Raw genomic sequence first — 112,692 nt, forward strand, 5'->3', positions numbered from 1 at the left:
GATCTCAAGACCGCTGAAGGCCTTCGGCCTTATCGCAGCCTCGCGGGCTCGGCAGCGGCTACAGGCGCATGTCCTCAGGCCACCCGCTGTCCTTTGGCGACGGCCTGGGACGCCGCCAGCATCGCCCGCAACAACACCGCGCAGCCGGCGGCGAGGTCGTCGGGGTCGGCGTTTTCGATTTCGTTGTGGCTGATGCCGCCTTCGCAAGGCACGAAGATCATCCCCGCCGGGCCCAGCTCGGCGACAAAGATCGCGTCGTGCCCGGCGCCGCTGACGATGTCCATATGACTCAGGCCCAGCCCCTGCGCCGCATCGCGCACCGCGTCGACACAGATCTTGTCGAAATACAGCGGTGGAAAGTCCGCGGTCGGCTGCAGGTCGAAGGTCAGGCCATGTTCTTCGCAGGTGCTGTCGATCACCTGGCGCACCTCGGCGATCATCGAGTCCAGGCGCGCCGGCTCCAGGTGCCGGAAGTCCAGGGTCATGCGCACCTCACCGGGGATCACGTTGCGCGAACCGGGATAGGCCTGCAGGCAACCCACGGTGCCGCAGGCATGGGGTTGATGGCCAAGGGCGGCGCGGTTGACCGCGGCCACCACCGCCGCCGCGCCAACCAGGGCGTCCTTGCGCAGGTGCATCGGGGTCGGGCCGGCGTGGGCTTCGACGCCGCGCAACTTCAGGTCGAACCATTTCTGGCCGAGGGCGCCGAGTACGACGCCGATGGTTTTCTTTTCGTCCTCGAGGATCGGCCCCTGCTCGATATGGGCCTCGAAGTAGGCCCCCACCGCGTGCCCGCTGACCTGGCGGCTGCCGGCATAGCCGATGGCGTTCAGCGCATCGCCGACGCTCACGCCTTCGGCATCGGTCTTGGCCAGGGTTTCCTCGAGGGTGAATTTCTCGGCGAACACCCCGGAGCCCATCATGCACGGCGGGAAGCGCGAGCCTTCTTCGTTGGTCCACACCACCACTTCCAGTGGCGCCTCGGTTTCCACCCCGAGGTCGTTGAGGGTGCGCAGCACTTCGAGCCCGGCCAGCACGCCGAAGCAGCCATCGAACTTGCCGCCGGTGGGCTGGGTGTCGATATGGCTGCCGGTCATCACCGGCGGCAGCTGCGGGTTACGCCCGGGGCGGCGGGCGAAGATATTGCCGATGCCATCCACCGTGACCGTACAGCCGGCCGCCTCGCACCACTGCACGAACAGATCGCGGGCCTGGCGGTCGAGGTCGGTCAGGGCCAGGCGACAGACCCCGCCCTTGACCGTGGCCCCGAGCCGCGCCAGCTCCATGAGCGACTGCCACAGGCGGTCGCGGTTGATGTGCCGGTAGCTGGATTGCAGAACGTCGACGGCAGCGTTCATGGTGATCTCCTCAGGCTTTTCTGGTTGTCGTTGACGAGGGGCGCTCGTCTGGAATCTGGCGATGGGCGATGGACTTTTTCGCGAGCAAGCTCGCTCCTACAAAAAGCCACACGGTCCCTGTAGGAGCGAGCTTGCTCGCGATTGGCCGGCCGCCATAACGCCATTCAAAGGTCATACCGGCGTCTTGACGCTCACGCTCTGCGGGCGGCCCATGCTGCACAGTCCGTAGTAAATGATCCCGCCCAGCGCCGAGCCGGTGAACCAGCCGTAGCTGTAGAACCAGCTGAATACATCGCTGCCCAGGGACAGCAAGGTCAGCGCCACCGGCACGCCAAAGGCGATAAAGCCGTACCCGTTCCACGCCGGGTAAACGTCATCGCGGTACAGCCCGGCCAGGTCCAGGCGCTGTTTCTTGATGATGAAATAGTCCACCACCATGATCCCGGCGATGGGCCCCAGCAGGCTGGAGTAACCCAGCAGCCAGTTGGAATACACGGTCTCCAGGCTGACGTCCGAGACCAGCAGGCCGAGTTTTTTCAGCAGCTCATGGGCCATCAGCGCCAGGCCGACGAGCCCGGTGAGGATCACCGCCTTGGTGCGGCCGATCAGCTTGGGCGCGATGTTCTGGAAGTCGTTGGTCGGCGAGACGATGTTCGCCGCGGTGTTGGTCGAGAGCGTGGCGATGATGATCAACGCCATGGCCAGGGCCACCCAGCCGGGGCTCTGGATATGGCCGATCAGGCTCACCGGGTCGGAGACGGTGACGCCCACCAGTTTCACCGAGGCGGCGGTCATCACCACCCCGAGCGCGGCGAACAGGAACATGGTCAGCGGCAGGCCGAATATCTGCCCGAGGATCTGGTCCTTCTGGCTTTTCGCGTAGCGGCTGAAGTCCGGGATATTCAGCGACAGGGTGGCCCAGAACCCGACCATCGCCGTGAGCCCGGCGAAGAAGTAGCTGTATACGCTGGCGCCTTCCGGACGCTTGGGCGGAATCGCCAGCAACTCGCTCAGGGACACATTGGGCAAGGCCCACACCAGCAGCCCGACACCCACCGCCACCAGCAGCGGCGCCGACAGGGTTTCCAGCCACTTGATCGACTCGGCGCCGCGCAGCACCACCCACAGGTTGAGGGTCCAGAAGAGCATGAAGCCGATTACCTCGCCGGTGCCGCCCAGGGCCTTCCAGCCCTCGAAGATCGAGCCGAGGAACAGGTGGATCGCCAGGCCGCCGAACATGGTCTGGATGCCGAACCAGCCGCAGGCCACCAGGGCGCGGATCAGGCACGGCACGTTGGAGCCGATGACGCCGAAGGACGAACGCAGCAGCACCGGGAACGGAATGCCGTACTTGGTGCCGGCAAAAGCGTTGAGGGTCAGGGGGACCAGCACCACGATATTGGCCAGCAGGATCGCCAGCAGCGCCTCGCCCACCGTCAGCCCGAAATAGGCGGTGAGCACACCGCCCAGGGTGTAGGTCGGCACGCAGATCGACATGCCGACCCACAACGCGGTGATGTGCCATTTGTTCCAGGTGCGCTCATGGACCTTGGTCGGCGCGATATCGTGGTTGTAACGGGGGCTGTCGAGCACGTCGCTGCCGGCGTCCAGCTCGTACAGGCCGGCACGCTCGGTCACTTGGGATCTGTTCTGTTGCATGGCCGCTCCACTTTTTTCTGATTATTTTTGCTCATCACATGGGCTGGCAGACGTGCTGCCAGCCCGGCGATGGCCGGAGAACTGACGACTTTTACCGACCGGCCATCCTGTCGACGGCGGCACTCAATAAGCGTGCCGGCTTGCCCGTCGACGGTGCTCCACAGTCGGTAAAATCCATGTAAACAACTGATGTTTCTTCAGTTTTATTCTGAACAACTTCCTGCCCTGGATAACTTGCCGGTTCACTCAGGCCGAATGCCGGGCAAGTTGTCCATCGGGTCAGGACTCAATCTGGTGCACGCAAACTTTTTTCAAACTTTTGTATGGGCCACAGGCCTCCTTCAAGCGGCTGATTTCACATAGGAAATTTTGCTCATATTTCGATCCTGTCAAGTGCGTCAAAATGGTGAAAGGCTGCACCATTTTGCGGATTTACAAATTAAAACCTTATATTTCAATAACTTAATATCGATATATGCTTATAAAAAATAATCTTGCCGATTGATTGAACACCAGCTAGTTTTTATTCCTGACACCGCTGACAGGAATAAACATTCCGCAGCCTGCGTATTACAAAAACACTAGAACCGGCATAAGCCGGTCATGCCTGCGAGGAACTCGGAATGTCTCTGTTGATCCGTGGCGCCACCGTTATTACCCATGATGAAAGTTATAAAGCCGATGTGTTGTGCGCCGACGGCGTGATCAAGGCCATCGGCCAGAATCTGGACCCCGCAGGCTGCGAAGTGCTCGACGGCAGTGGCCAATACCTGATGCCCGGCGGCATCGATCCCCACACCCATATGCAACTGCCCTTCATGGGCACCGTGGCCAGCGAAGACTTCTTTAGCGGCACCGCGGCGGGCCTGGCGGGCGGCACCACCTCGATCATCGACTTCGTGATTCCCAACCCGCAGCAGTCCCTGCTGGAAGCCTTTCATCAGTGGCGCGGCTGGGCCGAGAAGTCGGCATCGGACTACGGCTTTCACGTGGCCATCACCTGGTGGAGCGAGCAGGTGCGCGAGGAAATGGCCGAGCTGGTGAACCAGCACGGGGTCAACAGCTTCAAGCATTTCATGGCCTACAAGAACGCGATCATGGCCGCCGACGACACCCTGGTGGCGAGCTTCGAGCGCTGCCTGGAACTCGGCGCGGTGCCGACGGTGCACGCGGAGAACGGCGAGCTGGTCTATCACCTGCAACGCAAGCTGCTGGCCCAGGGCATCACCGGGCCGGAAGCGCACCCGCTGTCGCGCCCTTCCCAGGTCGAAGGCGAAGCCGCCAGCCGGGCGATCCGCATCGCCGAAACCCTGGGCACGCCGCTGTACCTGGTGCATGTCTCGACCCAGGAGGCGCTGGACGAAATCACCTACGCCCGTGGCAAGGGCCAGCCGGTGTACGGCGAAGTGCTGGCCGGGCACCTGCTGCTGGACGACAGCGTGTACCGCCACCCGGACTGGCAGACCGCCGCCGGCTACGTGATGAGCCCGCCCTTCCGCCCTCGCGGCCATCAGGACGCGCTGTGGCACGGCCTGCAATCGGGCAACCTGCACACCACCGCCACCGACCACTGCTGCTTCTGCGCCGAGCAGAAAGCCGCCGGCCGCGACGATTTCAGCAAGATCCCCAACGGCACCGCCGGCATCGAAGACCGCATGGCCGTGCTCTGGGACGAAGGGGTGAACAGCGGGCGCCTGTCGATGCAGGACTTCGTCGCCCTGACCTCTACCAACGCGGCGAAGATCTTCAACCTCTACCCACGCAAGGGCGCGATCCGCGTCGGCGCCGATGCCGACCTGGTGCTCTGGGACCCACAAGGCAGCCGCACCATCTCCGCTGCGACCCACCACCAGCAGGTGGACTTCAACATCTTCGAAGGCAAGACCGTGCGCGGCGTGCCCAGCCACACCATCAGCCAGGGCAAGCTGGTCTGGGCCGACGGCGACCTGCGCGCCGAACGCGGTGCCGGCCGCTACATCGAGCGCCCGGCCTACCCGGCGGTGTTCGACCTGCTGAGCAAACGCGCCGAGGCGCACAAGCCGACCGCCGTCAAACGCTGAGCCAAGCATATAAAACCGGATACCTGTAGCCGCTGCCGCAGGCTGCGATAAGGCCGAAGGCCTTCAGCGATCTCAAGATCTTGCGCCTGCTGCGCAGTCGATCGCAGCCTCGCTGCGCTCGGCAGCGGCTACAGGAAGCGTTGCAGCGAATCCAGCGGGGGCCGTCCCGCTGGTGAAGAACAATGCCCGTCAGAGGCAATCGACAAAAAACCGTGAGGCCTGAACCGTGATCAAGACCCTGAACCACTTGCCCCATCCCCAGGAGGATGGCGCCACCCTCGCCGGCCACTTCAGCGACCTGGCGCCGCCGCTCAACGACCGTCAGGCGCACCTGGAAGCCTCGCGCTGCCTGTATTGCTACGACGCGCCGTGCGTCAACGCCTGCCCCAGCGAGATCGACATTCCCTCGTTCATCCGCCATATCCACACCGACAACGTCCAGGGCGCGGCACAGAAGATTCTCTCGGCCAATATCCTCGGCGGCAGCTGCGCCCGGGTGTGTCCGACGGAGATCCTGTGCCAGCAGGCCTGTGTGCGTAACAACGCCCAGGAATGCGCGCCAGTCTTGATCGGCCTGCTGCAGCGTTACGCGGTGGACAACGCGCACTTCAGCCAGCACCCGTTCCAGCGCGAGGCCGCCAGCGGCAAGCGCATCGCCGTGGTCGGCGCCGGGCCGGCGGGGCTGTCGTGCGCCCACCGCTGCGCCATGCACGGCCATGAGGTGGTGATTTTCGAGGCCCGGGAAAAAGCCGGCGGCCTCAACGAATACGGGATCGCCAAGTACAAGCTGGTGGACGACTTCGCCCAGAAGGAGCTGGACTTCCTGCTGCAGATCGGCGGCATCGAGATCCGCCACGGGCACAGACTCGGCGACAACCTGAGCCTCACCGAGCTGCACCAGCAATTCGACGCGGTGTTCCTCGGCCTCGGCCTGGCCGCCAGCAAACAGCTGGGCCTGCCCCATGAGGACGCCCCCGGCCTGCTGGCCGCCACCGACTACATCCGCGAACTGCGCCAGGCCGACGACCTCACGCAACTGCCCCTGGCCGAGCGCTGCATCGTCCTCGGCGCCGGCAACACCGCGATCGACATGGCGGTGCAGATGGCCCGCCTTGGCGCCCACGATGTCAACCTGGTGTACCGCCGCGGCATCGAGGACATGGGCGCGACTCGCCATGAACAGGACATCGCCAAGGCCAATCAGGTGCGCCTGCTGACCTGGGCCGCGCCCGAAGAGGTGCTGCTCGACGCCCAGGGCCAGGTGCGCGGCATGCGCTTCGCCCGCACCCGGTTGGTGGAGGGCCGCCTGCAAACCACCGGGGAGACTTTCGAGCTAGCCGCCGATGCGATCTTCAAGGCCATCGGCCAGGCGTTCGACGGCGCCGCGCTGAGCGACCCGTTGGCCCGCGAGCTCAAGCGCGCCGGCGAACGCATCGAAGTCGACGAACAGCTGCGCACCAGCATTCCCGGGGTGTATGCCGGCGGCGACTGCGTCAGCCTCGGCCAGGACCTCACCGTCCAGGCGGTGCAACACGGCAAGCGGGCCGCCGAAGCCATGCATGCCCAACTCATGCTCAACGTGGAGGCTGCGTAAATGGCCGATCTGTCGATTGTGTTCGCCGGTATCAAAGCCCCCAACCCGTTCTGGCTGGCCTCCGCGCCGCCGACCGACAAGGCCTACAACGTGGTCCGCGCCTTCGAGGCCGGCTGGGGCGGCGTGGTCTGGAAAACCCTGGGCGAGGACCCGGCGGCGGTCAACGTGTCGTCACGCTACTCGGCGCACTTCGGCGCCAACCGCGAAGTGCTGGGCATCAACAATATCGAACTGATCACCGACCGCTCCCTGGAGATCAACCTCAGGGAAATCACCCAGGTCAAGAAGGACTGGCCGGACCGCGCGCTGATCGTGTCGCTGATGGTGCCCTGCGTCGAAGAGTCGTGGAAAAACATCCTGCCGCTGGTGGAAGCCACCGGCGCCGACGGCATCGAACTGAACTTCGGCTGCCCCCACGGCATGCCGGAGCGCGGCATGGGCGCGGCGGTCGGCCAGGTGCCGGAGTACGTGGAACAGGTCACCCGCTGGTGCAAGACCTATTGCTCGCTGCCGGTGATCGTCAAGCTGACGCCGAACATCACCGATATCCGCATGGCCGCCCGCGCGGCCCATCGCGGCGGCGCCGACGCGGTGTCGCTGATCAACACCATCAACTCGATCACCAGCGTCGATCTTGAGCGCATGGTCGCCAACCCGATGGTCGGCAGCCAGAGCACCCACGGCGGCTACTGCGGTTCGGCGGTCAAGCCGATTGCCCTGAACATGGTCGCCGAGATCGCCCGTGACCCGCAGACCCAGGGCCTGCCGATCTGCGGTATCGGCGGCATCGGCACCTGGCGCGACGCCGCGGAATTCGTCGCCCTGGGCTGCGGCGCGGTACAGGTGTGCACGGCGGCGATGCTGCATGGCTTTCGCATCGTCGAAGAGATGAAGGACGGCCTGTCGCGGTGGATGGACAGCCAGGGGTATCACAGCCTGCAGGACTTCTCCGGGCGCGCGGTGGGCAACACCACCGACTGGAAGTACCTGGATATCAACTACCAGGTGATCGCCAAGATCGACCAGGACGCCTGCATCGGCTGCGGCCGCTGCCATATCGCCTGCGAAGACACCTCGCACCAGGCCATCGCCAGCCTCAAGCAGGCCGACGGCACGCATAAGTACGAAGTGATCGACGCCGAATGTGTGGGCTGCAACCTGTGCCAGATCACTTGCCCGGTGCAGGACTGCATCGAGATGGTGCCCCAGGACACCGGCAAACCGTTCCTCGACTGGCAGCACGATCCGCGCAATCCGTATCGCGAGGCGGTTTAGGGCCGGCGCAGAGCGCACCGACGCTTTCGCGGGCAAGCCTCGCTCCTACAGGGTTGGCCTGGTCCTGTAGGAGCGAGGCTTGCCCGCGATGAACGCCTACCCCGTAGCCGCTGCCGAGCCCGCGAGGCTGCGATCGGCAACGCAGTTGCCGCAAAACCTGAATCCGCGGCGTGTCAGGTCTTGCGCGTTATCCGGGTTGCGGCCGCTTCGCGACCGTTCGCAGCCTCGCTGCGCTCGGCAGCGGCTACACGCCGGCGCTCAGAGGGGCTGCCGTATCAGGGCTCCAGCCCGATCCCGCGCAGGATCACGCTGGTCACCGTCTGCACGGCCTTTTCGAACTGCATGTCCGACAGCGGCTGGTGTTCGTTGATGATCATGATCTGGTGGTCGAAGTCAGCGTAGTGCTGGGTCGAGGCCCAGATCATGTACAGCAGGCTCGACGGTTCCACCGGCAGGATGCGCTGGTCTTCGACCCACTGGCGGATCTTCGCTTCCTTCATCTTCGCCCAGTCGTACAGGCTGGCGTCCAGCGCCTCGCCCAGGGTCGGCGCGCCGTGGATGATTTCGTTGGCCCAGACTTTCGAGCCATAGGGCCGGCTGCGCGAATGGTTCATCTTGGCGCGGATATAACTGCTGAGCACCACCCGCGGGTCGTCGAACATCTCGAAGCACAGCGCATCCTGCTTCCACAGCTCCAGCAACTCCAGCAGCACCGCGCTGTACAGCTCGCTCTTGGTGCTGAAGTAGTAATGCAGGTTGGAGCGCGGCAATTGCACCTCGGCGGCGATATCGGCCATGGCCGTGCCGCTGAAGCCTTTTTCGGCGAACACCTTTTCCGCCGCCAGGAGGATTTTTTCGACGTTGCTGCGACGGATCTCGATCTTGTGATTGCCCATAAGGGCTCCCTGAAAACAGTCTGCTGCAAGACTACCATCGGCCTTCGTACAAAAACGAAACTTCCTGCGCCCGGCTTTCCCCGGCAAAACCGATTGGTTAGGATCCCTCCCGCCTTATTCCCGGGCACCTGAAGTGTTCCGTCCAGGCGTTGATTCGCGACACGGACATGCAGGCAGGACTTTCGCCGCCGAACCCAGAGCGTTTCGGCCATCCTGCAACGCCGCTATGGAGCTTATCCATGAACATTCGCAAACGCCGGGCCGCGGACGATCCGCGGCTCGCCGCCCTGTGGGAACGCTCGGTACGGGCCACCCACGACTTTATCGCCGAAGACGACATCCAGCTGCTCTACCCCCTGGTGCGCGACACCTACCTTCCAGCCCTCGAAGCCTGGTTGCTGGAGGATCCCGACGGCACCCCGGCCGGCTTTATCGCCACCGCCGGCGACAAGGTGGAAATGCTGTTTATCGAACCGGCCCGCCGTGGCCAGGGCGTCGGCCGGCAACTGCTCGACCATGTACGCAGCCGGCATCCGCGGCTCAGCGTCGACGTCAACGAACAGAACCCCCAGGCCCATGGTTTTTATCGGCACTACGGTTTCGAAGACATCGGCCGTTCGGCAACCGACGGCCAGGGACGGCCGTTCCCGATCATCCATATGCGCCTGAAAAGCGCTTGAACAGCGCGCCGATGTTTCATCCAGCGACCCGGCCGCGGTCCTTATACTCATCGGCGCAGCGACTACCCGACACTCATTGAACAGGTATTTCCCATGCTGAAAAAACTGCTGACCACCAGCGCCCTGCTGGCCTCTCTCGTCACCGCCTCCTCGGCCTTCGCCCACGCCCACCTGCAAAGCCAGGTCCCGGCCGCCGACAGCACGGTGAGCGCGCCAAGCGAGTTGCGCCTGGTGTTCTCCGAAGGCGTCGAGGCGGCCTTCACTAAAGTCAGCCTGAGCAAGGATGGCGCGGCGGTCGCCGTCAAGGCCCTGGCCACCGAAGGCGCGGACAAGAAGACCCTGGTCGTGACCCCGGCGGCGCCGCTGGCGGCGGGCGCCTACAAGGTCAAGTGGCACGCGGTGTCGGTGGATACCCACACAAGCGAAGGCAGCTACAGCTTCAAGGTCGACCAGTAACCGATGTCGACCCTGTTGGTGCTCTGCCGCTTTGTGCATTTCGCGGCCGTCCTGCTGCTGTTCGGGGCCTGGGTGTTCAGGCCCCTGCTGTTGGGGCGCGAGCCCGTTGCCGCCTTGGATCGCCGCCTGACCCGACTCGGCCGCTGGCTGGCCTGGACGGCCCTGGCCACCGGCATCTGCTGGTTGCTGCTGATCACCGCCAGCATGGCTGGCAGCGGCGCCGCGGCCCTGGACCCGGCGACCTTGCGACTGGTGCTGGGCAAGACTTTTTTCGGCCAGGTATGGAGCTGGCATCTGCTGCTCAATGGCGCGCTGCTGGTTCTGCTGCTGACCCGCCTGGGTGAGCGGCTGGCACTACGGCTGATCCTCGCCGCCCTGCTGCTGGCCACCCTCGCCCCCGTGGGCCACGGCGCCATGCTCGACGGCCTCAGCGGCCAGTTGCTGATCCTCAACCAGATCGTCCACCTGGGCTGCGTCAGCCTGTGGCTCGGCGGTTTGCTGGTGCTGCTGATGGTTCTGCGCCAGCCGGACGGCCTGCCGCTGGGCCCGCTGCTGCGGCGTTTCAGCGGCGTGGGTTACGGGCTGGTAGGTGGGTTGCTGGTCACGGGTCTGATCAATGTACGAGTGCTGACCGGCCAGCTGTGGCCGACGCCGCTGCTGTCCGGCTTTGCCCTGATCCTGCTGATCAAGGTGCTGCTGGTGTGCGGCATGTTCGCCCTGGCCCTGTTCAACCGCCTGCGGATCGAGGACTGCCAGCAACGCCTGGGTACCCTGCGCCGTAGCGTGCTGCTGGAATGGCTGCTGGGCATCGCCGCGGTGACGGCCGTGTCGCTGCTCGGCACCCTGCCGCCTCTCACCGCTTAGGCCCTGTAGCCGCTGCCGCAGGCTGCGATCGGGGCGTAGCCCCGTAGACCTGGCGGCGTGGTGTAACTGACTGTGCGCGGTGCCTGGTTTGGCGTCTGCTTCGCAGACGATCGCAGCCTCGCCAGGGCTCGGCAGCGGCTACACAAGCGTCGGGTCATTCGACCTGGGCGTCGCCCTCCGCCGCCGTATCGATACTCACCACCACCGACATCCCCGGACGCAGGCGCTCGCTTTCTGCCTGGTCGGGGTCGACGGTGATGCGCACCGGTATCCGCTGGGCGATCTTGACGAAGTTGCCGGTGGCGTTGTCGGCCTGCAACAAGGCGAACTCCGAACCGGTGGCCGGCGAAATGCGCTGCACATGGCCGTGGAATTTGCGGTGGTTGAGCGCATCGACGGTGAAGCTTGCGGGCTGGCCGACGCGGATGTTGTCCATCTGGGTCTCCTTCATGTTGGCGATCACCCAGAGCTGGTTCGGCACCAGCGCCATCAGCTGCGCACCGGAATTGACGTAGGCCCCCAGGCGCACGCCGATCTGCCCCAGCTGGCCATCGCGCGGCGCGGTGACCCGGGTGTTGGACAGGTCGATCCGCGCCAGCTGCACCGCCGCCTCGGCATTGGCCACCGCGGCCTCCAGCGAGCCGCGATTGACGATCACCGTCTGCAGGTCCTGGCGGGCGATGTCCAGCTGCGCCTGGGCCTGGGCCACCGCGGCGAGGGTCTGGGCGTTGGCGGCGCGGGTCACGTCCAGGTCCCGCTGGGACACCGAACCGTCGGCGATCAGTTCCTGGTTACGGCGCAGGTCGGCGGCGCTCTTGCGCGCCTGGGCCTGGCTGTCGGCCAGCGCCGCCTGGCGCAGCTTGATGGTGGCTTCGGCGCTGTTACGTTGCTGCACCACATTGGCCAGCGCCGCCTTCTGCGCCGCCAGCTGGGCCAGGGACTGCTCCAGGCGCTGCTTGTAGATACGGTCGTCGAGGCGCACCAGCAGGTCGCCGGCCTTGACGAACTGGAAGTCCTGCACCGGCACCTCGAACACATAACCGCTGAGCTGCGGCCCGATGATCGTCACCTGGCCGCGCACCAGGGCGTTCTCGGTGCTTTCGATGGGGCTGCTGAACGGCGGCAGCTGCCAGGCATAGAGCACGATCAATACCCCGGTGATGGCGATCGCGGCGAACCCCAGGGACGAGATGATCCGCACCCGCAGCGAACGCGGCTCGGTGATCGGCATCGAGGGCGGCGCGCTGCCTTCCGGCGTCGAGGCAATGGCGTTGGTGGTGGTGATGGTCGGTTCGGTCATGAAGAAATGGCACCGCTGGGTTGGACGGGAGTCGGGGCTGGGGACGCTGGCGCGACCGCCTTGGTCGTGCTCATCAGCCACAGGCTGCGAATGAAGATCCAGATCATGGTCAGCACGGCAATCACCGCGATCAGCATGAACACATCGTTGTAGGCCAGTACGTTGGCTTCGCGGGTGGCGGCGCTGGCCAGGCTGCGGATGCCTTGCAGCTCGCGCGCCTGCGGGTCGGCGATGACCCGGCCGACGGCCGCCCCGCCGCTCTGCACCCGGCCCAGCACCCGCGGGTCCATCAGCACCAGTTGCTCGACGATATGGCTGGAATGGTATTTCTCGCGGACGATCTGGAAGGTCCCCAGCAGCGCCGAGCCGATCAGCCCGCCGAGGTTCTGGCAGATGCCGAACAGCACCGAGAAGCTCACCAGGTTGCGCGGGTTGGTCAGCACGTTGCGCGTGCCCAGGACCATGGTCGGGCCAAGAAAGAAAGTGCCGCCGAAGGCCAGCAGGAACTGGCTGACATACATGTTGGCCGGGCGCGTGAGGTTACTGGAGAAGCTGTCCATCACCGAGCCCACGGCCATCAGCGCCAGGGAGATGATCAGCGGCATCAGCAGGTGCGCCGGGTTGATGGTCATGGCGCTGGTGGCCAGGCCCGCGATGCTGCCCAGCAGCATCACCCCGTACAGCAGGCGCATCTGCTGGCTGCTCATGTTCAGCGCCTGGAGAAAACCCACGGCGCCGGTGGACTGCTCGGACAGCACCATGCGGATCAGGATCACCGCCAAGGCCAGGCGGATCGCCGCCCCGCTGCCCAGCCAGCGGGTCATCAGCATCGGGTTGCTGCGGTTATGTTCGATGGCCAGGCCGGCGAGGATCAGCACGATGGAGCCGGCCGAGGCGTAGCCGATCCACGGCGCCTCCAGCCACCAATCGATGCGCCCCAGGGACAGCACGGCGCAGAGCAGCGCGACGCCGCTGGCGAGGATGGCAAAGGTCAGGAAGTCGAGCTTTTCGAAGGTACGGAAACGGTCGCCGGGCGGCAGCTTGAGCAGGAACACGCAGCCCAGGGACGCCAGCGCCAGGCCCAGTTCGAACAGATACAGGCCGCGCCATTCGGCGATCTGCAGCAGGTCTTCGGAAAACAGCCGGGCCAGGGGCAAGGCCAGTTGCGAGGCGCCCAGCCCAAGCACCAGGGCTTTCATCCGCCACTTGGCCGGGAACGCCTGGACCATGTAGTACAGGCCCAGGGAACTCAGGGCCGCGCCGACCATGCCGTGGGCCGCGCGCACGGCGATGGCCGAACTCAGGTCGTTGACGAACAGGTGGCCGAAGGTCACCAGCGCATAGAGCACCAGGAACACCTCGGTAAAGGCGCGCAGGCCGAACTGCTGGCGAAACTTCACCAGCAGCAGGTTCATCGACACGTTGGTCATCACGTAGGCGGCCGGCAGCCAGGCCATTTCCGCGGTGGTCGCGCCCAGGGCGCCTTGCAGATACGGCAGGTTGGCGATCACCAGCGAGTTGCCGAGGCCGCCGGTGATCGCCACCAGCAAACCGACCAGGGCATAGGCCAGGCGCTTGTGGGTGGGGTGCAGCGGCGTCGAGGGGGAACCGGGCAAGCTGGGCTTTTCGTGGGGTTGCCAGTTGCGCGGGGCGTAACTATCCATTCATTGACCTTGCCATTGCGTGAGCTTGTCCCATGTCCGCCCAAGTGGCGGACGATCCAGAGTTGTTCCGGGTTGCCCGGCAGTTTGCCGGAACCTGAGGCGTCTTTGTAGGAGCGAGCTTGCGCGCGATAGCGGTGTGCCTGGCTGGCCGCGGTACCCGTATCGCCAGCAAGCTGGCTCCTACGGACCATTTCTTGCGACGTCGCATTTACCATTGCCGCCCCTGCCCCTCTAGAATCAACCTCCCCTTGCGCTCCAGCCGCGGAGACCTCCATGCCCCTGCCTTTTCAGAAGCTGCATGCCAATGGCGACGACTTCATGCTGGTCGATGCCCGCGGGCGCGACAACCCGATCACCAGCGAGCTGGCCAGGGCCCTGGGCGACCGCCATCGCGGCGTGGGTTTCAATCAACTGGTGGTGCTCAGCGATTGCCCCGAGACGGCGGCGCAACTGACTTTCTGGAATGCCGATGGTTCCAGCCTGAGCACCTGCGGCAGCGCCACCCGCGGCGCGGCCGACCTGCTGATGCGCGAAAGCGGCGCAGACTCGGTGCAGGTGAAAACCGTGCGCGGCATCCAGCATTGCACGCGCCTGGACGATCAGTCGGTAGCGGTAGAGATGGGCGTGGCGCAATTTGCCTGGCAGGACATTCCGTTGGCGACGGCCCTCGACAGCCTGGCCCTGCCCCTGCCCGGCGAGCCGGCGGCATGCAGCATGGGCAACCCGCACTGCACATTCTTCGTCGAGGATGTACAAGCCATCGATGTGGCCACACTCGGTCCGCGGATCGAGGCGCACCCGCTGTTCCCGCAGAAGACCAATGTGCATTTCGTCCAGGTCATCGACCGCCAGACCATTCGCCTGCGCATCTGGGAACGCAACGGCGCCATCCCTCTGGACTCCGGCTCATGCTCCTGCGGTGCGGCGGTCAACGGCATCCGCCGCGGCCTGCTGGACAGCCCGGTGCGGGTGCTGTGCGACGGCGGCCCGGTCACCGTCAGCTGGGACGGCCAGGGCAAGGTGCGGCTGGCCGGCAATGTGGTGCAGGTGTTCGGTGGGATGCTCTGCGGCTGATGGTGCCTGGACGGAGCTGTCTCGATGACAGACGGTTTGCAGTAGAACTTTACAAACAGTCCAGAACTGGATAATTTGTCTTAACCCTTTAGAGTGCCAGCCACGCAAGCGGAAATGGGTGACCTGCTGGCGGGGCAAGTCGAACTCATCCGCAGGGCGAACGACATCACTCTTTTCGTTATGACGGGGTTAGCGCTACAAGACCTGACAGGTGCTCAACTGCTGTTCAAGCAAGCCAATATCGAAGGTATTGGCCACGATATTTCTTGGCCGTGGTAATTCTTTGAGGACATTTTGTTATGCAAATCACTCTGCCCACTTATCAAGATGTAGTCGATGCCTCGACGCGACTTGAGGGAGTAGCAAACGCTACGCCAGTCCTGACCTCGCGCACGATCGATGATGAAATCGGTGCCAAGGTTTTTTTCAAATGTGAAAACTACCAACGTACCGGCTCTTTCAAATTCAGGGGGGCATACAACTCCCTCGCAAAATTCAGCGAAGCGCAACGCCGAGGCGGTGTTGTGGCGTTCTCCTCTGGAAATCACGCGCAAGGCATCGCATTAGCAGCATCCCTGTTGAAAATTCCGGCCACTATTGTCATGCCCACTGATGCGCCTGCCGCCAAGGTCGCGGCGACCAAAGGCTATGGCGCCGAGGTGGTCTTCTATGACCGTTACACCGAAGACCGCGAGGCTATCGGCAAAGCCCTGGCCGCCAGGCACGGTATGACATTGATCCCCTCCTACGATCATCCGGACGTGCTTTGCGGCCAGGGAACCGCCGCCAAGGAACTGTTCGAAAGCGTGGGCCAACTGGATACGTTGTTTGTGGGCCTGGGGGGTGGAGGAATGCTCTCTGGAACAACCCTTGCCACACGCGCGCTGTCACCCGGCTGTACCTTGATCGGGGTCGAGCCTGAAGCCGGTAATGACGGCCAGCAATCGTTCAATTCAGGTGCGATTGTTCACATCGACACCCCCGACACCATCGCTGATGGGGCGCAAACCCAGCACCTTGGAAATTACACTTTCCCAATAATCCTGAATGGCGTTGACCGGATTGTAACCGTTACCGACGAAGAGCTTATTTGTGCAATGAAGTTCTTTGCCCAGCGCATGAAAACTGTGGTTGAGCCCACCGGATGCCTGGGGCTTGCCGCCGCAAGAAAGTTAAGGAATGAACTTCAAGGTCAACGTGTCGGCATCATCATTACCGGCGGCAACATTGATATCGACAAGTTTGGAAAGTTTCTCCAGCTTTAAGACAGCGCGCTTTATCCATTGAAGAACATCAGGCGTTCAACAGCGCCTGACGGCATCGTCTTGCCAAAATTCGATGAACATATTCAGCCCGATAACATGGCTATAGATATAGCCACAATAAAAAAGAGGTGCACATGAAAAGCCGTCTTCTCGTTAAAGCAATTGTCATTGCGATGATTTCCGGCGTCGTCCTGGGGGGCATGCTTCATAGTCAACTCGATACGGTGGCCGCCAAAGAAGTTGCCGGATACCTGAACCTGATCACTGACGTGTTTTTACGCCTGATCAAAATGGTCATCGCACCCCTGGTGCTGGCCACGCTGGTTACCGGCGTGGCCAGCATGTCGGGAAACGGTTCGATGGGCCGCGTTGGCTTCAAAGCCATTACCTGGTTCATGATCGCTTCCCTGGTATCGCTGTCCATTGGCTTGCTCCTTGCCAACTTTTTCCAGCCTGGAACGGGTCTGAACCTGGCGGTTAGCGGTGACGCAGTGAATAGCGGCCTGAACACTTCCGCCTTTAGCCTGCCGCTCTTTCTCACCCATGTATTCCCTCGAAGCATCATTGAGGCAATGGGTAGCAACGAAGTGCTGCAGATCGTTGTGTTTTCCCTGTTCTTCGGATCCGCACTGGCGTTCGTCAAGGGCAAAGGCCAGTTCATCGTGGATATCCTCGAAGAGCTGGCCAATGTCATGTTCAGGGTCACTGACTACGTGATGTATGTGGCTCCCCTGGCCGTTTTTGCAGCCATCGCCGCCACTATCACCGTGCATGGCCTGGGTATGGTCGTGACCTTTGGCAAGATGGTGGGACAGTATTTCCTCGGCTTGGCGCTACTCTGGACGCTGATCACGCTTGCCGGCTATCTGGCCCTCGGACCCCGTATCAAGGACCTGTTCAAGCACCTGCGTGAACCGCTGCTGATCGCGTTCTCCACGGCTAGCAGCGAGGCCGCGTACCCGAAAACCATTGCCGCCCTGGACACGTTCGGCGCCAACAAGCGCGTGAGCAGCTTCGTCCTGCCGCTAGGTTACTCATTCAACCTGGACGGCTCGATGATGTACCAATCCTTCATCGTGATGTTCATCGCCCAGGCGTACAACATCGAAATGACGTTCTCCCACCAGATCATGGTGCTGTTGACGCTGCTGGTTATCAGTAAAGGAACTGCGGGGGTGGCGCGTGGCTCGCTGGTCGTCCTGGCTGCGGGCCTGCCGATGATCGGCCTTCCGGAAGCGGGCCTGCTGCTCATCCTCGCCGTTGATCCAGTCCTGGACATGGGACGCACCGCCACCAACGTCTTTGGCTGCGGCGTCGCTACCGCTGTCATCGGGCGACACGGCAATACGGACCCGATCGAGACAGCAAACGATACCGAGAAAAGCCTGCAAGCCGTTTAACCGCCCCTTACAAAAAACCATACCCCGCCATTCAATCGAACACCGGGAGCGGATGGGTTGCATCGCCTACCGCATCGGCTCCCCTCTACATAAGGTTACTCATGAAAATTGTAAGCACCGATACCGCTTCCCCTCCTGCCGGCCATTACTCGCAAGCGGTCATTCACCAAGACTCGCTGTACATTTCGGGTCAGCTTCCCGTCAGCCCCGATGGCACTCACAACATCGAAGCCTCGTTCACCGAACAAGCACACATAGCCCTCAGCAATCTGTTGGCGATTCTCAATGCCGCAGGCCGCACAGCCTCTGACTTGGTCAAGGTCACTGTGTATGTGGCGGGCATAAAGTATTGGCCAGCCTTCGACGAGATCTATTGCGAAATGTTGGGCAGCCATCGTCCGGCGCGCGCCGTAGTGCCGGTGCCAGAACTGCACCATGGCTATCTGGTCGAGATTGAGGCTGTGGCCCGTATGTAACCCACCGGGGTCGAGGTGCGAAGGCACCTCGATGCCTGGCGCCAATCGCTGGATCGGGAAGCGCCGACTTCCCAAAGGATTGAGGACGATACGTCTGACGCCGATCGTTTCAATCTACCGATCGGGTCAACGCTGCCCCGTGTGGCCAGGAGCGGATGAGGTGTCTATCACTTCGTATCGCTATACACCGTTGCGCGCGATACGCCGAGGTGTGAAGCCACCGTCTCCATGGCTTTTCTGATGTCCAGCAGACCGCACTCCTTCAGTTCCTGGAGCAGAGCCCTTCGATCGCCTGCCTTCAGGGCACGGGGAGTGGTGGCCATGCGTGCGGCAAACTGATCGATGCGCGCTCGAATCGACTCTGCACCGCTCGACTCGAGCGACTCATGGGGACGTTCGCCGCTGAAGGCCCCGAACTGATCGAGCATGCCTTGCAGGCTTCTGAACAGGGTCAGGTCGATATTCATACAGAGCGCGGCCACATAACGCCCTGTGGAATCCTTGATGCCAATCGATGTGCTTTTGGCCTGGCGGCCATCTTTGAAATGATTGGGATAATTGGCAATTACCTGGGGGTAAGCGGGGTCGGCAATTCGAGCAAGTCCCAACTCGGTAGCGGGGTGTCCAACCATCCTGCCGGAAAGATTATTGTGAATAGCCAGTATGGCGTGCTCGGGATCTCGCAGGTCGTGCAGTACCACTTCGCAAAATGGGCTGAAGGTCTGGCTCAAGCCTTCTGCAATTTGCTCCAGCTGACTGATCAGCGCCTGTTGCTCGGGGGTCGTGTTTTTCTTCATAGCGAAGATGTCCAGCAAAGTAGAAGATTTCAATGAGAAGACAATAACAGCCTATGCATGGCTTTTATCAGTGCCTTGGGCTTTGAATGATTCGCTCGAGAAACAGGCAAGCGCCTGTATTTTACGGGACCTGTTTTTCCTGGTCGGTAGCAGCAGAAGAATCGGAGCGCTCTCAAACGCCCAGTCCGCCAATACGCGGACCATTGTGAACGGAGAACCAAACCTCGGCTATGGCTCGGTGTGCGACTCAACGGGCAAGCTCATCGCGCTTGAACTTGAACACGCACAGCAAGACCCATCCCGACTCGATTGGTAAATTTTCTTTAAAGGTGATCTGGCCTCGAGGGGATGTTTCAGGAAAAAGCCTGATGCCAGCCTATCGGCACTTTTTCCTCAAGGAGTGCCACCATGTCCCCCCACAAACACTCGCGCTGGCTCAAGCGCCTGCTCGCCCTCAGCCTGCTGGCGCCGGCCCTGGCGTTCGCCCAGGAGCGCCCTTGGCCGGACGGCTCGCAACTGGTGCTGTCGTTTTCCATGCAGTTCGAGAGCGGTGGCCAGCCGGAGGGCGCCGAAAGCCCGTTTTCCGGGAGCCCGCTGCCCAAGGGTTACCCCGACCTGCCGGCCAACACCTGGTTCGACTACGGCTACAAGGAAGGCCTGTGGCGCCTGCTCGACCTGTGGGACCGCACCGGGATCAAGGTCACTTCCCATGTGGTCGGCGAAGCCGCGCTGAAACACCCGGAGCTGGTCAAGGCCATCGCCGAACGTGGCCACGAGGTAGCGGCCCATGGCATGCGTTGGGCCGACTCTTACAACATGAGCTACGCCCAGGAGAAACAATTCATCGGCGATGGCGTGGACGCGGTGCAAAAGCTCACCAGCCAGCGCTCGGTCGGCTACAACGCCAACTGGCTGCGGCGCAGCCCCAACACCCTGAAGGTCTTGCAGGAGCTGAATTTCACCTACCACATCGACGATGTCAGCCGTGACGAACCTTTCGTTACCCTGGTACGTGGCAAGAAATTCGCCGTGGTGCCTTACACCCTGCGCAACAACGACATCGTACTGATCGAGGGCCGGCACTTCTCCGCCGAGCAGTTCTATCAGCAGTTAGTGCTGGAGTTCGATCGCCTGTACGCCGAAGGCGCGAGCCGGAGGCGGATGATGTCGGTGAGCTTGCACGACCGGATCGGCGGCACGCCGGCGATGGTCGAAGCGGTGGAACGTTTTATCCGCTACGCCCAGTCCCATCCGAAGGTCAGCTTTATGCGCAAGGACCGGATCGCGCAGATCGTGCTGACGGAGAAGAACCCGCTGATCGATAACAGCGAGGCGGCTTACAACGATTGAAGCCTTATGGTTGGGCTCAAAGACAGGGCTCAAGGCCAGGTTCGATAGCGCCCCGTCGATTGTCATCGCGAGCAAGCTCGCTCCTACACACTCCTTGTAGGAGCGAGCTTGCTCGCGAGAGGCCGGGCCTGCCGTTCCCCCATCAACTGCCCAGCGTCAAGCCATTGGCCGGCAGCGGCAGCGCGGTCTTGTAGCGCACCTGCTTGAGGGCGAAGCTGGAGCGGATGTTGGCCACGCCGGGGACCTTGGTCAGGAAGTCCATCATGAAGCGCTCCAGGGCCTGGATGGTCGGCACCAGCACGCGGATCAGGTAGTCCGGATCGCCCGCCATCAGGTAGCACTCCATGACTTCCGGGCGGTCGGCGATGGCCTCTTCGAAATGCTGCAGCGCCTCTTCCACCTGTTTCTCCAGGCTGACGTGAATGAACACATTGACGTGCAGCCCCAGCAGGTCGGCATCCAGCAGGGTCACCTGCTCGCGGATCAGCCCCAGCTCCTCCATGGCGCGCACGCGGTTGAAGCACGGGGTGGGCGAAAGGTTCACCGAACGGGCGAGGTCGGCGTTGGTGATGCGGGCGTTCTCCTGGAGGCTGTTGAGAATGCCGATGTCGGTACGGTCCAGTTTGCGCATGAGAAAAATCAACCTGTTTTTTATGTTTATGCAGATTTTTTATCTGCAAATCATCTTTAGCGCAACGAAACAGAGATAAATATTCTCCTTGGCCCGGCCTATGATTGTTGTAGGACAAGATTTCTTTTACCCAAAGAATGACTGTCAGCTAAGCGCGCCCACTACAAGAAATTCACAAGATCGAGCGTAGACAAGCCATGACCCAAGCGTACGAACCGCTGCGCCTGCACGTGCCTGAACCCTCAGGCCGTCCCGGTTGCAAAACCGACTTCTCCTACCTGCGTCTGACCGACGCCGGCACGGTGCGCAAACCCCCAATCGATGTAGAACCCGCCGACACCGCCGACCTGGCCCGTGGCCTGATTCGCGTGCTCGACGACCAGGGCAACGCCCTGGGCGAATGGGCCGAAGAGGTGCCCAGCGAGGTCCTGCGCCAGGGCATGCGCGCCATGCTCAAGACCCGGACCTTCGACAACCGCATGGTGGTCGCCCAGCGCCAGAAGAAGATGTCGTTCTACATGCAGAGCCTCGGCGAGGAAGCCATCGGCAGCGCCCAGGCCCTGGCGCTGAACATCGACGACATGTGCTTCCCCACCTACCGCCAGCAAAGCATCCTGATGGCCCGCGACGTGCCGCTGGTGGACATGATCTGCCAGCTGTTGTCCAACGAGCGCGATCCGCTCAAGGGCCGCCAGCTGCCGATCATGTACTCGGTGAAAGAGGCCGGTTTCTTCACCATCTCCGGCAACCTGGCCACCCAGTTCGTGCAAGGCGTGGGCTGGGGCATGGCCTCGGCGATCAAGGGCGATACCAAGATCGCCTCGGCCTGGATCGGCGACGGCGCTACCGCCGAGTCGGACTTCCACACCGCCCTGACCTTCGCCCACGTGTACCGCGCGCCGGTGATCCTCAATGTGGTCAACAACCAGTGGGCGATCTCCACCTTCCAGGCTATCGCCGGCGGTGAAGCCACCACCTTCGCCGGACGCGGCGTCGGTTGCGGCATCGCCTCGCTGCGGGTGGACGGCAACGATTTCATCGCGGTCTACGCCGCGTCCCGCTGGGCCGCCGAACGCGCCCGGCGCAACCTTGGCCCGACCCTGATCGAATGGGTCACCTACCGCGCCGGCCCGCACTCCACTTCCGACGACCCGTCCAAGTACCGCCCGGCCGACGACTGGAGCCACTTCCCCCTCGGCGACCCGATCGCCCGCCTCAAGCAGCACCTGATCAAGATCGGCCAGTGGTCCGAAGAGGAACACGCCGCGGTCAGCGCCGAACTGGAAGCCGAAGTCATCGCCGCGCAGAAACAGGCCGAGCAGTACGGCACCCTCGCCGGCGGGCAGATCCCCAGCGCCGCGACCATGTTCGAGGACGTGTACAAGGAAATGCCCGAGCACCTCAAGCGCCAACGCCAGCAACTGGGAATCTGACATGAACGACCACAACAACAATATCCAGTTGGAAACCGCCATGACCACGACCACCATGACCATGATCCAGGCCCTGCGCTCGGCCATGGATGTGATGCTAGAGCGTGACGACAACGTGGTGGTGTTCGGCCAGGACGTCGGTTATTTCGGCGGCGTGTTCCGTTGCACCGAGGGCCTGCAGGCCAAGTACGGCACCTCGCGGGTGTTCGACGCACCGATCTCGGAAAGCGGCATCGTCGGCGTCGCCGTCGGCATGGGCGCCTACGGCCTGCGCCCGGTGGCGGAAATCCAGTTCGCCGACTACGTCTACCCGGCCTCGGACCAGATCATTTCCGAAGCCGCGCGCCTGCGGTATCGCTCCGCCGGCCAGTTCACCGCGCCCATGACCCTGCGCATGCCCTGCGGCGGCGGCATCTACGGCGGCCAGACCCACAGCCAGAGCATCGAGGCGATGTTCACCCAGGTCTGTGGCCTGCGCACCGTGATGCCATCCAACCCCTACGACGCCAAGGGCCTGCTGATCGCCTCCATCGAAAACGATGACCCGGTGATCTTCCTCGAGCCCAAGCGCCTGTACAACGGCCCGTTCGACGGCCACCACGACCGCCCGGTAACCCCCTGGTCGAAGCACCCCTCGGCCCAGGTGCCGGACGGCTACTACAAGGTGCCGCTGGACGTCGCCGCCATCGCCCGGCCGGGCAAGGACGTCACCGTGCTGACCTACGGCACCACAGTGTATGTCTCGCAAGTGGCCGCCGAGGAAACCGGGATCGACGCCGAGGTCATCGACCTGCGCAGCCTGTGGCCGCTGGACCTGGAGACCATCGTCAAGTCGGTGAAAAAGACCGGTCGCTGCGTGGTGGTCCACGAAGCCACCCGCACCTGCGGGTTCGGCGCCGAGTTGGTGTCGCTGGTGCAAGAACACTGCTTCCACCACCTGGAAGCGCCTATCGAGCGCGTGACCGGTTGGGACACCCCCTACCCGCACGCGCAGGAGTGGGCGTATTTCCCTGGCCCGTCCCGAGTGGGCGCGGCTTTGCAACGGGTCATGGAGGTCTGAATGGGCACGCACGTAATCAAGATGCCGGACATCGGCGAAGGCATCGCAGAAGTAGAACTGGCGCAGTGGCACGTCAAGGTCGGCGACCTGGTGGTCGAGGACCAGGTGCTGGCCGACGTCATGACCGACAAGGCCATGGTCGATATCCCCTCCCCGGTGCACGGCAAGGTCCTATCCCTGGGCGGCCAGCCCGGCGAAGTGATGGCGGTGGGCAGTGTGTTGATCAGCATCGAGGTCGAAGGCGCCGGCAACCTCAAGGCGTCCGATCAGCTGGTCAAGGAACCCGCGGTTATTAAAGAAGCAGCACCCGCAGTAGCAGCGCCCAAGGTCGAAGCCGCGCCAGTGGTCGAAAGCAAACCCGCCGCCGCTTGCCGCCCCGTGCCACAAGCGCCGGTAGCCCGCGAGGCCGACGAGCGCCCGCTGGCCTCCCCGGCCGTGCGCAAGCATGCGCTGGACCTGGGCATCCAGCTGCGCCTGGTGCAGGGCAGCGGCCCGGCCGGCCGCATCCTCCACGAAGACCTGGACGTCTACCTGGCCCAGGGCAATCAGCGCGCCCAGAGCGGCTCGGCGCCGTCCGGCTATGCCCAGCGTGACGACGAAGAGCAGATCCCGGTGATCGGCATGCGCCGCAAGATCGCCCAGCGCATGCAGGAAGCCACCCAGCGCGCCGCCCACTTCAGTTATGTCGAGGAAATCGACGTCACCGCCGTGGAAGAACTGCGCGCGCACCTCAATGAAAAACACGGCGCCACCCGCGGCAAGCTGACCCTGTTGCCATTCCTGGTGCGGGCCCTGGTCGTGGCCCTGCGCGACTTCCCACAGATCAACGCGCGTTACGACGACGAAGCCCAGGTCATCACCCGCCACGGCGCGGTGCATGTCGGGGTGGCCACGCAAAGCGACGTCGGCCTGATGGTGCCGGTGGTGCGCCACGCCGAAGCCCGCAGCCTGTGGGACAGCGCTGCGGAAATCTCTCGCCTGGCTACAGCCGCGCGCAGCGGCAAGGCGGCCCGCGACGAACTGTCCGGCTCGACCATCACCCTGACCAGCCTCGGCGCCCTGGGCGGCATCGTCAGCACGCCGGTGCTGAACCTGCCGGAAGTGGCGATCGTCGGGGTGAACAAGATCGTCGAACGGCCGATGGTGATCAAAGGCCAGATCGTGGTCCGCAAGATGATGAACCTCTCCAGTTCCTTCGATCACCGGGTGGTCGACGGCATGGACGCGGCGCTCTTCATCCAGGCCATTCGCGGCCTGCTCGAACAACCCGCCAGTCTGTTTCTGGAGTAACCCATGCAACAAACTCTGAACACTACATTGCTGATCATCGGCGGTGGCCCTGGCGGTTATGTGGCGGCGATCCGCGCCGGCCAGCTGGGCATCTCGACCATCCTGGTGGAAGGCCAGGCGCTGGGCGGCACCTGCCTGAACATCGGCTGCATCCCGTCCAAGGCGCTGATCCATGTCGCCGAACAGTTCCAGCAGACCCGCCATCACAGCCAGGGCTCGGCCCTGGGCATCAACGTTGCCGCGCCGACCCTGGACATCGGCAAGAGCGTGGAATGGAAGGATGGCATCGTCGACCGCCTGACCACTGGTGTCGCCGCCCTGCTGAAAAAGCACAAGGTCCAGGTGATCCATGGCTGGGCCAAGGTCGTCGACGGCAAGACCGTGGACATCGAAGGCGCCGACACCCGCATCCAGTGCGAGCACCTGCTGCTGGCCACCGGTTCGAAAAGCGTCAACCTGCCGATGCTGCCGCTTGGCGGGCCGATCATCTCCTCCACCGAAGCCCTGGCGCCCAAGGCCCTGCCCAAGCGTTTGATCGTGGTCGGCGGCGGCTATATCGGCCTGGAACTGGGCATCGCCTACCGCAAGCTCGGCGCCGAGGTCAGCGTGGTCGAGGCCCAGGAGCGCATCCTGCCGGCCTACGACGCCGAGCTGACCCAGCCGGTGCTCGAATCGGTGAAGCAACTGGGGATCAAGCTCTACCTCAAGCACAGCGTCGAAGGTTTCGATGCCGGCACCCACAGCCTGCAGGTGCGTGACCCGAACGGCGACAGCCTGCAGCTGGAAACCGACCAGGTGCTGGTGGCGGTCGGGCGCAAGCCGAACACCCAGGGCTGGAACCTCGAAGCGCTGAACCTGGAGATGAACGGCTCGGCCCTGCGCATCGACCAGCGTTGCCAGACCAGCATGCGCAATGTCTGGGCCATCGGCGACCTCGCCGGCGAACCGATGCTCGCGCACCGGGCCATGGCCCAGGGCGAGATGGTCGCCGAGCTGATCGCCGGCCAGCACCGGGAATTCAACCCGACGGCCATTGCCGCGGTGTGCTTCACCGACCCGGAACTGGTGGTGGTCGGCAAGACCCCGGACGAGGCCAAGGCCGCCGGCCTGGACTGCATCGTCTCGAGCTTCCCGTTCGCCGCCAACGGCCGCGCCATGACCCTGGAATCGAAAAGCGGTTTCGTGCGGGTGGTGGCACGCCGTGACAATCACCTGATTGTCGGCTGGCAGGCGGTGGGTGTCGGCGTGTCCGAGCTGTCCACGGCTTTCGGCCAGTCCCTGGAAATGGGCGCGCGCCTGGAAGATATCGCCGGCACCATCCACGCCCACCCGACCCTGGGCGAGGCGGTGCAGGAAGCGGCATTGCGGGCCCTGGGCCACGCCTTGCATCTGTAAACGCCACACCGGGAGGCAACCCCTGTAGCCGCTGCCGCAGGCTGCGATAAGGCCCGCAGGGCCTTCAAGGATCTCAAGAGCACGTCCTCTTCGAGGCCGATCGCAGCCTTCGGCAGCGGCTACAGGGCGCTCCACAGGACGACAGGAGGGTTCATGAGCAGGCCAGGTTTTTTTGCTGCCCCTCCCATCGCCCGGGATGCGGTGCCCCCCCGGAATGCAGTATTGTTGTGCCCATCCAAAAAACGTCAGAAGCCTTGAGCCGTTGCGACGGTTGTTAAGCGATAGAGGGTGTCATGGGTAACGAAAGCATCAATTGGGACAAGCTGGGTTTTGACTACATCAAGACAGACAAGCGCTATCTGTCGCACTGGCGGAACGGCGAGTGGGACAAAGGCACCCTGACCGAAGATAACGTGCTGCACATCAGCGAAGGCTCCACCGCCCTTCACTATGGCCAGCAGTGCTTCGAAGGCCTGAAGGCTTACCGCTGCAAGGACGGTTCGATCAACCTGTTCCGCCCGGACCAGAACGCCGCCCGCATGCAGCGCAGCTGCGCGCGCCTGCTGATGCCGCAGGTGTCCACCGAGCAGTTTGTCGAAGCGTGCAAGCAAGTGGTACGCGCCAACGAACGCTTCATCCCGCCTTACGGCACCGGCGGCGCGCTGTACCTGCGCCCGTTCGTGATCGGCGTGGGTGACAACATCGGCGTGCGCACCGCCCCCGAGTTCATCTTCTCGATCTTCGCCATTCCGGTCGGCGCCTACTTCAAGGGCGGCCTGACCCCGCACAACTTCCTGATCTCCACCTACGATCGCGCGGCGCCCCAGGGCACCGGCGCGGCCAAGGTCGGTGGCAACTACGCCGCCAGCCTGATGCCAGGTTCGGAAGCCAAGAAGAAGCACTTCGCCGACTGCATCTACCTGGACCCGCTGACCCACTCGAAGATCGAGGAAGTCGGTTCGGCCAACTTCTTCGGCATCACCTTTGATAACAAATTCGTCACGCCGAAATCGCCGTCGGTACTGCCGGGCATCACCCGCCTGTCGCTGATCGAACTGGCCAAGACCCGCCTGGGCCTGGAAGTGATCGAAGGCGACGTGCTGATCGACAAGCTGTCGGACTTCAAGGAAGCCGGCGCCTGCGGTACCGCCGCGGTGATCACACCGATTGGCGGCATCGAGTACCAGGACAAGCTGCACGTGTTCTACAGCGAAAAAGAAGTCGGCCCGATCACCCAGAAGCTCTACAAAGAGCTGACCGGGGTACAGACCGGCGACGTCGAAGCGCCAGCCGGCTGGATCGTCAAGGTCTGACCTGACACCTCCCGGCAGCAAAAAGCCCGCCTTTCACTTGCGTGATCGGCGGGCTTTTTCATGGTGGCCACACGGTTCTGAAAACCTGTGCCCCTAGCCGAGAGCCGCCACTTCCGGCGGCAGCAGAATGGCGCTCGCCTTGTCCTTGCCGTGATATTTGTCGATCAGGGAAAACAGAATGGCCGCCGTGCGGATATCCACGATCCCGCTGACATTCTCCTGGTTAAAGCGCATCTGGAAGGCTTCCACCACCCTTTCCGGTTGTTGCTCCAGATAGCCATAACCATAGGTTTGCAGCGCCTTCGTGACCTGGACCATGCTCGGCGGCGCCACGCTGAAGCGAGTCAGGTAGTCGTCAATGGTGCGCTCGTCGGGCCAGGCGCCAATGCCGGCTTCGGCAAGCCGTTTCCAGGGAAAGAACGGCCCCGGATCGATCTTGCGCCCGGGGGCGATATCCGAGTGCCCGACGATGTCCGTCGGCTGTATGTCGTACTTCCTGACCAGGTCCCGGGTCAGGCTGATCAGCAGTTCTATCTGGCGCTCGTTGTAGGGCTCGCCCAGCAACTGGCCGGTGTCCTGGTCCCAGCCAGCGTTGACGATCTCGATCCCGAGCGAGGTGTCATTCAGGTTGCTGCGGTTCTTCCACTGGCTCACTCCCGCATGCCAGGAGCGGTCGTGGTCATCGACCAACTGGTCGGCCACCGGCAGGCCCTTGTAGGTCTTCGGCCGGTCGGGAATCAGGTAGTTGGCGCTGACGTGTTCCGATCGCGTCAGCGTTTCGAAGGACTGCACCTGATCGAGCGCGGTGTAGTGCAGGACCAGGAAACGGATCCGATGGTTCTGCGCCACCGCCCTTTCGCCTTTCGAAAGGACGTAGCCCTCGTTCTCCGTAAGCCTGGCCTCGGAGGTGTCTTGGTGGCTGCTGGTACAACCGGTCATCGCCAGCAAGAGGCTTAAGACCGTGGTGTATTTCTTCATGACTTGCCCTTGAACGTTGCTTTCCTTTCCCGCGCCGGCGTGCTGCTTTGCAAGCCTGTGGAGCGGCGCATGCTAGGGACCGGGAGGAAAGACTGTCTTTAGGAAAAGTCCGAAAGTCGCTGAGAAAGTCCGACGACAGAGAGCACAGATGATGGGCCACGCAGGGCTACTGCGCCCCAAGGGGTGGGGCATGCCGGGGCCGGCATGCCCGATAGTGCGGGAAAGGTCGCGGCTACTGGTGCTGGACCTGGAACATCGAGTTCACCTGGACCCGCGCCAGCATGTGTTCGGCGCCACCGCCGCGACGCATACCACGCACCGGGCAGGCGTCGAGGTAGTCGAGGCCGACCGCCAGCTTCAGGTGCCGTTCGGGCCGCGCCAGGCGGTTGGTCACGTCGAAGCTGTACCAGCCGCTGTCGATCCAGGCCTCCGCCCAGGCATGGCTGGCCAGGTGGTTTTCGTCTTCGGTGCACAGGTAGCCGGAGACATAACGCGCGGGAATCCCCAGGCCGCGGGCGCAGGCCAGGAACGCATGGGTGTGGTCCTGGCAGACCCCGACCCGGCCGGCGAAAGCCTCGGCCGCGGTGGTGTCCACCGTGGTCGCGCCCGGGCTGTAGACCATGTGCGCGGCCAGGGCATGCATCAGCTCGATCAGTGCCGCGCGGTCGCGCCGGGTGCCGCAATGCTGCGCGGCAAAGGCGCCGAGGGCCGCGTCGGCCTTGGTCAGCGGGCTGCTGCGCAGGAACGGCAGCGGCGACTGGCTGTCGTGTTCCACCTCCCGGGCCTGGTCGATTTCCACCTGGCCATAGGCGCTCAGGACCAGGGCGCCATGGGGTTCGTCCATGGTCAGCACGTGCAGGATATTGCCGTAGGGATCGAGCTGGCTGCGCACCAGGCGCGGCAGTTCCAGGTGCCATTCGAGGATGTGCTGGCGCTCGCTGTTCTGCGGGGTCAGGCGCAGGAACTGGATGCTGGTGCAGACTTCGTCGGCGTAGCTGTAGGTGGTGTCGTGGCGTATGGAAAGTTTCATACAACCTCCAGATAGGATTCGTGGACGGTCTGCCCCAGGTGACGGATCTGCGCGATGAAGTCGCTCAGCCACAGGTGCAAGCCCGACGCGAGGATCTCGTCGATCCCGGTGTAGCGCAGGCGCGCGTTCAGCTCGGCGGCCAGGCGCTGGGCCGGACGGCCGTTGTTGCCCGGCAGGCTGGCGAGGATCTGGTCCAGCTCCTCGACGCAGGCATGCAGCGAGCGTGGTACGTCGGCGCGCAACAGCAGCATCTCGGACACCTGCTCGGCCCCCGGCGCATTGCGGTAGATCTCGTTGAACGCCTCGAACGAGGACAAGGCGCGAAGCAAGGCGCTCCACTGGTAGTAGCCGCGGGCCGAGTTGTCGCTGACCTCCTCCGACTCCTCGCCGAACATTTCGTAGCGCGCATCCAGCAGGCGCAGGGTGTTGTCGGCCCGCTCGATAAAGGTGCCCAGGCGAATGAAGCAATAGGCGTCGTTGCGCATGATGGTGCCCGAGGTCGCGCCACGGAACAGGTGCGAACGCTCCTTGACCCATTCGCAGAAATGGCTGATGCCGTAGCGCCCCAGGCCGCTCTTGGCGATGTTGCGCATCTCCAGCCAGGTGGCGTTGATGTTTTCCCACATGTCGGCGGTGATGCGCCCGCGCACCGCGTGGGCGTTGGTCCGCGCCGCCCGCAGGCAGCAATAGATGCTGCCGGGGTTGGTCTCGTCGAGGGCGAAGAAATGCAGCATGCGTTCGGTGTTCAGCTCGCCGTAACGCTGGTTGTAGTCGTCCAGGGTGCCGGCGGCCAGCAGCGACATCGCCAGCTCGGCATGGCCGTCGCTACGCCCCGCCTGGGGCATCAGCGACAGCGAGTAACTGACTTCGAGCATGCGCGCCAGGTTCTCGGCGCGCTCCAGGTAACGGGACATCCAGTAGAGGTCTGCAGCGGTTCTTGAAAGCATCGGTCAATCCTCCACGACCCAGGTGTCTTTGGTGCCGCCGCCCTGCGACGAGTTCACCACCAGCGAGCCTTCGCGCAAGGCCACGCGCGTCAGGCCGCCCGGCACCAGGCGGGTTTCGCTGCCCGACAGGACGAACGGACGCAGGTCGATATGCCGCGGGGCGATGCCGTTCTCGACAAAGGTCGGGCACGTCGACAGGCACAGGGTGGGTTGGGCGATATAGGCCTCGGGGCGGGCCTTGAGCCGGGCGCGGAAGTCTTCGATCTCCGCCGCGGTGGCCGCCGGCCCCACCAGCATGCCGTAGCCGCCGGAGCCCTGGGTTTCCTTGACCACCAGGTCCGGCAGGTTGGCCAGTACGTGGGACAGTTCCTCGGGTTTGCGACATTGCCAGGTCGGCACGTTCTTCAGGATCGGTTCCTCGCTCAGGTAGAAGCGGATCATCTCGTCGACATAGGGGTAGATCGACTTGTCGTCCGCCACCCCGGTGCCCACCGCGTTGGCCAGCACCACGTTGCCGGAACGGTAGGCGGCGATCAGCCCGGGCACGCCGAGCATGGAATCGGGGTTGAACGACAAGGGGTCGAGGAAGGCGTCGTCGAGGCGGCGGTAGATCACGTCCACCGCCTGGGCACCGGAGGTGGTGCGCATGAATACGCGGTCGTCGCGCACGAACAGGTCGGCGCCTTCCACCAGTTCCACGCCCATCTCCCGGGCCAGGAACGCATGCTCGAAATAGGCGCTGTTGAAGCGCCCCGGGGTCAGCACCACCACCGTCGGGTTGTCCAGCGGGCTGGAGCTTTTCAGGGTATCGAGCAGCAGGTTCGGGTAGTGGTCGATGGGCGCCACGCGCTGCGCGGCGAAGAGTTCGGGGAACAGGCGCATCATCATCTTGCGGTCTTCGAGCATGTAGCTCACGCCACTGGGGGTGCGCAGGTTGTCTTCCAGCACGTAGTAGCTGCCGTCGCCGTCGCGCACCAGGTCGACGCCGGAGATGTGCGAATAGATATTGCGGTGCAAATCCAGGCCGCGCATCGCCACCTGGTAACCCTCGTTGGCCAGCACCTGCTCGGCCGGGATGATGCCCTCCTTGAGAATGCGTTGCCCGTGGTAGATATCGGCCAGGAACAGGTTCAGGGCCTGGACCCGCTGGATGCAGCCGCGCTCGACGTTCCGCCATTCGCTGGCCTTGATGCTGCGCGGGATGATGTCGAAGGGAATCAGCCGTTCAGTGCCTTGCTCGTCACCGTACAACGTGAAGGTGATGCCAGCGCGGTGGAACAGCAGGTCGGCTTCGCGCCGACGCTGGTCCAGCAGCTCCACGGGAGTGTCCGCCAGCCAGCGGGCGAACTCCTGGTAATGTGGGCGGCAGCCACCACTCGCATCATACATTTCGTTAAAAAAAGCACGGGACATACCCCAACTCCTCGCCGTGGTTTAAACGGCTTTTTTATTTAAACTCTCTGTTTCAATAAATCGGGCCTTACGCTGTGCGATAGAAACTGTTCTGTTGAGCACCTCATTGTGCGGCTTGAATATTCCGCTCGATGCTGGCGGAAATACCCCCACTTATTGACGCCAGTTGTCTGGCGAAACTTCCCGTATGGATTTTCGGCAATGGAGCGCCCGCGATGACGTCCATTGGTTGTGGAACTCGTCACCTCCTTTTTCGTTTTAATGTGAACTTTCAATCTGAAAGTTTTCCGAAACTTCGACAGCACACTTCACTGGAGTCCGAAGGCTGTTTATCTACTGTAGCAATCGCTGTGCCCAAACCCCGCCTCCTTGCGAATAAAGTCCCCAAGGGTGAAAAAACACCCGCTTGACGGCATTTTTCACTCAACCACGGGGCCCCACCCCCGGTTGACGCTGAAACGTTTTATCCGGAAAGCCGCCTGAACGGCTTTGCACAACACTGGCGCGAACGAAAAAAGTGCAGAAACTGTCGAGGAAGGTTTTTTTGCCCTGACACGGGGATTTTTGGCAAAGCAGCTGTTATCGCTTTGCACAAAGCAAGAGTTGACGCGGCCTGCCGAGAGAAAGAACAGCGCACCATTAGCGGTCCGGAAAACGCACCAACGGCGAACGAAACACCCAATAGCGCCAACTATTGGCGCAATTTCAGCTTTTCGCCAGCGCTAGTTTGTAAAAGTGTCGGACAGGATTGAACCGGGCATTTCCGACTGTGCACGGTTCGCGCCCGAAGGAATAACGTTCGCCGACGTTATCCGCCGAAGTCTTCATTCCAGTGTTTATCGATTATTGCTACTGCCTACCCTTGCAGGAGCGAGCTTGCTCGCGATACAGGCACCGTGGCAGACCAGGCACACCGACGTTAAAGCGCTTCCAGATGCCCGACGATGATCCGCACCGCCTCCGCCGGCGACAACAGCGAACTGTCCAGCGTCAAGCGCTCGCTGCTCCAGGCCTGGTAATCGTGATCGAGCACCGACTGCCAGCTGGGTGGACGCAACCCGGGTACATCCGCCTCACGGTTTTCCACCCGGCGCCGGTGCTCGGCGACATCGGTGCAGACCACCTCGATGTTGAGCAGCGGGCTCTGCTCGGCCTCGGCGATGCCCTGCCAGGCCTGGCGGCTCTCGGCGACCGGATTGACACAATCGGCCACCACTCGGTTGCCCAGGGCCAGGTTGCTGCGGGCCAGGGCATTGGCGATGTCGTACCCGGCCTTGCCGACTTCCGCCAGCCCGCCGTTGCGCAGTGCCTGCTCGATGTTGTCGATGCGCAGATAGGTGGCCCGCAGATGGCTGGCCAGGGCCCGGGCGATGGTGGTCTTGCCGCTGCCGGGCAGGCCACTGAAGACGATGAGCATAGGCAGAACTCCAGGCAAAGCGATGCATTCGGTGGCTGACGGCAACGCCAGCCATGGGTTTGTGGACCGGCCTATGAATCCTGGGTAACGGCCGGGCGACCCGGTTTGGCAACGCTCCTGGCACGCGGGACCGGGCTGTCCGGTTCTTCGAGCTGGACGGCGAACCGACTGGCAAGCTCCTTGCGCCCCAGGACAGTCAACCCCAGCGCCCGGCTGTCCAGGTCCTGGGTCAGCCATTTGCGCCGGATCGCCTCCTGCAACAACGCCGCCCCCAGCGCCCCGCCCAGGTGCGGGCGGCGCATGCTCCAGTCCAGGCACGGGCAGGCAAAGCGCCGGCGCAGGCTGGCCAGAGCTTGCACATCGATGCCCAGCCCAACAAAAAAACCTTCGCCGGCCGCGCTCAGAACGTACTCCTGGGCGCCCTCCCGCGGCTCCTGCAACCAGCCGGCCTCGAGCAGGCGGTCATGCAGCTGCACCGCCAGGGTGCCGGCCATATGGTCGTAGCAGGTACGAGCGAACTGCAGGCGGTCCGGGGTGCGCGGACTGAACGCGGGCGTGGCGTTGCGGCCGATCACCATCAGCGCTTCCAGGGCCTGGGCCACGCGCTTGTCGGCCAGGCTGTAGTAACGATGGCGGCCCTGCACATGCAGGCGCACCAGGGCCAGTTCCTTGAGCTTGCCCAGGTGCGCGCTGGCGGTGGAGGCGCTGACATCGGCGATCGCCGCCAGTTCGGTGCTGGTGCGCGCGTGGCCGTCCATCAGCGCGCAGAGCATTTTCGTCCGCGCCGGCTCGGCAATGGCCGCGGCGACCTGGGATACGGCGTTGTCGTGCTGCTGTGCATTCATATTTCGCTCCCGAACGAATCGTGCCCCTCGCAGGTTGCCGATAGTAGCAACACTTCTCCCCCGCGAATAAGGCCGCACGCCATGGACCCGATCACCGCCGTCACCCACGCCGATCCCTACCCTTACTACGCCAGCCTGCGGGCCCGGGGCGGGCTGGCCTTCGACCCCGGACTGGGGATGTGGCTGGCCAGCAGCGCCGCAGCGGTGGCCGCGGTGCTGGCCCATCCCGAATGTCGGGTACGTCCTGCGCACGAGCCAGTACCGCGGGCGATAGTCGACGGCGCTGCCGGTCAAATATTCGGCCGCCTGATGCGGATGAACGACGATGAGCGCCAGCGCTGCCCCCGGGCCGCCATCGAGCCGGGCCTGCAACAGGGGCATGCCGAGGAAGTCAGCCAGCGGGTCGCCGCCCTGCTGCTGGGCCTGCCAAGCGATACCGCGGCCAGGCTGCATGACTGTCAGTTCCACCTGCCGGTGGCGGTGGTCGCCGGGCTGCTGGGCTTTGCCGCGCATCAGTTGCCAGCAATTGCCGAGCTGACCCGGGACTTTGTCACCTGCCTGTCGCCAGCCAGCGACCGGGCACAACGGGATGCCGCCCACCGGGCAGCCGGACAGCTGACTCGACGCTTTGAGGTTCTGCTCGATCAGCCGCCCGTCAGCCCACTGTTGCAACGGATCGTCGCAGGCTTCGACGCTCAAGATCGCGACAGCCTGATCGCCAACCTGATCGGCCTGTTATCCCAGACCTTCGAGGCCAGCGCCGGACTGATCGGCAATACCCTCTGCGCCCTGCTGGGCGATCGCCGGTTGCTCGCGGACCTGCGGGCGACGCCCACCCGGGTCGCCGACCTGCTGGCCGAAGTGCAGCGCCACGATCCGCCGGTGCAGAACACCCGGCGCTTCGTCGCCGCGCCTTGCAGCGTCGCCGGGGTGACGCTGGAGCCCGGCGCAGTGGTGCTGGTGCTGCTGGCCTCGGCCAATCGCGACCCGCAGTTGAACCCGCAGCCGGATCGCCTGCTGCTCGAACGCGAGGCGCGGCGCAGTTTCAGCTTTGGCAGCGGACGCCACCAATGCCCCGGCCAAGAGTTGGCCCTGGCCATCGCCAGCGCGGTGGTGGGGGCGCTGCTGCGGCAATCGGCCCTCGACCAGCCCATCGCCTGGACCTACAAACCCTCGCTCAACGGGCGCATCCCCTTGTTCACTAGCCTGCCGGAGTCGCACTGATGATCGCCGTGATATTCGAAGCCCTGCCCCGCCCGGAACATCGCCAGCGTTACCTGGACATCGCCGCCGCGCTGAAACCGCTGCTGCTGGAGATCGACGGCTTCATTTCCATCGAACGTTTCCAGAGCCTGAGCGAGCCGGACAAGCTGCTGTCCCTGTCGTTCTGGCGCGACGAGCAAGCGGTGGAAGCCTGGCGCACCCTGGAACGCCATCGCACGGCCCAGGCCCTGGGGCGGACCCAGGTGTTCGCCGACTACCGGCTGCGGGTCGCCGAGGTGGCGCGCGACTACGGGCTGACCCGGCGCGACCAGGCGCCGGCAGACAGCCGCCGGGCCCATGCCGGGTAACACTGCTGGGCGCCTATTCGACCAATGAATGGTGCTCAGAAGGTCATCGGGCTTCTGCTAGGGTCTGTACGAAAACTCGGCGAGCGAAGGTCAGGCAAGGCAAAAACAGGCGAGGAAGCGGAGTGTAGGGTCCTACATGAGCATTCCGAGCCTGTTTTTAACGCAGCATGGCCGAGCGCAGCCACTTTTCGTACAGAGCCTAGGGTCAGGCCTGGACCTCGGAGGACAGGATCATGAGCCAGATCACCCAACATGCCCTGAAGCTCAATGGCATCGAATTGCACCTGCATGCCGCCGGCCCGCTGGACGGGCCGCCGGTGTGGCTGCTGCATGGGTTTCCCGAGTGCTGGTATTCGTGGCGCCGGCAGGTCGCGCCGCTGACGGCCGCCGGCTACCGGGTGCTGCTCCCGCAGATGCGCGGCTACGGCGCCAGCAGCGCCCCCGAGGAGGTGGCGGCCTATGACGTGTTGACCCTGTGCGCCGATATTCAACAAGCGATGGATGCCCTGGGCCAGGAGCAGGCCTGTATCGTCGGTCACGACTGGGGCGCCGTGGTGGCCTGGCACCTGGCGCTGCTGGAGCCGCAGCGGGTCAAGGCCCTGGTGACCCTGTCGGTGCCGTTCGCCGGCCGCCCGAAACGCCCGGCCGTGGAGATCATGCGCGAGCTGTTCGCCGAGCGTTTCAACTACATCCTGTACTTCCAGGAACCCGGCGTCTCCGAGCGGGAACTGGACGCCGACATCGACCGCAGCCTGCTGCATTTCATGCACGACTGCGAACACCTGCTGGATGAAAAAAGCCCGTCGGCCCTGCTGTTCGAGGGCATGCCTGTGCGCCACACACCGCCCGCCTGGTGCACGCCGGAGGATTTTGCGGTGTACCGGCGCACCTTTGCAGGGCGAGGTTTTCGCGGCGCCTTGAACTGGTACCGCAACTTCGAGCGCAACTGGCAACGGACCGAACACCTGGGCGAATGCCAGGTGAGCCAACCCACCCTGTTCATGATCGGCGATCGCGACCCGGTGGGCCAGCTGGAAGCCCGCACGCTGGAGCGCATGCCCGGCAAGGTACCGCGCCTGGAACAGCATCGACTGGCGGATTGCGGGCACTGGATCCAGAGTGAAAAGGCCGAGGAGGTCAATCTGCGGCTGCTGGATTTTCTGCGCCGGCATTACCCCTGCCCGCCTACGGTGCAGACAGGGGCCTAGCGTTACAGGCTGCGATATTCGAGGGTGAGGTGCGACAGTTCGTGGACCGGCGCCAGGCGCTGGCGGATGGTCTCGGCGCTGACGCCAGCAGCCGCCACCACACTGACAATCGCCGCCCGCGCCTGCGGGCCGACCTGCCACACATGCAGGTCGGTGATACGCGCATCGCCGGCGGCTTCCACCGACTGGCGAATCTCGCCGGCCAGCTGTTCGTCCGTGGTGTCGAGCAGCACCGCCGCGCTGGACTTCATCAGGCTATACGCCCAACGGGCGATCACCACCGCGCCAACGATGCCCATCACCGGGTCGAGCCAGACCCACCCCAGGTAACGCCCCGCCAGCAACGCGGCGATGGCCAGGACCGAGGTCAGGGCATCGGCCAGCACATGGACGTAGGCCGAGCGCAGGTTGTTGTCGTGGTGATGGCCATGCCCGTGCGAATGCTCGTGCGGATGCTCATGAGCCTGCTGATGAACGTGGCCGTGGTCGTGATGGGCATGGCCGCCGGAAAGCAGCAAGGCACTGACGATGTTCACCAGCAGCCCGGCCACGGCGATCACGGTCGCCTCGGTGAAGGCCACCTGGGTCGGCTGCAACAGCCGCAGCAACGACTCGCCGGCAATGCCGATGGCCACCAGGCCGAGGATCAGCGCCGAAGCGAACCCCGCCAGGTCGCCGACCTTGCCGGTGCCGAAGCTGAAACGCGCACTGTCGGCATTGCGCCGGGCAAAACCGTAGGCCGCCGCCGCGATGCCCAGGGCCCCGGCGTGGGTCGCCATATGGAAACCATCGGCGAGCAAGGCCATGGAACCGGTGAGATAACCGGCGGCGATTTCGCCAATCATCATGACGAAGGTCAGCACCACCACCCACAGGGTGCGCCGGGCGTTTTCATCGTGGGCGGCACCGAGGAAGTGGTGGTCGTGGGTCAAGCCTGCCGCGGGCAAGGTCGGGCGCATGGTGTGGCCTCCAGTCAGGAATAACGGCGAATGGCTGCGAGCAGTTCGTTCACGCCCTTGGCCCGTTCGGCATCGCTGAGTTCAGGATGGGCCACATGCTCCAGGGCATGGGCCTCGATGATTTCCCCCATCAGGCCATTGATCGCGCCTCGGGTGGCCGCCACCAGGTGCAGGGTCTTGGCGCATTCCGCGCCGGACTCCAGGGCCCGCTCCACGGCCTGCATCTGGCCCTGGATGCGCCGGACCCGTTTGAGCAGATCGTCTTTCTGTGCGTGCGTGTGCGACATACCCATACCCCCTATACCTATATGGCGCTTATCCTGGCCGATGCCATGGGCCTACGCAAGGGTTTGATGACGCCGGTCGTCCGCCACTGCCTATCGATCACCCACGGCCCAGCCCCGCCAGGCGAAGCACGGAGACACGATTTCAAAGAGGGATTTACCGAGGAAGGTCGCGCCCAGATCAGGCAGATCTCCTGACCTGGCCGATGGGCGAAATCAATCGTCGCGGGTCAGGACTTCCAGCAGCTCGATCTCGAACACCAGGTTGGCATTCGGCGGGATCTTGCCCATCGACCGCTCGCCATAGCCCAGGTGCGCCGGCACCAAGAGCTTGCGCTTGCCGCCGACCTGCATGCCCATCAGGCCCTGGTCCCAGCCTTTAATTACCCGTCCGGTGCCGATCACGCACTGGAAAGGCTTACCGCGCTCCCAGGAAGAATCGAAGGGCGTGCCGTCTTCCAGGAAACCGCGGTACTGGGTGGTGATCAAGGCGCCCTTGACCGCCGCCTTGCCCTCGCCCACTTCGATATCGATCACCTGCAACGAATCGCTCATCCACTCACTCTCTATTGACGGCGGCCGGCAGTGGCCACCGAGGGTGCGGAAAATAGCAAATTTTCGGCCTCGCGACCTGTAAGGCATGCTCCTGGAGGGGGCTGAGGCAGAGCACATTATCGATGCCTCCTGGCCCAGCCACCATTTTTCAGATTGTCCCTACAGACCCTCCATAGCCAAATCCAATAGCGTCCCTAAGCCAACTGAAAATGCTCTTCGCTCCCCCTCTGACGGGGGCTTCTTTATGGACAATGTGGACGCAAACACGGATGAGTGGCTACGTACCGAACGCCCCGAAGGGCTATCGCAACAAGGGGGTAGAGCCCGTCGATCTAGGCGCCCAACGCTGGGCGCAATACCCGGACCTGCCACCGAAGGCAGAAGCCAAACCCCAGACAGCTGGGTGCACCTTTACCAAACCCTGCAAGCTCCCTGATGGGGTCATCAACTACGCCAGCTCCGCCATTCCCACCAATGCCATCAGCGAATACGGGCAGCTCGTTTTGCTGGGCGGACGCGAAGCGGATGCAACGGGGAAAATCCCTCTCCAGCAAATCAGTGGTCACGCGTTACCTGCTGCACTTGGAACACTTCTATTAGGTGGAGTGGCTGCTACTGCTGGTGCTGCTACAGCGGTTGGCACTGGAGCCGGTGCTGGAATCAGCACGGGTACTGCGGCAACAGGCGCGAGTGCGGGTACCACGTTTTTTACCACGGGTGTTATTGCAGGTGGATTGGCGGGCATAGCCGCATTGCTCTGGCCATCGAGCTTGGGCGACAGCAGCCTGTACACACCCGAACAGCTCAAAGCGCTCAAGGAAGGCCGCACACGTGTCCGGTTGCACATAGAACAGCAAGCTGACGGCACGCTGAAAGGCTATGGATACAACACTGAGAAGCGCAGCGACTGGGAAATGATCCCTGTTGCCCGGTTCGAGACTCAGGGCTCTCAGCAGGTGGCCGATTTCGGAGACGGGATCACCCTGACCTGGACACCAGCCATTGACCCGTCCAGTGCTTCGGGGATCCCTCCATTAGAGGCAGCACCACAGGCTCCCCACATCTGGATTTATCCGCCCACCGAACAGGCGGATAGCATCATCGTCAACCCGCTCTACCCGCCTGATTACAAAGACTTCATCCTGGTCTTCCCGCCGGGGTCCGGGATTCAGCCTCTGTACATCGTGTTCAACATTCAGTTGGAGAAGAACAGGAAGCAGGGCAAGGCGTTTGAAGATGCCAAATATGATGAGCTCAGCCAGACCCAACCCGAGCTTGGCCGAGAAGTGACGATCAAGACCAAAAGCGGAGCCCGTACAAGGCTCGACATGCTGGGACGTGATGCTGATGGCAAACTTTCCTGTATCGAGTGCAAATCATCAGACACAGCACCACTGACCAAGAACCAGAAAGTTGCTTTCCCTGAAATCGAAGAAAATGGTGCAATAGTTGTAGGCAAAGGGAAGCCGGGGTTCCCCGGTGGTACTGAAATCCCACCAACCAAAGTCGAAATTATTCGACCAAAGCCCTGAGGGAACAGACATGTCTATTACGAATCCGCAGGTAATCGATATCTGGGTCATCCCCACCTGGGAGCCCAATAACATTGTGCTGATTATCTCTGACCACCTTGAATGGGGCGATAAAGTCCAACAAGGCGAACATCTGCAACTACTACAAGACAAGATCAACACATATGTTGCTTTCATTGAGAGCGGGGAAATCTACACTGAGATTCCGGGTGCACTTGGTAAGTCCCCCATCATTCGCATCAATGGACTGCATGAACTACCAGAGCAAGGTGAGCTCTTCATTGATCGTGCTACTGAGGTGCTGAAAGAGGTTGGTATTGGACTAGAGTTCGTGCTTGATGAAAACGAGACAATACGCAACATGTGAACAAGGGCCACGCCCAAATGAAAGGCAGCGACACCAATGTCAATCGGTTGAAAGAGTGCCAATGGGATCTGGCAAAGCCCTGATCCCCCACTCCCCCCTCAAGACCGCTTGAACAAACTCCAGACAAACGCCACCACCCCACCCACAGTCGCCACTGCCGCCAGCCAGCCCACCACCGACAACCCCTGCCAGGCCGGGCCGGCCGCGGCGATCTGTGGGCCGAAGGCGATCAGCAGCGCGCTGATCAGCAGGGCCAGGGACAAGCGGGTGGAGGCCAGGCGCAGGGATTTTTCCAGGCGCTCGATGCCCGGCATATCGAGGCGCAGGTCGACCACGCCATGTTTCAGGCGGTTGATCAGCAGGCGGGTCAGTTGAGGCAGTTCGACGGCGACGCCACGGCCCAGTCCCAGGCCGTCGAGGCCCAGGCGGCGGGCGAGTTTCCAGCTGAATTGCTGCTTGAGCATCTTGCTGATGGCCGGGCGCGCGGTGGCTATCAGGTCCAGTTGCGGGTCGAGCCGGGTGAGTACGCCATCGGCAGTGATCAGCGCCTTGAACAGCACCAGCAGGTCGGCCGGCAACAACAGTTGGTATTCGCGCATCAGGCCGAGGAAGTCCTCGATCATCGCACTCATGTTCAGCGCCTTGCCGCTGTGTCGGCCCATGAACTCCCGGGCGGCCTGTTCGATGGCAGACAGGTCGCGCACCTGCTCGCCGCTCCAGTCGATCAGCACCGCCACCAGCGCTTCGGTACTGCCCTCGGTCATGGCCCGCATAAAGCTCATGACCTCCAGGCGCCGGCGTTCGTCGAGGCGCCCGACCATGCCGAAGTCGATAAAGCCGACCCGATTGTCGTCCATGGCCCGCAGGTTGCCGGGGTGCGGGTCGCCGTGGAACAGGCCGTCCTCCAGCAGCATCTTGATGAACGCCTGGGCCCCGCGCTGCGCCAGCAGGCTCGGGTCCAGGCCCTGCTCGATCAGGGCCTGGCGTTCCAGCGGCGTGTGACTGGGCAAAAATTCCTGGACCAGCAGGCGCTCGCTGCTGTGCAGCCAGTGGATACGCGCAATGGCGATCTGCGGATGCTCGGCGAAATTCGCCGCCACTGCGTCGCAGTGCTGCCCCTCCTGGGTGAAGTCCAGTTCTTCGAGCATCGCCCGGGCCAGTTGCCGGACCATCTGCCGTGGCTGGTAATGGGCCAGGGACGCGTTCTCTTCCACCAGCATCGCCACGCCTTCCAGCAATTGCAGGTCGGCGCTCATCTTGCGCCGCAGGCCGGGGCGCTGGACCTTGACCACCACCGCCTCGCCACTGAGCAGGCGCGCGCGATAAACCTGGGCGATGGAGGCCGCGGCCAGGGGCTCGCTGTCGAACTCGGCGAACACCTGGTCCAGCTCGCAGCCCAGGTCGTCGCGTACCTGATCTTCCAGCTCGCTCCAGGGCAGGGTCGCGGCGCCGCTGTGCAACGCCTCCAGTTCGCTGATCCAGTGCGGCGGCAGGATGTCGCTGCGGCTGGCGAGGATCTGCCCGAGCTTGATAAAGGTCGGCCCGAGTTTCTCCAGGGCCAGGCGCACCCGTTGCGGCGTCGAGTCCTGCGGCTGCGCTTCACCACCGGCTGGCGACTCGCCCAACAGGCGCCCCAGGCCCAGGCGCAGTAAAACGTCCTGGGCACCGAAGGCCGCCAGCACGGCGACAATCTGATGCACCCGCTTATGGTGTTTGAGTGCCGTCCAGGTGGGTTCGAGCATGGTCGGGATGATCCTTCACAAGGTGACGCCCGCGGCGTGGCTGGCGGGCCCAGGGTTGGGTGGCGCGCCTGCCGCGGACTCCGGGATCGACGACACGCCATGCAAGGTCCGACCACAGCGGCCGGCAATCATTCACAACGCGCTGGCGCCGATTGCGCCTGCGCGTGCGAGGCGCTGCCGAAGAGCGCATGCCGACGGCTGCCCATGGCTGCGCCCGCCATGAATTCGGTTACCATGGCGCCCCCCTGAAATCCGCACGCCGATAAGGACATCCGTATGGCTGTTTCAACTATTGTGATTCTGCTCGTTCTGGCCCTGCTGGTGATCTATGTCATCACCGTCTACAACGGCCTGGTGGCCCGCCGGAACCGCTTCAAGAACGCCTTCGCGCAGATCGAAGTCCAGCTCAAGCGCCGTTACGACCTGATCCCCAACCTGGTGGAAACCGCCAAGGCCTACCTCAAGCACGAGCGCGACACCCTCGAAGCCGTGACCGCGGCGCGCAATGCCGCGCTGGCGGGTCTCAAGGCCGTCGCGGCCGAGCCCGGCAACCCGCAGCACATGGCGCAACTGGGCCAGGCCGAAGGCGTACTGTCCAGCGCCATGGGCCGGCTGAACCTGAGCATGGAGGCCTACCCGGACCTCAAGGCGTCGCAGAACATGCAACAGCTGAGCGAAGAGCTGACCAGCACCGAAAACAAAGTGTCCTTTGCCCGCCAGGCCTTCAACGACACGGTGATGGATTACAACAGCTACAAGCAGAGTTTCCCGCCGGTGATCCTGGCCGGCCTGTTCGGCCATGGCGCCGATGCCAGCCTGCTGCAATTCGCCGACAGCGCCCTGATCCAGGAAGCCCCCAAGGTCGCGTTCTAACCTTCTGTCACCCTGGATGGTCCGATGAACTTTTTTGAACACCAGGCCCGGGCCAAACGGCGTACCGGCACCCTGGTGGTGCTGATGATCCTGGCCGTGCTGTGTCTGGTGGCCGTCACCAGTCTGGCGCTGAATCTGCTCTGGCTGCAATTTCTCAAGGAGATGAAGCAGTCGCCGAGCTTCGACTGGCACCTGAGCGCGATGATCGCCGCGGTGGTGTTCCTGGTGGTGATCGGCAGCAGCATGGGCAAGCACGCCGAACTCAAGGCCGGCGGCAAGGTGGTCGCCAAGCGCCTGGGTGGCCGGCTGATCAACCTGCACCCGGACGGTCTGGAAGAACAACGGCTGCTCAATGTAGTCGAGGAAATGGCCCTGGCCTCGGGCACGCCGGTGCCACAGGTGTACGTGCTGCCCGATGCCGGGATCAATGCCTTCGCCGCCGGCTTCACGCCACAGGAGGCGGTGATCGGGGTCACCCGCGGCGCCATCATGGTGCTCAACCGCGAGGAACTGCAGGCGGTGATCGCCCATGAGTTCAGCCATATCTACAACGGCGACATGCGCCTCAACACCCGGCTGGTGGCGATTGTCCACGGCATCCTGGTCATCGGCCTGACCGGCGAGGCGATGGCCGAAGGGGTCAACCAGGCTGGCCGGCTGGCGCAAAACCGGGTCGGCGGGCTGGCGATGTGGAGTGGCCTGGCGCTGATCCTGCTGGGCTCGGTCGGGACTTTTTTCGGCAACCTGATCAAGGGCGCCATCAGCCGCGAGCGCGAGTTCCTCGCCGATGCCTCGGCGGTGCAATTCACCCGCAACCCGGCCGGCCTGGTCGGCGCACTGAAAAAAATCGGCGGTTACGCCGCCAGCTCGAAACTCGACAGCGCCTTCAGCGCTGAATACAGCCACCTGTATTTCAGTGAAGGGGCCACCCTCTCCGTCTATGGCCAGTCCGCGACCCATCCGCCCCTCTCGGCGCGGATCCGGCGCCTGGAACCGGGCTGGGACGGCCGCTTGCCCACCATCGAAGCCATCGAACTGCCGGCCGAACCCGCCCGCTCCGGCCTGGACAGCTCCGGGGTGTTCAGCCGCCAGTCGCAAGCGACCAGCGCCCTGGTGTTCGACCTGAATGCGATCAAGCAGTCGATTGCCAGCATCGGCAGCCCGAACGCGCAACATCTGCTGGCGGCCCAGGCAACGCTGGTCAGCCTCGACCCGGCGCTCCAGCGCAGCGCCCACAGCACCACCGGCGCCCAGGCGCTGGTCTATGGCCTGCTGCTGTCCGCCAACGACTCGATGCGCAGCCGGCAACTCGCGCAGCTGGACGCCAACAGCCCCACCGAGGTCTTCGGTTGCCTGCAAGCCCTGCAAAAACAACTGGCGGCCCTCGACCCGAACCTGCGCCTGCCGCTGCTGGACCTGTCGATACCGGCCCTGCAGCAGCTGGACAAGCAAGCCTGCAAGCTGTTCATGGACAACCTGCGGCAACTGATCGACGCCGACGATCAGGTCGAACTGCTGGAGTGGACGCTGCTGCGCATCGTGCAACGCAATGTCGAAGGCCTGCCGGCGCCCGAGTACAAATGGGGGCTGTTCCAGCGCAGCGAAGAACTGGCGGTCCTGCTCGGCGCCCTGGCCAGTGCCGGGCAAAAGACCGCGCAGCAGGCCCAACTGGCCCTGGCCCATGCCTGGAGCGGCCTGCCCTTCGCCCAGCCGCAACCGGCGGAGGTCGACCTCGAACACCTGGATGCCGCCCTGGTGCGCCTGCGCCAGTTGATGCCCGAGGAACGGCCAACGCTGCTGCAGGCCATGGCCCGCTGCGTCTGCTACGACGGCCAGGTCACCGTGGCCGAAGCCGAGCTGATGCGCGCCGTGGCCGATGTGCTGGATTGCCCGATGCCGCCGCTGCTGCCCCCGGCAGTCACCGAGCCCGCGCCTTCCCAGGCATCGGCCAGCGCCCCCCAGGCCGCCACGCTCTGAGTACTGGTCAACCATTCCTGCCCAGCGCCAGCCTGGGCAGGCACCGCATCCTTACCAGAGCGCGACCTCGTAGGTGAAATAGAGGCGGTTGCTGTCGCGCCCCCGGGCGAAGTCGGAGCGGTACACATAGTTGCGCAGCTTCACCCCCAGGCCCTTGAAGCGGCCTTGCTGCACCACATAGGCCAGTTCGGCATCGCGCTCCCATTCCTTGATCGCCGAGTTTGACTGGCCATCGCTGCCGCTCAGGTAGCGGGTGGAAAACGTCAGCCCCGGCACCCCGAGCCCGGCGAAGTTGTAGCCATAGCCGAGCATCCAGGTTTTCTCGTCCTCCTCGATGAACTTGCCAATGCCCACGTTGCTGAACGAGTACACCGTGGCGCCGCTGATATAAGGCAAGCCGGCATCACCGCTGAGCACCTGATAGCCGCCACTCAGGGTATGGCCGGCCACGGCATAGGACAGCAGGCCGCTGAGCATATCGTTGTCGATGTTGCCGCCGTAGGCCGAACCGCTGTCGCTGCTGTGGAAGTAACGCAAGTCACTGGTCAGCACGCCGGCGCCCAGCTTCAGGTCGTGCTGGATACCGGCGAAGTGCTGCCGGTAGAAGTGCTCGAGCTCGCCGTAGAAGTAGCTCAGGCGCAGGTTCTTGCCGAGCTTGTAGTCGGCCCCGGCATAGGTGAAGTCCCCGGACTTGTCGCCGGCATAACCGTCCGCAACGATCGGCACGCTGTCGCTGGAATCGCGCAGCTTGAAGCGATCCAGCCGGCCAGCGGTGAGCGTCAGGTTGTCGATGTCGCTGCTGGTGACCTGTGTGCCCTGGTAGGTCTGCGGCAGCAGTCGCGCGTCGTTGTAGATCAGCACCGGGTTCCTCGGTAGCAAGGTGCCGTGCTTGAGCGTGGTCCCGGCCAGCCTGGCCTTGGCCGTGACACCGGCACTGGCGAACGCGGCGGCGGCGCGACCGTCGTCATGCACCGGCAGCAAGCCGGTACCGCTGCGGCCCCGTCCCGAGTCGAGCTTGACCCCGACCAGGGCCAGCCCGTCGACGCCCAGGCCGAGGGTGCCGGGGGTGAAACCCGACTGGAAATCCAGCAGCAGGCCCTGGGCCCACTCCGTGCGCTCGCTCTTGGCCGTGCGTGCCGCCCGGACGCTCAGGCCATGCTCGTCACGGAAGTTCTCGTTGAAATAGACATTGCGCAGTTGCAGCTTGAGCGTGCTGTCGTCGCCAAAGCCTGCCGCGCCGACAGTCGTCAGCGGCAACAGGGCGACCAGAGGAAACCACGCCCCAGGGATGATCGAACGGGTCATATCGGACTACTCATTGTTGTTATTCGAGTTGTTGTTTTTTTAAGGTGCCGTTATTCAAGGTGCAGGTGTCGCGCGCCATGAACCCGGCGCGCCAGGGAACACCTGATGGTTCAGGGGGATGACTCAGGAGAACAGGCTCAGGAAAACAGGGTCAGCGCGCCGGTCAGCAAGGCCAGGGCGGTAATCACCAGGGAGGTCAGGACCGCCCATTTGACGGTGGCTTTCTGGAAGTCGCCGATGTCGCGATCGACCATCCCCACCAGCAGCAGGGTCGAGGCCACCAGCGGGCTCATCAGGTGCACCGGCTGGCCGAGGATCGAGGCCCGGGCGATCTCCAGCGGATCGATGCCATAGGCCGCCGCGGCATTGGCGAGGATCGGCACCACGCCGAAGTAGTAGGCATCGTTGGACAGCACGAAGGTCAGCGGCATGCTGGTGATGGCCACCACCAGCGGGAACAGATGCCCCCACGACGGCGGAATCCAGTCCACCAGGGTCTGCGCCAGGGCATCGACCATCTTGGTACCGGAGAAGATCCCGGCAAAGATGCCGGCGGCGAACACCAGCAGCACCACCGTCATGGCATTGCCCGAATGGGCGAGGATCCGCTCTTTCTGCATCTCCAGTTGCGGGTAGTTGATCATCAGCGCCAGCACGAAGCCGATCAGGAACAGGATCGCCGAATGCATCAGGCCCATCACCAGCGCCACCATCACCGCCACCACCAGCAACAGGTTGACGTAGGCCAGCTTCGGTCGCTTGCAGGGCGAGTCTTCGACAATGGCCTTGATGTAGCAGTTGCCGCCACCGCTCTGCAGTTGGGTGTTGCCGATACGCTTGCGCTCGGCGCGGCCCAGCAGGAAGGCGCTAAACACCACCCAGGCCGCACCGCCGATCATGGTCGGCAGCAACGGCACGAAGTACTCGCCGGCATCCAGCCCCAGGGCGGCGATGGCCCGGGTGGCCGGACCGCCCCAGGGGGTCATGCCGCTCATGATGCTCAGGGACAGCATAGCGATGGTGGCGAGGATCATCGGGTTCATGCCGATGCGCTTGTACAGCGGCAGCATCGCCGCGCAGGTGATCATGTAGGTGGTGGTGCCGTCGCCGTCCAGGGCCACCAGCAGCGACAGCAACGCGGTGCCGACGGCGATCTTCACCGGGTCGCCGTTGACCCGCTTGAGGATCTTGCGGATCAACGGGTCGAACAGGCCCGCGTCGATCATCAGGCCGAAGAACAGAATCGCGAACAGCAGCAGCGCCGCGGAGGGGGCGACCATTTTCAGGCCGTCGAGCATCATTTTTCCGGTGCTGCCGGCAAACCCGCCGATCACCGCGAAGACGATGGGCACCAGGGTCAGGGCAACGATCGGGGACAAGCGCTTGGTCATGATCAGGAAGGTGAACACGACCACCATGGCCAGGCCGAGTAATGCAAGCATGAGGGATTCTCTTGTTGTTATGGACAAGCATGGCCGACGCCCAGGCGCACGGCCCCCTACCCGCCAGGCGGGGCCTGGCGAGGGTTTCAACCGGAGTCAAAAACGGAAGATGGAGGGAGCCGCAAGCGGCTAGAGGTGTTTGCCGGCCTGCGCCGGCTCCCAGGCTGGGTCACTGGCCTGGGCGTTGGGTGTCGCCTTGCCATCCAGGGTCTGTAGCAGCACCTGGCGATCGCAGGCGTTTTCCGACAGCGAAATCACCACCGTGGCCACGGCATTGCTGGCCAGGCTGGTGAGCGCCCGGGCCTCGGACATGAAGCGGTCGATGCCGATCAACAGCGCCAGCCCCGCCAAGGGGATGTCGTGGATCACCGTCAGGGTCGAGGCCAGGGCGACGAAGCCGCTGCCAGTCACCCCCGCCGCGCCCTTGGACGACAACAGCATGATCGCCAGCATCGTGATCACCTGCCCCAGGCTCAAGTCGATGTTGCAGGCCTGGGCAATGAAAATCGCCGCCAGCGACAGGTAGATGGCCGTGCCATCGAGGTTGAACGAATAGCCGGTGGGCAGCACCAGGCCCACCACGCCTTTCTTGCAACCCAGGGCCTGGAGCTTCTCCAGCATGCGCGGCATCACCGGCTCGGTGGATGAGGTGCCCAGCACCACCAGGAACTCTTCACGCAGGTAGCGCAACAGCTTCCACAGGCTGAACCCATGGGCGCGACAAATACCCCCCAGCACCACGAAGACGAAGAATCCGCAGGCGATGTAGAGGGTCATGATCAGCTTGGCCAGGGCGCCCAGGGAGGTGATGCCGTACTGGCCGACCGTGAAGGCCAGCGCGCCGAACGCACCGATCGGGGCAAAGCGCATCAGGTAGGAAAAGATCTTGAACACCATGTGCGAGGCGGCTTCCAGCACATCCAGCACGGGCTTGCCGCGCTCGCCCAGGGACGACAGGGCAAAACCGCAGAGCACCGCGATGAACAGCACCGGCAGCACTTCGCCCTTGGTGAAGGCGCCGACAAAGGTCTCGGGAATGATGTGCATGAAGAACTCCACCACCCCCAGCTTCGCCGCCGACTCGGTGTACTGCGACAAGCCCTGGGTACTCAGGTGAGTGGGGTCGATGTTCATGCCCGCGCCGGGCTTGAACAGGTAGACCGCCACCAGGCCGATGATCAGACTGACCACCGTCAGCGCCAGGAACAGCAGCAGGGTCTTGCTCAGGAGGCGGCCCAGGGAACGCTTGTCGTTCATCCCGGCGATCCCGGTGACGATGGTGCAGAACACCACCGGCGCGATCATCATCTTGACCAGCTTGATGAAGGCATCGCCCAGGGGCTTGAGGGCAATGGCCTGCTGGGCCCAGAAGTGCCCGACCAGCACGCCCAGCAGCACGGCACAGATGATCTGGAAGTAGAGCGATTTAACGACTTTCATGGCATCACCCATTTTTAGAATTGTTCTGATGCGAACGACTGTCACTGCGGTACAGGACTATCCGGCCAGGCGTTGTGACGCCGGGGCGTAGACGAAACCGGAGAACAGCCTTCGCGCGGTGCGCACCACCGAGGCGCGAATGGTCTCTCCCTGGTTGCCGGAGTAGGACAATACGATATCGATTGCGCCACTGGGGTGTTCCAGGCGCACCTGCTGTAAACGCGCGGGACCGATGTCGCCCAGCAGTTGCGCGGCGACGCTGCCCGCGCTGACACAGGCGGTGGCCAGGCCGATGGCGCCGGTGATGGCCAGCGCGCGATGGCAGCTGTGCGGCATGAAGTAACGCGCCTGCAAGGTGCCGCCGGCCACCGCCGGCGAGATCAGCACCGGCTTGGGGATCACCTTGTCACTGACGTCGCCCAGGCCCATGGCCAGGCCCGCCTTCAAGCGCAGGGACTCCAGCCGCCGCAGGAAGTCCTTGTCGGCGTCCAGCTCGGCCGGGGTTTCATCCCCGCGCTTGCCCAATTGACCGGCCTCGACGATCAGCAGCGGCATGGCCATGTCGATGCAGGTCACCGGTAAGCCATCGATCAGGTCCCGGGTGTTCCCGGTAGGGAAGAGTCTGCCGGTCTTGCTGCCCGCGGCGTCGAGGAACGTCAGTTGCACAGGGGCGGCGGTGCCGGGCACGCCATCGATGGCGGTATCGCCTTCGTAGCTGACCTTGCCCGCCGGCGTCTGCACCAGGGAATGGATGAAGGTGCCGGTATTGAGATTGCGGATCCGCACCCGGGTCTGCTCGCCCGTGGCCTTGACCAGGCCTTGCTCGACGGCGAAGGGGCCGACCGCGCACAGCATGTTGCCGCAGTTGGGCGCCGTATCGACCCGGCGCTGGGACACCATCACCTGCACGAACAGGTAGTCGACATCGGCCTCGGGGTGCAGCGACGGGCTGACGATCGCGACCTTACTGGTCTGCGGGCTACCACCGCCAATGCCGTCGATCTCCAGTTCATGTCCCGAGCCCATCAGGTCGAGCAGCAGTTCATCGCGCTGTTCGATGGACACCGGCAGATCCCAGGCGAGAAACACCGGCCCCTTGGAGGTACCGCCGCGCATGAGCACACAAGGAATTCGTTGCATGGACACAGACTCTTGTTAATCAATCGGGTTAATTGATGTTCTGGGCACAAGAGTGTCAGGGAATAAATCATGTTTCCAATGCAAAGATCGTAGCGATTATTGCGTTTCACACATGAAAAATTTAATGTGAACAGCGCCTGCCTTCCCGCCCTCGCTTGAGACGAAAAACATGGAATATGAGCTCCAGGACATAAGATCCTTCGTGAAAATCGCCGAACTCGGAAGTTTCCACGAGGCGGCCGATGCCCTGCACTTGTCCCAGCCGGCCCTGAGCCGCCGGATCAAGAAGCTGGAGGAAGGCCTGGGCACCGCCCTGCTCGACCGCACCACGCGCAAGGTCAGCCTGACCAGCGTCGGCCGGGACTTCCTGCCCAAGGCCAGGCGCCTGCTGGATGACTTCGACGACTCGATCCTCAATATCCGCGAACTGGCGGAACGGCAGATCGGCCAGGTGACCCTGGCCTGCATTCCCACCGCGGCCTTCTACTTCCTGCCGTCGGTGATCCGTCTCTACAACGAGCGCTATCCGAAAATCCGTATCCGCCTGCTCGACCTCAGCGCCAATGAAGGGCTGGAAGCCGTGCTGCGCGGCGAAGCGGATTTCGGTATCAACATGATGAGCGGGCAACACCCGGACATCGAGTTCGTGCCCCTGGTCAACGAACCCTTCGTACTGGCGTGCCGGCGTGACCATGAACTGGCGAAAAAGGCCTCGGTCACCTGGTCGGAACTCAGCGATTACCGGCTGATCGGCGTCGGCCGCCTGAGCGGCAACCGGATGCTGCTGGACCACGCCCTGTCCGGCCTGAGCTGGCGTCCCCAGTGGTTCTACGAGGTGCAGCACCTGTCCACGTCGCTGGGCATGGTCGAGGCCGGGCTCGGGGTATCGGCCATGCCCAGCCTGGCCATGCCCGCGGCCGACCACCCGACCCTGGTGAGCATTCCGCTGAGCGAACCGGTGGTCAACCGCACCCTGGGCCTGGTCTACCGCCGCGGCGCCTCGCTATCGCCCGCCGCGGAAAAGTTCGTGTCGATCCTGCTCGAGCAATGGCCGCATTGACGGTCGATGGTGCAGGCACGCCAGTATCGAAGAGCACGAATGCCTGCAACCTGCGCTGACAACCTGCGGCGTATCGGCCATTAACGGCTGACTGCGCCGGCCCCAGACTTTATGCTGCACAGCCATCCCCCCATGGAACCTGCGGGCCAAACGGTTGCCTGAGGCGCAGCCGTTGTTTTCCGCGCACCACCCAATACCCGTTTTCCCAGGAGTAAGCCCATGCCCCATGAAGGCAACCTGTTGCAAGCCGCTGTCGTGTTTCTGTTCGCGGCGGTGCTGACCGTTCCCCTGGCCAAGCGCCTGCAACTGGGGGCCGTGCTCGGTTACCTGCTGGCCGGGGTGATCATCGGCCCGGCGGTACTGGGGCTGGTGGGCAACCCGCAGAGCATCAGCCATGTGTCGGAGCTGGGCGTGGTGTTGCTGCTGTTCATCATCGGCTTGGAGCTGTCGCCACGGCGCTTGTGGGTGATGCGCAAAGCGGTGTTCGGCGTCGGCCTGGCCCAGGTGCTGCTGACCGGGGTGGTGATCGGCTGCGTGGCCCTGTTCCTGTTTGGCCAGCCACTCAACAGCGCGATCGTGCTGGGCCTGGGCCTGGCGTTGTCGTCCACCGCCTTCGGCCTGCAAAGCCTGGCCGAACGCAAGGAGCTGACCAGCCCCCACGGGCGCCTGGCCTTCGCCATCCTGCTGTTCCAGGACATCGCGGCGATTCCGTTGATCGCCATGGTCCCGGTATTGGCCGGGGTCGACCACAACACCAGCAGCGCCGAAGACCTGCGCCATGGCCTGCAAGTGCTGGGCAGCATCGCCGTGGTGGTGATCGGCGGGCGCTACCTGTTGCGCCCGGTGTTCCGGGTAGTGGCGCGCACCGGCCTGCCGGAAGTGTCCACCGCCACTGCCTTGCTGGTGGTGATCGGCACCGCCTGGCTGATGGACATGGTTGGCGTGTCCATGGCCCTCGGCGCCTTTCTCGCCGGCCTGCTGCTGGCAGACTCGGAATATCGCCACGAACTGGAAGCGCAGATCGAACCCTTCAAGGGCCTGCTGCTGGGGCTGTTTTTCATCAGCGTCGGCATGGGCGCCAATATCGGCCTGCTGTTCAGCGCGCCGATCGCGGTGCTGGGCCTGACCCTGCTGCTGATCGCCATCAAGCTGCCGCTGCTGTTCGTGGTCGGGCGCCTGGCCGGCGGCCTGGGGCGCTTGAGCGCGGTGCGCCTGGGCGTGGTGCTGGCGGCCGGCGGCGAATTCGCCTTCGTGGTGTTCAAGATCGGCCGCGACCAGGGCCTGTTCGAGGCGCGCCTGTATGACCTGCTGGTGCTGACCATCACCCTGTCCATGGCCGTGACCCCGCTGCTGCTCCTGGCCTGCGCGCGCTTCTTGCAGCCCAAGGCCAAGCCCGTGGAGATGCCCGCCGAATACCGCGAGATCGAAACCGACGCGCCACGGGTGGTGATTGCCGGCATGGGCCGGATGGGCCAGATCGTCGCGCGGATCCTGCGGGCGCAGAACATCCCCTTCGTGGCCCTCGACACCTCGGTCGACACCATCGAGCTGACCCGCAGCTTCGGCGGCATGCCGGTGTTCTACGGCGACCCGATGCGCGCGGAAATCCTCAAGGCGGCCAAGGTCGGCGAGGCGGAGTACTTCGTGATCGCCACCGACGACCCGCAGACCAACATCAACACCGCGGCGGTGGTGCGCAAGCTCTACCCGCACATCAAGATCATCGCCCGCGCCCGTAACCGCCAGCACGTGCACAAGCTGGTGGACCTGGGGGCCGAAGCGGTGCGGGAAACCTACTACTCCAGCCTGGAAATGAGCCGCAAGGCGCTGATCGGCCTGGGCCTGACCCACGCCCAGGCCGACTCGCGGATCAAGCGCTTCACCGCCCACGACGAACAGGTGCTCGAAGCCCAGCACGCGATCTACGACGACCACGCGAAGATCCTGCAGTCGGCCCAGGAAGCCCGGGCCGAGCTGGCGCGGCTGTTCGAGGCGGACGCCGAGGACGAGCAGGCCGAAGGCGTGTTGCCGGCGCCGCGCTGAGCAGCGGGCCGCGCGCTGCGGCCTTTCGCGGGCAAGCCTCGCTCCTACAGAAGCGGGGCTTGCCGGGGCACCCCTGACACAATCTGTCAGCCCACTGCGCTACAGTGCCCGGCGCCCCGTCCCGAATGGATACGCCGATGACCGCCACCAACAACACCCCCGCCCTCAAGGAAATCTTCAACGCCGAACGCCTGGAACACATCGCCGAAGAAATGCTCGCGGTGTACCCGGCGTTCGACCACCGCGGCTTTCTCGCCCACGCGAACAAGGGCCTCGCCGAGTTGTCGGTGATGCAGCGCCTGGCGCGGGTCAGCGAGAGCCTGCACGCGGTGCTGCCGGCGGACTACGATGCCAACCTCGCACGGCTGTACGATCTCGCGCCGCGCCTGGACAGCCGCTTCGTCTGCATGTTCCTGCCGCACTACGTGGCCAGTTACGGCGGCCACGCCTTCGAGCGCTCGATGGCGGCGCTCAAGTATTTCACCGCCTTCGGCTCCTCGGAATTCGCCATCCGCCCGTTCCTCGCCAGCGACCTGTCGCGCACCCTGGCGGTGCTGCAGGACTGGGCCCGGGACGACAACGAGCATGTGCGCCGCCTGGCCAGCGAAGGCAGCCGCCCGCGCCTGCCCTGGTCGTTCCGCCTGGCGCGGATCCAGGCCGACCCGACCCTGGCTGTGCCTATCCTCGAATGCCTCAAGGCCGACCCCAGCCTGTACGTGCGCAAGTCGGTGGCCAACCACCTCAACGACATCAGCAAGGACCACCCCGACTGGCTGCTGGGGTTGCTCGAAGGCTGGCCGCTGGATAACCCGCACACCGCCTGGATCGCCCGCCACGCCCTGCGCAGCCTGATCAAGCAGGGCCATCGCCGGGCGCTGGCGATCGTCGGCGCCGGGCATGCGCCGCAGGTGACGCTGCATGGCCTGCAGGTCGAGCCGGCGGTGATTCGCCTGGGCGAACGGATCAACCTGTCCTTTGCCCTGGAGTCCACCGCCGACGCCAGCCAGCGCCTGGTGGTGGATTACGCCATCGACTACGTCAAGGCCTCGGGCGGCACCCGCGCCAAGGTGTTCAAGCTCAAGGCCTTCACCCTGCCGGCCAAGGCCCGGGAGCAACTTGGCCGCGCCCAGCACATCCGCGAACTGAGCACCCGCCGCCACTATCCCGGGCGCCATGAGCTGCATATCCTGGTCAACGGCGAACGCCTGAGCAGCACGGCGTTCGAGATCCACCCCCCCGCCCCATAGCCACCTCCACCTCCCTTACAGACATACCCCCTGTAGCCGCTGCCGCAGGCTGCGATCGACCCGAAGGGGTGCGGTGTTCTCTCGGCCGCCAGAGGTCCTGCGGACCTTGCGCAGCCTTCGGCAGCGGCTACACAAAGCTGCCTCCACCTCGGCCTTACAGGCATACCCTGTAGCCGCTGCCGCAGGCTGCGATCGACCCGAAGGGGCGCAGCGATCTCATTGCCGCCGGAGGTCCTACAGACCTTGCGCAGCCTTCGGCAGCGGCTACACAAAGCTGCCTCCATCTCGGCCTTACAGGCATACCCTGTAGCCGCTGCCGCAGGCTGCGATCGACCCGAAGGGGCGCGGTGTTCTCTCGGCCGCCGGAGGTCCTGCGGACCTTGCGCAGCCTTCGGCAGCGGCTACAGGGAAGCGCCTATCTCGTAACAAAATATTTCAGAATGCCCGGCAAAAAACAGACAGCAAAAATGCCTGGATCTTCCCGGCAATCACCAGAACTCGAACGGGCCGCAGATATGGCCTTAAGCCATACCCTGCGGGGAGAATCCCCGTGCTCCACGACGCATTCAAAACGCCGTGGCTGGCTTTATCCCGCGTCTCCCAAGCCTGGAAAAATTCTAAAGAAACCGCTCTATCTCAAGCCTTTCACCGGGATCAATTGTCAGACAATGGTGTAAATCCGTATTGCGATAAATTATCATTTGGCGCCTCCCCCGCCAGCCACGCCCTTGGCGCAGGTGATTCGACCGGTGCGACGTGGCTGATTTCAATGATTCACCCGAGGCGCTCATGTACCGTTTTCCGCTTTACCGTCCCCTGATCTGCGCCGGTCTCGGACTGCTCTCCTGGCAAGCCTTTGCTGCCTATCAACCGCAATCGGAAGCCGCCCTGGCCGCCGATTCCGAAATGGAATGCCAGTTCAACGCCGACCACAGCAGCGACTGCACCACCACCCAGCACTACACCATCCTCACCCCGGCGGGCCGGGACATGCTCTCGCGCATCGACTTCAGTTATGCCGAAACCGACGGCTTCGAACTGCGCAAGGCCGAATTCACCCAGCCGGGCGGCAAGCCCGTGGCGCTGGCGCCGGCGCAGATCGATACGCGCACCGCGCCGAATCCGGAACAGGGTTTCCTGCGCGAGAAACAGACGTCCCTGGCCTTCCCCAACCTGCGGGTCGGCACCCGGCTCAGCTACACCGTGCAGCAGCACTACGCGGCCAAACCGCTGCTGGGGCAGTTCCACTCGGTGCTGCAGTTCGGTCCCAAGCCGGTGCGCCAGGACAGCTTCAAGATCACCTACCGCGCCACGCGCCCGATCGTCTGGCGCAGCGAGCAGATGGACGACTACCGTTTTACCGCCAGCAGCGACCGCAAAAAGCTGACCATCGAGCAGAAGGCGCCGGTCTTCCTCAACTACATCAATGAACCCTCGATCGGCTTTATCCAGCGGGTGCCGCGGGTCGAGCTGGGCAGCAGCACCGAAGTGCAGGACTATTTCGGCCCCCTGGCCCAGCGCTACCAGCAGATCCTCGCCGCGCCCCTGCCGCCAGCCAGCGCCAAGGCCGTGGCCGGCCTGCGCGACCTGCCGCCAGCCCGGAAAGTGGCCGGGCTGATGCAGCACATCAACGACAACTACCGCTACCTGGGCGACTGGCGCGCCACCGAGCGCGGTTACCTGCCCTTCGAGCTGAAGCAGATCGAGCAACGCGGCTATGGCGACTGCAAGGACCTGGCAGTGCTCCTGGCCGCCATGCTCAAGGCCAGCGGGATCAAGGCCGAGACGGCCTGGGTCAGCCGCGAGAACGTCGTCGCGCCGCTGTTGATCCCCGGCACCCATGCGCCGAACCACGCCATCGTGCGGGCCGAGGTCGATGGCAAAGTGTGGTGGCTGGACCCGACCAACCCGGTGTTCGACCCGGGCCGCAGCATGCCCGACATCCAGGAGCGCTGGGCCTTTGTCAGCGACGCCAAGGGCCAGGTGCGCGAGGACTACATCCCCCTGGAAACCCCGGACACCAGCCTCGTGCTGGACAAGCAGGAGCACTTCGACAGCAACGGCCAGGCCCGGGTCAACGCGCGTATCGAGTTCAGCCATATGGAGCTGATGCGGCTGATGGTCTCCGACAACCAGAACGGCATCGCCAGCAACGACCAGGGCCTGTGCGAGCGTTTCACCCGGGAACTGCGCGACTGCCAGATCAGCCGCGAGCCGACCGCCTTCGTCGCGCCCGCGACCTACCGGATCAAGGCCTCCCTGACCGACCTCAAGCCCCTGGAAAACATCTCCGGCAACTACTTCTACAAGGCTCCGGCCCTGGAGGGCGACTGGGACTTCCTGGTCAACTACCGCCGCAACGGCCAGTTGGCGGACCTGTACATCGGCGACGCCAACACCCTGCGCTACACCTTCACCCTCTCCGGTGCCCGGCTGGACAAGGACATCAAGGCCTGTAACGTGCGCTCGCCCTGGTTCGACATGGACCTGAGCAGCGAACGGGTCAAAGGCGAGTACCGCTATCACTACCGCCTGAGCCAGAAAAAGCGCTGGCTGAGCCATGACGAAATCGTCAGCGCGCCGTTCGACGCCATGGTCAGCCAGGCCAAGGCGTGCGCCGAGCAAACGCGGCAACTGGTCCAGCTCAAGGGCACAAAGAAAGCCTGAGCCACAGCGGCGCCTGCACCGCCAGCAAGCTGGGCTCCTGCAAGTTCGGCGCCGTCCATGTAGGAGCGCAGCTTGCTCGCGATAAACGTCAACGATGACGCCTATCGCCTGGATGAACGCGTCGTTCTCGCGGCCATCGCGAGCAAGCTCGCTCCTACAAAGGCACGCCAGTGTTTGCTGCGATCAGGCCGGTTCGGCGAGCAGCAAGCCCTGCTCGGCCGCGCACAGCTCGACCACGTAATCCCACACCACCCGCAGGCGCACGGACTTGTGCAGCTCGCGGCGGGTGCTGATCCAGTAGGCGCGCTGAATGCTCTCGCCGGGCAGCAAGGGCACCAGCTGCGGATCGCCGGCGGCCATGTAGCACGGCAGCACGGCGATCCCCAGGCCGGAGCGCGCGGCCTGTTGCTGGGCGATCACGCTGGTGCTGTGGAACACCACCTGGGGGTTGCGGCAGAAGCTGGTGAGGAAAATCAGCTCCTGGCTGAACAGCAGGTCGTCGACATAGCCGATCCAGGCATGCCGCCCCAGGTCCTCGCGGCTGCGCAAGGGCGGTGCGCGGTCCAGGTAGTCCTGGCTGGCGTACAGGGCCAGGCGGTAGTCGGTGAGCTTGCGGGTCACCAGCATGTCGGCGTTGGGCCGCTCCAGGTGGATGCTGATTTCCGCCTCGCGGTTGAGGATGCTGACAAAACGCGGCACCGCCACCAGCTCCACCTCCAGCCCCGGATAACGCTCGAACAGGCCGCGCATGCGGCTGGCGAGAAACATGATGCCCAGGCCCTCGGTGACGCCCACGCGGATCTTGCCCAAGGGCGCCGTGGACTGGGTGATTTCCTCCTGGGCCAGCAAGGCCACGTTCTCCATGGCTTCGGCGTGCTTGAGCAGCGCCTCCCCGGCCGGCGTCAGTTCATAGCCCTGGGCATGCTGGACGAACAGCGCGGTGCCGAGGCTTTTCTCGATCGCCTCGATATGCCGGGCCACCGTGGCGTGGGTGGTCTTCAACCGCTGGGCCGCGGTCAGCAGGCGACCGCTGCGTTGCAGCTCGAGAAAAAACCGCAGGTCGTTCCAGTCGAACATGACTCTTCCTTGCAGATGCCGGGGGGAAGCCGCTGTTTAAAAACGCACAGCGGCTGAGCAAAAACTAACATTCTTTTAACGAAAGCTAACAACTAGGATGAGCCGCAACAAGAACGATAAAACGAGGTCATGGATGCTGCCTGCCTTTGATCCCTACGACTACATAGTGGTCGGCGCCGGCCCTGCCGGGTGCCTGCTGGCCAATCGGCTGTCCGCCAACCCGGCCCACCGCGTCCTGCTGCTGGAAGCCGGTGGCCGAGACAACTACCCCTGGATCCACATCCCCGTCGGCTACCTGTTCTGCATCGGCAACCCGCGCACCGACTGGTGCTTCAAGACCGAAGCCGAACCCGGCCTGCAAGGCCGCAGCCTGAGCTACCCGCGCGGCAAGGTGCTGGGCGGCTGCTCGTCGATCAACGGCATGATCTACATGCGCGGCCAGGCCGGCGACTATCAGCGCTGGGCCGCCGACGGCAACCCCGGCTGGAACTGGCAGGACGTGCTGCCACTGTTTCGCAAAAGCGAAAACCACTTTGCCGGCGACTCGCAATTCCATGGCGCCGCCGGCGAATGGCGGGTCGAGCGCCAGCGCCTGTCGTGGCCGATCCTCGATGCCTTCCGCAGCGCCGCCGAACAGAGCGGCATCGCCAGCGTCGACGACTTCAACGGCGGCGACAACGAAGGCTGCGGTTACTTCCAGGTCAACCAGAAAGCCGGGGTGCGCTGGAATGCCGCCAAGGCCTTCCTCAAGCCGATCCGCCAGCGGCCCAATCTCACGGTGCTGACCGGGGTCGAGGTCGATCGCGTGCTCCTGGAAAACGGCCGCGCGGCGGCGCTCAGCGCCCGTTACCAGGGCCAGCCACAGACCTTCAAGGCGCGTCGCGAAATCATCCTCAGCGCCGGTTCCATCGGCTCGCCGAGCATCCTGCAGCGTTCGGGAATCGGCCCCGCCGCCCTGCTGCAACGCTTGGGCATAGGCGTCGCCCACGAACTGCCGGGGGTCGGCGGCAACCTGCAGGACCACCTGCAACTGCGGCTGATCTACAAACTGGAAAACGCCCGCACCCTGAACCAGATCGCCGGCAGCCTGTGGGGCAAGCTGGGCATGGGCCTGCGCTACCTGTACGACCGCAGCGGCCCGCTGTCCATGGCGCCGAGCCAGCTGGGGGCGTTTGCCCGCTCCGGACCGGAACAGACTTCGGCCAACCTCGAATACCACGTGCAGCCGCTGTCGCTGGAGCGTTTCGGCGAACCGCTGCATGCGTTCCCGGCCTTTACCGCGTCGGTCTGCGACCTGCGCCCGCAAAGCCGTGGCCGGGTGCAAATCCGCTCCGCCGACCCGCAGGCGGCGCCGCTGATCCAGCCCAACTACCTGAGCCACCCGGAGGACCTGCGGGTCGCCGCCGACGCCATTCGCCTGACCCGGCGCATCGTCGCCGCGCCGGCCCTGCAAGCCTTCAAGCCGACCGAATACCTGCCGGGGGCCGAGTTGCGCAGCGAAGAACAACTGCACGAAGCCGCCGCGCGCATCGGCACCACCATCTTCCATCCGGTGGGCACCTGCCGCATGGGCCAGGGGCCGGAGGCGGTGGTCGATGCCGAGCTGCGGGTGCATGGCATCCCCGGCCTGCGCATCGCCGATGCCTCGATCATGCCGTACATCACCTCCGGCAATACCTGCTCGCCGACGCTTATGATCGCCGAGAAAGCCGCCGAGCTGATTCTCGCCACCTCGACCAGGAGCCCTGCGGCCGAAAAACCAAGCGTTACCCCGGCCTGATCCGCACAGAAGCAGCAACGATGAGATCCATGTAGGAGCCTGCTTGCTGGCGATAACGACCTGAAGGGCGGTGCAAGGCTCAAGGAATTATCGCGAGCAAGCTCGCTCCTACACCTACAGATGCACAGCGACAAGATGCAGATAGCGACGCCACGCTGGCGCCGACAGTGGAACAACAAAAACAATCACTGTGAGGGATATCGATATGTCGGAACATGCTCAATCGATGGACGCGGCGGTCGCCGCGCCCACCAGCCAGGAAAGCCAGAAAGTCATCTTCGCCTCGTCCCTGGGGACGGTGTTCGAGTGGTACGACTTTTTCCTCTACGGCGCCCTCGCGGCGGTCATCAGCAAGCAGTTCTTCGCCGGGGTCAACGACACCACCGCCTTTATCTTCGCCCTGATGGCGTTCGCCGCCGGTTTCGTGGTGCGGCCGTTCGGCGCGCTGGTGTTCGGTCGCCTGGGGGACATGATCGGGCGCAAGTACACCTTCCTCGCCACCATCATTCTCATGGGCCTGGCGACCTTCGCCGTGGGCCTGCTGCCGACCTACTCGAGCATCGGCATCGCCGCGCCGATCATCCTGGTCGCCCTGCGCATGCTCCAGGGCCTGGCCCTGGGCGGTGAATACGGCGGCGCCGCGACCTACGTCGCCGAGCACGCGCCCCAGGGCAAGCGCGGTTTCCACACCAGCTGGATCCAGTCCACCGCGACCCTCGGCCTGCTGCTGTCGCTGCTGGTGGTGCTGGGCTGCCGCTACTTCACCGGCGATCAGTTCGAAGTCTGGGGCTGGCGCCTGCCGTTCCTGCTGTCGATCGTGCTGCTGGGCATTTCCACCTGGATCCGCCTGAGCCTGCATGAGTCGCCGGCCTTCCTGAAGATGAAAGAAGAAGGCCGCGCCAGCAAGGCGCCGATCCGCGAGTCCTTCGGCAAATGGGAAAACCTCAAGGTGGTGCTGATCGCCCTGTTCAGCATCAACGCCGGGCAGGCGGTGACCTTCTACGCCGCGCAGTTCTACGTGCTGTTCTTCCTCACCCAGTTCCTCAAGATGGACCCGGCCCTGGCCAATATGCTGCTGATCATCAGCGTGGTGATCGGCGCGCCGTTCTTCATCTTCTTCGGCTGGCTGTCGGACAAGATCGGCCGCAAGCCGGTGCTGATGGTCGGCCTGCTGCTGGCCACCGCACTGTACTTCCCGATCTTCAAGTCCCTGGCCCACTACGCCAACCCGGCCATCGACCAGGCCAGCCGCCAGGCGCCGATCAGCGTGCTGGCCGACCCCGCCACCTGCACCTTCCAGTTCGACCCGGTGGGCAAGGCGCGTTTCGACAGCCCGTGCGACAAGGTCAAGACCTTCCTGGTCAAGCAGGGCCTGCCCTACACCAGCGTCGCCGCGCCCGCCGGCAGCCCGGTGCAGGTCAGCGTCGGCGACGTGCAGATCGACGGTTTCGACGAAGCGGCCCTGCGCGGTGCCGTGACCCTGGCCGGCTACCCGCAACAGGCCGACACCCAGAACGTCAACAAAACCATGGTGGTGGTGCTGATCGTCGCGCTGATCCTGATCGCCGCCATGTGCTACGGCCCGCTGGCGGCGCTGATGGTCGAGCTGTTCCCGACCCGCATCCGCTACACCTCCATGTCCCTGCCCTACCACATCGGCAACGGCTGGTTCGGCGGCTTCTTGCCCACCGTGTCCTTCGCCCTGGTGGTGTACACCGGCGATATCTTCTACGGCCTGTGGTACCCGGTGGTGATCACCGGGGTCAGCCTGCTCGTCGGCCTGATCTGCCTGCGCGAGACCCGCAACGTCGATATCGACAAGAACTGAAAAGCCCGGCTGACGGTAGCGCCCCAAGCATGCTTGCAGGCCTTGGGGCGCTCAGCGTCAGCCAAAGGGACCTGGTAAAAAAAAACGGCGCGCCATGGCGCGCCGCTTTCGTTGCTGTCGATCAGGCCACGATATCGGTGGTCGCCGCCTGGCCAACGGTGCCCACGGCGAAGTCCACCGCGCCCAGACCGGTGAGGTCGACCAGCAGGCTGGTCTGGTCGGTCTCGGCGTAGTAGGTCAGGATCGCGTCGCCGGCATGGCCGGTGAAGCCGCTGACGAAGTTCAGGGTCGCCTGCCCCGAGGCGAACGGCGCCAGGCCGCTGAGGTCGATCTTGTCCTGGCCACTGGTGAAATCCATGATCCAGTCGGGCTCGTCGAAGGTCGAATCGGATGCCGCGCCGAACACGAAGGTGTCCGCTCCCGCCCCGCCCCATAGCGTGTCGCGACCGCCGCCACCGTAGAGGATGTCGTTGCCGGCACCGCCTTCGAGGATGTTGGCCGCGGCGTTGCCGATCAGCAAGTCGTTGCCCGCACCGCCGATGGCATTTTCCAGGGTCACTCCATGGGCCACGGATACGTTGCCCACCAGGCCGCCGACGTCGGAGAACGAGCCCTCGTTGAGGTTGATCTTCTGGTTCTGGGTGAAGCCGGAGAAGTCCAGGGTGTCGTTGCCACCGCCGTCCCACACCGAGAACACCAGTTTGGAGGCAGATGAGCTGGCGCTGTAGAAATCGCGCCCGGTGTTGGAGTTGAAGCCGTACACGGTGTCGTCGGCGCGGGTCTCGTGGTTGGCGCCGTAGAGTTTCTGTACCGCGACAATGTCGTCCATCAACGGCGCCGAGGCGTAGGCGCCACCACCGTCCTTGCTGAAGTCCTGCCCGGTGTTGCTCTCGCTCCAGTAGCTCATCAGGCTGTAGCCGCGCGTGTCCTGGGCGTAGGTGGCATCGTTGTAGGTCGGGTTGCCGTTGCCGGCGTTGTAGGTGCCCGGATGGGACAGGCCCAGGCTGTGGCCGATTTCGTGGGTCAGGGTCTGGCGACCGTAGTTGCCGTTGCCCGGGGTTTCGTTGACCCGGTACTGATCGTTGATCAGGTACCAGGACTGGCCGTCATAGCTGCCGCCCGAAGGCAGGTAGGCGAAGGCCGCGCCACCAGTGCTGACGCTGTAGTTGCCGAAACTCAGGTGCCCGTCGTCGCCGCTCGCGGCTTCGTTGAAGCGCACATTGGCCACGTCCGACCAGGATTGCAGGGCCAGGAACGCCTGGGCTTTCTGCAAGGCGCTGAACTCGCTGAAGCTGCCCAGGTTCGGGTTGTAGTTGGCCGGCTTGCTGGTGAGGAAGCTGTAGCTGAGCTCGACCTTGCCGTCGCCGTTCTGGTCGTGCCAGGACAGGCCCTTGCGCAGGATCTGCTCGGCGGCCTGGTCCGCGGTGTACGACGGCTTGCCATTCACCAGCTCCGCGCCACCACGGTCATAGGCATGGCTGAAGGCAGTGATCAGTTGGTAGGCATCGCTGCCCGGAGCTGCCGAAAAACCGGCATTTTCTTTGGCTTTTGACATCATTTACGTCCTTGTTCAACGCTGAAAATTTCCGATAGACCACGGCGACCTGTTAGCGAGATCGTCCTATCACTCGCCCTATTCAAGGCGGGGAAAAACTGACACAGACCCTGGCGTGGCGTCCACGATTTTTATTGTCCGACAATATGCCCGGGCGACTTTGCACCTCATTAAAATCGCTACCCACCCCCTGCCCCGGCGTGCCATACGCTAAGCTTCAGCGCTAATGGAACCGCTGCCACACTCGTGCTTCTGCCTGTTCCCCGAAGGAGTCCACAATGAAAAAAATCCTCCTGAGCTGCGCCCTGTCGATCGTTGCCAGTGCCGCCCACGCCGAAGGCATCCCGCTGTTCAACGTCGACTGTCCGGGCAATATTCCGGTCAGCGCGGAGGAAGGCGGGCCGGTGTTCATCAACGGCAAAGAGGCCCAGACCAAGACCGTCAACGAGCGTTATTTCGAGGCCAAGGGCTCGGGCATCACGGTGGACATCAGCGTGGAGGACGACGACTCGGTGGTCGTGACCTACAGCGGCAAACAGGGTGCCAGCGGCATTTGCACCTCGGTCGACGACTGAGCCAACTCACTCACGTGTAGCCGCTGCCGAGCCTGCGAGGCTGCGATCGGCAGCGCAGCGGCCGCAGCAGGGGCATCGCGGTTACCCTGACTCAATGCATTCTCAGGTTTTGCGCCTGCTGCGTCGGAATGCCGCCCAAGTCGTTCGCAGCCTCGCAGGCTCGGCAGCGGCTACGACGAGACGCCTTCTAGAACAACCCCATCTGCCCACCCACCAGGGTGCTGAAGTCGTCCTGCACGAACGGCAGGATGGCATCCGCCACCGGCTGCAATTGGCGGGTCACGTAGTGATCGTAATCGATGGCCGCGGTACGGTTTTCCAGGGGTTCGGGACCGGCCAGGGTAATCACGTAGCTGATCCAGCCACCGTTCTGATAACGCTGGGGCCGGCCCTGCCGCTGGTTGTATTCGTCGGCCAGGCGCGCGGCGCGCACATGGGGCGGCACGTTGCGTTCGTAATCGTCCAGTTGGCGGCGCAGGCGCTTGCGGTACACCAGTTGCTCGTCCAGTTCACCGGCCAGGGTGCGCCGCACGTAGTCGCGCACATAGTCCTGGTACGGCTGGCGGTGGAAGATCCGCTGGTACAGCTCCTGCTGGAACTGCTGGGCCAGCGGCGACCAGTCGGTGCGCACCGCTTCCAGGCCCTTGTAGACCATGTCCTGGGTGCCGTCGGCGCGAGTCACCAGGCCGGCGTAGCGCTTCTTGCTGCCCTCCTCCGCGCCCCGGATGGTCGGCATCAGGAAGCGGCAGAAGTGGGTTTCGAATTGCAGCTCCAGGGCGCTTTCCAGGCCGTACTCATCGCGCAGGTGATCGCGCCACCACTGGTTGACGTGCGCCACCAGCGCGCGGCCGATGCGCGTGGCATCCGCCTCGGCGTGGGCGCTGCCGAGCCAGACGAAGGTCGAGTCGGTGTCGCCGTAGATCACCTTGTGGCCCTGCACCTCGATCAACTGGCGGGTGCGACGCATGATTTCGTGGCCGCGCATAGTGATCGACGACGCTAGGCGCGGATCGAAGAAGCGGCAGCCGCTGGAACCGAGCACGCCGTAGAAGGCGTTCATGATGATCTTCAGCGCCTGGGACAGCGGCGCGTTGTGTTCGCGTTTCGCCACTTCGCGGCTCTCGGCGACCCGGGCGACGATCGAGGGCAGGCAATGCCGGGTGCGGGAAAACCGTGCACCGCGAAAGCCCAGTACCGATTGCTCGTCCGTTGGGTGGCGCAAGCCTTCCACCAGCCCCACCGGATCGATCAGGAAGCTGCGGATGATCGACGGGTACAGGCTCTTGTAGTCCAGCACCAGCACCGACTCGTAGAGACCGGGCCGCGAGTCCATGACAAAGCCGCCGGGGCTGGCTTGCGGCGGCTTCTCGCCCAGGTTCGGCGCGACGAAACCCTGGCGGTGCATCAGCGGCATGTACAGGTGGGTGAAGGCCGCCACCGAGCCGCCGTTGCGGTCGGCCGGCAGCCCGGTGACCGTGGCCCGTTCGAGAAGAAAGGTGAGCAGCTCGGTCTTGGCGAAAATCCGCGTCACCAGCTCGCAATCCTTGAGGTTGTAGCGCGCCAGGGCGGGCTTGTCCTCGGCGAACATACGGTTGATTTCGTCCATGCGCTGGTAAGGGTTGTCGATCGACTTGCCTTCGCCAAGCAGGGTCTGGGCGACGTTTTCCAGGCTGAACGACGGGAAGCTCCAGGTCGCCGAGCGCAGGGCCTCGATGCCGTCGATGATCAGGCGCCCGGCGGCCGCAGCGAAATAATGGGTACGGCTGCCGTGTTCGCGCCACTGCATCTCTTCGCCGCCGCGCCCCAGGCGCAAGGGCACCGCCAGGCGCCGCGCGTGTTCGTGCAGCACCCGCAGATCGAACTGCACCAGGTTCCAGCCGATGATCGCATCCGGATCGTGCCGTGCCAGCCACTGGTTGAGCCGTTCGAGCAACTGCTCGCGGCTGGCGCAGAACTCCAGGTCGAAATCCACCGCGCTGTCGTCCTCGCGAGCGCGGCCGAGCATGTACACCTGGCGCTGGCCGCAGCCTTCCAGGGCGATGGAATACAGCTCGCCGGTCTCGCTGGTCTCGATATCCAGCGACACCAGCTTCAACGCCGGCCGGTAGTCCGGCGCCGGTTTCATCTGCGCCTCCAGCAGTATCCCGCCCTCGCCCGGGGTGCCGCCGAACCACACCGGTGCGGTGATGAAGCGCTCCATCAGGTAGCGCTCGGGCGGCCGCACATCGGCTTCGAGCACCTCGACCCCGGCGCGGCGCAGGGTCTTGTCGAGGCGGATCAATTGATTGTGCTGCGGGCAGTACAGGCCGAGCACCGGGCGGTGCTGGAAGTCGCACAGGCCCAGGGGACGCAATTGCACATCGCGATCGTCGGCCAGCAGGCGCCGGGCCTGTTCCTGCTGTTCGGCGGGAATGAAGGCCACGGAGGTCTGCACCGGCAAGCGGATCTGGCGCGGCCCGGCATCGGTCGCCAACCAGAACTCGACTTCCGTGCCTGCCGGCGTGTCACGCCAATGCCGGGTCAGGACGAAGCCCTGCTGTAAATCCACCACTGCAACCTCAAGTACCTGTTTCAAGGCCTCGATTCTACCTGTCCTCGGTCGCGATAGCCCGTTCCGCTCATGTGCCGAAAGGTTTTGTCGGACAATATGTAGTGCTTTAAAATTTTCACTACAAAACCGTTGACGAGGCGAATTTGCCCTTGCATGATGCAGGCGTCTCCCCGATCGGGAGACGTGGCAAAGGTGTTATGAGCAAGCTCGTCTGACCGCCGAGCTGTTAACCCGGATGTGTACTGCCCACAAGGCAGATTGATGAAACTGACCTGGCATGAACGTCCAGTACAAAGGGCGGGAAGCTGGCGAAAACTCCTCAAGATGCTTGTGGCCGAAACTGAAAACTTCGGCAGCTTGATCCAGGTTTACGCTGCTTCTCTTCGTTGTGACGCTATTGCGTAGCAGTTAATCAAGACGACTACACGCATCAGGCTCTGGGCCTTATCTGTATCCGACAGACACCCTCTGTCGCCCTGTTTCCGGTATCAGGGTTCAACTTACCGATGTAGCGATATCAATTAGCGACTCAACTAGATAGATCGAAATGGTCAAGGGGCTTACAAATGAATCTGAACAATCAACCTACTATTGATGAACTGTCTCATCTGTTCGCGGCACAGAAAGACAGCCATGACAGCCACATCCTTTGGATTGCCAAGTCTGGCCAGGTCCATATCGACTGCCTGTCGCCCCACGCCCATGAAGAAGAGTTCGACAAGAACAACCAGGACCTGCTGGCCCGCCTGAAAATGTACCGCCGTGGCCAGGGCTACGTCGGCAAGAAGGCCGCCGCCGACAGGGACTTCATCGGACGGGTACTCGATACCCTGAAGAACGAATGGCAATCGCTGCAGAACAAGTCGGAAGTTCGGGTGATTGACCGGTTCTGCTAAGTGCAACTTGTCGTTGTCGCTAACCATTGATCCATTAAATAAAAAGGGACGCTCCAATAAGAGCGTCCCTTTTTTATTGCAACTTTCCAGATAGTTGGACGACGCGGTGTTTCTGCTAAACCGCGTTATCCTTGGCGGCAGGCTTACTTGACCTGACGCTGCGGCGCCTTGTGCACCATGGTGTAGGCGTAGTCCACGCCCATGCCGTAGGCGCCGCTGTGCTCGCGCACCAGGTCCATCACCGCGTCGTAGGTGTCCTTGTGCGCCCAGTCGCGCTGGAATTCGAGCAGCACTTGCTGCCAGGTCACCGGCACCGCGCCGGCCTGGATCATGCGCTGCACCGACATGTCGTGGGCTTCCTGGCTGGTGCCGCCGGAAGCGTCGGTGACGATGTACACCTCGTAGCCTTCGGCCAGGGCTTCCAGGGCCGGGAAGTTCAGGCAGACCTCGGTCCACAGCGCGGCCATGATCAGCTTCTTGCGCCCGGTGGCCTTCACCGCGTCCACCAGTTTCTTGTCTTCCCAGGAGTTCATCGAGGTGCGCTCGATCGGCTGATGGTCGGGGAACACGCTGAGCAGTTCCGGCCAGATGTAGCCGCTGAAGCTCTCGGTTTCCACCGAAGTGAAGATGGTCGGCACGTTGAAGATCTTCGCCGTCTTGGCCAGGCCCACGGTGTTGTTCTTCAGGGTCTGGCGGTCGATCGACTGCACGCCGAAGGACATCTGCGGCTGGTGGTCGATCAGGATCAGGGCGGAGTTGTTTGGGTTGAGCAGTTCACGGATAGACATGGCGCGTTCCTTTTGCTGTCGAGTAGGTTCAAACGTTGAGTTGCACAATTCGGGAGCTCGGCGCGGGTTCCGCTGCGGGAGGCTGTGCGGCCGGCTTGGTGGCTAATTTAGGGGTTGGAATAAAAAGCAACAATTCCCTAAAATCGAGAATCATTGATTCCAAAAAAGGGACAGTCATGGATCGCATCGAATGCATGCGCGCGTTTGTCGTCACGGTCGACGCCAACGGCTTCGCCGCCGCGGCCCGGGCCATGGACGTGCCGCGCTCGAAAGTCAGCAAACAGATCCAGGCGCTGGAGGAAGCCATCGGCGTGCAGTTGCTGCACCGCACCACCCGCAGCCTGCATCTGACCGAAGCCGGTGCCGAGTACTACGAGTCGGCGCGGGAAGTCCTGGCCGCCGTGGACGAGGCCGAACAACGGGCGCGGGACGGCATCGGCGAATTGCGCGGGGTGCTGCGGGTCAACGCGCCGATGTCCTTCGGCCTGCGTCGTCTCGGGCCGCTGGTGCCGCTGTTTCATGAGCAGCACCCGAACATCGAATTGCAGCTGGTGCTCAGCGACCAGCAAGTGGACCCGGTGCGCGGCGGTTTCGATGTGACCATTCGCATCGCCAGCCTGGCCGACTCGTCGATGGTCGCCAAGCTGCTGGCCCCGGCGCCGCGGATCATGGTGGCCTCGCCGGACTACCTGAAGCGTGCCGGCACCCCGCAGACGCCCCGCGACCTGACCGCCCACCAGTGCCTGAACTACGGCTACCTGCAAAGCGGGGTCAGCCTGCAGTTGAGCAACGGCAAGGACACCCAGCGCGTCCACGTCACCGGCCCGCTGCACGCCAACAACGGCGACCTGCTGGCCCAGGCCGCCGAGGCCGGCATGGGCATCGCCCTGCTGCCCGACTTCATCGTCGCCGACGCCCTGGCCGCCGGCCGCCTGGTGCCCGTGCTGTGCGAATGGCAGGCGCCGCCGATCAGCATCCACGCGGTGTACCCGTCCGCCCGGCGTGTGCCGCAGAAGACCCGGGCCTTTATCGAGTTCCTGGTCGCCCAACTGGCGGAGAAACCGCCTGTGCATCCGTAGGTGATCCAGGCGAGATGGGGTGTCAGATACACCGCCTCGCGGGCAAGCCTCGCTCCTACAGAAGCCGGGAACACCATGGCATCCCTGTAGCCGCTGCCGAGCCCGCGAGGCTGCGATCGGCACCGCAGGGGCCGCAAAACCAGGCACCGCGTTCCTACAGGCAAACCGCATGCGCAGGTTTTGCGAGGACTTCGTCCTCGAGCGCAGCCTCGCGCTGCTCGGCAGCGGCTACAGACATGCGTGAACACCCCCTCTTCTGTAGGAGCCAGGCTTGCCGGCGATGCAGGCGACACGGTGCCGCGGGCGACCTGGGCTGTCTCGGCGATGGACCTACACTGAAGGCATACACCTCGGCATTCGTGAGGGGCCATCATGCGTAACTCTCCCCAACTCGCGGCGCTCAGCCTGATCGCTACCCTCGCCTACCTCGGCCTGGCCATCCTCGGCATGGGCGGACCGGTGGCGTTTTTCTCCCACCCGGCGCTGTGGGTCATCACCCTGTCCCTGCTGGCCATGGCCTTTGTTGCCCAGTTCAGCGAAGGCAACCTGAGCCCCGGCAAACAGGAAGACCGGGAAAACCGCTGGGTCCTCGTCGCCTTCGGTATCCTCGGGCTGTTGCTGGCCTTTCTCCCCGCCTATACCGACCGCCTGCACTTCTGGACCTTTGGTAGCGCCGACGTGCGCTGGTTCGGCGTGGTGTTCTTTATCGGCGGCGGCATATTGCGGCTGTGGCCGGTGTTCGTGCTGGGCAAGCGCTTCAGTGGCCTGGTGGCGATCCAGCCCGGCCACCAGTTGGTGACCACCGGCATCTACGGCACCCTGCGCAATCCGAGTTACCTGGGGCTGCTGATCAATTGCGTGGGCTGGGCCCTGGCCTTCCGCTCCGGAGTCGGCCTGCTGCTGACCGCCTTGATGCTGATCCCGCTGATTGCCCGTATCCACGCCGAAGAAGCCTTGCTGCGCAAAGAATTCGGCAAGCAATACGACACTTACTGCGCCTACACCTGGCGCCTGGTGCCGTGGGTTTACTGAGGATTTTTCCGCCGTGCTGCCGGGAGCGGTGTTAAATATTTTGTGATGCGCCCCTTGGCAGCGAGGACCAGTCCCGGTAAAACGGTGAGCCTCACTTGCACGAAATGTCCGTGAATTCTTGACGAGATCCGCCGGCCGATGAACGCCTTGTGTTGCCGCCCGCCCTGCCAGACCCGCGCTGCTGCCCCGTGCAGCCGCTTCGGCATCGGCATTGGAATGGCAACAACGCAACGCACCCACGGCGATCTCCACGGCAACCCCGGGTCCCGGCGATGAAACTGCTGGTCAACCTGCCCATGGCCCTGTGCCGCTCCCGCCTGCGTCATTCCTCGCGCCCTCCGGACCTCTTGCTTTCGCTCTGAACGCGCCCCTCTGCGCGTCGAGCCTTGCCGCCTTGTTATCTGCCATTGCAACCGGGCCCTGCCGGCGCCGCTGCATGAACCGAACCTGCGCGCCGCCATGGCGCAAGCGAGAGAACCATGAAATTTGCAGCCCTTGACGAGGCCCGTAGCTTCCTGGCCGCCAACCCCGATATCGACATGATCGAGCTGTTCATCCTCGACGCCAACGGCGTGCCGCGCGGCAAGCTGTTGCACCGCGAGGAACTGCTGGCGGTCTATGAAAGCGGCCGGCCACTGCCCAGCACCATCCTCGGCCTGACCCTGCAGGGCGACGACGTGGAAAACTCCGGGCTGGTCTGGGACGTCGGCGATATCGACTGCCGCGCCTACCCCCTGGCCGGCAGCCTGGTGCGCCTGCCGTGGCGGCAGATCCCCACCGCCGCGGTGCAGGTCAGCATGCACCCGCAGGAAGGCCTGCCCGCCAGCATCGCCGACCCGCGCCACCTGCTGATCAAGGTCATCGACCAACTCAAGGCCGAGGGTTATTACCCGGTGATGGCCTGCGAGCTGGAGTTCTACCTGCTGGACGCCAAGCGCGACAGCAACGGCCGCCCGCAACCGGCACTGGACGCCGACGGCGGCCGGCCACAGCACACCCAGGTCTATGGCCTGCGCGAGCTGGAGCAGATCGAACCCTTCCTCGCCGACCTCTACGCCGCCTGCAAACTGCAAGGCATCCCGGCGCGCACGGCGATCTCCGAATACGCCCCGGGCCAGGTGGAAATCACCCTGGAACACGGCGACGCCCTGGAGGCCATGGACCAGGCGGTACGCTACAAGCGCCTGGTCAAGGCGGTGGCCCACCGGCACGGAATGCAGGCGACCTTCATGGCCAAGCCCTTCGATGACCTGGCGGGCACCGGTATGCACATGCACGTGAGCCTCGCCGACGCCGAGGGCCACAACCTGTTCGCCGCCGAAGACCCGGCCGGCACCCCGCTGCTGCGCCAGGCGGTGGGCGGCATGCTCGCGTCGCTGCTCGACTCGCTGCTGCTGTTCTGCCCCAACGCCAACTCCTACCGCCGCTTCCAGGCCAACAGCTACGCGCCGCTGGCGCCGACCTGGGGCGTCGACAACCGCACCGTGAGCCTGCGGGTGCCGGGCGGTCCGGCCAACAGCCGGCATATCGAGCACCGCATCTGCGGCGCCGACGCCAACCCCTACCTGGCAGCGGCGGCGATTCTCGCCGGGGTCCATCGCGGCCTGCGTGAGCAGCTCGATCCGGGCGATCCGGTGCAAGGCAACGGCTATGCCCAGGCCAGCGAACTGCTGCCCACCGACTGGCTGACCTCGCTGACCGCCCTGGAAAACTCCACCTGGGCCCGCGACGCCCTGGGCAGCGAATTCCTTGGGGTCTACCTGGCGGTCAAGCGCGCCGAATACCGCCAGTTCATGGCCGAAGTCGGCGAGCAGGACTGGCGCTGGTACCTGACCCAGGCGTGACGCGCTGGCCGGCGTCACGGCGCCGGCCCGGCCCCAACAAAAATTCGAGAACAGCCCATGACAGCCGCACTCAATCCGGTCACACCGGCGGCCGAACGCTGCCCTTCGTATTACAGCGCCACCCTGAATCAGGAAACCCATTACCCGCCCCTGCAAGGCACCCATCAGGTCGACGTGGTGATCATCGGCGGCGGTTTCACCGGCGTCGCCAGCGCCGTGGAACTGGCGGAAAAAGGCCTGAAAGTGGCCATAGTCGAGAGCCACAAGATCGGCTGGGGCGCCACCGGGCGCAACGGCGGCCAGGTCACCGGCAGCCTGTCCGGCGACGAGGCCATGCGCAAGCAGATGCGCCGCACCCTGGGCGACGAAGTCGACGATTTCATCTGGCAACTGCGCTGGCGCGGGCACCGGATCATCCGCCAGCGCGTGGACAAATACGCCATCGCCTGCGACCTCAAGCACGGCCACCTGCACGCCGCCTACAAGCCCAGCCACCTCGCCGGCCTGCGCGCCGACTACGAAGAAGCAATGCGCCGCGGCATGGGCGACGAGGTCAGCCTGCTGGACAAGCAACAGCTGCGCGAGGTGCTGGAAAGCCAGCTGTACCACGGCGCGATCAAGAACACCCGCAACCTGCACCTGCATCCGCTGAACCTGTGCATCGGCGAAGCCCGCGCCGCCGAAAGCCTCGGCGCGCTGATCTTCGAACACAGCGAAGTGCTGCGGATCGTCCACGGCGAGCGCCCGGCGGTGATCACCGCCCAGGGCCGCATCGACGCCAAGCAGGTGCTGCTGGCCGGCGACGTCTACCACAAGCTGGAGCCCAAACAGCTCAAGGGCAAGATCTTCCCGGCCATGGGCGGCATCGTCACCACCGCGCCCCTGGGCGACCTGGCCAAGCGCCTCAACCCCCAGGACCTGGCGGTCTACGACTGCCGCTTCGTGCTCGACTATTACCGCATGACCGCCGACGGCCGCCTGCTGTTCGGCGGCGGCGCCAACTACAGCGGCAAGGATTCGCGGGATATCGCCGGCGAACTGCGCCCCTGCATCGAACGCACCTTCCCGGCGCTCAAGGGCGTGGCCATCGACTTCCAGTGGAGCTGCGCCATGGGCATCGTGATCAACCGCATCCCGCAGCTGGGCAAGCTCTCGGACAACGTCTGGTACTGCCAGGGCTACTCCGGGCACGGCATCGCCACCAGCCACATCATGGGCGAGATCATGGCCCAGGCCATCACCGGCCACCTCGAGCACTACGACACCTTCGCCGCCTGCCGGCACATCCGCGTGCCCTTCGGCGACCAGCTGGGCAACCCGATGCTGGCGGCGGGCATGTGGTACTACCAGATGCTCGAACGGTTGCGCTGAGATGAATGCGAGCATCGCCGGACGGGGCCGACACGCTGCTGTAGCCTATGCCAACAGCAGTGCGAATCAATGAGCGCATGGCCACACGGATGACAGCAAGGAGAAGGCAAATGGTGCAAGCGGGCATCGACGAGACACAAACCATCGGCTCGAGAATCTGGACTTGGTATGGCCAGGACGAGTACCGGAAAATCATCCTGGTCGGCGAACTGGGGCCGGCCCTGGAATTCCTGGCCCTGGATGCAGGTCGGCAGCGAACGGAGATCGGTTGCTGCGCCGAGTGCAATCTGTGGTCCGACCATCTCGATTATCTCGTGCACTTTGTGCAGCGTTTCCCTGCGCACCTGGCGCCGCACTTGCACCAGCGGCTGCAAACCCTGTTAAGCGCCTGTGAAGCCCTGAGCCCGCAAGCCTATGGAATGACCCTCGAAGACAATGGCTTCGAACACCCACAATGGGCGCCACTGCGCCTGGGCGCCCAAGAGGCCCTGGAGCTGCTGGGCTGGCCAGAAGTGCAGGAACATATGCCCGAGCTGACCGAAGAGTGCCGGGCGGCACTGAAGAAGTGGCCGGATTGACGGCCTTGCCCTTGCCGGCGAAGACGGCCTTGCGGACCTCTTCGCTGGCGAGTCAGCTCCTACAGTCATAGAGGAGTCAGGCAGGGGTGCGCGGCAAGGCGCGTTTGTGGGCGGTGCGGTGGTAGGCCGTTTCGATCAGCTGGCGCACGCCATCGGACACCGGCTCGCCCATCAGGTAGGCGTCGATCTCGGCGTAGCTGCAGCCATAAGCCGTTTCGTCCAGTTTGCCCGGCGCCAGTTCTTCAAGGTCCGCGGTGGGGGGCTTGTGCACCAGATGCCCGGGAGCGCCAAGCGCCTCGGCCAGCGCGCGCACCTGGGTCTTGGTCAGGCCCGACAGCGGAGCCAGGTCGCAGGCACCGTCGCCGTACTTGGTGAAAAACCCCATCAGGGCCTCGGCACCGTGGTCGGTCCCCACCACCAGGCCGTTGCTGAAGTTGGCGACCGCATACTGCGCCAGCATCCGCGCCCGCGCCTTGACGTTGCTCTTGGCGAAGTCGGTCAGTTCGGCCGACGGCTGCAAGCCATCGATCCGCACCTGGTTCATCAGACCGTCGACACTCTCGGCAATGTTGCAGGTGCTGACCGAGTCCGGGCGGATAAAGTCCAGGGAGGCCAGGGCATCGCTTTCGTCTGCCTGGCTTTTATAGGGCAGGCGCATGGCGATAAACCGGGTGTCGTGCCCTGCCCCGCGCATCTGCTCCACCGCCAGCTGGCACAGGCGGCCAGCGGTCAGGGAATCGACGCCACCGCTGATACCCAGCACCAGGGCCTGGCCGCCGGACTCGCGCAACACCTGCTGGATGAAATCCACGCGCCGGATGATTTCCGCGGCTTCGTCTCCGCGCACCAGTTGCCGATCGATGCCCAGCTCCCGGGCAATTCGTTCTTGGGTTTGGCTGCTCATATCAGGCCTCCAGGGGCGAGTTACTGAGGTTGACGTTGAACACCTGCGCCGCGTACCTGAGGAACGACGGGGCTTCGCAGACGTTCTTGATCGGGTCATCGGAGAACTTCACCACCGGTTCGCCATGCACTCGCACCAGCTTCATCACGATGCTCAGCGGCTCGACGTCTTCGACATCGCAGGCCAGGCTGGTGCCCATGCCGAAACCGAACCGGGCCTGGCCACGCACGTGACGCAGGATCGGCAGGCATTTCTCGAAGTTCAGGCCGTCGGAGAACATCAGGTCCTTGGTCCGTGGGTCGATGCCCAGTTCCCGGTAGCGCGCCAGGACCTTGTCGGCCCAGGCAATCGGGTCCCCGGAATCCTGGCGCAGGCCGTCGTACAGCTTGGCGAAGTACAGGTCGAAGTCCTTGAGGAAGAAGTCCGTGCTGATACAGTCGGTCAGGGCAATGCCCAGGCGGCCGCGGTATTCGCGCACCCAGTTTTCCAGGGCCGCGTTCTGGCTCTCCCGCAGCCGTCCCAGTTGCTGGTGCACCATCAGCCACTGGTGGGCCATGGTGCCGATCAGCGGCAGGTCGAACTCATAGGCCAGGTGGGCGTTGCTGGTGCCGACGAAGACCCCGGGGAAGTCGCTGCGCATGATCTTCACCACCTCGCGCTGGGCCTTGAACGACAGGCGCCGACGCGTAGAGAAGTCCGAGACCCGCAGCTCGGCGAGTTCTTCGCGGCTGGCGTTTTTCTCCAGCCATTCGAATTTCTGATAGAGCCGGCGGGTGACGTCCGCAAGCTCCACCTCCGGATACCTGTCGCGGTTGCGCAACTCACTGACCATGGCCAGCACCGGCTGCTCGAACATGATGCAGTGCAGCATCGGGCCGCGGACGCGGATGCTCAGTTGGCCGTCGACCGCTGCCACGTGGATGTAGCGCAGGTTGAAGCGGAACAGACCGAGGAACTGTTCGAAGTCCGGGGTCAGGTACTCACGAAAACGCTTGTTGAACAGAAAGCGCTGTTCGCCTTCGCGCATCTGCAGGCTGGCGAGCTTTTCCAGTTCCTGGCGGATCTCCGGGATCAGATGCACCAGGGACTCTCTGGAGCGGACGATGAACTGGTATTCCACATCGACATTGGGGTGCTGGTGCAGCACCGCCTGCATCATGGTGAAGGTGTAGTAGTCGGTGTCCAGCAGGCTCTGGATCACGCCATTGTTACGGTCAAATGCACTTTCCATGGTGACTCCTCAGGCACTGGCCAATCTGGCGGTTTCTTCGCGGGTCGCGGCCACCGCGATACCCGCTTGTTGCATCTCGTCGATCGCCTGGGCGGCGCCCTCTGCGCTGATGGCGCGGCATGCCGGCAGATGGATGATCACCTTGAAGCCGGCGGCGGCCAGTTGCAGGGCGGTGGTCTTGACACAGAAATCCAGGGCCAGGCCGCCGACGATGACCCGTTGCACACCCTGGCTGTCGAGGTACTCGATGACCCCGGTGGACAGCTTGCCGTGCAGGTCGTGGTAGCAGGCGCCGTAGGGGTGCAGGTCCGGCTCCACGCCCTTCCACACGAAGTAGTCGTAGTCATAGGGCGTCGGCAATTCGTCCAGCAGGGTGAACCCTTCGGTGCCCGGTACGCAGTGGCTGACCCAGGTCAGGTCGGCATGCTCCAGGCCGGTGGGCTGGAGCATCTGCCCGGGCTCGGCCACCACCCAGGGGGCCTGGGGGCTGTGGGCGTCCTTGCTGCCGATGCGCAGGCTGGCCAGGGTCGCCATGAAGTTCAACTCGCCACCGATGCGGTCGCCCTCGGCCACGGGCAGTTCGTCCGGGCACAGCGGGGTAAAGCTCTTTTGTGCATCGACATCGAAGGAAGCGGTCTTCATCGTTTGGCTGTTCATGCTGGTTTTCTCCTTTGCATGGAGCCAAAAGTACATGTCATGTACTTTAAAGACAACCCCCTTTGATTCCGTTTTTTATTTCACCGACCCGAACCAAACAATATAAATAGCGCATGACATGCCGATTCCCTGCGCACACAAGCAATGATAAGGTACACGTCATGTACCAATCAGGAGATGCAGATGTTTGAACTGGCCCTCTATGGCGGTGCCTTCAACCCGCCCCACGCCGGTCACGCCCGGGTCATGCTCGAAGCCGCCCGCCACGCCCGGCGCGTGCTGGTGGTCCCCAGCTTTCGCCATCCGGACGGCAAGCGCATGGCCGACTTCGAGCAACGGGTGAACTGGTTGCAGGCCATCACCCGGCACCTGCAACCCGAGTGCTTCGCCGAACTGGCAGTGAGCCGCCTGGAGCAGCGACTGGGCCTGGCCGATCCCGCCCCGGTCTACAGCTACACCCTGCTGCAACGGCTGGCGGACGACCTGGCTCTGGACGGCAAGCGCATTGCCTTGGTGGTGGGTGAGGACGTGGCGCGCCAGTTGCCCGGGTTCCATCGCGGCGAGGAGCTGCTGCAGCGCTTTTCCATCCTGCGGATCGAAGAACAACCGGGGGTGCGCAGCAGCGTGTTGCGCCAATGCCTGGCCCGCGGCGAAACACCGCCAAGCCAATGGCTGGCACCGGGCATGAATCCGCTAAACTACGGCCTCTACGCCGTCCACGGAAGTTGATATGCCCGACCGCCCCCTCTCCCCCAGCGCCTACCTGCACACCATCGACCTGTGCCTGCTGCGCTATAACCGCGAACGCTCCGAGCTGGAAATCCTCCTCCATCAACGCGACGGCGAGCCCTTCGCCGGGCACTGGGCCTTGCCGGGCATCGTGGTCAACGGCGATGTCGAGGACCGCAGCCTGAATGATGCGGTGCAGCGGCTGCGGCGCTCCAGCAAGGTGGACATGCCCCTGGCCTGGCTGGAGCAGGTGGGCACGGTCGGCGACGCCTTTCGCGACCCGCGCTGCTGGTCGTCCTCGACCTTCTACCTGGGGATCGTCAGCGAGCCGGTGGAGCCCGGCCCGCAGCAGGGTTTCTTTACCCTCGGCGACGTGGCCAGCGGCAGCTTCAAGCTGCCCTTCGACCACAACAGCCTGGTGGCCCAGGTGCACGAGCGGCTGTTTTCCAAATCCCTGTACAGCAGCCTGCCGTTGATGTTTCTCGGCAGCGAATTCAGCGCCCCCGAAGCGGTGAACATCTTCTCCCTGGTGCTGCAACGGCCAGTGCTCAAGACCAGCATCCGCCAGCGCCTGTTGAAGATGAGCGAAGCCGGTTACCTGCGCGAAACCGGACGCAAGAAAAGCGGCGACGGCGGCCGGCCGCAAGCCACAGTGGAAAATCTCAAGCCCGCCGAGCTGTACCTGTTCGATCGCTGTTTTCTGGAGTGATACCCCCCATGAGTTCCATCGCCGACAACCACCAATGCCTGCTGGAAACCCCGTATTTCAAGGTGGTCCGTGAGCAGGGCTACTTCATCATCAAGGAACCCCGGGCGGTGAACGGCGTGGTGGCCGTGCCGACCCTGGCCGATGGCCGGCTGATGCTGGTCAACCTCAAGCGGCGGGCCATCGGCGGCCCGTCCATCGAGTTTCCCCGCGGCGCCATCGATGCCGGGGAAAGTGCCGTTGACGCCGCGGCCCGCGAATTGCTGGAGGAAACCGGCTGGCAGGCGTCGCACGTTCGCGAACTGGGCCTGCTGCACAGCAATACGTCGCTGATCGCCAGCGCGGTGGCGGTGTGTCAGGTGCAGATTGCCGAGCAACAGGCCGCCGCCACCGATGGTGAAGTGGACCATCTGCTGTGGGTCAGTCGCCAGGAATTGATGACGATGATTGCCACCGGCCGGATCACCGACGGCCACACCTTGTCGGCGGCGATGATGCTGCTGGCCAGCGAGTCGGCCTGACGCCAGCCAGCCCTGCTGCGGGTCCTCCGGCACCAGGGCATCGGGCATCAAATCTTCCTCTCACGCCCTTGCGCTGCTGCCCCGCACGGGCACAAACCCCGCCCGCCCCTATGCACCGCGGAATCTGTTCTAGGCTTGAACCTCTGGCGACTATTGATTTAGAGCCATCGAGCAAGTGGAAACACATGGAAATGACTTTCAAGGAGAAACCCCATGTCTGCGATTCCTTCAAGAACTAACCGCTCTCCCCTGCGCATGAACAAAGACGTCACCGCGCTGATTCCGGACTTCCCCTTTCACTACGCCAAATATCTGCAGAGCGCGGCTAATCGAAAGCTTCCTCCCTGCCAGGTGGACCCGGCGAACTATGGACAGAAAGTGCTGATCGTCGGGGCTGGTGTCGCCGGCCTGGTCGCCGCCTATGAGGCCATGCGCATGGGCCTGCACCCGGTGGTGGTCGAAGCCTCGGAGCGCATCGGCGGGCGGCTCTACTCCAAGCTCCAGGGCGCCCCCGAAAACCCGGGCGACCAGGTGCTCTGCGAACTGGGCGCGATGCGTTTTCCGGTGTCCGGCAAGGCGCTGTTCCACTACTTCCGAAAGGTCGGCATGACCGAAAACTCGGCGGACTTTCCCAACCCGGGGACTGCCGCGGCGATCAGCACCGTGGTCGATTACCGCGGGGAAAAAACCTATTACGAAGTGGACGGCAACCCGGACTTTCCAAAACCACCGGAATACACCGACCTGGAAAACCAGTTCTTCGATAACTTTCTGGAAACCTACGATTTCACCGCCATGGAAAGGGCGATGACCGAAGGCTCCATCAGTCAACAGACGATCAAGAAGCTGTGGAACGCCATCGTCAAACCCGCGACCGGCACCAGCGGAGACGATGTCAGCTTCTACGCCGCGCTCCTGGAAAACTCCGGCTGGAGCAAGGCCGATATCGACCTGTTCGGCCAGATCGGCTTCGGCACCGGCGGCTGGAACACCGACTACCCGAACAGCATCCTCGAACTGCTGCGCGTGCTGTACACCGGCCTGGACGCCGACCACCAACTGATGTTCGACGGTTCCTCCAGCCTACCGCAACGGCTTTGGTCGAAGACCCCGAAAGAGCTGGGGGACGCGATGCTGCACTGGGGCGCGGACACCACGGTCGAAGCGCTGTCGCGCGAGGTATTCGCCGACCCGTTCCACCAGGAGGTGCGACACATCGAACGCCAGCCGGATGGCTCCTTCCGCGTCTCCATCACCGACACCCGCACCCGGCAGACCCAGCAGTGCGACTTCCCCAGCGTCATCTACACCCCGCATGTGCGGATCCTCGACAAACTGCGCTACTCGGGAAACCCGCAAAGCCTTCCCGCCATGGACAGCCTGCTGCCCATCGATACCTGGGAAGCCATCATGTACACCCACTACATGCAGTCGGCGAAGATTTTCGCCGCCACCCAGCGCCCGTTCTGGAACGACCCGGTGGCAGAGGGTGAGCAACGCAAGATGAGCATCACCCTCTCCGATCGGCTGACCCGCGGCACCTACCTGGTGGACTACTCGGCCAGCAAGGGCAAATACAAGGGCAGCGGGATCTTCCTGTCCTACACCTGGAACGACGACGCCCTGAAGTTCCTCGGCGACCGCCCCGCGCCGCTGCCACAGCATGTCGATCTGTGCACCAACCTGCTGGCCAACCTCTACCCGGATATCAAGCTCAACGAGCAATACAGCACGGTCGATGCGTTCGTGGAGCACAACTGGGAGGACCAGCCGCTGTACCTGGGCGCCTTCAAAATGAACCTGCCAGGGCAGTACGAATATCAGCGCAGGATCTTTTCCCAATTCATGAGCGGCATCGGCACGGACAATCCCGATCGCTTCATCCTGGCGGGCGACGATGTGTCCTGGACCGCCGGCTGGGCCGAAGGCGCGGTCACCACTGCGATCAATGCGCTGAACAAACTGGCGGTCTGCTTTGGCGGCGGCAGCCAACCAAACAATCCGGGGCCGGTGGAGTCCTGGGACAGCCTGAAGCCTGTCGAATTGGCTTGACCGAACCTGCGTGAACCCGACCCCGTCGCTGCCAGACCGGCACGACGGGGTCTTTGTTTCATGACCTGACGCTGCTTAGCGCCCCCATTTCTCCAAGGCGAATTCGACGAAGCTGCGCAGCTTGGGCAGGCGGTAACGGTCCTGGGCGTACAGCAGGTGCATCGCTCGCAAGGGCAATTGATAGTCCTGCAACACAGGCACCAGCCGCCCCTGTTGCAGGTCCTCCTCCACCAGGGCATCGGGCATCATCACCACCCCCAGGCCACCCCGCGCCGCGCGGTGCAGGCCGGACGAAGTGTTGGTCAGCAGCGAACCGGACACCGGGATCAGTACGTCCCCCTCGGGCCCACTTAACGGCCATTGAGTGGCGGTGGAGCTCCACTCGTCACCGGCCGGATAGGCGAACGCCAGGCAGTTGTGGTGTTGCAGGTCCTCCGGGACTTGCGGTGTACCGCAGCGCTCCAGGTAGTCCGGCGCGGCGCAGATGGTCAGGGTGTAGTCCTCCAGGGGCCGGGCGATCAGCGACGTGGTGTCCAGGTTGCCCAGGCGAAAAGCCACGTCGAAGGCGCCGTCGATCAAATCGAAGCGCTGGTTGGCCAGGGTCAGCTCCACCTTGACCTGCGGGCAGCGCTGCTGGAATTCGCTCAGCGCCGGCGCCAGGCGCTCGGTGCCGAAGGTCAGCGGCGCGGTGATGCGCAGGGTGCCGGACGGCTCGCCCTGGGCCTGTTCCGCCATGCGCTCGGAGTCCGCCACCAGCCCCAGCACCGCCAGGCAACGCTGGTAATACTCGGCGCCGAACTCGGTCAGGCGCTGGCGCCTTGTGGTGCGGCTGAGCAGGCTGACCCCGAGGCGCTGCTCCAGGGCCCGCAGGTGATTGCCGACCATGGTGGTGGACAGGCCGCACTCACGGGCGGCGGCGGTCATGTTCCCCGCCTCCACCACCTTCACGTACACCGTCATCGCCTGGAACAGATCCATTATCAACCCTGACTTGAAGATGATTAAAGAATTGACGAGTTTATCTAGCTCAGGTGGCTAACGATACTGCCAGCACACCCCACTCGATGGAGCGACCCGTCATGACCGCCACCTGCCTGATGAGCACCTATCAACCGCTGCCCCTGAGTTTCACCCACGGCCTGGGCACCCGCCTCTGGGACCAGGCCGGCCGCGAATACCTGGACGCGGTGGCCGGCGTGGCGGTGACGGGCATCGGCCATTCCCACCCAAAATTGGTCAGCGTCATACGCGAACAGGCCGGCCTGCTGCTGCACACCTCCAACCTGTACAGCATCGACTGGCAACAGCGGCTGGCGCAGCGGCTGACCCAACTGGCCGGCATGGACCGCGCGTTCTTCAACAATTCCGGCGCCGAAGCCAACGAGACCGCGCTGAAGCTGGCGCGGCTGCACGGCTGGCACAAAGGCATCGAGCGGCCGCTGGTGGTTGTCATGGAACACGCCTTCCACGGCCGTACCCTGGGCACCCTGGCGGCCAGCGACGGGCCGGCGGTGCGCCTGGGCCTGAACACACTGCCCGGGGATTTCCTCAAGCTGCCCTTCGGCGACCTGGCCGCCCTGGAGCAAGCCGCGCAGGCCCACGGCCCGCGTATCGCCGCGGTGCTGATGGAGCCGATCCAGGGCGAAAGCGGTATCCGCCTGGCCCCGCCCGGCTACCTGAAAGCCGTGCGCGAACTGTGCAGCCGGCGCAACTGGCTGCTGATGCTCGACGAGATCCAGACCGGCATCGGCCGCACCGGCCAGTGGTTCGCCTGCCAGCACGAGGGTGTGGTCCCGGATGTGATGACCCTGGCCAAGGGCCTGGGCAACGGCATCCCCATCGGCGCCTGCCTGGCCCGGGGCAAGGCCGCGCAGCTGTTCACCCCCGGCAGCCACGGCAGCACCTTCGGCGGCAACCCGCTGGCCTGCCGGGTGGCCTGCACCGTGCTGGAGATCATCGAGGAACAAGGCCTGCTGGCCAACGCCAGGCGCCAGGGCGAGCATCTGTTGCAACGCTTGCGGGTTGAGTTGGCGGATCACCCGCAGGTCCTGCAGGTGCGCGGCCTGGGCTTGATGATCGGCATCGAGCTCAAAGCCCCGCAGCGCGAGCTGGCGCTACGGGCGGCGCAGGATCACGGACTGCTGATCAACGTGACCCGGGGCACCACCATCCGCCTGCTGCCAGCGCTGATCATCGATGAACGGGAAGTCGAGATGATCGTGCGCGGGGTCAGCCGGACGCTGCAAAGCGCTGAAGGTGATGGCGGTGCAGCAAAAGAGGCAGAAATGCTGGCAGTGTCGTGACCGATGCCTGATGGTCAGCTGAGCTCAGACGAGGTGAGTCAGAACGCTATCGCGAGCAAGCTCGCTCCACAGGAGCCTGTATGTTTCTGCAGGAGCGAGCTTGCCCGCGATGCGCTATCAGGAAACGGTGACGGCCAAACTCAGTCGTCCAGCGGCTTGGGTGGTGCTGCAGGCTTGCCCGATTTGGCGGCCTTGCCGGCGTGGGCCGCCTTGACTTCCGAGACCGGCGCCAATGCCGGCGCGGTGGCTTCCTTTTCCGCGGCCGGCAGTTGGTCGATGGTGCTGAAGACTTCCTTGAGTTCGATGGCCCCGGAATGCTCGAGCTTCTTCTCACCGTCCTTGCCCACCAGGATCACCTTGGTCTGCGCCCCGGCGCCGAGCTTCAGGCTGCGGATCAACGCCATGGTCGATTGCGGGTCCAGGTCCTTGCCGTCGCGTTGGCCGATGGTGTTGATCACCGTGTAGAGCACCATGTTGCGTTCGCTGAAGGCCTGGCGGTTGGCCGGCTCGTCGAGGGACTTCTTCAGCGCCACCAGGGTCGGGTCCACGGTGCTGGGAGCGATGACGATCAGCGGGCGCGCCTTGCCCTGATCCTGGGCCAGAGGGCCTTCGTTGTCGGCCGCCATTGCGGGGCCGACGACAGCGAGCAGCGTTGCGAGGGTCAATGACCGAATGAACATGCGTCTCTCCTTTGGGTATCCACGCCCTAATGATTGCGCATCAGGGGAAAAGGTCCAGACCCGGACTCAAATTCTGACATTTTATTGAGCCTTCCCCCTGGCTCGAGGCGTTGCGACAAGCGCTGCGTACTCTCGTCCTCGCCGCTACAGATCGACGCGCCCATAAACGCCAGTGATAACCGAACCTTCTTGTTCGGCATGGTCGACCCGCCTTGGCGCCCATGACAACCGGCATGGCCTATGCCGTTCTGGCATGGGCCCATACGAATTCGTCATCATTTTCGCCGCGGCGGCGTGATAGCCTTCATCCCGGCCATAACAAGAGCGCCCGCCTGGCTTTTTCCATCCGGTGCGGCGTCACCCGCCGTTTCACACCTGCTTGCTTCGTCTTCATCTGCCCAGGTTTTCGCAGCGACCCTTCTACACAGGCGCGCTGGACGACCGATTGCATTTTTGACTCGACGCTATCGTCGGCATCTCTTTTACCTCCTTCCGGGAGTTCGTATGTCCAGGCTGTCTCATCAAGATTTACGCCGTAGTTTTCGCGAGTTGATCGCTTCAGACTCCTGCTTTCACACCGCCTCCGTATTCGACCCGATGTCGGCGCGGATCGCCGCCGACCTGGGGTTCGAAGTGGGCATTCTCGGCGGCTCCGTCGCCTCGCTGCAGGTGCTGGCCGCGCCTGACTTCGCCCTGATCACCCTGAGCGAATTCGCCGAGCAGGCCACCCGCATCGGCCGCGTCGCCCAGCTGCCGGTGATCGCCGACGCCGACCATGGCTACGGCAACGCCCTCAACGTGATGCGCACCGTGGTCGAACTGGAGCGCGCCGGCGTCGCCGCCCTGACCATCGAAGACACCCTGCTGCCGGCCCAGTTCGGGCGCAAGTCCACCGACCTGATCTCGGTCGCCGAAGGCGTGGGCAAGATCCGCGCGGCCCTGGAAGCGCGGGTCGACCCGGAACTGGCAATCATCGCCCGGACCAACGCAGCGATCCTGCCGATCCAGGAAATCATCAGCCGCACCCAGCAATACGAGCGCGCCGGCGCCGACGGCATCTGCATGGTCGGGATCAAGGATTTCGAGCAGTTGGAGCAGATCTCCGAGCACCTGTCGGTCCCCTTGATGCTGGTGACCTACGGCAACCCGGCGCTGCGCGACGATGCGCGCCTGGCGCAACTGGGCGCGAAGATCATCGTCGACGGCCACGCGGCATACTTCGCGGCGATCAAGGCCACCTACGATTGCCTGCGCGAACAGCGGCAGATCTTCACCCAGGCCTCGGACCTCAGCGCCACCGAGCTGGCCCATACCTACACCCAGCCCGAGGAGTACATCGTCTGGGCCAAAGAGTTCATGAGCGTCAAAGAGTGAGCCGCTAGCTCACCCTCCCTTGCGATCACCGAGGACCCGAGGTCCTGGGTGGTCGAAAGCCGCTTCACTCCTCCTCTCGCCAGCGCCCCGCCCAGCTACCTATTCCCCGCCTTGTTCAACGCCTCGTCGACACTGTCGAGGATCTGCCCGATGGTCCAGGGTTTGCGGATGAACGACACCGGATAGCGGATGCCGGAACTCTGCGGCGTCTCATAACCGGACATCACCAGCACCGGCATTTCCGGCCAGCACTCGCGCACCCGATTGGCCAGGCCCGCGCCGTTCAAGGTGCCCGGCATATTGATATCGGTCAGCAGCAGACGCACCTGGTCCGGGTGGCTTTCCAGGAACTGCAGCGCCTCATCCGCGCGAGGCATGGCCTGGGTGGCGAAGCCCTCGTCCTGCAGGATCTCGCAGAGGAACTCCAGGATCATCGGCTCGTCCTCGACCACTAACAGCAGACGACAAGGCTGGCCTGGATTGACAGATGAAACTGGGCTCATGTGGATGCCGCTCCCTGACTACGTACACAACCCTGGCGCGATTACGCCATTTAGAGTTATGAGCAGCGCCTGGCCGATAAATTCACTCGACCTGCCGAGGTGCCGGACAAGACCGCGCACGCACCGCCGGTTGCGCCGGCGGCAGCGGGATCACCGCCAGAGGCGCCTTGCTCCCACACCTGCCCCAAAGCCGCTCTGCGCACCCGCCAAGAGCCCCGCTAGCCACCCTGGGTGACATCGATCACCCTGACATCCATCTTCCCTGAGTTGTTCCGGTAGAAGCCGGGCACGTCGTTGGCACAGAACTGCAGGCGCCCCGGCGGCAGGTCCGACCAGACGCCGTCGCCGCGCCCGAGCAGGCGCCAGGGCGACTGGCCCGCCGGGCCCTTGGTCCGTACCAGCAGCGCCATCCAGGCCGCTTCGGGCAAGCGCTTGGCCCAGCCGAAGCCCTCGCGGATGCCGCCCGGGTGCGCCACGCCCTCGGGCTTGGTCGGCGGGTCCGCGGCATCGGCCCACAGGCCTTCCACCAGGAAGCGGTAGCGATGCCCGGCTTCGATTTCGAACTCACTGGTGATACAGGACTGGTTGGCTGGTACCTCGATGGGGCGGATCTGTGAAGGAATGCTCATGGTTGCCGCCGTCCGATGCTGTTGGCCTGGGGTTGCGCTCCCCAGCCCTATGGGTGACTGGGCTGAGCATAGCCAAGGGCGATGCACGCCGCTTTCGCTTCGGACCACCAGCTGTGAGAAAGTAGCGTGGCGGACGCGCCGCACGTTCCGGGGGCCCCGTTTGCCTTCGCGTGGTGAAGCCCGGGAGAATGTTTTTCCCGGCGTCCCGCCCGCCGCTCACTATTCTTAAGCCATGGGCCCGCATGGGCCGGTGGTCTCGCTTTCAAGGAATCCAGAATGCATTCAAGACACGTCATCAACGCTTCGGTCAGCCCCAAAGGCAGCCTGGAGACTTTGTCCCAACGTGAAGTGCAACAACTCAGCGAAGCCGGTTCCGGCAGCATCTATGCCCTGTTCCGCCAGTGCGCCCTGGCCATCCTCAACACCGGCGCCCATGTCGATAACGCCAAGACCATCCTCGACGCCTACAAGGATTTCGAAGTCCGCATCCACCAGCAGGACCGCGGCGTGCGCCTGGAACTGCTGAACGCCCCGGCCGATGCCTTCGTCGATGGCGAGATGATCGCCAGCACCCGGGAAATGCTGTTCAGCGCCCTGCGCGACATCGTCTACACCGAAAGCGAACTGGCCAGCCAGCGCATCGACCTGGAAAGCTCCCAGGGCATCACCGACTACGTCTTCCACCTGCTGCGCAACGCCCGCACCCTGCGCCCGGGCGTGGAACCGAAGATGGTGGTGTGCTGGGGCGGCCACTCGATCAGCACCGAGGAATACCAGTACACCAAGAAGGTCGGCCATGAGCTGGGCCTGCGCAAACTGGATGTCTGCACCGGCTGCGGCCCGGGCGTGATGAAAGGCCCGATGAAGGGCGCGACCATCGCCCATGCCAAGCAGCGCATGAGCGGCAGCCGTTACCTGGGGCTCACCGAGCCGGGCATTATCGCCGCCGAGGCGCCGAACCCGATCGTCAACGAGCTGGTGATCCTGCCGGACATCGAGAAACGCCTGGAAGCCTTCGTCCGCGTCGGCCACGGCATCATCATCTTCCCGGGCGGCGCCGGCACCGCCGAGGAGTTCCTGTACCTGCTGGGCATCCTCATGCACCCGGACAACCGCGAGCTGCCGTTCCCGGTGATCCTCACCGGGCCGAAAAGCGCCGCGCCCTACCTGGAGCAACTGCACGCCTTCGTCGGCGCGACCCTGGGCGATGCGGCCCACAGCCTGTACCAGATCATCATCGACGACCCGGCCGAGGTCGCCCGGCAGATGACCGAGGGGCTCAAAGAGGTCAAGCAGTTCCGCCGCGAACGCAACGACGCCTTCCACTTCAACTGGCTGCTGAAAATCGACGAGGGCTTCCAGCGTCCGTTCGACCCGACCCACGCCAACATGGCCAGCCTGCAACTGGACCGTGCACTGCCGTCCCACGAGCTGGCGGCCAACCTGCGTCGCGCGTTCTCCGGCATCGTCGCCGGCAACGTCAAGGACAAGGGCATCCGCCTGATCGAGAAGCACGGCCCGTACGAAATCCACGGCGACACCGCGATCATGCAGCCGCTGGATCACCTGCTCAAATCCTTCGTCCAGCAGCACCGGATGAAACTGCCGGGTGGCGCGGCCTATGTGCCGTGCTACCGGGTCGTGAGCTGACAACCCGTTGACCACAGCCCCCGGCGTAATGCCGGGGGCTGCTGGCTACCCCCTGCAAAACACCCGGCCAGCGGGCACAGCGAGCGCCCGGGGAACTCCTGGGCTGCGTCGCGCATCCTAGATTGTGTAGTACTTCCTTTTCGCTTCACGCTGTCGGAGGACGCCCTCATGCGCCGCCTATTACTCGTTTCTTCGTTGTTGCTCTGTCTGCCCGCAGGTTCAGCCATGGCCCGTGTCGATGCGGGTGATGTCGCCACCTCCGCAGGGGTTTCCGCCTCGCTGTACTCGACCTTCAAGGACGACAAGATGGTGATTCCCGCCCGAGACGACGCCTCCAGCTTCGTCGCCAGCGGTGGCGCCATCCGTGGCGTCTACCTGGAGTCGGTGCTGCAGAAAATCCGCCAGGAAAACCCAGGCCTCAATGCCAGCGATGAAGAACTGGCCAGGGCCATCCTCACTCAACAGGCGCAGCCCGCCGGGCACTGACGGCCAAAGCCGTCCTGCGCTCCGCGACCGGGACGTCGCGGAGCCTTATCCCCTCATCCCACCTGAACCGCCGCGGCGGCGTTGGCGCGGCTGAACAGATCGCGACCGATGGCCCGGGCCGTGCGCAGATGCAGCGCCGGATCCTGGCTTTCCGATTCCAGCAGCAGCTCCGAGGTCAGCACCCGCGCCCCGCAGTAGTCGAAGATCCCATGGTCGATCTGGGTCTTCATCGCCGCCTCGTAGCCGTGGCGCCCGTAGGTGCCGGCATCGGCCCCACCGACGCCGAGCAGATGCACCCGCAGGTGTCCGAGTTTCTTCTCAAAGCGATTGGCTTCGAGGTTGAAATCGAATGCCCAGCCGTTGGCGAACACCCGGTCGATCCAGCCCTTGAGCAGCGCCGGCATCGACCACCAGTACACCGGATAGACCAGCACCAGCGCATCGGCGCGGTCGATGCGCGCCTGCTCGGCCAGCACGTCGGCCGGTGGCTGTTCCTGCCGGCGATGGACCGCGTGGTCGGCGACGTTGAAGCGTGGATCGAACGCCTCGGCGAACAGGTCGGCGATCTCGAACGAGTGGGACGGCCCAACCCCCTCGGCGACCTGGGCCGCCAGGCTGTGGCTGAGGGAGCGGGGATCATGGTGGGCGACGACGATAAGCGCATGCATGGCGAAGACTCCTGCCAATAGAGGCAAATTGGATTGAGGGCGGCAACCAGGCCCTATATACTTTTGGTAAGTTACGAACAGCAAGTTACTTTTGGTATATAAGCATGTCAAGCACCCCCTCCGAGGCTTCCCCCCCCCGTCGCCGCCTGTCCCGCGAAGAGCGCCTGCAACAGTTGCTGGAAGTGGCCTGGCAATTGATCGGCGCGGAAGGCACCGAAGCCCTGACCCTGGGCCGCCTCGCCGAACAGGCCGGGGTGACCAAGCCGGTGGTCTATGACCATTTCGTCACCCGCGCAGGATTGCTGGCGGCGCTGTACCAGGACTTCGATGCCCGCCAGACATTGCTGATGGACGCCGCCCTGGACCGCAGCGAAGCGACCCTGGCCAGCCGCGCGGCGGTCATCGCCGGCTCTTACGTCGATTGTGTGTTGACCCAAGGCCGCGAGATCCCCGGGGTGATCGCCGCGCTGGCCAGTTCGCCGGAACTGGCGCGGATCAAGGAGGAGTACGAACTGATCTTCCTGGAAAAATGCCGCGCCGCCCTCGCCCCCTTCGCGGCGCCCGGGACCATAGCCACGGCTGGCCTGCGGGCGATGCTCGGGGCCGCCGAGGCGCTGTCCCATGCCGCGGCCACTGGAGAGATCAGCCGCGAGCAGGCCCGCGACGAACTGTTCGACAGCATCGTCGCCATGGTCGAGCGCAGTGCGCGGCGTGGCGCCGGCCCGGTCTAGCCCGCTTCACCTGCCAGCGGCACGGCCCGCTTCAGCGAACCGAACCACCAAGTGACAAGGGCGCACAAGGCCATGACGCCGCAAGTGCCGATAAACACCGTGCGCATGCCCAAGTGCCCACCGAGAAAGCCCCCGGCCAGGGGGCCGAGCACCTGCCCGACGTACTGGCTGGAGGTCGAGTAGCCGAGCATCCGCCCGGCGATGTTTTCCGGCACCGAATGGCGAATGATGCTGGAGATGCAAGGCAACAGCCCGCCCAACGCCAGGCCCATGAGAAAGCGCAGCAGCACCAGTTGCCAGGGCGCGCTGACCAGCGCCTGGGGAATCAGCAGCAGTGCCGCGGCGGCCAGGCACACAGTGAGCACCCGCCAGTGGCCGATACGGTCGGCCAGTTTGCCCAACTGTGACGCGGAAATAATGCTGCCCAGGGCCGCGGCGGACATCACCAGCCCCGCCATCAGGGTGACGTTTTCCGCCCGCAGTTCCTGCAGGTACACGGTGATGATCGGCTCGATGGACAGGGTCGCGAACATCAGCAAACAGGCCACCGCGAACATGCTCAGCACCGGCCTCTTGTCCTTCACCGACGCCCAGGAGTTGTCCGGCGCCTGGCCCTTTTGCGTGGCCGGGCGCGGCTCGCGCGGCACCTCCTTCAGCAGAAAGGTGGTGGCCAGGAAGGTCACGAAGATCACCGACCCGGCGATGAAGAAGGTGTTGCGGATGCCGATCAGCGGCGGCAGCAGACCACCCACCAATGGCCCGGCCAGGCTGCCGGCCATGATCCCCGAAGACAGCACGCCCAGGGCCCAGCCGGAGCGCGCCTTGGGGGTTTGCGTGGCGACCAGGATGGTCGCCCCCGAGGCATAGCCACCGAGCAAGCCCGCCAGCAGGCGCAGCAACACCAACTGCCAGACGTTCTCCGCCAGGCCGATCAGCGACATGGCCACGGCCATGCCGAGGCTGGCGCGGATCAGCATCAGCTTGCGCCCATAGCGGTCACCCAGGCGGCCCCACAAGGGCGCGGTGATCGCCGCCGACAGGAAGGTCGCGCCAAACGCCACGCCGGACCACTGGACGATGGCCGCCGGGTCGCTGACCCCCAGTTGCTCGACGTACAACGGCAGGAACGGCAGCAGCAGGGTCATCGCGACAATGGTGGTGAACGCCCCCAGGGCGCACACCGCGAGGTTGCGCTGCCAGTAGCGTTCGGCGGGAGACAACGGCTGCGGGGTGGACATTGGAGCGCTCCATCGGTCAGGGACGGGGCCACGCTACAGGCTCGAATTCGATAAATAAAATTCATGTTTTTTATGCAGTGGATTCCTACAAGGAATCCGCGCAACGCCTGCGGTGATGCCGCGAGCCTGATGGATTCAGTCGCGCTTCCAGCGCTTGCGCGCATGCAAGTACGCCGCGAGATCACCGTAACCCAGCTGGGCCGCCACCTGGACGCGGCTCTCGCCGAGAAACTCCAGCTGTTGCTCCAGCTCGGCGCGGACTTGATCGAGCAACTGGCGAAAGGTCATGCCCTGCTCCTCCAGGCGCCGACGCAAGGTGCGCGGGCTCTGGTACAGCGCCTCGGCCTGGTTTTCCAGGCTGGGCACCACGCCACGGGCCAGGCTGTCGCGCATGCTGGCCGCGACCTTGCCGGTCCAGCCGGCCAGTTGCAGGCGCTGGGCCAGGCGGCGGTCCAGCTCGCTGCGCAACAACTCCTGCATGCCGGCGTGACGCGTCAGCAGCGGCAGGCGCAGGGTGGCCTGGTCGTAGTACAGGCAGTTGTGCGGGCAGTCGAATTCGAGGTTGTCACCGAACCACTGGCGGTATTGCGCGTGGTACGCCGGGCGCGGATGGCTGAAGCAGGCGCGTACCGGTTGCACGGGTTGCCCGGTGCTTTGCCGCATCTGGGTCAGGGCCATGACGCAGTAATGCTCGACCACGTAGCGGGTCAGCCCGGCGGGCGCGTCGATGCACAGTTCGACGCCGAGCAGATCGCCGTCGCTGACCAGCTTCAGGCTGTCCATGTCCGAGGCCAGCGCGGCGTAGTCGGCCCAGCATTGCATGGCGCCGCGCACGTCCGGGCAGTACAGGCAGATGTAGGCCAGTACGTGCAGGTCCTGGGGGGTGAATTCGCCGAACAGGTGCAGGCCGATGGCCGGGTCGCGCTCCGCCGCCAGGCGCCACAACTGTTCCAGTTCCAGCAGGTTGTAATCCTGGCGGTCGCCGCGGGTCTGGCGTTGCAGGACCCGTTCCAGCACCCGGCCGAGCTGGCCCCGGTGAAAACGGCGGACCGGTTGATTGGCCTCTTCGCCAGTGTTTTTGTCCAGTTCGCGCATAGGGTCCGGGCGGCTCTTGGTTTCTTATTGTTCGGGCAATGCCCATGTCGGGCCTGACTCGAGATTGCCATGAATACAACAATGCTCGCCAACAATCCAATCCTGGTCGTGGCCGGGATTTTCCTCGGTTTCATCCTCCTGGAAATCGCCTGTACCTGCTTTCGCCAGCCCAAGGGCCAGCGCCGCGATGTGCTGATCGAGATCATCGGTTCCTCGCTGTTGCTGGGCCTCACCTTCCCCCTGGTGATGTTCCTCAGCACCCTGCTGCTCGACACCTTCGCGCCGTCCCTGAAGAACAGCCTGGGCGACCTGCACTGGATGGCGGGCGCGGCCCTGTTCCTGTTGCTCGATGACATGACCCAGTACTGGTGGCATCGCCTGACCCACCGCCTGCCGTTCCTCTACGCGCTGCACCGCGCGCACCATTCGGCGCCGTACATGAGCATCCGCATCGTCTACCGCAACAACAGCTTCTATTACTTGCTGATGCCGGGCATCTGGCTCTCCGGCCTGCTCATCTACCTGGGCCTGGCGCCGGTCTACTACGGCTACCTGATCGTCAAGATGACGGTGATCTTCGCCGCCCACAGCAGCGTCGCCTGGGACGACAGGCTCTATCGCATCCCCGCCCTGCGCCCGCTGATGTGGCTGCTGGAGCGGACCATCTCGACCCCTTCCACCCACTCCGCCCACCACGGCCTGAACGCCAAGGACGGGGTGACCCATTACAAAGGCAATTTCGGCAATCTGCTGTTCTTCTGGGACGTGCTGTTCGGCACCGCGAAAATCACTCGCCGCCGGCCCAGCGCCTATGGCATCGAAGACTTGCGCCCCATCAGTTGGCAGCAGGAACTGTTCTGGCCGCTGGTGCGTTCGCCCAAACCCGCAGCGCGTCCCGAAGCCAAGCAGGAGGTGGTGCAATGAGCCTGCATATCGTGCTGCTCGCCGGCTCCAGCCAGCCCGACAGCCAATCGGCCAAGGTCGCCCATTACCTGGGCCAACGCCTGCAACAGCTGAAACTCTGCGAGCAGGTCACGTTGCTTGACCTCGGGCGCTCGCCCTTGCCGCTCTGGCCAAGCCCGGACTCGAACAGCGCCTGGAGCCAGTACTCGGCCACCTTGCTGCAGGCCGACGCGCTGGTGGTGGTGACGCCGGAGTGGAACGGCATGGCCTGCCCGGCCATCAAGAATTTCTTCGTGTATGCCGGCCACACCGAGCTGGGGCACAAGCCGGCGTTGCTGGTCGGGGTCTCGGCCGGCGTGGGCGGCACCTACCCGCTCGCCGAGCTGCGCGTCTCCAGCTACAAGAACTGCCGGATCTGCTACCTGCCGGAACAGCTGATCGTTCGCCAGGTGGAAGGCGTATTCAATGCGCATTCCGAGCCCACGCCTGAAGAACGCCACCTGCGTGCCCGCGCCGACTGGAGCCTGGAAGTCCTGGCCGAATACGCCGGCGCGCTGAAGCACCTGCGCTCGCGCATCGATATCCGCGCCGTGCCCTTCGCCAACGGAATGTAGCCACGCAATACAGGGAGTGAACGCTCCGGGGGGCACCCTGCCTCCCCGGCGCCGTGAAGGAATTCGCTTTCGCCAAGGCTCGTCCTGGCCAACTGTGGCTACAGTCTTATAAGTCGCCACGGGCTTGGCACCCTGCTGCACGCGGGCAAGTCCATGAGCGGCCTGACAAAGACACGGGCAAGGGTGAACCTTATCGCCGCCTGCCCGGTCGATAGATGCAATCTGGCCAGGTTTGGCGATAAGCCCCCGTTTCTTCCAATGGGGCGTCGCACGGCTGGTTTCATTTCCTGGAGAACGCCCGTGATAACGACCCGACACATCGCCAGTCTCAAAGCCTGGGGCGCCCATGGTTTCACCGCGACCGGCGTGGTCACGGCCTTTCTCGCCACCCTGGCGCTGTTCGACAACCAGCCCAAGGCCTGCCTGCTGTGGCTGGGCGTGGCGCTGATCGTCGATGGGGTCGACGGCTCGCTGGCGCGCAAGGTCAATGTGCAGTCGGTGCTACCGCATTTCGACGGCTCGGTGCTGGACCTGGTGATCGACTACCTGACCTATGTGTTCATCCCGGCGCTGTTCATCTATCGCTACATCCCGCTGCCGGACTACAGCGCGCTGCTGGCGACCTCGGTGATCCTGGTGTCGTCGCTGTTCTGCTTCTGCAACGTCAATATGAAGAGCAAGGACAACTATTTCGTCGGCTTTCCCGCGGCCTGGAACGTGGTGGCGCTGGCGCTGTACATCCTTGCCCCGCCCCCCTGGCTGAGCTTGTCGAGCATCGTGGTCCTGGCGCTGCTGACCCTGACCCGGATGAAATTCCTCCACCCCTTCCGCGTGCGCCGCTTCATGCCGGTGAACATCGCGGTGACCGCCATCTGGCTGCTGTGCAGCCTATCGCTGGTGATCAACCATCCCTACAATGGCCCGTGGGTGATGGGCTTGTGGCTGGCCATGTCGGCGTACTTCCTGGGCATCTGTATCTGGCGCACCGCGCTGGGCTGGTTTGACCGCGCGCGAACCTGAACCCCTGCTGTACCCCTGACCGCAACGAGACTCGACATGCTCTACCGCTTCGCCGCTGACGCCCTGGTATCGCTGCACCTGGCCTTTATCCTGTTCGTACTCTTCGGCGGCCTGCTGGTGCTCAAGTGGCCGCGCCTGGCCTGGCTGCACCTGCCCGCCGCGACCTGGGGCGTGGCGGTCGAAGTCTTCCACCTGCCCTGCCCGCTGACCGAGTGGGAAAACCGCCTGCGCCACGGCGCCGGCCAGCAGGGGTATGGCGACGGTTTCATCGAGCACTACCTGATCCCGCTGATCTACCCGGCCGGGCTGACGCCGCAGATCCAGCTGGGCCTCGGCGCGCTGGTGCTGCTGATCAACGCCCTGGTCTACGGGCGCCTGTTGTGGCGGCGCCGGCAGCCTTGAAAAAATCCGCGGCATGGCTGGCGAATCCCGCGCCACAGCCTGCCCCGTCTGTGTATATTTCCAGGCAACCCCATGGGCAACGGCGATCCGCGATCGCTTCGAGTGGAGTCCATAGATGCCTGATTTCCAGATCCGTCAGCCCTGCCCTCCCGGCGCCTGCGATTGCCAGCGCGAGCGCCTGCTGCAAACCCCTGGCACCGACCTGCGCATCCTCGGCCTGACCCGCCAGGAAGAAAAGCGCCTGCTCGAGCGGCTGGAAAACCTGCAAAGCCTGAGCGACCTCGAACACATGCAGCGGCGGATGTACGAACTGCTGGGCATCCGCGTACAGATCGCCCCCAGCTTCAACGAAGTGCGCAGCATGCGCGGCATCGCCATCCAGCTCGACGAGCTACCGGGCCTGTGCCGCAAGACCCGCCAATCGATCCCCGCCGCCATCCGCCGCGGCCTGGAGAAGAACCCGGAAATCGCCTACCGCCTGCTCGACGCCCACGACCTGTTGCGCGATGCCTGAACTGGAATGCTCCCTATGAAACCCGCCGTCACGGCCAGCCCCTTGATCGTTATCAGCAACACCATCGACAGCACCTTCGAAACCCTGCTCGGCCAGGGCCTCGCCGCCTTCAACGAACAGATGACCGGCTACAACGATCGCCAGCCCCTGGCCGTGGAACTCAAGGACCCGGAGACCGGCCAGGTCCTGGGCGGCATCAGCGGCCGCACCTCCCTGGGCCTGTTGTTCATCGACCTGTTCTACCTGCCCGACAGCCTGCGCGGCTCGGGCCTCGGCGCCCGACTGCTGCAAGCCTGCGAAGACGAAGGCCGGCGCCGCGGCTGCCGCTCGGCCGTGCTCTACACCCTGAGCTTCCAGGCGCCGTCGTTCTACGAAAAACACGGCTGGCAACGCTTCGGCGAGATCCCTTGCGAGCCCGCGGGCAGCAGCCGGATCTTCATGAGCAAGGCCTTGTAGGCGACCAGGGCTGCCTAGGCCCGAGAGGCCTTCTCCAGGCCGGGCAGCAAGGTGCCAGCCCCTGTCGCCGGCGGCGTGCTGTCAGGCGCCGGCGGCGCCTCTTGCACTTCGCCATTGAACGCCTTGTGCATCTTCGCCGTGTCCAGTGCCCCCACCCATTTGGCGATGGCCAGGGTGCCGACCCCGTTGCCGATGGTGTTGGTGATCGCCCGCGCTTCCGACATGAAGCGGTCGACGCCCAACAGCAGGACCATGCCCGCCACCGGAATGGTGCCCAGCGACGCCAGGGTCGCCGCCAGAATGATGAACCCCGAACCTGTGACCCCCGCCGAGCCCTTGGAGGTGAACATCAGCACCGCCAGCACGATCAACTGATCGGTGAGGGTCAGCGGCGTGTTGGTCGCCTGGGCGATGAAGATGGCGGCGATGGTGTAGTAGATCGCCTGCCCGTCCGGGTTGAAGGTCAGGCCCGAGGGAATGATCATCCCGGCCACCGGCTTGGACACACCGGCCTTTTCCATCTTGGAAATCATCTGCGGCAGCACCGACTCCGAGGAGCTGGTGCCGAGCACGGTGAACAGCTCCTCCTTGATGAAACGCAGGAACTTCCACAGGCTGAAACCGCTGTAGCGGCAGATCGGCCCCAGCACAAAGATCACGAACAGCACGCAGGTCAGGTAGACGCAGGCCATCAGCTTGCCGAGGGAAAACAGCGAGCCGAAACCGTATTTGCCGATGGTGAAGGCAATGGCGCCGAACGCGCCGATGGGGGCCAGGCGCATGACCATGTTGACGATGCGGAACATGCCCTGCATCAGGCTATCCAGGGCATCGACGAAGAACTTGCCCCGCGGTCCGACCTGGGCCAGGGCAATGCCCAGCAGGATGGAAAACAGCAGGATCTGCAGGACGTTGCCCTTGGCGAACGCATCGACGATGGTGTCGGGAATGATGTTGAGCACGAAGTCCATGAACGAGGCGTGCCTGGCGGCGCTGGTGTAGGTGCCCAGGCTGGACGTATCGAGGCTGGCGACATCGATGTTCATGCCGGCGCCGGGCTTGAACACATCCACCACCACCAGCCCCACCACCAGCGCCAGGGTGGAGACCACCTCGAAATAGATCAGCGCGCGAAATCCGACCCGGCCCAGCTCCTTCATGCTTTCCATGCGGGCGATGCCGGTGACCACGGTGAGGAAGATCACCGGCGCCAGGAGCATCTTGATCAACTTGATAAAGGCGTCGCCCAAGGGTTTCAGCGCGGCGCCGGTTTCCGGTACCAGCACCCCGACCAGGGCGCCGAGCATCACGGCGATAAGGACTTGCACATAGAGTTTGCCAAGTATTCTTTTCATCACAGGGCCCTGATTCTTATTGTTGTCAGGAAATGCCAGGGGCGCGGATCGCGACCCGCCCCCTGGCGTTGTGCCGCAGTACGACTGTGAATCAGCGATTGATCAGGGCGAGCACCGCGTCGGTGACCTGCCGGGTGCTGGCCGTGCCGCCCAGGTCAGGCGTGTGCAGGCCGCTCTCGGTCACCGCCTCGATGGCCGACATCAGTTGCTTGGCCGCGGCCGCTTCACCCAGGTGTTCGAGCATCATCGCCGCCGTCCAGAAGGTCGCGATCGGGTTGGCCACGCCCTTGCCGGTGATGTCGAAGGCCGAGCCGTGGATCGGCTCGAACATCGAGGGAAAACGCCGCGCAGGGTTGAGGTTGGCGGTCGGGGCGATGCCCAGGCTGCCGGACAGCGCCGCGGCCAGGTCGGAGAGGATGTCGGCATGCAGGTTGGTGGCGACTATCACGTCCAGGGTCGCCGGCTTCAGCACCATGCGCGTGGTCACCGCGTCCACCAGCTCCTTGTCGACCCTGACGTCCGGGAAGTCCCGGGCGACCTCATAGAAGATCTCATCCCACAGCACCATGCCATGGCGCTGGGCGTTGGACTTGGTGACCAGGGTCAGGTGCTTGCGCGGACGGCTTTGCGCCAGCTCGAAGGCAAAACGGTGAATGCGCTCGACCCCGGCCCGGGTGAACACCGAAACCTCGGTCGCCACCTCTTCGGGCAAGCCGCGGTGCACCCGGCCGCCGTTGCCGGAGTACTCGCCCTCGGAGTTTTCCCGCACCACCACCCAGTCGATCTGCTCGCCGTTGTGCAACGGGCTTTTCACCCCAGGCAGCACCCGCGCCGGACGCACATTGGCGTACTGGTCGAAGCCCTGGCAGATCGGCAGGCGCAGGCCCCACAGGGAGATATGGTCCGGCACGTTGAGGGCGCCGACCGCGCCGAAGAAGATGGCGTCGAAGGTCTTCAGCTCCGCCAGGCCGCCTTCAGGAATGTAGTAGCCGTTTTTCAGGTAGTTGTCGGAGTTCCAGTCAAAGTGTTTGAAGTCCAGCTGGAAGGCCGACTTCTTCGCCAGCGCCTGCAACACCTCAACGCCCGCGGCGATCACTTCCACACCGATGCCATCACCCGGGATCGCGGCAATTGTGTATGCACTCATGGTCCACCCCTTTCTCGTTACCTTCTTGTTGTGCCTGTCGGACAAGGCTGTCCAGACAGGGTGTGGGCGGAGTATATGTAGTGAGAAAAGCCCCATGAGTTACTCAAAATCACTACATACATAACTTTGAGTTACCAATGAACCCGAGCCTCGACCTGTCGTTTTTCTACCTGCTGGCGAACAAGGGCAGCCTCGCCGCCACCGCCCGGGAGCTGGGCGTCACCCCGCCCGCGGTGAGCAAGCGCCTGTCCGCGCTGGAAGCCCGGCTGGGCATCCGCCTGGTCAACCGCACCACCCGCTCCATGAGCCTGACCACTGAAGGTGAGCTGTATTTCTCCCACGCGGCGCGCATCCTGACCCAGATCGACGAGGTCGAGCAGCTGCTCGGCAGCAGCCGGGCGACCCCCAAGGGCCTGATCCGGGTCAATGCCTCCCTGGGGTTCGGCCGGCGTTACATCGGCCCGGCCCTGGCCGCGTTCTTCGCGCGCTACCCCGAGGTGGAAATCCAGCTGGAAATCAGCGACCACCCGCTGGACCTGGCGACCCACGGCTTCGACCTGGGCATCCGTTTCGGCAGCCTGCCGGACGCGGCCTTCCATGCGCGCAAGATCGCCTCCAACCGCCGCCTGTTATGCGCCTCGCCGCTGTACCTGCAAAAGCATGGCGTGCCGCAACGCCTGGCGGACCTGCAGCAGCACAACTGCATCTTCCTGCGCCAGAACGAGACGCCCTACGGGGTGTGGAGCTTTACCAACGGCGGGCGCACGCAGAACGTCAAGGTCCGCGGTGCCCTGGGCTGCAACGACGGCGAGGTGGCCCTGAACTGGGCCCTGGAAGGTTATGGCATCCTGCTGCGGGCCGAATGGGACATCGCCCGTTACGTGCGCAGCGGCCGCCTGCGCCTGGTGCTGGAAGACCAGACGCCGACCCGCGCCGACGTCTACGCGGTCTACCCGCAACAGCTGCATTTGTCGGCGCGGGTGCGCAGCCTGATCGACTTCCTGGTGGAGCGCTTCAAGCACATCGACAACCTCGACGAGCCGGGGTCGCCGCCCACCCTGCCGTAGGAGCGAGCGGGCGGCGATCCGACGTGTCCACGATGGCCGCGAGGCGGAATGTCTTTACCACCGAGTTATCGTTCATCGCGTGCCAGGCCCCACTCTCTCCCTCGCGCCTACAGAAGCTATACGCCTCCATGCCTTTCATATGGACCGCATCAACCTGATCTCTGCCTCCGTGCTACTGATCATCCTGGCAAACCGTGCCGGGATATGCGCGCTCACCAACCCCGCCTTCACCACGCCAGGATAACGACAGACCACGACGTCTTGCTCCGCTTGCTTGAGCAGCAATGTCCATTGCACCGGGGTGCCATCAGCCCATTCCGTCTGGGCCTTGAACAGCGGCGAACCTTCGGCATAGCCAACATGAAAATCGGCCGGCATGGGGCCACCCGGAAAGGTCCGTGCCTGCATGAAACCGAACATCGAATCATGCTGCATGAGGCTCTGCCGCGCGTAAGGCCAGACGTGCTGGCGCAGGAAATACTGGTCCGCGAAGTGCCGCGACTCGACAGCGGCGCCGAAGAACGCTTGCGTCAATTGCTGCAATGGCGGTAAAGCGCCGGCCACCATACCCCACAACCCCGCCAGCATCAGCTCGGTATGGGTGCCGCTGTCGCGCATGCAGTGGAACCGGCAATCGCTGTGCAGCCACTCCTCCACCGCCTCGGCTTCCCGGATCGAAATCACCGAGTCGGCATCGCGGAACAGCACTCGGTGCAGGTGCTCATCCTGCAACGCGAGAAACCGCCACATCGGGCCGGGCCAGCCATGGGCCTGCTCATCGACAGGCACGATTTGCGCGCCGGCCACGGTCAGTCTTTCGACCACGCTCGGCGGCACGCTGTCGTCGATGTAAAAGCGACACGTCCAGTGCGGATAGATCTTCGGCTGCTCAATCACGTTAAGCACTGCCGTTTCGCAATACTTGGAGTCGGCACCGAATAACGAGAACGCAATGACGTTCTTATCCTGGGTTTGTGTGGAAGGTAAAGGCGGCATTTCCGGTGCCGCATGGGGCGCCGCTGGCGTCATGCCGAAACGCTGATCCCGCAGTTGCAAGGCCATCAAGCCGTACTTCCTGACGTCTTCCCATTGCCGCAACGCACCATGACCATGGGACAAGGCGTCGAACAATGCAAAACTGCGGCCTCCACGCGCCAGTGCCTGTTCGGCATAACCCACTGCCTGCTGCCAACGCTCGAGCTTCAGGCAGTTGACCGCCGCATCGGTCCAGGCCTGGATCAGTTCGGGCGCCATGCGGATCGCTTGCTGGCAGACATTGAGCGCCTCTTCGTAGCGCCCTTGCTGATGCAGGGCCTTGGCGCGCGTGCCCGCGGTTTCGATCAATAGCTGCGCCGAATTGCGGATCGCCGGAATAGCGGACTTTCGAGTTCTTTTTTTAGCCATGACAAGCTCCTTGCCGGGCTGACCCAAGGCCAGCCCGGTGCGCAAAAAGGTAGTGGGGTACAACGCGGCTCTTAACGTTCGCGCAAGGCTTCGCGAGCTCTGTTAAGCGGCTTGACCAGGTACTCCCAAACGGTTTTGCCGCCGGTGTGGATGTCCACGGTGGAGATCATCCCGGGAAAGATCGGGAAGGCTTCGCCGCTTTTGTTGAACAGCGAATCGCTTTGGGTGCGGACAAAGACCCGGTAGTAATAGACATCGCGTTTGACATCGTCCTGGATGGTGTCTGGCGAGATGGTCACCACCTCGCCTTCCAGGCCGCCGTAAATGGCGTAGTCATAGGCGCTGATCTTCACCGTGGCCCGCTGGCCCGGATGCAGGAAAGCGACGTCCCGCGGCGAGATCCGCGCCTCGACCAGCAACTGATCCTCGATCGGCACGATCACCATCAGTCGTCCGTTCGGTGGAATGACGCCACCGACGGTATTGACCTCGATATCCTTCACGACGCCGCGCACCGGCGACACCACCGTCAGGCGCGACAGCATGTCGGCACGCCCGCGGGTCACCGATTGCTGGGCTTCGACTTCGCCGTTGGCCTTGGCCAGTTCTTCGCGCGAACGCACCAGGTATTGGGTGCGCGTATCGTTGGCCTTCATTTCCAGTTCGTTGGCCTGACGCTTGAGGCGCAGGACTTCGACGTTGCTGGCCGCGCCCATTTTCGCCAGGCGCTCGGTCATCGCCAGCTCGCGCCTGACCAGCGCCAGGGCTTCCTGGATGCCCGCCAGGCTCTTGGCCAGGCTGTCCTTGCGCGACTTGAACAGCGCCGTTTCCGAACGCACCAGGGCCGGGTCTTCCATGACGTAGTCGGGAAACGTCAGCTCGCTACCTTCCACTTCCGCCCGCAAGCGGCTAGCCGTTGCCAGGGCGGCGCGGGCCCGGGAAGAACTTTCATCCACCGACGACTCGGAACGGGTGCGGTCCAGTTGCGCAAGCACTTGCCCGGCCTGCACCACGTCGCCTTCCTTGACGTTGAGTTGCGCCACGATCCCGCCTTCCAGGGATTGAATGACCTGCTCGCGCGAGCTGGGAATCACTTTCCCGGTGCCGCTGGAGACCTCGTCGAGGGTGAAGCAGTACGCCCAGACCAGCAGCAAGGCGAGACCGGCGAAGGTCAGCCAGACGAACCACGACGCCCGCGGAAGCCGGCTGTGGGCTTCGAACAGATCCGGACGGGTCAGGCTGAAGTTGATCGGGTTCAGGCGATCGGATGAAGGTAATTTGATGTTCATAATCTCTCCCGTTCGGCGATCAGGCAGCGGATGCGCGCGGTTTGCTCATCTGGCTGATGACGATGTGTTTGGTGTCGTCCAGGACGATCCGGCCCTTGTCCACGGCGATGATGCGGTCCACCCATTTCAGGACGGCCGGCCGGTGGGTGGCGACGATCAGCGTGCGGCCTTCGAGCCACGGCAGCAGCTTTTCAATCAGCTGCTGCTCGCTGAGTTCGTCGAGCCAGGCGGTCGGCTCGTCCAGCAGCAGCACGCGGGGGTTGCGGATCAGCGTGCGGGCCAGCAAGAGCATTTGCCGCTGGCCGCCGGACAAGCCCTTGCCGCCCTCGCGGATCATGTGATCCAGGCCATCGGGCAACGACTGCACCAGCGACAGCGCGCCACTCAAGGTCAGTGCCTGGATGATCTCGTCGTCAGTGGCCATGGGTTTGCCCATGATGATGTTGTCGCGCAGCGAGCCGAAGAACAGCGATGCCTGTTGGCTGAGGAAGCCCACGTCACGGCGCACGTCATACGGATCGATCATCGACAGGTTCAATGAGTCCAGCAGCACGTTGCCTTCCTGGGGCGCCTGCAAGCCGGACAACAGGTGCAGCAGGGTCGACTTGCCGGCGCCGTTGCGACCCAGGATCGCCACTTTCTCGCCGGCCTTGATCGTCAGGCCGGGGATCTCCAGCGCCGGCTGCTTCTGCTCCTGCTCGTAGCGGAACTTCACGCCCTCGAAGCGGTAGTCGCCGTGGATGACCGGACGGTGCAGCATCTTGCCGTGCAGGGGCTGGTCGACCGGGCGCCTCATCAACTCGTCCAGGCCTTCGCGGGCGACCTTGGCCTGCTGCCAGCGCGCCATGACGCCCGACAATTGCGCCAGGGGCGCAATCATCCGCGACGACAGGATCGAGGCACCGATCAAGGCGCCGGTGGTCATGTCGCCGCTGATGACCATGAAGCAGCCCACCAGGATCACCAACACATAGACCAGCGATTGCAGTTCCTGGGTCCAGGTCATCAACGCACCGGTGATGAAGCGCTGGCGCATGCTGATGTCGGCCGACACCTGGTTGAGGTGGTTCCACTGGGTCTGGAAGCGCTGCTCGGCACGCAGCAGCTTGATGTCTTCGTTGCCCTGGACGGCCTCGATCAGCATCGCGTTGCGAAGCGAAGCTTCGCGCATGCCTTCCTTGGAGTATCTGGCCAACCAGCGCTGGGCCAGCAGGCCGGGAATGATCAGCAATGGCAGGATCGCCAGCGGCACCAAGGCCATCATCCCGCCGACGTACCACAGCACGCCGAGGAACAGGAAGAAGAACGGCAGGTCCGCCATGGCGTTCACGGTGGTGGAGGTGATCAGCTCGCGCACCTGCTCCAGCTCGCGGATCTGCGAAATGAAGGAGCCGGTGGATTTCGACTGATCCTGGGTGCGGATGCGCAGCGCATGGCCAAAGACCCGGTCGGAAATCCGCAGGTCGGCGCGCTTGCCGATCTTGTCGGTCAGATGGGTCCGCGACAGGCGCATGCAGAACTCGAAAACGATGGCGATGACCACCCCGCCGAACAGCACCCACAGGGTCGGCTCGGACTGGGCGGGAATCACCCGGTCGTAGATCTGCATCGAGAACAGCATGGCGCCCAGGGCCAGGACGTTGGCGATCAGCGAGGCCAGCATCACATCGGAGTACCGCCGCCAGTCGTGCAGCGCCAGTTTCCAGAACCAGTTGGCCTCGAAGGGCTTGATGTAGTCGTCGACCCGCGCATCGGGCGTCGACACTTCAGGGCGCAACAGCAAGACCCGTTGTATCCGGGCGCAGACCTCGGCTACCGGCAAAGCCTGCAATACGCCCTGCTCGCCGCTCAGGCGCACGCCGACGAACTGGCCGTTGTCGACACTTTCGATGACGCCGACCTGGCCGTTGTCGAACTCGGCCACCACCGGCAGCCGCCAGGGGTCCAGGATGCCTTTGCCGGGTTTCTCGAAACACAGCGACATGCCCATGTCGCGCGCCATTTGCTTGAGCTGGACGTCGGCCGGGTGGTCGGCTTGCCAGTCGAGCATGACGCGCACGCGCTCCGTCGAAGTCTCCAGCCGATAATGCCGGGCCACTTGCAGCATGGCGTCCAGCCAGGGGTTCGCTACATCCGCTGTAGAGCTTGCAGGGGCAACGGTTGAATGAGTGGTCATGACGAAGCTCCCATCAGGGCGAATACGTTGCGCATATGGCCGGTGGCGTTGATGTAGTTCACCTGGGCCAGCCAGAGGTCGTGGCGGGAGTTTTCCCGGTCGGTCTGGGCCTGGAAGATTTCCTGTTCGGCGTTCAACAGATCGAGCAAGGAGCGCGTACCGAGCGCCAGGTATTGCTGCTCGTACAGCGCACGGGTATCGACCATGCTTTTGTAGCGGTCACCCAGTACCTTGATCCGGCTCGACAGCCCGGCCATTTGTTCTTGCAGGCGGAACCAGGCGTTCTGCGCCTCGAGCTTGCGGGTATGGATGCGCTCTTCGGCGGCACGGACCGCCTGGCCCGCCCCGCGAATCCGCGCCGACGGCGCGCCGCCATCGAACAGGCTGTGCTTGACGCTGACAGTCAAGGTGTAGGCGTACTCGTCCCGGCCCGAGGGGACATTGCCCAGGTACTTGTCGACGCCCGCATCCAGGGACACGGTCGGCTTGGCATTAGCCTTGGCCTGGCTGGCCTGCGCCTGGGCGACACTCCATTCGGCTTCGGCCTGCTGCACGCCAATGGTCATTTCCAGATCGGGCTCAATGGTTGCCAGGGCCTGGACCAAACGACTCTCGGGCACCGCGATGTCATTGAGCGGTTCCTGGCCTATCAGGATGCGCAGCTTGCTACGTTGCTGGCTCAGCTGAGTCTGGCTGGCGAGCAGCGAGGCTTCGGCCGCCTCGACCCGAGATTGCGCCTGGATCAGGTCGGCCTGGGTGCTGGCCCCTTCGCTGACCCGGCGCGCAGCCAGTTGCTGCAGTTTTTCCAGTTGCTCTTTTTGCGCTTGCGCGGCATTGACCAGCGCTTCGTAGCGACGCACCTCGATCACCGCCTCGGCGGCCTGCAGGGCAATGTCGTCGATCTCGCCCTGCCATTTCACCTGTTGCAACACCACGTTGGACTCGGCCTCGGTGACCGCGCCACCGACCTTGCCGAAGTCGTACAGCATCTGGCTGGCGGTGAGCGACAGTGCCTGCCCGTTGCTGCCGAAACTCTGCCGCCCGGAACTGATGCCCACGTCCACTTTCGGCAGGTAGCCGGCCCGGGCGACGTCGATGCCTTCACGGCGTTGCTCGAGGACCGAAGCCGCATCACGGATCGATGGGTAACGGTTGACCGCCAGCGAGACGACTTGCCATAGATCGCCAGCTGGCGCCGGAGCCAGGTTGGCCGAGGAGGCCGGCAGGTTTATGGCCTTGCCGTCCATTGCCGGCAAGCTGTCATAGGAAAAAGGATTGCGCTTGCCTGCGGCGCCCGGCTGCTTTGCTGCAGGTTGTGCGAGTACCGGTTGAGCCGGCCGCGAGGTTGGCGCTGCAGAAGTGCTTACGGTTTCGCATTGCGGGTTGCAGACAATGCGTTTCTGCCCAGCGGGGCGAGGTGAGGTATCAGCAACCACCTGTTCGGAAAAACCCAGCAAGGCGATCGACGAGACAACGGTGATCAGGCCCGCTCTCCAATATTTGTGACTCATTTTTGGTAGACCTCCATGAAGCAAGGTCTTCATGGTAAGAACACCACACCGCGGGATCTGTAGGGTAAACCCTAAAGCGAAAACGGCCCGATCGGTGAGCCGCTGGGCTCACCCGGGAACACCCTCCCGCTCTCGGGGCAAAAAAAAACGCAGACTCACGTCTGCGTTTTTCTCAAGCCAACCCGCCTGCGCCCGGTCCATCGAGCGCAGGTGGGCTTTTTCACATCACACCACCAACTGGTGGTTTTGCAGCAGGGTCAACAGGTCGGTCTTGACATCGACCAGCGTCGCGACGGAGCTGTAGCCGAACTGGGCACCGGCACCGTCACGATCGACGCTGATGACCGTGTCGTTACCCACGACTTCCACCTTCAGGTAGTCCTGCAACTCGGTCGAGGCGCTGTCCAGCTTGGTCACGCCCTGGTCCTGATACAGCCCTGCCGTGCCTTGGTAGCCCAGCAGTTCGCTGACATCGATGACGTCGGCATTACCGTCGGTAAGCACATTGCCTACGTGGAAGCTGTAGATCTGATCGCTACCATTACCACCGGTGGCATTGCTGGCGTCCAACACCTTGTACAGCAGCGTGTCATTACCGCCATTGGTGAGGTAGATCACATCATTGCCCGCGCCGCCTTCGATCCGGTTGTTGGCCGAACTGTCGGTGATGCTGTCGGAGAACGCACTGCCGACGATGCCCTCGATGCTGATCAGGTTGTCCGTCCCCATGCCGATCGCCACGCCCGACTCCAGGTTGATCTGCATGAACTGGGTGGCACGACTGTAGTCGACCACATCCATGCCCTGCGTCGCGCTCCAGGTCTGGGTGCCGTCCATGGCGGTGTTCCAGCCCCCACCACCATTGATGGTGTCGTTGCCTTCGGAACCGAAGAAGGTGTCGTTGTAACCGGTCCCGACCAGCCCCGACTCACCGATGGTGTCGTTGACCGCGGTGGTCGACTCCGCCGTCAGCACATAAGCATCATGTGCGGCCCCCGTAGTCAGCCCGCCCCAGTTCAGGTTCACCGTGCCGTTGACATAGTTTTGCTGATAGGTCGAGGCCCCCACATGGCTGATGGCGCCGTTTTCAGTGCGCAACAGCTGCACCGAGTACGTCTCGCTGGCATCCAGGCCGTAGAAGTTCACCAGCCCCTGGCTGTTGCTCGACGCCGAGGACTGCGGGTTGATGACTTGAGTCGCAACCAGATCCCCGGCCGAGTTGTACAGCTTGACGGTGTTGCCGTAGAACACGTTCAGACCGTTCTTGTCCAGGATGCGGAGGTGCAGGCTGGTGCCGTCGGCCACCACGTTTTCGTTCCTGACCAGGATCGACGTGGCGGACTTCTCATCCAGGCCGGCACTGGTGCTACCGGCGCGGTACATGATCAGGTCGACCGCGCCGTCCCAGTCATAGTCCACTGCGGTTGCACCGGTGATGTTGTCGTAAGCCGTCGTACCGCTGAGGGACTGTCCGGTACCGCTCCAGACGTTGTTGCCCTGGTTCAGGTACACCGTAGGCGAACCTGTCTGGGCAGCGCTATCAGTCGCATTGCGACGTGGCACCTCGATAACGTCCATCTGCCCGTCGTGGTTCCAGTCCACGGCGAACGAGGCACCGCCGTCCATGCTGTCGCCGAACTTCAGCGACTGCTCGTTCTGGGCCATCCCCAACCAGTTACCGTTGGCATCGTTGCCGAGGTTGAGGTAGATACGGCTTTCGTCGGTATCGGTCGCACGGTCACTTCCCAGGCTGCGGCTGATGAACAGATCCAGATAGCCGTCGCCGTTGAAGTCCGCCCAGGTCATGGAGATTGGCAGGTTACTGCTGTCGACGGTGCTGTCACGACGGAACACGCCACCCTGGTTATAGGTGGAGGCGATGCTGCCGTCTGCGTTGCTCAGCTGGACCGACAGGCCTTTGGTCCAGTCATAGCCCGAGTGACCGGCCAGCTCCACGGTACCGTTGTTGTTGACGTCGACCGCACTGATTTCGTGAGCGAAATTGGTGCCGCCGTTTTCCATCGTGTAGTTCAGCGTCCCCTTGTCGTTGGTGACCTTGACGTATGCACTGTCGTTGGAGCCGGCAAATGCGAAGTCCAGGTATCCGTCACCTTGAGCGTCGTAGGCCACCACGCCGCCTACATGGGTTTCGGTACCGTTGGCACCCACCCCCAAAACGCCGCCCCAGCCCAAAGCCAGCGATGTACCCGTGTAAGTACCGTCGCTGTTTTGGGTCCACAGTGCGGTATTGCGGGTACTGCTGCTGGTCTGGCTCATGACGTCCTGCAAGCCATCGCGGTTGTAGTCGGCAAAGACAGCTTGGCTGATAACCCCGCCGAAGTCGTGATTGTTGACCCCGGTCGGTTCCGCCAGGTAAGTGGCTGTGTAGGTTTGATTATCATCGCCGCTGTAGACATAGCCGGCGTTAGCCGCTGCCCCGTTGCTCTGCGACATCGAACTCTGGAAGAACGACCAGGTGCCGTCTTCGTTGACCGTCACCGCGGCGGCGTTCAAACCATACTGCGCACCGCTGGCGGTTCCGCCCCAGGTCGTCTGCTGCAACCGGCTGCCGGCGGTAGTTGCATCGCTGGCCGTGACCTGCACCAGCTCGCTGAGGTTGGAGCGGTTGCCGGCGGCATCCCAGACGACGAAGCCGATGGAGTGATTGCCTTTGCTCAGCGAGGCGTCGATTTTCCAATCGCCCTGCGCATCCGCCGTGGCATAGCCCAGGATCTTGTCGAGCCCTTCGCTGTACACGCCGTCCTTGTTGCTGTCTTCGACCAGCGCAATGAGCGCACCGGACTCGACACGACCATGGACATCGCTGGCGAACGACAATGCAGCGCCGCTGGTAACGGCCGCAGCCACGACCGGAGCGACGGTGACGGGTTCCGGTGCGTCCAGGTCCACGACCACGGTGTAGTCGGCGAAGCTGGTGCCCGTGGCGACGTTACCGGCGGTGTCGACCAGTTGCATTTTCACGTTCAGCGTCTGGCTCTGGGCGAACTCAGGCAGCGTGTACGTCCACAGCGAACCGCTGGAGGACAGCACGGTGACCCAGCTCTGGCCATTATCGAACGAAACTTGCAGGTTCTGCGTCGCTTGCAGCGAGACGTTCAGCGTGCCAGACACAGTGACCGTGGTGTCACGGGTGACCATGTCGCTGTTGGTCGCGCTTTCGGCGGTGCTGTGGCCGTTGCTGACGCCGGCGGCGGTATCGGTGGCGACGACGAAGGTCGAGGTCATGCCGTTGGCGCTGAGACCGACCGTGTCGATGATCAGGACCTGGCTGCTGATGGTGCCACGGTTGCCCGCCGCATCCACCACCCGGGCCTGGACGATGTAGGTGTCATCGGCCAACACGCGGTCGGTCATGTCCAGGCTCCACTTGCCGTTCTCCATGACCGCCATTTCCCAGGTATTGCCACCGTTGAGGCTGACTTCGACCCGATCGGTGTCCTCGGCGGCGGCGCTCAGGGAGCCGTTAATCACCAGACGATTGTCGTTGGTGATGAAGTCGCTCGGACTGGCACCACGGTCTTCGGTAATCGACTCGATCAGCGCGGAAGCCGCAGGCGCCGTGGTGTCGAACGTGACTTCCTGGCTGGCGCTATCCACCACTGCGCCGCCGGCCGCAACCACGCGAGCCTGATAGACGACGACAGAATCGCCATGCACGGTCGGATCCTCGAAGATCCAGGTCGTGCCGGTAGTGGCGGCATTGGCCCAGGTCAGGCCGCCGTCGCTGGACACCTGAACCCGTGCCCCGGTCGGCAGTTCCTGGCTCAGTGTGCCCTTGACGGCAATGCTGGTGGCGCTGGTGATGAAGTCGCCCACTACACCCGAGTCCGGGGTGATATCAGTGATGTTCAGGCCGATGCCGATACCGGTATCGATGACCACCGCCTGCGAGGCTTGCGAGCCGACGTTGCCGGCAGCGTCGATGACCCGTATCTGGTAGTTGTGCAGGCCGTCGGTCAGTACTCGGGCATCGTCATAACGCCAGTTGAGGTCGCTCACGACCACATCGGACCAGGTGCTACCGTCGTTGATGCTGATCTGCACCTTCTCGTTGGCGCCCAGCGCCGTGGACAGCGTGCCGAACAGGGTCAGCGACGTATCGGAGGTGATGAAATCACCCGGCACGTCGGTGTCCTGATCGATGGCAGTGATCTGCACGATGGCGGTTGGCGCGATGGTGTCGACAGTGAACGACACCGCCGCGCTGGCCACGCTTTCGTTGCCGGCCGCATCCGACTGTGTGGCGGTCAGGCTGTGAGCGCCCTGCGCCAGCGGCGTCGAAGGCGTGAAGCTCCAGGCGCCCTCGGCGGACACCGTCACGCTGCCCAGCAAGGTGCCATTGTCGTAGACCTTGACCACTTCACCCGCATTGCCGCTGCCGCTCAGGGTCGGGGTGGTGTCATCGGTGAAACCGTTCTGCGCCAGTTGCCCCTGGTACACACCCACGTCATCGAACGCACCGGATACCACGGGTGCGGACGGCGCAGTCAGGTCGATGTCCAGCATGAAATCTGCCGAGCCTTCGGTACCGGCAGCATTGCGCGCTACGGCGGTATAAGTGTGCAAGCCTTCGGCCTGTATCGGCAGCTCCATGCTCCAGTTGCCGGACGCATCGGCAGTCACACTACCCAGGACCTTGCCAGCCTCGCTGACGGTGACCAGAGCACCAGCGGTTGCCGTGCCAACCAATGTCGGCGTGGCGTCGTCGGTCAGGCCGCGGCTGGCGATATCCCCCTGGATGCTGCCGACGTTGTCGATGGCCTTGACGATGCTGACCACCACTTCACCGGTTTCGACGCTGAAGTTGAGTGCCTCGCTGGCAACGCTGGTATTACCCGCCTTGTCCGTGAGGGTCGCAGTGATTGCATGGGCACCACCGGCCAACGCGGCAGATGCGGTGTAACTCCAGTTGCCGCTGGCATCGACCGTGGTCGAACCGATGACGACACCGTTGTCGTAGAGCTTGACCAGCGCCCCGCTCTCCGCACCGCTGCCACTGAAGGTCGGGATGGCATCGTCGGTGACGCCGTTCTGGGCGATCGGACCTACCTGTGCTCCTTGATCGTCGGTCGCGACGACCCGCACAGGCTGAGTCGGCGCCTGGGTGTCCAAAGTGACCGAATATTCGCCAGTCATCGGGCTCAGTTGCCCGGCCAGATCGGAGGCCTGCGCGGTGATGTTTTTCACGCCATCCGCGCCCAGATCCGCAGTGGTCAGGCTCCAGTTGCCACTGGCGTCGACCATGACAGAGCCGACAACAGCCCCGTTGACGAACACAGTGACCAGCGTTTGTGCCGCGCCGGTACCGGTGATGGTCAAGGTGTTATCGTCGGTGCTGTCGCCTTTCTGCAAGGCGCCGGTGACCGTGCCGACATCGTCCAGCACTTGAGTGATGGCCGGTGCCGCCGGGGCGTCCCCGGCCAGAGTGAAGTCCCAGGCCGCAGTCTTGTCGCTGACATTACCCGCAGCGTCCACAGCCTCGGCCACGAAACTGTGCTCACCCGCGGTCAGTGGCAGTGTCGGTACGAAGCTCCAGTGACCAGAGGCATCCACGGCGGCGCTGCCGATCAGCACACCGTTGTCATAGATCTTGACCAGGGTCGCATCGTCAGGCGCGAACGAGCCTTTGAACTCCGGTTGTGCATCGTCAGTGACATCGCCACGGGCGATGGTGCCGGTGATTGTGCCAACGTTATCCACCAGATCCAACGAGCCTTCCTCGATGACCGGTGCGGTCTGATCGCTTGGAGCGGTCTGCGTGGCTTCGCTGATATTGCCAGCCGCATCGGTAATAGTGATCGAGCCTGCTTCGCCCGGTTGCAGTGGGTTCGGCACGAACGACCAGTTGCCGTTTTCATCGACAACGGTGGTCACGGTGCTGCCATCGGCCAGTTCAACGGTCACAGTGCCACCGGCTTCGCCGGTGCCGCTCAGACCTGCTTCATTGTTCTGGTCAACGGCAGGCGCCGCAGGCGGGGTCTGGTCGCTGGAACCGGTGTTCACCGCTTCGCTGGTGTTGCCCGCCGGGTCGATGACGGTGATCGAACCTTCCTCACCCGGTTGCAGTGGGTTCGGCACGAACGACCAGTTGCCGTTTTCATCGATAACGGTAGTGACGGTGCTGCCATCCGGCAGTTCGACGACCACGGTGCTGCCAGACTCGCCGGTACCGCTGATGCCATCGCCATTGTTCTGGTCAACGGTCGGCGCTGCTGGTGGAGTCTGGTCGCTGGAACCGGTGTTCACCGCCTCGCTGGCGTTGCCAGCCGGGTCGATGACGGTGATCGAACCTTCCTCACCCGGTTGCAGTGGGTTCGGCACGAACGACCAGTTGCCGTTTTCATCGATAACGGTAGTGACGGTGCTGCCG

General features: G+C 63.9%; 96 protein-coding genes. 54 read left to right on the forward strand and 42 right to left on the reverse strand.

Annotated elements, in window-relative coordinates; translation table 11 throughout:
- Positions 1-74: 74 nt before the first annotated feature.
- Together AC07VU_RS23995 and AC07VU_RS24000 are read right to left on the reverse strand one after the other, a co-directional pair.
- The gene (locus AC07VU_RS23995) at positions 75-1,358 is read right to left on the reverse strand and encodes a Zn-dependent hydrolase (RefSeq protein WP_495030605.1); all 1,284 of its coding nucleotides are present in this window, start codon (positions 1,356-1,358) and stop codon (positions 75-77) included.
- Between the two features lie 171 nt (positions 1,359-1,529).
- Entirely contained in the window at positions 1,530-3,017 is a 1,488-nt protein-coding gene (locus AC07VU_RS24000; RefSeq protein ID WP_274306441.1) for an NCS1 family nucleobase:cation symporter-1, read from the reverse strand.
- A gap of 623 nt (positions 3,018-3,640) precedes the next feature.
- On the opposite strand from AC07VU_RS24000, the gene hydA reads away from it, so the two are divergent.
- The 3 genes from hydA to preA all read left to right on the forward strand — a co-directional run bounded on the left by hydA (position 3,641) and on the right by preA (position 7,946).
- Positions 3,641-5,077: a dihydropyrimidinase gene (gene hydA, locus AC07VU_RS24005; protein ID WP_053260687.1), complete on the forward strand. Its 1,437-nt coding sequence runs from the start codon at positions 3,641-3,643 to the stop codon at positions 5,075-5,077.
- A 226-nt stretch (positions 5,078-5,303) separates the two neighbouring features.
- Positions 5,304-6,671, forward strand: coding sequence for an NAD(P)-dependent oxidoreductase (locus AC07VU_RS24010; protein ID WP_274306439.1), 1,368 nt, complete (start codon positions 5,304-5,306; stop codon positions 6,669-6,671).
- Entirely contained in the window at positions 6,672-7,946 is a 1,275-nt protein-coding gene (gene preA / locus AC07VU_RS24015) for an NAD-dependent dihydropyrimidine dehydrogenase subunit PreA (RefSeq protein WP_123411252.1), read from the forward strand.
- Positions 7,947-8,221: 275 nt separating this feature from the next.
- On the opposite strand, the gene AC07VU_RS24020 is transcribed toward preA, so the two are convergent.
- The gene (locus tag AC07VU_RS24020) at positions 8,222-8,842 is read right to left on the reverse strand and encodes a TetR/AcrR family transcriptional regulator (protein WP_007922198.1); all 621 of its coding nucleotides are present in this window, start codon (positions 8,840-8,842) and stop codon (positions 8,222-8,224) included.
- Between the two features lie 239 nt (positions 8,843-9,081).
- On the opposite strand from AC07VU_RS24020, the gene AC07VU_RS24025 reads away from it, so the two are divergent.
- From AC07VU_RS24025 to copD, 3 genes are all read left to right on the forward strand, one after another.
- Positions 9,082-9,522 (forward strand): acetyltransferase, encoded by a 441-nt coding sequence (locus AC07VU_RS24025; RefSeq protein WP_274306438.1) that lies wholly within the window; start codon positions 9,082-9,084, stop codon positions 9,520-9,522.
- 93 nt (positions 9,523-9,615) lie between these two features.
- Positions 9,616-9,978: a copper homeostasis periplasmic binding protein CopC gene (gene copC, locus AC07VU_RS24030; protein ID WP_274306437.1), complete on the forward strand. Its 363-nt coding sequence runs from the start codon at positions 9,616-9,618 to the stop codon at positions 9,976-9,978.
- A 3-nt stretch (positions 9,979-9,981) separates the two neighbouring features.
- Positions 9,982-10,842: a copper homeostasis membrane protein CopD gene (copD, locus tag AC07VU_RS24035; protein ID WP_274306436.1), complete on the forward strand. Its 861-nt coding sequence runs from the start codon at positions 9,982-9,984 to the stop codon at positions 10,840-10,842.
- Between the two features lie 154 nt (positions 10,843-10,996).
- Here the strand turns inward: copD and AC07VU_RS24040 are convergent, their stop codons facing one another.
- A complete protein-coding gene (locus AC07VU_RS24040) occupies positions 10,997-12,142 on the reverse strand; it encodes an HlyD family secretion protein (RefSeq protein ID WP_277588470.1) in 1,146 nt (381 codons plus the stop codon).
- The gene (locus AC07VU_RS24045; RefSeq protein ID WP_274306434.1) at positions 12,139-13,806 is read right to left on the reverse strand and encodes an MFS transporter; all 1,668 of its coding nucleotides are present in this window, start codon (positions 13,804-13,806) and stop codon (positions 12,139-12,141) included. Before AC07VU_RS24045 ends, AC07VU_RS24040 begins: the two co-directional genes overlap by 4 nt.
- A 273-nt stretch (positions 13,807-14,079) precedes the next feature.
- Here AC07VU_RS24045 and dapF point away from each other — a divergent pair, with 273 nt between their 5' ends.
- The 5 genes from dapF to AC07VU_RS24070 all read left to right on the forward strand — a co-directional run bounded on the left by dapF (position 14,080) and on the right by AC07VU_RS24070 (position 18,021).
- Positions 14,080-14,880 carry a diaminopimelate epimerase gene (dapF, locus tag AC07VU_RS24050; RefSeq protein WP_495030606.1) on the forward strand — a complete coding sequence of 267 codons (801 nt, stop codon included), beginning with the start codon at positions 14,080-14,082 and terminating at the stop codon, positions 14,878-14,880.
- A 114-nt stretch (positions 14,881-14,994) separates the two neighbouring features.
- Positions 14,995-15,159: a hypothetical protein gene (locus AC07VU_RS24055; RefSeq protein ID WP_337999666.1), complete on the forward strand. Its 165-nt coding sequence runs from the start codon at positions 14,995-14,997 to the stop codon at positions 15,157-15,159.
- 20 nt (positions 15,160-15,179) lie between these two features.
- The gene (locus AC07VU_RS24060; RefSeq protein ID WP_053260680.1) at positions 15,180-16,145 is read left to right on the forward strand and encodes a threo-3-hydroxy-L-aspartate ammonia-lyase; all 966 of its coding nucleotides are present in this window, start codon (positions 15,180-15,182) and stop codon (positions 16,143-16,145) included.
- A 134-nt stretch (positions 16,146-16,279) separates the two neighbouring features.
- Positions 16,280-17,545, forward strand: a complete 1,266-nt coding sequence (locus tag AC07VU_RS24065; protein WP_274306431.1) for a dicarboxylate/amino acid:cation symporter — start codon at positions 16,280-16,282, stop codon at positions 17,543-17,545.
- 101 nt (positions 17,546-17,646) lie between these two features.
- Positions 17,647-18,021, forward strand: coding sequence for a RidA family protein (locus tag AC07VU_RS24070; RefSeq protein ID WP_009043322.1), 375 nt, complete (start codon positions 17,647-17,649; stop codon positions 18,019-18,021).
- Positions 18,022-18,188: 167 nt separating this feature from the next.
- On the opposite strand, the gene AC07VU_RS24075 is transcribed toward AC07VU_RS24070, so the two are convergent.
- Positions 18,189-18,818: a helix-turn-helix transcriptional regulator gene (locus tag AC07VU_RS24075; RefSeq protein WP_053260966.1), complete on the reverse strand. Its 630-nt coding sequence runs from the start codon at positions 18,816-18,818 to the stop codon at positions 18,189-18,191.
- A gap of 7 nt (positions 18,819-18,825) precedes the next feature.
- Here AC07VU_RS24075 and AC07VU_RS24080 point away from each other — a divergent pair, with 7 nt between their 5' ends.
- Both AC07VU_RS24080 and AC07VU_RS24085 read left to right on the forward strand, forming a co-directional pair.
- Positions 18,826-19,134 (forward strand): hypothetical protein, encoded by a 309-nt coding sequence (locus tag AC07VU_RS24080; protein WP_495030607.1) that lies wholly within the window; start codon positions 18,826-18,828, stop codon positions 19,132-19,134.
- A gap of 92 nt (positions 19,135-19,226) precedes the next feature.
- Complete coding sequence (locus tag AC07VU_RS24085; RefSeq protein ID WP_495030608.1) at positions 19,227-20,168, forward strand: polysaccharide deacetylase family protein; 942 nt, start codon at positions 19,227-19,229, stop codon at positions 20,166-20,168.
- 142 nt (positions 20,169-20,310) lie between these two features.
- Here the strand turns inward: AC07VU_RS24085 and bkdR are convergent, their stop codons facing one another.
- Positions 20,311-20,799: a Bkd operon transcriptional regulator BkdR gene (bkdR, locus tag AC07VU_RS24090; RefSeq protein ID WP_007923098.1), complete on the reverse strand. Its 489-nt coding sequence runs from the start codon at positions 20,797-20,799 to the stop codon at positions 20,311-20,313.
- 197 nt (positions 20,800-20,996) lie between these two features.
- Between bkdR and AC07VU_RS24095 the strand changes: the two genes are divergently transcribed.
- From AC07VU_RS24095 to AC07VU_RS24115, 5 genes are all read left to right on the forward strand, one after another.
- Positions 20,997-22,232 (forward strand): 3-methyl-2-oxobutanoate dehydrogenase (2-methylpropanoyl-transferring) subunit alpha, encoded by a 1,236-nt coding sequence (locus AC07VU_RS24095; RefSeq protein ID WP_087088044.1) that lies wholly within the window; start codon positions 20,997-20,999, stop codon positions 22,230-22,232.
- A gap of 1 nt (position 22,233) precedes the next feature.
- Positions 22,234-23,292: an alpha-ketoacid dehydrogenase subunit beta gene (locus AC07VU_RS24100; protein ID WP_087088046.1), complete on the forward strand. Its 1,059-nt coding sequence runs from the start codon at positions 22,234-22,236 to the stop codon at positions 23,290-23,292.
- A complete protein-coding gene (locus AC07VU_RS24105) occupies positions 23,293-24,582 on the forward strand; it encodes a dihydrolipoamide acetyltransferase family protein (RefSeq protein ID WP_495030609.1) in 1,290 nt (429 codons plus the stop codon).
- 3 nt (positions 24,583-24,585) lie between these two features.
- Entirely contained in the window at positions 24,586-25,977 is a 1,392-nt protein-coding gene (lpdA, locus tag AC07VU_RS24110; protein ID WP_495030610.1) for a dihydrolipoyl dehydrogenase, read from the forward strand.
- Between the two features lie 293 nt (positions 25,978-26,270).
- Positions 26,271-27,290 (forward strand): branched-chain amino acid aminotransferase, encoded by a 1,020-nt coding sequence (locus tag AC07VU_RS24115; protein ID WP_053260673.1) that lies wholly within the window; start codon positions 26,271-26,273, stop codon positions 27,288-27,290.
- A 93-nt stretch (positions 27,291-27,383) separates the two neighbouring features.
- Here the strand turns inward: AC07VU_RS24115 and AC07VU_RS24120 are convergent, their stop codons facing one another.
- The 6 genes from AC07VU_RS24120 to AC07VU_RS24145 form a co-directional block, all read right to left on the reverse strand.
- Positions 27,384-28,268 carry an N-acetylmuramoyl-L-alanine amidase gene (locus AC07VU_RS24120; protein ID WP_495030611.1) on the reverse strand — a complete coding sequence of 295 codons (885 nt, stop codon included), beginning with the start codon at positions 28,266-28,268 and terminating at the stop codon, positions 27,384-27,386.
- A 232-nt stretch (positions 28,269-28,500) separates the two neighbouring features.
- Positions 28,501-29,298 carry a transglutaminase family protein gene (locus tag AC07VU_RS24125; RefSeq protein WP_495030612.1) on the reverse strand — a complete coding sequence of 266 codons (798 nt, stop codon included), beginning with the start codon at positions 29,296-29,298 and terminating at the stop codon, positions 28,501-28,503.
- Positions 29,295-30,245, reverse strand: coding sequence for an alpha-E domain-containing protein (locus tag AC07VU_RS24130; protein WP_007925069.1), 951 nt, complete (start codon positions 30,243-30,245; stop codon positions 29,295-29,297). The genes AC07VU_RS24125 and AC07VU_RS24130 overlap by 4 nt, the downstream gene beginning before the upstream one ends.
- Positions 30,246-30,248: 3 nt before the next feature.
- On the reverse strand, positions 30,249-31,658 hold the full coding sequence (locus AC07VU_RS24135) for a circularly permuted type 2 ATP-grasp protein (protein ID WP_007925060.1): 1,410 nt from the start codon (positions 31,656-31,658) through the stop codon (positions 30,249-30,251).
- A gap of 919 nt (positions 31,659-32,577) precedes the next feature.
- Entirely contained in the window at positions 32,578-33,075 is a 498-nt protein-coding gene (locus tag AC07VU_RS24140) for a P-loop nucleotide/nucleoside kinase family protein (protein ID WP_457276130.1), read from the reverse strand.
- A gap of 71 nt (positions 33,076-33,146) precedes the next feature.
- Positions 33,147-33,920: an ArsR/SmtB family transcription factor gene (locus AC07VU_RS24145; RefSeq protein WP_274306423.1), complete on the reverse strand. Its 774-nt coding sequence runs from the start codon at positions 33,918-33,920 to the stop codon at positions 33,147-33,149.
- 81 nt (positions 33,921-34,001) lie between these two features.
- Between AC07VU_RS24145 and AC07VU_RS24150 the strand changes: the two genes are divergently transcribed.
- The 3 genes from AC07VU_RS24150 to AC07VU_RS24160 all read left to right on the forward strand — a co-directional run bounded on the left by AC07VU_RS24150 (position 34,002) and on the right by AC07VU_RS24160 (position 36,699).
- Positions 34,002-35,144 carry a cytochrome P450 gene (locus AC07VU_RS24150; protein WP_495030613.1) on the forward strand — a complete coding sequence of 381 codons (1,143 nt, stop codon included), beginning with the start codon at positions 34,002-34,004 and terminating at the stop codon, positions 35,142-35,144.
- Positions 35,144-35,491, forward strand: a complete 348-nt coding sequence (locus tag AC07VU_RS24155; RefSeq protein WP_053260668.1) for an antibiotic biosynthesis monooxygenase family protein — start codon at positions 35,144-35,146, stop codon at positions 35,489-35,491. The genes AC07VU_RS24150 and AC07VU_RS24155 overlap by 1 nt, the downstream gene beginning before the upstream one ends.
- Before the next feature lie 233 nt (positions 35,492-35,724).
- Positions 35,725-36,699 carry an alpha/beta fold hydrolase gene (locus AC07VU_RS24160; RefSeq protein ID WP_495030614.1) on the forward strand — a complete coding sequence of 325 codons (975 nt, stop codon included), beginning with the start codon at positions 35,725-35,727 and terminating at the stop codon, positions 36,697-36,699.
- 2 nt (positions 36,700-36,701) lie between these two features.
- On the opposite strand, the gene dmeF is transcribed toward AC07VU_RS24160, so the two are convergent.
- From dmeF to AC07VU_RS24175, 3 genes are all read right to left on the reverse strand, one after another.
- Entirely contained in the window at positions 36,702-37,658 is a 957-nt protein-coding gene (gene dmeF, locus AC07VU_RS24165) for a CDF family Co(II)/Ni(II) efflux transporter DmeF (RefSeq protein ID WP_495030615.1), read from the reverse strand.
- A gap of 14 nt (positions 37,659-37,672) precedes the next feature.
- Positions 37,673-37,945, reverse strand: coding sequence for a metal/formaldehyde-sensitive transcriptional repressor (locus AC07VU_RS24170; RefSeq protein WP_037034484.1), 273 nt, complete (start codon positions 37,943-37,945; stop codon positions 37,673-37,675).
- Positions 37,946-38,158: 213 nt separating this feature from the next.
- Positions 38,159-38,497: an FKBP-type peptidyl-prolyl cis-trans isomerase gene (locus AC07VU_RS24175; protein ID WP_102681050.1), complete on the reverse strand. Its 339-nt coding sequence runs from the start codon at positions 38,495-38,497 to the stop codon at positions 38,159-38,161.
- Positions 38,498-38,766: 269 nt separating this feature from the next.
- Between AC07VU_RS24175 and AC07VU_RS24180 the strand changes: the two genes are divergently transcribed.
- The gene (locus AC07VU_RS24180; protein WP_277588455.1) at positions 38,767-40,029 is read left to right on the forward strand and encodes an S-type pyocin domain-containing protein; all 1,263 of its coding nucleotides are present in this window, start codon (positions 38,767-38,769) and stop codon (positions 40,027-40,029) included.
- Between the two features lie 10 nt (positions 40,030-40,039).
- Positions 40,040-40,396: a DUF6572 domain-containing protein gene (locus tag AC07VU_RS24185; RefSeq protein WP_277588454.1), complete on the forward strand. Its 357-nt coding sequence runs from the start codon at positions 40,040-40,042 to the stop codon at positions 40,394-40,396.
- Positions 40,397-40,494: 98 nt separating this feature from the next.
- On the opposite strand, the gene AC07VU_RS24190 is transcribed toward AC07VU_RS24185, so the two are convergent.
- Positions 40,495-42,138 carry an ABC1 kinase family protein gene (locus tag AC07VU_RS24190; protein ID WP_495030616.1) on the reverse strand — a complete coding sequence of 548 codons (1,644 nt, stop codon included), beginning with the start codon at positions 42,136-42,138 and terminating at the stop codon, positions 40,495-40,497.
- A 276-nt stretch (positions 42,139-42,414) separates the two neighbouring features.
- Between AC07VU_RS24190 and AC07VU_RS24195 the strand changes: the two genes are divergently transcribed.
- Both AC07VU_RS24195 and AC07VU_RS24200 read left to right on the forward strand, forming a co-directional pair.
- Positions 42,415-43,011: a LemA family protein gene (locus AC07VU_RS24195; RefSeq protein WP_007925037.1), complete on the forward strand. Its 597-nt coding sequence runs from the start codon at positions 42,415-42,417 to the stop codon at positions 43,009-43,011.
- Positions 43,012-43,035: 24 nt separating this feature from the next.
- Positions 43,036-44,988: a M48 family metallopeptidase gene (locus tag AC07VU_RS24200; protein WP_495030617.1), complete on the forward strand. Its 1,953-nt coding sequence runs from the start codon at positions 43,036-43,038 to the stop codon at positions 44,986-44,988.
- Between the two features lie 51 nt (positions 44,989-45,039).
- Here AC07VU_RS24200 and AC07VU_RS24205 read toward each other — a convergent pair whose 3' ends face one another.
- From AC07VU_RS24205 to AC07VU_RS24220, 4 genes are all read right to left on the reverse strand, one after another.
- A complete protein-coding gene (locus AC07VU_RS24205; RefSeq protein ID WP_495030618.1) occupies positions 45,040-46,293 on the reverse strand; it encodes an OprD family porin in 1,254 nt (417 codons plus the stop codon).
- A gap of 137 nt (positions 46,294-46,430) precedes the next feature.
- Positions 46,431-47,735 carry a CitMHS family transporter gene (locus AC07VU_RS24210; RefSeq protein WP_274306414.1) on the reverse strand — a complete coding sequence of 435 codons (1,305 nt, stop codon included), beginning with the start codon at positions 47,733-47,735 and terminating at the stop codon, positions 46,431-46,433.
- A gap of 129 nt (positions 47,736-47,864) precedes the next feature.
- Positions 47,865-49,187: a C4-dicarboxylate transporter DctA gene (gene dctA, locus AC07VU_RS24215; RefSeq protein WP_495030619.1), complete on the reverse strand. Its 1,323-nt coding sequence runs from the start codon at positions 49,185-49,187 to the stop codon at positions 47,865-47,867.
- Positions 49,188-49,232: 45 nt separating this feature from the next.
- Positions 49,233-50,315 (reverse strand): 4-oxalomesaconate tautomerase, encoded by a 1,083-nt coding sequence (locus AC07VU_RS24220; protein WP_495030620.1) that lies wholly within the window; start codon positions 50,313-50,315, stop codon positions 49,233-49,235.
- Between the two features lie 169 nt (positions 50,316-50,484).
- On the opposite strand from AC07VU_RS24220, the gene AC07VU_RS24225 reads away from it, so the two are divergent.
- From AC07VU_RS24225 to AC07VU_RS24240, 4 genes are all read left to right on the forward strand, one after another.
- Positions 50,485-51,375, forward strand: a complete 891-nt coding sequence (locus AC07VU_RS24225; RefSeq protein WP_009043295.1) for a LysR family transcriptional regulator — start codon at positions 50,485-50,487, stop codon at positions 51,373-51,375.
- Positions 51,376-51,594: 219 nt separating this feature from the next.
- Positions 51,595-53,418, forward strand: coding sequence for a monovalent cation:proton antiporter-2 (CPA2) family protein (locus AC07VU_RS24230; protein WP_101337534.1), 1,824 nt, complete (start codon positions 51,595-51,597; stop codon positions 53,416-53,418).
- Between the two features lie 137 nt (positions 53,419-53,555).
- Positions 53,556-54,665: a DNA alkylation repair protein gene (locus tag AC07VU_RS24235; RefSeq protein WP_495030621.1), complete on the forward strand. Its 1,110-nt coding sequence runs from the start codon at positions 53,556-53,558 to the stop codon at positions 54,663-54,665.
- A 789-nt stretch (positions 54,666-55,454) separates the two neighbouring features.
- Positions 55,455-57,332, forward strand: coding sequence for a DUF3857 domain-containing transglutaminase family protein (locus tag AC07VU_RS24240; protein WP_495030622.1), 1,878 nt, complete (start codon positions 55,455-55,457; stop codon positions 57,330-57,332).
- A 183-nt stretch (positions 57,333-57,515) separates the two neighbouring features.
- Here the strand turns inward: AC07VU_RS24240 and AC07VU_RS24245 are convergent, their stop codons facing one another.
- Complete coding sequence (locus AC07VU_RS24245; protein ID WP_009043291.1) at positions 57,516-58,409, reverse strand: LysR family transcriptional regulator; 894 nt, start codon at positions 58,407-58,409, stop codon at positions 57,516-57,518.
- A gap of 133 nt (positions 58,410-58,542) precedes the next feature.
- On the opposite strand from AC07VU_RS24245, the gene AC07VU_RS24250 reads away from it, so the two are divergent.
- Both AC07VU_RS24250 and AC07VU_RS24255 read left to right on the forward strand, forming a co-directional pair.
- Complete coding sequence (locus AC07VU_RS24250; RefSeq protein WP_495030623.1) at positions 58,543-60,189, forward strand: GMC family oxidoreductase; 1,647 nt, start codon at positions 58,543-58,545, stop codon at positions 60,187-60,189.
- Positions 60,190-60,394: 205 nt separating this feature from the next.
- Positions 60,395-62,017: an MFS transporter gene (locus AC07VU_RS24255; RefSeq protein WP_053260649.1), complete on the forward strand. Its 1,623-nt coding sequence runs from the start codon at positions 60,395-60,397 to the stop codon at positions 62,015-62,017.
- Positions 62,018-62,138: 121 nt separating this feature from the next.
- On the opposite strand, the gene AC07VU_RS24260 is transcribed toward AC07VU_RS24255, so the two are convergent.
- Entirely contained in the window at positions 62,139-63,572 is a 1,434-nt protein-coding gene (locus AC07VU_RS24260) for a serralysin family metalloprotease (protein WP_495030624.1), read from the reverse strand.
- A 278-nt stretch (positions 63,573-63,850) separates the two neighbouring features.
- Between AC07VU_RS24260 and AC07VU_RS24265 the strand changes: the two genes are divergently transcribed.
- Positions 63,851-64,147: a hypothetical protein gene (locus AC07VU_RS24265; RefSeq protein WP_007925020.1), complete on the forward strand. Its 297-nt coding sequence runs from the start codon at positions 63,851-63,853 to the stop codon at positions 64,145-64,147.
- 187 nt (positions 64,148-64,334) lie between these two features.
- On the opposite strand, the gene AC07VU_RS24270 is transcribed toward AC07VU_RS24265, so the two are convergent.
- The gene (locus AC07VU_RS24270) at positions 64,335-66,695 is read right to left on the reverse strand and encodes a DNA polymerase II (RefSeq protein ID WP_495030668.1); all 2,361 of its coding nucleotides are present in this window, start codon (positions 66,693-66,695) and stop codon (positions 64,335-64,337) included.
- A gap of 569 nt (positions 66,696-67,264) precedes the next feature.
- Between AC07VU_RS24270 and AC07VU_RS24275 the strand changes: the two genes are divergently transcribed.
- Positions 67,265-67,594 carry a hypothetical protein gene (locus AC07VU_RS24275; protein ID WP_007925015.1) on the forward strand — a complete coding sequence of 110 codons (330 nt, stop codon included), beginning with the start codon at positions 67,265-67,267 and terminating at the stop codon, positions 67,592-67,594.
- Positions 67,595-67,737: 143 nt separating this feature from the next.
- Here the strand turns inward: AC07VU_RS24275 and AC07VU_RS24280 are convergent, their stop codons facing one another.
- Positions 67,738-68,382, reverse strand: coding sequence for a hydrolase (locus AC07VU_RS24280; protein ID WP_495030625.1), 645 nt, complete (start codon positions 68,380-68,382; stop codon positions 67,738-67,740).
- 176 nt (positions 68,383-68,558) lie between these two features.
- On the opposite strand from AC07VU_RS24280, the gene AC07VU_RS24285 reads away from it, so the two are divergent.
- The 5 genes from AC07VU_RS24285 to AC07VU_RS24305 all read left to right on the forward strand — a co-directional run bounded on the left by AC07VU_RS24285 (position 68,559) and on the right by AC07VU_RS24305 (position 74,286).
- Entirely contained in the window at positions 68,559-69,461 is a 903-nt protein-coding gene (locus AC07VU_RS24285; RefSeq protein ID WP_085530488.1) for a LysR family transcriptional regulator, read from the forward strand.
- 372 nt (positions 69,462-69,833) lie between these two features.
- Positions 69,834-70,493: a methyltransferase family protein gene (locus AC07VU_RS24290; RefSeq protein ID WP_087088103.1), complete on the forward strand. Its 660-nt coding sequence runs from the start codon at positions 69,834-69,836 to the stop codon at positions 70,491-70,493.
- Between the two features lie 479 nt (positions 70,494-70,972).
- On the forward strand, positions 70,973-72,337 hold the full coding sequence (locus AC07VU_RS24295; protein ID WP_457276115.1) for a glutamine synthetase family protein: 1,365 nt from the start codon (positions 70,973-70,975) through the stop codon (positions 72,335-72,337).
- A gap of 57 nt (positions 72,338-72,394) precedes the next feature.
- Positions 72,395-73,708: an NAD(P)/FAD-dependent oxidoreductase gene (locus tag AC07VU_RS24300; RefSeq protein ID WP_495030626.1), complete on the forward strand. Its 1,314-nt coding sequence runs from the start codon at positions 72,395-72,397 to the stop codon at positions 73,706-73,708.
- 110 nt (positions 73,709-73,818) lie between these two features.
- Entirely contained in the window at positions 73,819-74,286 is a 468-nt protein-coding gene (locus tag AC07VU_RS24305; RefSeq protein WP_274306402.1) for a hypothetical protein, read from the forward strand.
- Between the two features lie 76 nt (positions 74,287-74,362).
- On the opposite strand, the gene nadE is transcribed toward AC07VU_RS24305, so the two are convergent.
- The 3 genes from nadE to AC07VU_RS24320 are packed head-to-tail and all read right to left on the reverse strand — an operon-like array spanning position 74,363 to position 77,078.
- Positions 74,363-75,190, reverse strand: a complete 828-nt coding sequence (nadE, locus tag AC07VU_RS24310; RefSeq protein WP_274306401.1) for an NAD(+) synthase — start codon at positions 75,188-75,190, stop codon at positions 74,363-74,365.
- A gap of 1 nt (position 75,191) precedes the next feature.
- A complete protein-coding gene (gene pncB / locus AC07VU_RS24315) occupies positions 75,192-76,421 on the reverse strand; it encodes a nicotinate phosphoribosyltransferase (protein ID WP_274306400.1) in 1,230 nt (409 codons plus the stop codon).
- Between the two features lie 9 nt (positions 76,422-76,430).
- On the reverse strand, positions 76,431-77,078 hold the full coding sequence (locus AC07VU_RS24320) for a nicotinamidase (RefSeq protein ID WP_274306399.1): 648 nt from the start codon (positions 77,076-77,078) through the stop codon (positions 76,431-76,433).
- Positions 77,079-77,261: 183 nt separating this feature from the next.
- Here AC07VU_RS24320 and AC07VU_RS24325 point away from each other — a divergent pair, with 183 nt between their 5' ends.
- The 4 genes from AC07VU_RS24325 (at position 77,262) to AC07VU_RS24340 (ending at position 81,086) form a co-directional block, all read left to right on the forward strand.
- Positions 77,262-77,807: an adenylyltransferase/cytidyltransferase family protein gene (locus AC07VU_RS24325; RefSeq protein ID WP_495030627.1), complete on the forward strand. Its 546-nt coding sequence runs from the start codon at positions 77,262-77,264 to the stop codon at positions 77,805-77,807.
- Between the two features lies 1 nt (position 77,808).
- Positions 77,809-78,516, forward strand: coding sequence for an NUDIX hydrolase (locus AC07VU_RS24330; RefSeq protein ID WP_092418438.1), 708 nt, complete (start codon positions 77,809-77,811; stop codon positions 78,514-78,516).
- An 8-nt stretch (positions 78,517-78,524) separates the two neighbouring features.
- Positions 78,525-79,034 carry an NUDIX hydrolase gene (locus AC07VU_RS24335; protein ID WP_087088119.1) on the forward strand — a complete coding sequence of 170 codons (510 nt, stop codon included), beginning with the start codon at positions 78,525-78,527 and terminating at the stop codon, positions 79,032-79,034.
- Positions 79,035-79,247: 213 nt separating this feature from the next.
- On the forward strand, positions 79,248-81,086 hold the full coding sequence (locus AC07VU_RS24340; protein ID WP_495030628.1) for a flavin monoamine oxidase family protein: 1,839 nt from the start codon (positions 79,248-79,250) through the stop codon (positions 81,084-81,086).
- A 75-nt stretch (positions 81,087-81,161) separates the two neighbouring features.
- Here the strand turns inward: AC07VU_RS24340 and AC07VU_RS24345 are convergent, their stop codons facing one another.
- On the reverse strand, positions 81,162-82,064 hold the full coding sequence (locus AC07VU_RS24345) for a LysR family transcriptional regulator (protein WP_053260636.1): 903 nt from the start codon (positions 82,062-82,064) through the stop codon (positions 81,162-81,164).
- A gap of 101 nt (positions 82,065-82,165) precedes the next feature.
- Here AC07VU_RS24345 and AC07VU_RS24350 point away from each other — a divergent pair, with 101 nt between their 5' ends.
- The gene (locus AC07VU_RS24350) at positions 82,166-83,389 is read left to right on the forward strand and encodes an aspartate aminotransferase family protein (RefSeq protein WP_495030629.1); all 1,224 of its coding nucleotides are present in this window, start codon (positions 82,166-82,168) and stop codon (positions 83,387-83,389) included.
- A gap of 140 nt (positions 83,390-83,529) precedes the next feature.
- Here the strand turns inward: AC07VU_RS24350 and AC07VU_RS24355 are convergent, their stop codons facing one another.
- Positions 83,530-84,069 carry a DUF4174 domain-containing protein gene (locus tag AC07VU_RS24355; protein WP_007924989.1) on the reverse strand — a complete coding sequence of 180 codons (540 nt, stop codon included), beginning with the start codon at positions 84,067-84,069 and terminating at the stop codon, positions 83,530-83,532.
- A 504-nt stretch (positions 84,070-84,573) separates the two neighbouring features.
- Here AC07VU_RS24355 and AC07VU_RS24360 point away from each other — a divergent pair.
- Positions 84,574-85,443: an isocitrate lyase/PEP mutase family protein gene (locus AC07VU_RS24360; RefSeq protein WP_009043268.1), complete on the forward strand. Its 870-nt coding sequence runs from the start codon at positions 84,574-84,576 to the stop codon at positions 85,441-85,443.
- Between the two features lie 95 nt (positions 85,444-85,538).
- Here the strand turns inward: AC07VU_RS24360 and AC07VU_RS24365 are convergent, their stop codons facing one another.
- Together AC07VU_RS24365 and AC07VU_RS24370 are read right to left on the reverse strand one after the other, a co-directional pair.
- Complete coding sequence (locus AC07VU_RS24365) at positions 85,539-85,946, reverse strand: response regulator (protein ID WP_053260634.1); 408 nt, start codon at positions 85,944-85,946, stop codon at positions 85,539-85,541.
- A 218-nt stretch (positions 85,947-86,164) separates the two neighbouring features.
- On the reverse strand, positions 86,165-86,575 hold the full coding sequence (locus AC07VU_RS24370; RefSeq protein WP_457276108.1) for a hypothetical protein: 411 nt from the start codon (positions 86,573-86,575) through the stop codon (positions 86,165-86,167).
- 276 nt (positions 86,576-86,851) lie between these two features.
- On the opposite strand from AC07VU_RS24370, the gene ppnN reads away from it, so the two are divergent.
- Both ppnN and AC07VU_RS24380 read left to right on the forward strand, forming a co-directional pair.
- Positions 86,852-88,225, forward strand: coding sequence for a nucleotide 5'-monophosphate nucleosidase PpnN (ppnN, locus tag AC07VU_RS24375; protein ID WP_007924984.1), 1,374 nt, complete (start codon positions 86,852-86,854; stop codon positions 88,223-88,225).
- Between the two features lie 168 nt (positions 88,226-88,393).
- The gene (locus AC07VU_RS24380; RefSeq protein WP_007924983.1) at positions 88,394-88,711 is read left to right on the forward strand and encodes a DUF2388 domain-containing protein; all 318 of its coding nucleotides are present in this window, start codon (positions 88,394-88,396) and stop codon (positions 88,709-88,711) included.
- A 53-nt stretch (positions 88,712-88,764) separates the two neighbouring features.
- On the opposite strand, the gene AC07VU_RS24385 is transcribed toward AC07VU_RS24380, so the two are convergent.
- Positions 88,765-89,379, reverse strand: a complete 615-nt coding sequence (locus tag AC07VU_RS24385; protein WP_274306394.1) for an NAD(P)H-dependent oxidoreductase — start codon at positions 89,377-89,379, stop codon at positions 88,765-88,767.
- A 104-nt stretch (positions 89,380-89,483) separates the two neighbouring features.
- Between AC07VU_RS24385 and AC07VU_RS24390 the strand changes: the two genes are divergently transcribed.
- Entirely contained in the window at positions 89,484-90,110 is a 627-nt protein-coding gene (locus AC07VU_RS24390; RefSeq protein ID WP_009043262.1) for a TetR/AcrR family transcriptional regulator, read from the forward strand.
- Here AC07VU_RS24390 and AC07VU_RS24395 read toward each other — a convergent pair.
- Together AC07VU_RS24395 and AC07VU_RS24400 are read right to left on the reverse strand one after the other, a co-directional pair.
- Positions 90,107-91,348 carry an MFS transporter gene (locus AC07VU_RS24395; protein ID WP_495030630.1) on the reverse strand — a complete coding sequence of 414 codons (1,242 nt, stop codon included), beginning with the start codon at positions 91,346-91,348 and terminating at the stop codon, positions 90,107-90,109. The two genes, AC07VU_RS24390 and AC07VU_RS24395, sit on opposite strands and share 4 nt — an antisense overlap.
- Before the next feature lie 135 nt (positions 91,349-91,483).
- Positions 91,484-92,443, reverse strand: coding sequence for an AraC family transcriptional regulator ligand-binding domain-containing protein (locus tag AC07VU_RS24400; protein WP_274306392.1), 960 nt, complete (start codon positions 92,441-92,443; stop codon positions 91,484-91,486).
- Between the two features lie 69 nt (positions 92,444-92,512).
- On the opposite strand from AC07VU_RS24400, the gene AC07VU_RS24405 reads away from it, so the two are divergent.
- The 6 genes from AC07VU_RS24405 to AC07VU_RS24430 all read left to right on the forward strand — a co-directional run bounded on the left by AC07VU_RS24405 (position 92,513) and on the right by AC07VU_RS24430 (position 96,352).
- Positions 92,513-93,367 carry a sterol desaturase family protein gene (locus tag AC07VU_RS24405; protein ID WP_495030631.1) on the forward strand — a complete coding sequence of 285 codons (855 nt, stop codon included), beginning with the start codon at positions 92,513-92,515 and terminating at the stop codon, positions 93,365-93,367.
- Positions 93,364-93,960 carry an NADPH-dependent FMN reductase gene (locus AC07VU_RS24410; protein WP_495030632.1) on the forward strand — a complete coding sequence of 199 codons (597 nt, stop codon included), beginning with the start codon at positions 93,364-93,366 and terminating at the stop codon, positions 93,958-93,960. Before AC07VU_RS24405 ends, AC07VU_RS24410 begins: the two co-directional genes overlap by 4 nt.
- Positions 93,961-94,260: 300 nt before the next feature.
- Positions 94,261-94,980, forward strand: a complete 720-nt coding sequence (gene pcsA, locus AC07VU_RS24415; RefSeq protein ID WP_009043257.1) for a phosphatidylcholine synthase — start codon at positions 94,261-94,263, stop codon at positions 94,978-94,980.
- A 36-nt stretch (positions 94,981-95,016) separates the two neighbouring features.
- Complete coding sequence (locus tag AC07VU_RS24420) at positions 95,017-95,382, forward strand: DUF2784 domain-containing protein (RefSeq protein ID WP_009043256.1); 366 nt, start codon at positions 95,017-95,019, stop codon at positions 95,380-95,382.
- A gap of 115 nt (positions 95,383-95,497) precedes the next feature.
- Entirely contained in the window at positions 95,498-95,896 is a 399-nt protein-coding gene (locus AC07VU_RS24425) for a hypothetical protein (RefSeq protein WP_123363798.1), read from the forward strand.
- Positions 95,897-95,911: 15 nt separating this feature from the next.
- On the forward strand, positions 95,912-96,352 hold the full coding sequence (locus AC07VU_RS24430; RefSeq protein WP_277588430.1) for a GNAT family N-acetyltransferase: 441 nt from the start codon (positions 95,912-95,914) through the stop codon (positions 96,350-96,352).
- Between the two features lie 14 nt (positions 96,353-96,366).
- Here the strand turns inward: AC07VU_RS24430 and AC07VU_RS24435 are convergent, their stop codons facing one another.
- Both AC07VU_RS24435 and AC07VU_RS24440 read right to left on the reverse strand, forming a co-directional pair.
- On the reverse strand, positions 96,367-97,707 hold the full coding sequence (locus AC07VU_RS24435) for a dicarboxylate/amino acid:cation symporter (protein ID WP_277588429.1): 1,341 nt from the start codon (positions 97,705-97,707) through the stop codon (positions 96,367-96,369).
- Positions 97,708-97,798: 91 nt separating this feature from the next.
- A complete protein-coding gene (locus tag AC07VU_RS24440; RefSeq protein ID WP_007924955.1) occupies positions 97,799-98,854 on the reverse strand; it encodes a tartrate dehydrogenase in 1,056 nt (351 codons plus the stop codon).
- Between the two features lie 137 nt (positions 98,855-98,991).
- Here AC07VU_RS24440 and AC07VU_RS24445 point away from each other — a divergent pair, with 137 nt between their 5' ends.
- A complete protein-coding gene (locus tag AC07VU_RS24445; RefSeq protein WP_053260624.1) occupies positions 98,992-99,921 on the forward strand; it encodes a LysR family transcriptional regulator in 930 nt (309 codons plus the stop codon).
- Between the two features lie 135 nt (positions 99,922-100,056).
- Here the strand turns inward: AC07VU_RS24445 and AC07VU_RS24450 are convergent, their stop codons facing one another.
- The 5 genes from AC07VU_RS24450 to AC07VU_RS24470 all read right to left on the reverse strand — a co-directional run.
- A complete protein-coding gene (locus tag AC07VU_RS24450; protein WP_495030633.1) occupies positions 100,057-101,388 on the reverse strand; it encodes a tetratricopeptide repeat protein in 1,332 nt (443 codons plus the stop codon).
- Positions 101,389-101,396: 8 nt separating this feature from the next.
- Positions 101,397-102,614 carry a beta-barrel domain-containing protein gene (locus tag AC07VU_RS24455; RefSeq protein ID WP_053260622.1) on the reverse strand — a complete coding sequence of 406 codons (1,218 nt, stop codon included), beginning with the start codon at positions 102,612-102,614 and terminating at the stop codon, positions 101,397-101,399.
- Positions 102,615-102,633: 19 nt separating this feature from the next.
- The gene (locus tag AC07VU_RS24460) at positions 102,634-104,790 is read right to left on the reverse strand and encodes a type I secretion system permease/ATPase (protein ID WP_150050267.1); all 2,157 of its coding nucleotides are present in this window, start codon (positions 104,788-104,790) and stop codon (positions 102,634-102,636) included.
- On the reverse strand, positions 104,787-106,301 hold the full coding sequence (locus tag AC07VU_RS24465) for a TolC family outer membrane protein (protein ID WP_150050265.1): 1,515 nt from the start codon (positions 106,299-106,301) through the stop codon (positions 104,787-104,789). The genes AC07VU_RS24460 and AC07VU_RS24465 overlap by 4 nt, the downstream gene beginning before the upstream one ends.
- Before the next feature lie 225 nt (positions 106,302-106,526).
- Positions 106,527-112,692, reverse strand: a 6,166-nt coding sequence (locus tag AC07VU_RS24470; RefSeq protein ID WP_495030634.1) for an Ig-like domain-containing protein, incomplete at its 5' end; no start/stop codon positions are given.

The organism is Pseudomonas sp. GW821-FHT02B10 (assembly GCF_059421865.1).

Bases quoted from the DNA above. Each gene is read 5' to 3' on its own strand.
- AC07VU_RS24185 (WP_277588454.1), top strand. From the start codon at position 40,040: ATGTCTATTACGAATCCGCAGGTAATCGATATCTGGGTCATCCCCACC.
- AC07VU_RS24190 (WP_495030616.1), bottom strand. From the start codon at position 42,138: ATGCTCGAACCCACCTGGACGGCACTCAAACACCATAAGCGGGTGCAT.
- AC07VU_RS24120 (WP_495030611.1), bottom strand. From the start codon at position 28,268: ATGAAGAAATACACCACGGTCTTAAGCCTCTTGCTGGCGATGACCGGT.
- AC07VU_RS24245 (WP_009043291.1), bottom strand. From the start codon at position 58,409: ATGTTCGACTGGAACGACCTGCGGTTTTTTCTCGAGCTGCAACGCAGC.
- AC07VU_RS24295 (WP_457276115.1), top strand. From the start codon at position 70,973: ATGAAATTTGCAGCCCTTGACGAGGCCCGTAGCTTCCTGGCCGCCAAC.
- AC07VU_RS24275 (WP_007925015.1), top strand. From the start codon at position 67,265: ATGAATCTGAACAATCAACCTACTATTGATGAACTGTCTCATCTGTTC.
- dmeF (WP_495030615.1), bottom strand. From the start codon at position 37,658: ATGCGCCCGACCTTGCCCGCGGCAGGCTTGACCCACGACCACCACTTC.
- AC07VU_RS24150 (WP_495030613.1), top strand. From the start codon at position 34,002: ATGGACCCGATCACCGCCGTCACCCACGCCGATCCCTACCCTTACTAC.
- AC07VU_RS24220 (WP_495030620.1), bottom strand. From the start codon at position 50,315: ATGCAACGAATTCCTTGTGTGCTCATGCGCGGCGGTACCTCCAAGGGG.
- AC07VU_RS24325 (WP_495030627.1), top strand. From the start codon at position 77,262: ATGTTTGAACTGGCCCTCTATGGCGGTGCCTTCAACCCGCCCCACGCC.
- AC07VU_RS24335 (WP_087088119.1), top strand. From the start codon at position 78,525: ATGAGTTCCATCGCCGACAACCACCAATGCCTGCTGGAAACCCCGTAT.
- AC07VU_RS24125 (WP_495030612.1), bottom strand. From the start codon at position 29,298: ATGAAACTTTCCATACGCCACGACACCACCTACAGCTACGCCGACGAA.
- AC07VU_RS24075 (WP_053260966.1), bottom strand. From the start codon at position 18,818: ATGAAGAAAAACACGACCCCCGAGCAACAGGCGCTGATCAGTCAGCTG.
- preA (WP_123411252.1), top strand. From the start codon at position 6,672: ATGGCCGATCTGTCGATTGTGTTCGCCGGTATCAAAGCCCCCAACCCG.
- AC07VU_RS24425 (WP_123363798.1), top strand. From the start codon at position 95,498: ATGCCTGATTTCCAGATCCGTCAGCCCTGCCCTCCCGGCGCCTGCGAT.
- AC07VU_RS24225 (WP_009043295.1), top strand. From the start codon at position 50,485: ATGGAATATGAGCTCCAGGACATAAGATCCTTCGTGAAAATCGCCGAA.
- AC07VU_RS24385 (WP_274306394.1), bottom strand. From the start codon at position 89,379: ATGCATGCGCTTATCGTCGTCGCCCACCATGATCCCCGCTCCCTCAGC.
- AC07VU_RS24405 (WP_495030631.1), top strand. From the start codon at position 92,513: ATGAATACAACAATGCTCGCCAACAATCCAATCCTGGTCGTGGCCGGG.
- pncB (WP_274306400.1), bottom strand. From the start codon at position 76,421: ATGGAAAGTGCATTTGACCGTAACAATGGCGTGATCCAGAGCCTGCTG.
- AC07VU_RS24380 (WP_007924983.1), top strand. From the start codon at position 88,394: ATGCGCCGCCTATTACTCGTTTCTTCGTTGTTGCTCTGTCTGCCCGCA.
- AC07VU_RS24250 (WP_495030623.1), top strand. From the start codon at position 58,543: ATGCTGCCTGCCTTTGATCCCTACGACTACATAGTGGTCGGCGCCGGC.
- AC07VU_RS24300 (WP_495030626.1), top strand. From the start codon at position 72,395: ATGACAGCCGCACTCAATCCGGTCACACCGGCGGCCGAACGCTGCCCT.
- AC07VU_RS24020 (WP_007922198.1), bottom strand. From the start codon at position 8,842: ATGGGCAATCACAAGATCGAGATCCGTCGCAGCAACGTCGAAAAAATC.
- copD (WP_274306436.1), top strand. From the start codon at position 9,982: ATGTCGACCCTGTTGGTGCTCTGCCGCTTTGTGCATTTCGCGGCCGTC.
- AC07VU_RS24320 (WP_274306399.1), bottom strand. From the start codon at position 77,078: ATGAACAGCCAAACGATGAAGACCGCTTCCTTCGATGTCGATGCACAA.
- AC07VU_RS24200 (WP_495030617.1), top strand. From the start codon at position 43,036: ATGAACTTTTTTGAACACCAGGCCCGGGCCAAACGGCGTACCGGCACC.
- AC07VU_RS24145 (WP_274306423.1), bottom strand. From the start codon at position 33,920: ATGAATGCACAGCAGCACGACAACGCCGTATCCCAGGTCGCCGCGGCC.
- AC07VU_RS24365 (WP_053260634.1), bottom strand. From the start codon at position 85,946: ATGAGCCCAGTTTCATCTGTCAATCCAGGCCAGCCTTGTCGTCTGCTG.
- AC07VU_RS24410 (WP_495030632.1), top strand. From the start codon at position 93,364: ATGAGCCTGCATATCGTGCTGCTCGCCGGCTCCAGCCAGCCCGACAGC.
- AC07VU_RS24170 (WP_037034484.1), bottom strand. From the start codon at position 37,945: ATGTCGCACACGCACGCACAGAAAGACGATCTGCTCAAACGGGTCCGG.
- AC07VU_RS24180 (WP_277588455.1), top strand. From the start codon at position 38,767: ATGAGTGGCTACGTACCGAACGCCCCGAAGGGCTATCGCAACAAGGGG.
- AC07VU_RS24305 (WP_274306402.1), top strand. From the start codon at position 73,819: ATGGTGCAAGCGGGCATCGACGAGACACAAACCATCGGCTCGAGAATC.
- AC07VU_RS23995 (WP_495030605.1), bottom strand. From the start codon at position 1,358: ATGAACGCTGCCGTCGACGTTCTGCAATCCAGCTACCGGCACATCAAC.
- AC07VU_RS24455 (WP_053260622.1), bottom strand. From the start codon at position 102,614: ATGAACATCAAATTACCTTCATCCGATCGCCTGAACCCGATCAACTTC.
- AC07VU_RS24175 (WP_102681050.1), bottom strand. From the start codon at position 38,497: ATGAGCGATTCGTTGCAGGTGATCGATATCGAAGTGGGCGAGGGCAAG.
- AC07VU_RS24420 (WP_009043256.1), top strand. From the start codon at position 95,017: ATGCTCTACCGCTTCGCCGCTGACGCCCTGGTATCGCTGCACCTGGCC.
- AC07VU_RS24460 (WP_150050267.1), bottom strand. From the start codon at position 104,790: ATGACCACTCATTCAACCGTTGCCCCTGCAAGCTCTACAGCGGATGTA.
- nadE (WP_274306401.1), bottom strand. From the start codon at position 75,190: ATGAGCAGCCAAACCCAAGAACGAATTGCCCGGGAGCTGGGCATCGAT.
- AC07VU_RS24440 (WP_007924955.1), bottom strand. From the start codon at position 98,854: ATGAGTGCATACACAATTGCCGCGATCCCGGGTGATGGCATCGGTGTG.
- AC07VU_RS24345 (WP_053260636.1), bottom strand. From the start codon at position 82,064: ATGGATCTGTTCCAGGCGATGACGGTGTACGTGAAGGTGGTGGAGGCG.
- AC07VU_RS24065 (WP_274306431.1), top strand. From the start codon at position 16,280: ATGAAAAGCCGTCTTCTCGTTAAAGCAATTGTCATTGCGATGATTTCC.
- AC07VU_RS24330 (WP_092418438.1), top strand. From the start codon at position 77,809: ATGCCCGACCGCCCCCTCTCCCCCAGCGCCTACCTGCACACCATCGAC.
- AC07VU_RS24465 (WP_150050265.1), bottom strand. From the start codon at position 106,301: ATGAGTCACAAATATTGGAGAGCGGGCCTGATCACCGTTGTCTCGTCG.
- AC07VU_RS24370 (WP_457276108.1), bottom strand. From the start codon at position 86,575: ATGAGCATTCCTTCACAGATCCGCCCCATCGAGGTACCAGCCAACCAG.
- AC07VU_RS24085 (WP_495030608.1), top strand. From the start codon at position 19,227: ATGTCCCCCCACAAACACTCGCGCTGGCTCAAGCGCCTGCTCGCCCTC.
- AC07VU_RS24080 (WP_495030607.1), top strand. From the start codon at position 18,826: ATGTCCAGCAAAGTAGAAGATTTCAATGAGAAGACAATAACAGCCTAT.
- dapF (WP_495030606.1), top strand. From the start codon at position 14,080: ATGCCCCTGCCTTTTCAGAAGCTGCATGCCAATGGCGACGACTTCATG.
- AC07VU_RS24350 (WP_495030629.1), top strand. From the start codon at position 82,166: ATGACCGCCACCTGCCTGATGAGCACCTATCAACCGCTGCCCCTGAGT.
- AC07VU_RS24430 (WP_277588430.1), top strand. From the start codon at position 95,912: ATGAAACCCGCCGTCACGGCCAGCCCCTTGATCGTTATCAGCAACACC.
- AC07VU_RS24355 (WP_007924989.1), bottom strand. From the start codon at position 84,069: ATGTTCATTCGGTCATTGACCCTCGCAACGCTGCTCGCTGTCGTCGGC.
- AC07VU_RS24100 (WP_087088046.1), top strand. From the start codon at position 22,234: ATGAACGACCACAACAACAATATCCAGTTGGAAACCGCCATGACCACG.
- AC07VU_RS24210 (WP_274306414.1), bottom strand. From the start codon at position 47,735: ATGCTTGCATTACTCGGCCTGGCCATGGTGGTCGTGTTCACCTTCCTG.
- AC07VU_RS24285 (WP_085530488.1), top strand. From the start codon at position 68,559: ATGGATCGCATCGAATGCATGCGCGCGTTTGTCGTCACGGTCGACGCC.
- AC07VU_RS24390 (WP_009043262.1), top strand. From the start codon at position 89,484: ATGTCAAGCACCCCCTCCGAGGCTTCCCCCCCCCGTCGCCGCCTGTCC.
- AC07VU_RS24115 (WP_053260673.1), top strand. From the start codon at position 26,271: ATGGGTAACGAAAGCATCAATTGGGACAAGCTGGGTTTTGACTACATC.
- copC (WP_274306437.1), top strand. From the start codon at position 9,616: ATGCTGAAAAAACTGCTGACCACCAGCGCCCTGCTGGCCTCTCTCGTC.
- AC07VU_RS24070 (WP_009043322.1), top strand. From the start codon at position 17,647: ATGAAAATTGTAAGCACCGATACCGCTTCCCCTCCTGCCGGCCATTAC.
- AC07VU_RS24280 (WP_495030625.1), bottom strand. From the start codon at position 68,382: ATGTCTATCCGTGAACTGCTCAACCCAAACAACTCCGCCCTGATCCTG.
- lpdA (WP_495030610.1), top strand. From the start codon at position 24,586: ATGCAACAAACTCTGAACACTACATTGCTGATCATCGGCGGTGGCCCT.
- AC07VU_RS24360 (WP_009043268.1), top strand. From the start codon at position 84,574: ATGTCCAGGCTGTCTCATCAAGATTTACGCCGTAGTTTTCGCGAGTTG.
- AC07VU_RS24025 (WP_274306438.1), top strand. From the start codon at position 9,082: ATGAACATTCGCAAACGCCGGGCCGCGGACGATCCGCGGCTCGCCGCC.
- AC07VU_RS24240 (WP_495030622.1), top strand. From the start codon at position 55,455: ATGTACCGTTTTCCGCTTTACCGTCCCCTGATCTGCGCCGGTCTCGGA.
- AC07VU_RS24235 (WP_495030621.1), top strand. From the start codon at position 53,556: ATGACCGCCACCAACAACACCCCCGCCCTCAAGGAAATCTTCAACGCC.
- AC07VU_RS24140 (WP_457276130.1), bottom strand. From the start codon at position 33,075: ATGCTCATCGTCTTCAGTGGCCTGCCCGGCAGCGGCAAGACCACCATC.
- AC07VU_RS24255 (WP_053260649.1), top strand. From the start codon at position 60,395: ATGTCGGAACATGCTCAATCGATGGACGCGGCGGTCGCCGCGCCCACC.
- AC07VU_RS24195 (WP_007925037.1), top strand. From the start codon at position 42,415: ATGGCTGTTTCAACTATTGTGATTCTGCTCGTTCTGGCCCTGCTGGTG.
- AC07VU_RS24105 (WP_495030609.1), top strand. From the start codon at position 23,293: ATGGGCACGCACGTAATCAAGATGCCGGACATCGGCGAAGGCATCGCA.
- ppnN (WP_007924984.1), top strand. From the start codon at position 86,852: ATGCATTCAAGACACGTCATCAACGCTTCGGTCAGCCCCAAAGGCAGC.
- AC07VU_RS24095 (WP_087088044.1), top strand. From the start codon at position 20,997: ATGACCCAAGCGTACGAACCGCTGCGCCTGCACGTGCCTGAACCCTCA.
- AC07VU_RS24040 (WP_277588470.1), bottom strand. From the start codon at position 12,142: ATGACCGAACCGACCATCACCACCACCAACGCCATTGCCTCGACGCCG.
- AC07VU_RS24000 (WP_274306441.1), bottom strand. From the start codon at position 3,017: ATGCAACAGAACAGATCCCAAGTGACCGAGCGTGCCGGCCTGTACGAG.
- AC07VU_RS24130 (WP_007925069.1), bottom strand. From the start codon at position 30,245: ATGCTTTCAAGAACCGCTGCAGACCTCTACTGGATGTCCCGTTACCTG.
- AC07VU_RS24400 (WP_274306392.1), bottom strand. From the start codon at position 92,443: ATGCGCGAACTGGACAAAAACACTGGCGAAGAGGCCAATCAACCGGTC.
- AC07VU_RS24290 (WP_087088103.1), top strand. From the start codon at position 69,834: ATGCGTAACTCTCCCCAACTCGCGGCGCTCAGCCTGATCGCTACCCTC.
- AC07VU_RS24160 (WP_495030614.1), top strand. From the start codon at position 35,725: ATGAGCCAGATCACCCAACATGCCCTGAAGCTCAATGGCATCGAATTG.
- dctA (WP_495030619.1), bottom strand. From the start codon at position 49,187: ATGGGTGATGCCATGAAAGTCGTTAAATCGCTCTACTTCCAGATCATC.
- bkdR (WP_007923098.1), bottom strand. From the start codon at position 20,799: ATGCGCAAACTGGACCGTACCGACATCGGCATTCTCAACAGCCTCCAG.
- AC07VU_RS24155 (WP_053260668.1), top strand. From the start codon at position 35,144: ATGATCGCCGTGATATTCGAAGCCCTGCCCCGCCCGGAACATCGCCAG.
- AC07VU_RS24265 (WP_007925020.1), top strand. From the start codon at position 63,851: ATGAAAAAAATCCTCCTGAGCTGCGCCCTGTCGATCGTTGCCAGTGCC.
- AC07VU_RS24135 (WP_007925060.1), bottom strand. From the start codon at position 31,658: ATGTCCCGTGCTTTTTTTAACGAAATGTATGATGCGAGTGGTGGCTGC.
- AC07VU_RS24445 (WP_053260624.1), top strand. From the start codon at position 98,992: ATGAACCCGAGCCTCGACCTGTCGTTTTTCTACCTGCTGGCGAACAAG.
- AC07VU_RS24260 (WP_495030624.1), bottom strand. From the start codon at position 63,572: ATGTCAAAAGCCAAAGAAAATGCCGGTTTTTCGGCAGCTCCGGGCAGC.
- AC07VU_RS24435 (WP_277588429.1), bottom strand. From the start codon at position 97,707: ATGAAAAGAATACTTGGCAAACTCTATGTGCAAGTCCTTATCGCCGTG.
- AC07VU_RS24045 (WP_274306434.1), bottom strand. From the start codon at position 13,806: ATGGATAGTTACGCCCCGCGCAACTGGCAACCCCACGAAAAGCCCAGC.
- hydA (WP_053260687.1), top strand. From the start codon at position 3,641: ATGTCTCTGTTGATCCGTGGCGCCACCGTTATTACCCATGATGAAAGT.
- AC07VU_RS24060 (WP_053260680.1), top strand. From the start codon at position 15,180: ATGCAAATCACTCTGCCCACTTATCAAGATGTAGTCGATGCCTCGACG.
- AC07VU_RS24205 (WP_495030618.1), bottom strand. From the start codon at position 46,293: ATGACCCGTTCGATCATCCCTGGGGCGTGGTTTCCTCTGGTCGCCCTG.
- AC07VU_RS24055 (WP_337999666.1), top strand. From the start codon at position 14,995: ATGGGTGACCTGCTGGCGGGGCAAGTCGAACTCATCCGCAGGGCGAAC.
- AC07VU_RS24340 (WP_495030628.1), top strand. From the start codon at position 79,248: ATGTCTGCGATTCCTTCAAGAACTAACCGCTCTCCCCTGCGCATGAAC.
- AC07VU_RS24230 (WP_101337534.1), top strand. From the start codon at position 51,595: ATGCCCCATGAAGGCAACCTGTTGCAAGCCGCTGTCGTGTTTCTGTTC.
- AC07VU_RS24395 (WP_495030630.1), bottom strand. From the start codon at position 91,348: ATGTCCACCCCGCAGCCGTTGTCTCCCGCCGAACGCTACTGGCAGCGC.